A 114,480-nucleotide genomic window follows, 5' to 3' on the forward strand; every position below is an offset into this window, starting at 1 on the left:
CGCCGGGCGATGTTCTTCACTCATCGGGGCATCCTCGACGAAATGGGACACTCGCATAAGGCATGTACGGGCCTTGACCTGCATAAACGCCCTCTGAGGGTGCGTCTGGGATGGAACATCGTCGTCCGTCGTCCCTTCGACGTGGGGGTGGGGAGGTGCTTTCCTCACCCGGGGACAGGTGAGGACCCTCCGCCCGCGGCTCGTGGCACGCGCGGGCGGAGGGAGTCGGATCAGCCGTCGAGCCGGACGACCCGGACGGCTCCGGCCGGGACGGCGAGGCGGCCCGTGGCGGATTCACCGGTCAGCAACTCGGTGCCGGCGGCCTCCAGCGGCACCTTGACGTCCGAGCCGGTGTGGTTGACCGCGAACAGGTAGGTGCCCGACGCGCCCGTGCGCCGGACCACTTCGACGTCCCGGGGCAGATCGCGCGGGGCGAGCCGCGTGTCCTCGCCCGCCCGGCCGAGCAGCGCGTCGAGGCCGTCGACGCCGAGCCGGGTGGAGACGTACCAGGCGGTGCCCTCACCGAGACGGTGCCGGGTGACGGCGGGCAGACCGGCGGTGGGACCGTCGGCGTAGGTCAGGACGGTCTCCGCGCCGCGCGGCACCACGAACTCCGTCCACACGTCGGCGGCCAGCTCGGTCCCGTCCGGGCCGGTGACACGCACCCGTTCGCCGGGCAGCAGCGGGGAGAACTCCTCGACGGTGAGGCCGAGGACGTCCCGCAGCGGGCCCGGGTGGGCGCCCTCGTGGACGGCGTCGTGCTCGTCGACGATGCCGGAGAAGTACGAGACGACGAGCGTCCCGCCGTTTGCGACGTACGCCTTCAGGTTGCGCCCGGCCGCCTCCGTCATGAGGTACAGGGCCGGTACGACGACAAGGGGATACCTCGACAAGCCGGCTTCCGGGTGGGCGAAGTCGACGGTGAGGTGGCGGTCGTAGAGGGCCTCGTAGAAGGCGTCGGCGCGCTCGCGGGCCTCGTGGTCGACGCTGGGGCGCCAGTCGAGGTTCTGCGCCCACCAGGAGTGCCAGTCCCACAGCACGGCCACGTCGGCCTCGGTGCGGGTGCCGCGGATCTCGCTCAACGCCTCGACGGACGCGCCGAGTTCGACGACCTCGCGCCACACGCGGGTGTCGGTGCCGCCGTGCGGGACCATCGCCGAGTGGAACTTCTCGGCACCGCGCCGGGACTGGCGCCACTGGAAGAACAGGGCGCCCTCGGAGCCGCGCGCCACATGGGCGAGGGAGTTGCGGGCCATCTGGCCGGGGGCCTTGGCGGGGTTGCGGGGCTGCCAGTTGACACCCGAGGTGGAGTGCTCCAGCAGCAGCCAGGGGGCGCCGCCCGCGACGGAGCGGGTGAGGTCGGCGGCCATCGCCAGGTTGACGTGGGTGCGGCGGCCGTCGGTGATCAGGTAGTGGTCGTTGGTGACCAGGTCGACCTCGCGGCCCCAGGCCCAGTAGTCGACGGAGTCGCACTGGCTCAGCGCCGTCATGAAGTTGGTGGTGACCGGGACGCCCGGCGAGAGGTGGTGCAGGATGTCCCGTTCCATGCGGAAGTTCTCGCGCATGGTGGCGTCGGCGAACCGCTTGTAGTCCAGCGCCTGGGCGGGGTTGACGGCCGCGGGCGTGAGCCGGGGCGGGTTGATGTCCTCGAGGTCACCGTAGCGCTGGCCCCAGAAGGCCGTGCCCCAGGCCTCGTTGACCGCGTCGACCGTGCCGTACGTGGTCGCCAGCCAGCGGCGGAAGTGGGCGGCGCAGGACGCGCAGTAGCAGGCGGAGACGGGGACGCCGTACTCGTTGTGGACGTGCCACATCGCCAGCGCCGGGTGGTCGCCGTAGCGTTCGGCGAGCTGGTGCGTGATGGAGGCCGCGGCCTCGCGGTAGTCGGCGTTGCTGTGGCAGATGGCCGCCCGGGAGCCGAACTCGTACCGCACGCCCTCGGCGGTCACCGGCAGCGCCTCGGGGTGGGCCCGGTAGAACCAGACGGGCGGTACGACGGTGGGGGTGCCGAGGTCGACGCGGATGCCCTGCTCGTGCAGCAGGTCCAGGAGCCGGTCCAGCCAGCCGAAGTCGTGGCGGCCGGGTGAGGGCTCCAGCAGGGCCCAGGAGAAGATCCCGACGCTCACCAGGGTGACGCCGGCCTCCCGCATCAGCCGGACGTCCTCCTGCCAGACGCTCTCCGGCCATTGCTCGGGGTTGTAGTCCCCGCCGAAGGCGAGCCTGGTCAGGCCCCTGGGGGTGGTCTCCGGCATGGATGGTCTCCCGGTAGTCGAAAATTGGGAACGTGCACACACGCCGACGCGGCGCGGAGCCCAACATAACCGCACAGCAACAACCATTGACAAGTGTCCGGGATGTTTCTCTACTGTGAACGCTCACAGAAGCATGGCAGGTCCTCGCAGCAGGCGGGGACCCCAGGTCAGGGGAGAGATCCATGCCGTACACGAAGCGCCGCCGCCTCGTGAGAACCGCCGTCGCCATCGCCCTCGGCGCCACCACCCTCGCCGCCTGCGGCTCGGAATCCGCGGACAGCGAGACCGGGTCGGGGCCGGCCTCGCTGACGTACTGGACCTGGACACCCGGCATGGACAAGGTCGTGGACCTGTGGAACAAGGGGCCGGGCAAGAAGGACCGGATCACCGTCACGGTGAAGAAGCAGGCGTCCGGTGACACGCTGGTCACCAAGATCCTCACCGCGCACAAGGCCGGCAAGGCACCCGACCTGGTGCAGGCCGAGTACCAGGCGCTGCCCACCCTGGTCAGCAACGACGCGCTCGCGGACATCTCGAAGAACGTCGGCGGGGCCGAGGACAAGTTCGCCGGCGGCGTCTGGCAGCAGACCACGCTCGGCACCGACGCGGTCTACGCGGTTCCGCAGGACATCGGGCCGATGATGTTCTACTACCGCGAGGACCTGTTCAAGCAGTACGGCCTGACGGTGCCGACGACCTGGGACGAGTTCGCCGAGACCGCCCGCAAGCTGAAGAAGGCGGCCCCCGGCAAGGACCTCACCACCTTCTCCGCCAACGACTCCGGCCTCTTCGCGGGCCTCGCCCAGCAGGCCGGCGCCAAGTGGTGGACGACCTCCGGCGACCAGTGGAAGGTCTCCATCGACGACGCGGCCACACGGAAGGTCGCGGCGTTCTGGGGCGGCCTGGTGAAGGAGGGTGCCCTCGACAACCAGCCGATGTACACCCCGGCCTGGAACAAGGCGCTCAACACCGGCAAGCAGATCGCCTGGGTCAGCGCCGTGTGGGCACCGGGCACCCTGACCACCGCCGCACCCGACACCAAGGGCAAGTGGGCCATGGCCCCGCTCCCCCAGTGGTCCGCGAGCGAGAACCGCACCGGCAGCTGGGGCGGCTCCTCCACCGCCGTCACCACCGACTCGGGGCACCAGGCGGCCGCCGCGAAGTTCGCCACCTGGCTGAACACCGACAGCGAGGCCCTCAACGCGCTGGCGAAGGAGAGCGGCATCTACCCGGCCGCCACCAACGCCCAGACCAGCGGCGCCTTCCTCAAGCCGCCGGCCTACTTCTCCCACCAGGCCGACTTCTACCGCAAGGCCGCCGACATCGCCGAGACCACCGCGCCCTCCGCCTGGGGCCCGAACGTCAACGTCGCCTACACCACGTTCAAGGACGCCTTCGGCGCCGCCGCGAAGAACAAGTCCGACTTCGGCGCCGCCCTGGACGAGATGCAGGCCGACACCGTCGCCGACATGAAGAAGCAGGGCTTCGAGGTCGCTCCGTGAACAGCACGGCACGCCGGCGGTCGTACGGGGTGGAGGGCGCCCCGTGCGCCCACCCGTCTCCCACCACCACCCTCGAACGAGCGCGAAGCGCCCCCTGTTTCTTCCTCCTCCCAGCCGCTAGCCTCTTCGCCCTGTTCTTCGCCCTGCCCATCGGCTACGCGCTCTGGCTCAGCTTCCGCAAGGTCAAGGTCTCGGGCCTCGGCCTCGGCTCCGGCGCCCGCGGGGAGGTCTGGGCCGGTGTGGAGAACTACACCGACGCCCTCTCCGACAGCGAACTGCTGCACGGCGCCCTGCGGGTGCTCGGCTACGGGTGCATCGTCGTGCCCGTCATGCTCGGCCTCGCCCTGCTGTTCGCGCTGATGCTCGACTCGGAGAAGGTGCGGCTCGCGCCCGTCACCCGACTCGCGATCTTCCTGCCGTACGCCATCCCCGGCGTGGTGGCCGCCCTGCTCTGGGGCTTCCTCTACCTGCCGGACGTCAGCCCCTTCTACTACGTCCTCGACAAGCTCGGGATGCCGCAGCCGGACCTGCTGGACGGCGGGCCGCTGTACCTCGCCCTGTCGAACATCGCGGTGTGGGGCGGCACCGGCTTCAACATGATCGTCATCTACACCTCGCTCCGGGCGATCCCGGCGGAGGTGTACGAGGCCGCCAAGCTGGACGGCGCCACCCCGACGCAGATCGCGCTGCGGATCAAGATCCCGATGGTGGGGCCCTCACTGGTGCTGACCTGCTTCTTCTCGATCATCGCGACGCTCCAGATGTTCAACGAGCCAACCACCCTCAAGCCGCTCACCAACTCCGTTTCCACCACGTGGAGTCCGCTGATGAAGGTGTACCGGGACGCCTTCGGCGAAGGTGACATCCACGGAGCCGCGGCGCAGGCCGTGATCATCGCCTTCGCCACGCTCCTCCTCTCGTTCGGCTTCCTGCGGGCCGTGAACTGTCGCCAGAAGCAGGAGGCCGCCCGATGAGCTCCCTCGCCGTCCCCCAGGCAGAGCCGAGGGCGGACAGCACGCCCGGCACGGCCCAGGACCGCCGCCCACCGCTGCGCCGCCGGATCGCTCTGGTCCCCACGGTCACCCTGCTGCTGGGCGCGCTGTACTGCCTGCTGCCGGTCGCCTGGGTGGTCGTCGCCGCCACCAAGTCCGGGCGTGAGCTGTTCTCCACCTTCACGTTCCTGCCGGGCACCGGCTTCGCCGACAACGTCCGGGACCTGACCGCCTACCGCGACGGCGTCTACTGGCAGTGGATGGCCAACTCCGCCCTGTACGCCGGACTCGGGGCCCTGCTGTCGACATGCGTGTCGGCGGTCAGCGGCTACGCACTCTCGGCCTACCGCTTCCGCGGCCGCGAGACGATCTTCAACGTGCTGCTCGCGGGTGTGCTGATGCCGCCGGTCAGCCTGGCCGTCCCGCAGTACCTGCTGCTCGCGAAGGCCGACCTCACCGACTCCTACCTGTCCGTCCTGCTGCCGCAGATCCTCTTCCCGTACGGCGTCTACCTCGCGCGGATCTACGCCGCCGCCGCGGTGCCCGCCGACGTGATCGAGGCGGGACGCATGGACGGGGCGAGCGAGTGGCGGATCTTCACCCGGATCGCGCTGCCGATGATGATCCCCGGGATGGTGACGGTGTTCCTGTTCCAGTTCGTGGCGATCTGGAACAACTTCCTGCTCCCGTACATCATGCTCGGCGACGACGAGAAGTTCCCGATCACGCTCGGCCTGTTCACGTTGCTGGAGCAGGGCGCCAACACCCCGGCCCTGTACACCCTGGTGATCACCGGAGCCTTCCTCGCGGTGCTGCCGCTGGTCGCCCTCTTCCTGGTCATCCAGCGGTTCTGGAGTCTGGATCTGCTCTCGGGAGCCGTAAAGTCGTGACCGTGAACGCTACGGGAGGCAGGCGCAGGCCGCCCACGATCCATGACGTGGCACGCGAGGCGGGCGTCTCGCGCGGCACCGTCTCGCGCGTGCTGAACGGTGGCCACTACGTCAGTCCGGCCGCCCAGGAGGCGGTCAACGCCGCCATCCGCAGGACGGGTTACGTGGTCAACCGGCACGCCCGGTCCCTGATCACCGGGCGGTCCGACTCGATCGGCTTCCTGCTCACGGAGCCGCAGGAGCGGTTCTTCGAGGACCCCAACTTCAACGTCCTGCTGCGTGGCTGCACCCAGGCGCTGGCCGCGCACGACATCCCGCTGCTGCTGATGCTGGCGGGGACCGAGGACGAACGGCGGCGGATCACGCGGTACATCACGGCCGGGCACGTCGACGGGGTGCTGCTGGTCTCCAGTCACTCCGGTGATCCGGTCGCCGAGCGGTTGCGCGAGGCGGGGGTGCCGCTGGTCGCGTGCGGGAAGCCGATCGGACTGGCCTCCAAGGTGAGTTATGTGGCCGCCGACGACCGGGACGGGGCCCGTGACATGGTGCGTCACCTGCTGTCGCTCGGGCGGCGCCGGGTGGGCACGGTGACCGGTCCGCTGGACACGCCCGGCGGTGTCGAGCGTCTCGCCGGCTACCGGGAGGTGCTCGCGGAAGCGGGCCTGGAGTCCGACGAGCGGCTGGTCGTCTCCGGTGACTACAGCCGGGCGAGCGGCGAGGCGGGTACCGAGCGGCTGCTGGCGCAGGCCCCGGACATCGACGCGGTGTTCGTGGCCTCCGACCTCATGGCGCAGGGCGTGCTCGCGGCCCTGCAGCGGGCCGGGCGGCGGGTGCCGCAGGACGTGGCGGTCGGCGGGTTCGACGACTCTCCGGCGGCCGTGGCATCCAGCCCCGAGCTGACGACGATCCGGCAGCCGTGGGACCGCATCAGCAACGAGATGGTGCGGGTGCTGCTCGCGCAGATCGGCGGCGAGGATCCGGCGGCGGTGATCCTGCCGACGGAGCTGGTGAAGCGGGAGTCGACGTAGGGCCCCGGAGGGGGGTGGGGCCGCGAGACCGTGCTCCAAGAGCCTTCGGGCCGGAGCCGCGAGACCGAACTGCACGAGCCTTCGGGCCGGAGCCGCCAGCCCGTACTGCATGCACGGTCATTGAACCCTGCACCGGTGTTACCGTTCCCCTATGGCGTCGAAAACGGCTGGTGGGCAGCTCGAGGACCGGTGGCGGGACATCCTGTCGGCGCACGCCCGCACGATGTGCGAGATCGACCGGGCGCTGCATCCGCACGGTCTCGGCGCCTCCGACTTCGAGGTGCTGGACATGCTCGCGACCGCGGCGCCCGACGAGGGCGAGCAGTGCCGGGTGCAGAACCTCGTGGGGCGGGTCCATCTCAGTCAGAGCGCGCTGTCGCGGCTGATCGCCCGGCTGGAGAAGGACGGGCTGGTGACGCGCTCCGTCTGCGCGGAGGACCGGCGAGGTGTGTGGGTCGCTCTGACGTCCAGGGGCCGTGACCTGCACGCCGAGGTGCTGCCGCTGCAGCGGGCAGCCCTGTCCCGGACGCTGGGCGGAGAGCCGCCCAGGCCCGGATCGGGTCGGTCGCCCCGCTAGCGCGCCAGCAGGGTGCGGACTCCCTCCGAGGTCAGCGTCAGGCGGTGCTCGGAGCTGCCGTCGATGGTGAGCGACAGGTCGTCGGCCGGCCACTGTGCGGCGAGGGCGCCGAGGGGCACCAGGCGGTAGCGGGAAACGAACGGCAGCAGCCCGGCCATCTCCACCTCGGAGGTGAACACGGGCACCACCGGTTCGCCGCCCGGCTGCTCCAGCACCGGAAGCGCCACCGCCGAGGGGTTGGCGGCGTCGGAATCGTTGGCGTCGTCGGGCACGGGGATGAGCACGTCGCTGTTGGCGAGCGCGTCCAGAGCCGCCGTGTCCTCGGTGTTCTCGGCGAGGACGTCCAAAGCCCGCTGGGCGGGCGTGGGCGTGGGGTCGTTTGCTGGTGTCTCCATGGCAGATTCCCTGGTAGCGGCGGTCGTGCGGCGCGCCCGGGCATGATCCGCCCGGGTGCGGTCCTGCTCGCGTACCCGAACGGGAACGGGGCAACCCTGGTGGATCTCCGGGGTTGGTGGGAGCACGGGGGAGATCTTGTGAGGGCCGGGGTGTCCCCGGGTTCCCGCGAAACGTTGGCGTCTGATGTTACCGGCAACATCAGACGTCTGATCCAGACGTGCGCGACTGTGCCCTCGACTACCCCGGCACGGCCTTCACGGTCGACTTCCCGCCGGCGCCCTCGCTGACGCTGCCGAGCACTCCCGTCAGGCCGGGCGAGCGTGCCGCGCGAGGAGGACATCGACGCGGCGGCGGCCCAGCACCGGGTCGACGTACCGGAGGACCTGCTCCGGGACCCCGCGGGTGTGCTGCTGGGGCTGCGCTGGACGGGGGACCTGGCGCGGGCCTACGCGGGGGACGTCCTGGTCGCCGGCCAGTTCTGCTCGGGGCGGGTCTGGGACATCGGGCTGGACCGGATGCCGGCCGGGGCGCCACTCACGGAGGGGCTTCGGCTGCAGGTGCTGCCGCTGGCCCGGGACGCGCCCGTGCACGTGCCGGGGCGGTCGGGTGACGCCCGGCGGGAGGCGCGTGTACTGGACGCCGCATGGGTGGCCACGCGCCGCTGGAGCGTCCGGACCGGCTGAGACTTCCGGGCACCCGCCCGGCCTATGCTGAGCTCCTGCCGGGCGGGTTCAGCACCGCCGTACCGACATCGAGGATCACCCGCCATGACACCGAGCGCCCCCGACGGTCCCGCTCCCAAGGGCCGCAGCAGGCGCAACTTCGCGGGGGCGCGGCCGGTGATGGCCGACGTGGCCCGGATGGCCGGCGTCTCCAAGCAGACCGTGTCGCGGGTGCTCAACGACCATCCGGCCGTCCGTCCCGAGACGCGCGAGGCGGTCTCGGAGGCCATGCGCACGCTCGGCTAAAGGCCGAGCCGCAGCGCGCGGTCCCTGGCCAGTGGCAGGACCCGGATGCTCGGGGTGATCTCCTTCGACGCCGCCCGGTACGGCCCCGCCTCGATCCTGACGGCGATCAGCACGGCCGCGCAGGAAGCCGGTTACCTCGTCAGCTCCATCGCCCTCGGCACGGCCGACCGCGCCACCGTCGTCGAGGCCGTGAAGCGGCTGTCGGCCGAGGGTGCGGACGGCGTGATCGCGATCGCGCCGCAGCTGTGGGTGGGCCGGGCCCTGGCGGAGACGACCGATCTGGGCACTGACCTGGTGGTGCTGGAGAGCGCGCTCGACGACAGCACTCCCCTGGTCACCGGCGATTCCCGCACCGGTGCCCGCAAGGCCACCGAGCACCTCCTCGCCCTCGGCCACACGACCGTGTGGCGCATGGCCGGCCCGGCCGGCTGGACCTCCGCCGACCACCGGCTGACGAGCTGGCGGGCGACGCTCCGGGCCGCCGGAGCCGCCGTACCGGAGCCTCGTCGGGGACTGGAGCGCCGACTCCGGCTACGACCTGGGCCGCCGGCTGGCCCGGCGACCGGAGGTGACGGCGGTGTTCGCCTTCAACGACCAGATGGCGCTGGGCCTGCTGCACGCCCTGCACGAGTCGGGGCGGTCCGTCCCCGGTGACGTCAGCGTCGTCGGCTACGACGACATCCCCGAGGCGGCGCACTTCCTGCCGCCGCTGACCACCGTCCGCACCGACTTCGCGGAGATCGGCACCCGTTCACTGCGTCTCCTCCTGGACCGGATCGACGGCCCGGGCGAGCGGTCCCGCGCCGACACGCTCGTGCCCGTGGATCTGGTGACGCGGGCCAGCAGCGGACCCCCACCGGTGCGCTGAGGGCGTTCGTCAGCTGCTCTCCCCGGCGGCGGCCCGCTGCCAGGCCCCCTCCCTCAGCAGCCGCAGCCCGTTCAGACCGACCAGGACCGTGGAGCCCTCGTGGCCCGCGACACCCAGCGGCAGCGGCAGGTCACCGGCCAGGTCCCAGACGACCAGTCCGGCGATGAACACCCCGGCGATCACGAGGTTCTGCACGACCAGCCTGCGGGCGCGGCGGGACAGGGCGACGGTGGCGGGGACGGCGGCGAGTTCGTCGCGCACGACGACGGCGTCCGCGGTCTCCAGGGCCAGGTCGGAGCCGGCCCGGCCCATGGCGATCCCGGTGTGCGCGGCGGCCAGGGCGGGCGCGTCGTTGACGCCGTCCCCGACGACCAGCACCTTGCGGCCCGCGCTCTCCAGCTCCCGGACGGCGTCCAGCTTGTCCTGCGGCAACAGCCCGGCGCGCACGTCGTCGATACCCGCCTCGGCGGCGAGGTGTGCGGCGGCCCGGGGGTTGTCGCCGGTGAGGAGCATGGGAGCGCTGCCGGTGAGCCGGGCGAGGGAGGTGACCGTGGCGGCGGCGTCCGGGCGCAGCCGGTCGGCGATGCCGAGCAGTCCGGCGGGGGTGCCGTCGACGACGACCAGGACGGCGGTACGACCGGACTCCTCCAGTTCCGCGGCGGTCCGGGCGAACTCCTCCAGCTTCACGGCCGTGCCGTCGGCGGTCCGGGCGAACTCCTCCAGCTTCACGGCCGTGCCGTCGGCGGCGTCCAGGAGCCGGGCCGGTGCGCCCACGGCGACCGTACGGCCGCCGACGACGGCGGTGACCCCCACACCGGGCGCGGACGTGAAATCCCGCGCTTCGGGCAGGCCGAGGCCGCGCGCGCGGGCCGCGTCCACCACCGCCCGGGCCAGCGGGTGCTCACTGGGCCGCTCGACGGCGGCCGCCAGCGTCAGCAACTCCCCCTCGTCCAGGTGGGATCCGGGCAGCGGCCGGACGTCGGTGACCCGCGGGCTCCCCTCGGTGAGGGTGCCGGTCTTGTCCAGGGCGACCGCGTCCACCTGACCGATCCGCTCCATCACCACGGCCGACTTCACCAGCACGCCGTGCCGCCCGGCGTTGGCGATGGCCGACAGCAGGGGCGGCATGGTGGCCAGCACGACCGCGCACGGCGAGGCGACGATCATGAAGGTCATGGCGCGCAGCAGCGCGTCGGTGAGCTGTGCGCCGAAGGCGAGCGGCACCAGGAAGACGGCCAGGGTGGCGGCCACCATGCCCAGCGAGTAGCGCTGTTCGACCTTCTCGATGAACAGCTGCGTGGGCGCCTTCGTCTCGGACGCCTCCTGCACCATCCGGACGATGCGGGCGATCACCGAGTCGGACGCGTCGCGCTCCACCCGGATCCGGAGTGAGCCGGTGCCGTTGAGGGTGCCCGCGAAGACCTCGTCGCCCCGCTCCTTCGGCACGGGCAGCGGCTCGCCGGTGATGGTCGCCTGGTCCACCTCGCTCGCCCCGTCCAGCACCCGGCCGTCGGCGCCGACGCGCTCCCCGGGGCGTACGAGCACGAGGTCGCCGACCGTCAGATCCTCCACGACCACGGCCTGTTCACCGCCGTCGGGACCCAGGCGGGTGGCCGTGACGGGGGCCAGGTCGAGCAGCCCCCGGACGGAGTCGGCGGTGCGGGCCGTGGCCAGTGCCTCCAGCGCGCCGGAGGTGGCGAAGATGACGATGAGCAGCGCGCCGTCCATGACCTGACCGATCGCGGCGGCACCCAGCGCGGCGACGACCATCAGCAGGTCGACGTCGAGCGTGCGGTCCTTGAGCGCCTTGAGCCCCTCCCACCCCGGCTCCCAGCCGCCCGTGACGTACGACAGGGCGTACAGCGGTCCCCATGTCCAGGCCGGGGCGCCGGTCAGCTGCAAGGGCAGCGCGAGCAGGAAGAGGACGCTGGCCGCCGCGGCCCAGCGCGCCTCGGGGAGGGCGAGGACACGGGTGCGCCGCCGGGGCGGGGCCCCGGGACGCTCGGGCTGCTGCCGTTCGACCGGCTGACGCGTGAGCGTGGAGGTCATCAGGGTCCTTCAGACGGGGGCGCGTTCACCCCCACCATACAGGAACACATGAAGACTCATTCATGCCTTCATATGAAGGTTCCGCTTCACCGCACAGGCACGGCCACGTACTGGTACTCCAGGAACTCGTCGATCCCGACCCGGCCGCCCTCGCGTCCGAGCCCGGACTGCTTGACCCCGCCGAAGGGGGCCGCCGGGTTGGAGACCAGGCCCGTGTTGAGGCCGACCATGCCGACCTCCAGACCTTCACTGACGCGCAGGCCCCGGTCCAGCCCCTGGGTGAAGACGTAACCGACCAGTCCCCAGGGTGTGTCGTTGGCGCGGCGCAGGACCTCGTCCTCGTCGTCGAAGGTGAGGATCGCGGCGACCGGGCCGAAGATCTCCGTGTCCATCAGACGGCTCGCGGGGTCGACGCCGGCCAGCACGGTCGGCGGATAGAAGTTGCCCGGCCCTTCAGGCCTCCGACCGCCCACGAGCACCTCGGCGCCGCGCTCCACCGCGTCGGCGACGAGCTCCTCCACCTTGGCGCGTCCGGTGGCGTCGATCAGCGGACCGACGTCCACGCCGCTGCGGGTGCCGGGCCCCACCACCAGCGCACCCATCCGCTCGGCGAGCCGCCGCCCGAACTCGTCGGCCACCGAGCGGTGGACGAAGAACCGGTTGGCCGCTGTGCAGGCCTCGCCCATGTTGCGCATCTTGGCGACCATCGCGGCGTCCACGGCCACGTCCAGGTCGGCGTCGTCGAAGACGATGAACGGGGCGTTGCCGCCCAGCTCCATCGAGGTGCGTACGACGGTGTCGGCGCACTGCGCGAGGAGCAGCCTGCCGACGGCGGTGGAGCCGGTGAAGGACAGCTTGCGGATCCGGCCGCCGCGCAGCAGCGGCTCGCACACCTCACCGGCGCGGGAGGTGGTGACGATGTTCAGCACCCCGTCCGGCAGGCCCGCCTCCTTGAGGATCCCGGCCAGCGCGAGGCTGGACAGCGGGGTCTGGGGGGCCGGCTTGAGGATCATCGTGCAGCCGGCCGCGATCGCCGGGCCGATCTTGCGGGTGCCCATGGCCAGCGGGAAGTTCCACGGCGTGATCAGCAGGCAGGGGCCGACCGGACGACGGGAGAGCAGCATGCGGTTGCGGCCGTCGGGCAGCAGCCCGCAGCCGCCGTCGATCCGCACGGCCTCCTCGGAGAACCAGCGGAAGAACTCCGCCGCGTAGGCCACCTCGCCCCGGGCCTCGGCGAGCGGCTTGCCCATCTCCGAGGTCATCAGATGGGCCAGCTCGTCGGTGCGCTCCAGGATGATCTCGTGCGCGCGGCGCAGGATCTCGCTGCGTGCCCGGGGCGCGGTGCGGGCCCAGTCCGCCTGGGCCTGGACGGCCGCCTCCTCCGCGAGCCGGGCGTCCTTGGGGCCGGCGTCGGCGACGTGGCAGAGGATCTCGCCGGTGGCGGGGTCGTCGACGGGCATGGTGGCACCGTCCGCGGCGTCCACCCAGGCACCGCCGATGAACAACTGAGTCAGTACCTCGGTCATGTCGTCTCTCCTGGTTGATCGGCGGCGGGGTCGAGGAGTTCGGCGAGGTGCAGGGCGCGGATGTCCTGGTCGCCGGCGAGGTGGTCGATCTGGGTGGCGCAGCTGAAGCCGTCGGCGACGACGGGGCGTCCGTCCAGCCGGTCCAGCCGGGGCTTGAGGGCGAGGTCGGCGACGGCGATGGAGGTGTCGTAGTGCTCGGCTTCGAAGCCGAAGTTGCCGGCCAGTCCGCAGCAGCCCTCGGCCTCGTCGACCGCGCGTACGCCCAGGCGGCGCAGGAGATCGGCGGGGCGGCGGCCCTTGAACGTGGCGTACTCGTGACAGTGGGTCTGCAGCACGACGTTCTCGGGCAGGGGCGGCGGGGTCCAGCTCTCGTCGGCGAGGTCGGTCAGTGCCCCGGTGAAGGTCTGCACGCGGTCGGCTACGCGCCGGGCGGCCTCGGTGCCGAGGAGTTCGGGTACGTCGCGTTTGAGGGCGGCGGCGCAGCTGGGTTCGGCGACCACGACGGGCCGGTCGTCGCCGTTGTCGAGGGCGGCGACGGTGCGGGCCATGACTTTTCGTGCCGTGTCCAGTTGGCCGGTGCTGACCCAGGTCAGTCCGCAGCACAGGCCGTCCTGGGGGGTGCAGGGGATGCCGGCGTCGGCGAGCACCCGGCTCGCCGCTCCCGCGACCTTCGGGCGGAAGGCGCGGGTGAAGCTGTCGACGAAGAGGATCGCCTTGGCGGGCCCTGCGGGCTGTGCCGCGCGCAGGGTCGTGCGCAGGGCGCGGCGGGAGGCGAAGGCGGGGATTTCGCGTTCGGTGGTGACGCCGCCCAGGCGGGCCAGGAGCCTGCCGAGCGGGCCGCGCAGCAGGGCGTTGACCGGCCGGGCGGCGTATCCCGCGAGCGCCGATGTCCTCGGTAGCCAGCCCAGGGAGTAGTGGGAGCGGGGGCGCAGGCGGCCGCGGTAGTGCTGGTGGAGGAACTCCGCCTTGTAGGTGGCCATGTCGACGCCGACCGGGCAGTCGCTGGAGCAGGCCTTGCACGACAGACACAGGTCGAGGGCGTCGCGCACCTCGGTGGAGCGCCAGCCGTCGGTGACGGCCTCGCCGCGGACCATCTCCTGGAGCATGCGGGCCCGGCCTCGGGTGGAGTCGTTCTCCTCACCCGTGGCCCGGTAGCTGGGGCACATCACCCCGCCGGACTCACTGCGGCAACGCCCGACCCCGACGCAGCGGCGCACGGCACCGGCGAAACCGTCCTCGTCGTGCGGGAAGCCGAACGTCGTGTCCACCAAGGGCAACTCACGCAGCGCGAGATCGGCGTCGGACGGGGCCGGATCGACGATCACACCGGGATTGAGCAGCCCGTCCGGGTCGAAGACCTGCTTGAATGCGGCAAACGCGGCGATCATTCGGTGGCTGTACATCACCTCCAGCAGCTCACTGCGCGCACGCCCGTCACCATGCTCACCCGACAGGGAGCCGCCGTGCTCGACGACCAGAGCGGCGGCCTCGGCGAGGAAGCGTCGCATGACCTCCCGGCCGGTGCCGGTGGTCATGTCGAAGTCGATCCGTACGTGCACACACCCTGCGCCGAAGTGCCCGTACAGCACCCCCGTCAGCTGGTGGGAGGCGAGCAGTTTGCGGAATCCGCGCAGGTAGGCGGCCAGGTCCTCGGGGGCGACGGCGGCGTCCTCCCAGCCCGGCCAGGACTCCTTGCCGTCGACGAGCCGGGCGGCGAGCCCGGCGCCGTCCTCACGCACCCGCCACAACGACCGCCGCTCCGCCGGGCTCTGCACGACCCGGCCGCCGGTCAGCCGTCCCAGGTTTTTCAGCAGGCCGAGCAGCTCGGCGGCCCGGGCGTTCACCTCGGCCTGGTCGTCGCCTTCGAGCTCGACGTACAGCCAGGCGCGGCCCTCGGGCAGGCCGGTGACGGAATCGGGGCCGCGGCGGGCGCGCATGGTGGCGACGATCGCCTCGTCCATGCCCTCCACCGCACTCGGCGAGAAGCGCAGGATCTCCGGTACGTCCTCGGCCGCCGCGACCACGTCGTCGTAGCCGAGCGTGAGGAGGGCGGATGCCTGTGCGGTCGCCACCAGGCGGACCGTCGCTGCGGTGACGACCGCACAGGAGCCTTCGGAGCCCACCAGGGCACGGGCCAGGTCGAAGCCGTTCTCCGGCAGGAGGTGGTGGAGCTGGTAGCCGGAGACCTGCCGAGGGATGCGGCCCAGCTCGGTCCGGATCGGTGCCAGATTCTGCTCGATCAGGCGCTTGAGGCCGGATTCGAGCCGGGCCACGACACCGGCGTCGGACGGATCGACCGGATGCAGCCCGCGGTGGTCGGCCACGGCCCGCACGCCGTCGGCCGTCACGATCTCCAGCGCCTCGACATGCCCACTGGTCCGCCCGTCGCGCACCGACCGGTTCCCGCACGCGTCATTGCCGATCATGCCGCCGAGGGTGCAGCGGCTGTGCGACGACGGGTCCGGGCCGAAGTCCAGCCCGTGCAGCGCGGTCGCACTGCGCAGCGCGTCCAGCACCACCCCCGCCTCGACCCGCGCCGTACGCGCCTCGACGTCGATGTCCAGGATCCGGTTCATGTACCGGGAGAAGTCCAGCACCACACCCGGCCCGACGGCGTTGCCCGCCATGCTCGTGCCGCCGCCCCGGGCGGTGACCGGTACCCCCGCCTCACGGCAGGCCCGCAGCACACCGACCACGTCGTCGGCGGAACGCGGGAAGGCCACCGCCCTCGGCGGCACACGGTAGTTGGAGGCGTCGTAGGCGTAGGGGCCGGTGGCCCCCGGGCCAATCTCCACCCGCAGACCGGGCGCGAGCTCGGCGACACGGGCCACGAGACCCGCCAGGTCGCGGGTGGCGGTGGTCATCGGCCCGACGCTCCCGAGGTTCCGGCTTCGACGGCGTTCGCCCAGGCCTGGAGGCCCTCGTCGACGCCCGTCTCGTCGATCACGAGCGCCGGGATCATGCGGACGACCTGGTTCCAGGCGCCGCACAGCAGCAGGAGCAGGCCCTCGTCGATGGCGGCGCGCTGGACGCGGGCGGCGGTCTCCGGGTCGGGGCCGCCGTCCTCGGTGACGAACTCGGTGGCGAGCATGAGGCCGAGGCCGCGGACGTCACCGATGCCCGGGGTCCGGTCGGCGACGGCTTCCAGGCCCTGACGGAGCCGCTTGCCCATCGCCTCGGCGTTCTCCACGAGCTTCTCGTCGCGTACGACGTCCAGCGTCGCGCAGGCGGCGGCGCAGGCGACGGCGTTGGCGCCGTACGTGCCGCCCTGCGAGCCGGGCCATGCCTTGGTCATCAGTTCCTCGGAGGCGGCGATGCCGGAGAGGGGGAAGCCGCTGGCCAGGCCCTTGGCGGTGACGAGGATGTCGGGGGTGACGCCGAAATGGTCGTGGCCCCAGAAGCGGCCGGTGCGGCCGACGCCGGTCTGCACCTCGTCGAGGATCAGGAGGAAGCCGTGCCGGTCCGCCCGCTCGCGCAGGCCTTCCAGGAAGGCGCGGTTCGCGGGGACGTAGCCGCCCTCACCGAGGACCGGCTCGACGATGATCGCTGCCGTGTCGGCGGGCGAGGAGATCGTCTGGAGGGTGTAGTCGAGTTCCTTCAGGGCGAAGCGGGTGGCGCTCTCCTCGTCCCAGCCGTAGCGGTAGGCGGTCGGGAAGGGGGTGACGACCACGCCGCTCATCAGCGGGGAGAACCCGGAGCGGAAGCGGATGCCGGAGGTGGTCATGGAGGCGGCGGCGACCGTACGGCCGTGGAAGCCGCCGTGACAGACGATGACGTTCGGCCGGCCGGTCGCCTGGCGGGCCAGCCGCAGTGCCGACTCGACGGCCTCGCTGCCGGAGTTGGTGAAGAACAGGCTGTCCAGGCCGGCCGGCAGCACCTCGCCCAGCTTGTCGACGAGGCGGCGCAGCGGCTGGTGCATCACGGTCGTGTACTGGCCGTGGATCAGCGTGCCCACCTGCTCCTGCGCCGCCGCCACGACCTTGGGGTGGCAGTGCCCGGTGCTGGTGACGCCGATGCCGGCGGTGAAGTCGAGGTAGCGGCGGCCGTCCTCACCGTAGAGGTGGACGCCCTCGCCCCGGGCCGCCACGACGGGCGTGGCCTGGCGAAGGTGCGGCGACAGTGCGGTCATGGTGTCTCCCGGCCGTACGACGAGGTGTGGTTGCTTGGCTGAGCTCCGGTGTCCGAGCATCCAGGCCGCGGCGACCGCCGACAACGCGTGATCTGTCCGGCCGGAACCCGTTGTTCGGACGTTGTGTCAACCGCCGGACCCCCGAGGCACCCCCTGTCCCACCCGTGGACAGCTCTTGCGCAGGTCAGCCCCGCTTGTCAGAGTGACCGGGCACGCAGGGAGGCACCGTGGACCAGCACCCCCCGACGGCCGGCCGTGATGCGGCCCCGGCCGCTCGCGCACCCACCCTCGCCGACGTCCTGGCCCTGCCGGTCCTGGCCGCGGGACAGCCCCAGGTCGTCACGGGGCTCGCTCAACTGGACCGGCCGGTGCGCTGGGTGCACATCACCGAGCTGACGGACCCGGCCTCCTTCCTCAAGGGCGGCGAGCTGGTCCTGACCACCGGCATGCCGCTGCCGGAGGACGCCTCGGGTGTCCGCCGGTACGTCGACGAACTCACCGAGGTGGGGGCGGCCGCCCTGGTCATCGAACTCGTACGGCGCTATCACCGGCCGCCCGACGCCCTCGTGCAGGCTTGCCGGGCCCGGGGCCTGCCCCTGGTCACCCTCGCCCGGGACGTCAACTTCCTGGAGGTCACCCAGGTCGTGCACGCGCTGATCCTCGGCAACCAGGCCGACGCGATGCGGCGGACGCAGCGGATCCACGAGGCGTTCACGGCTCTGACGTTGCGCGGGGCGGGGCCCGAGGACGTGGTGCGCGCGGCGGCGGAGATGAGCGGCCGGACGGTCGTGCTGGAGAACCTGGTGCACCAGGCGCTGATCTGCGAGCCCTCGGGGAGCACGGTGGAGGAGGCGCTCGGGGACTGGGAGCGGCGCTCCCGGGCGGCCGAGCCCGGCGACCGCACCGAGGTGGGCGGCCCGGAGGGGTGGCTCACCGCGCCCGTCTCCTACCAGGGGGAACGCTGGGGGCGTCTGGCGATGCTGCCCGCCGACGGGCCGGTCTTCGGTCCTGAGCACGTCACCGTCGTGGAGCGGACGGCGATGGCCCTGACGGTGGCCCGGCTCATCCACTCCACGCCCTGGGAGCACACGGCTCACCGCACCGTCCTGCGGGAGCTGGCGGAGCAGCGCCACCACTCCGCCGAGGACGTCCGCGCCCGCTGCGCGGCGCTGGGCCTGCCCACGGAGGCCGGTGTCTTCCTGGCGATCCTCGTGGATCCGGGGCCCGGCGGGGAGGACGCGGAACCGGAGGCCCGGCTGCACCGGGAGCTGAGGTCGGCCGGGGTACCGGCCCTGGTCGGCGAGCTCTCCCCCGGCCGCCTCGGCGTCCTGCTGGCCCTGCGCCCCGACCGGCCCTGGCGGCCCGTGGCCGAACGGCTGAGCCGCACCGCGCTGGCTCTGGCCCCGGAAGCGATCATCGGCGTCGGCTCGGAGGTGGCTGACCTCGCCGACACCGCGCGTTCCTTCCGGGAGGCGGCCCGGGTCATAGAGGCCACCCCGCCCGGCCAGGCCCTGCCCGAAGGCCGTTCCTTCCACGAACTGCCGGACATCGACCTGCGCCGGCTGCTGTACGCGCTGCGCGAGGACACCCGGATCCAGGACTACACCGAACGGCGGCTGAGCCGGCTCGTCGACCACGACACCCGGCACGGCACCGACCTGCTGGCGACCCTGGGCCACTACCTCGACGCCGCCGGCAACAAGACGACGGCGGCCCGTCGCGGCGGCCTGTCCAGGGAGACCATGTACCAGCGCCTGCGCACCATCGAGCGTCTCCTCGACACCGACCTCGAATCCGGCGACCGCCGCACCGAACTCCACGTGGCCCTCACGATGTTGCGGGTCCTGCGCGCCGGCCAGGGCAGGCAGGACCGGCCTCTCTTGTAACGCTTTGCGCGCCCCGTTCCAAGAACGAGTGACAAGGCACTTGTCGACGAGAAGGGGACGTTCGTGGACGACGCGGAACGGTTACGGGGTGGGCCCGCTGCGGCGGTCGGTGACCCGCGGCACTTCGAGGAGTTCTACCGGCGCCATGTCGACGCGGTGCTGCGCTTCGTGGCCCGGCGGGTGGACGACCCGCACACGGCGGCCGACCTGACGGCCGAGATCTTCCTCGCCGTTCTCGACTCGGCCGGCACCTACCGCCCGCACCTCGGCAGCGAGACGGCGTGGCTGTACGGCATCGCGCGCAACGTCGTGTCGTCGGAGCGCCGCCGGATCGCCCGGGAGACCGAACGCGACCGGCGCATCCGCGGGCGGCGGTTGCTGGAGCCCGACGACATCGTCCGCATCGAGGACAAGCTCGACGCGCAGAGCCCCGGGCGGCGCGTCCTGGCCGCGCCGGCGAGGCTCCCGGAGGGCGAGCGGGCCGTCATGGAGCTGGTCGCGGTCGACCAGCTCAGGGTCACCGAGCCGCGGCCGCCCTGGGCATCCGCCAGGTCACGGCCCGGGTCCGGCTGCACCGGGCGCGCAAGGCACCGCGCGAGGCGCCCGCCCAGGCCTGGGGCCGGAGGCCGGCACACCACCCGGGGGATCAGGTGTCGAAGTCCACCGTCAGCTCCTCGGACACCGGGAACGACTGGCAGGTGAGGACGTAGCCGGCGTCGACCTCGGAGGGTTCGAGGGCGAAGTTGCGGCGCATGTCGGCCTTGCCGTCGGTCACCTGGGCGCGGCAGGTGCCGCAGACACCGCCCTTGCAGGCGAAGGGCAGGTCGGGGCGGGTCTGCTGGGCCCCTTCCAGGATGGTGCGGTCGCGGGGCAGCGGGGACGTGGTGGAGCGGCCGTCGAGGGTGACGGTGACCTGGCTGACCGGGCCGGTGGGGCCGGTCTCGACGTGGAGGACCTCGCGGACGGGCTCGTCGTCGGCGTGGAAGAGCTCCTGGTGGACGCGGTCGGCGGGTACCCCGAGGCCGGTGAGGACCTCCTGGGCGGCGCGGACCATGCCGTGCGGGCCGCACAGCCACCAGTGGTCGGCGGACTCCACGTCGACCAGGGCGTCGACGAGGGCCGAAAGCCGCTCGGCGTCGAGGCGGCCGGAGAGCACCTCGGCCTCGCGGGGCTCGCGGGACAGGACGTGGGCGAGCTGGAACCGCGTCGGGTAGAGGTCCTTCAGGTCGGCGAGTTCGTCGGCGAACATCACCGTGCCCGTGCGGCGGTTGCCGTAGAGGAGGGTGACGCGCGAACGGGAGTCGGCGGCCAGAACGGACTCGGCGATGGAGACCATGGGGGTGATGCCGGAGCCGGCGGCGATCAGGACGTGGTGGCCGTGGGTGGTCAGGTCGGGGGTGAAGGCGCCGGTGGGCGCCATGACCTGCACGGTGTCGCCGGGGCGTACGTCCCGCACCAGCCAGGAGGAGAACAGCCCGCCCGGCACCACCCGCACGCCGATGCGCGGTGCCGTGCCGGCGGGGGCGCAGATCGAGTAGGAGCGGCGCTCGTCCCGGCCGTCGATGTCGCGGCGCAGGGTGAGGGACTGGCCGGGCGCGAAGGTGAACTCCTCGGCCAGCTCGGCCGGGATGTCGAAGCTGACCGCTGCCGCGTCCTCGCACAGCGGCTGCACGGCGGCGACCCGCAGGGGGTGGAAGACCGGACGTCGGCGGGCACGCGGGCGCGGCGCCGGGGCGGGGGCCGGCTCCATCAGGTCCTCCATCAGATCTCCTTGACGTACTCGAACGGCTCGCGGCAGGCGAGGCAGCGCCACAGGGACTTGCAGGACGTGGCGCCGAAGCGGGAGGTCTCCTCGGTGTCGGGGTGACCGCAGCGGGGGCAGGGCACGGAGCGGCGGGCCGGCGACAGCACGAGCGGGACCGGGCCGGCGGCGCGCGCGGGGGCGGCGCCGGGCGGGGCGATGCCGTGCTCGGCGAGCTTGCGCCGGCCGTCCGCCGTGATCCAGTCGCTGCTCCAGGGCGGGTCGAGGACCGTGCGGATCTCCACGCGCTCGTATCCGGCCTCGCGCAGCCGGGCGGCCACGCCGGCGCGCATCTCCGCCATCGCCGGGCAGCCCGAGTAGGTCGGGGTGAGGCTCGCGACCACCGTGCCGTCCGGGGCCAGGCTCACCTCGCGCAGCACTCCGAGGTCGGCCAGGGTGAGCATGGGCAGTTCGGGGTCGGGCACCTGCTCGGCGATGCGCCGGGCCCTTCGCTCGTCGAGGAGTGCCGTCACCATGTCGCCTCCGGGTGGGCGCGGGCCACACCCTGCAACTCGGCGAGCAGCGGGGCGAGATGCTCGGTGTGCTCCCCGGCCCGGCCCGAGCCGGGCAGCGGGCGGTAGACCGGCATGGGCAGCCCGGCGGCCTCGGTGACCTGGCGCAGCACGGTGACGACCTCGTCCCGGACGTCGTACGCCGTGAACAGCTCGCCCAGGTAGGGCGCGACCTGCTCCTGGGCCCTGCGCATCCGGCGGTGCGACTCCTCGGTGCCGTCGCCCAGGCGCACGGCCCACTCGGCCGCGTACTGACGGTGGTAGGCCAGCTCCTTCACGCCCTTGGCGGCGATGGCCGCGAGCACCGGGTCGCGGTGCGCGGTGAGCCGCTCGAAGTGCGCGAGGCGCCAGCTGGCGAACACCAGCAGCCGCACGACGGAGAACGCGAAGTCCCCGTTGGGCAGTTCGGCCAGGCGTACGTTGCGGAAGTCGCCGGCGTCGCGGAAGTAGGCGAAGGCGTCCTCGTCGCGGCCGGTGCCGTCGGTCTGGCCCGCGCGGGAGTAGAGCAGGCGGGCCTGGCCGAGCAGGTCGAGCCCGATGTTGGCCAGCGCGACCTCCTCCTCCAGCTCAGGGGCGCGGGTGGTCCACTCGGCGAGCCGCTGGGCGCAGACCAGGGCGTCATCGGCCAGGGTGACGCAGAGGGCGGCCAGTTCACCGGCGTCCACGTCGTCGGGCACGGCGGTCTCGACGCCGTGCAGGGGGTCCTCGAAGCCGGTGCCGTAGGCCCAGCGGGTGTCGTCCTCGTGTCCCTCGGCGAGGGTCATGTAGACGTGGTCGTCGCTCATGTCCTCTCCTTCAGATGTGCGGGACGTCTTCGGGGATGTCGTAGAAGGTCGGGTGCCGGTAGACCTTGTCGGCGCTGGGCTCGAAGAACGGGTCCTTCTCGTCGCGGGTGGAGGCGGCGATGTGCTCCGAGCGCACGACCCAGATCGAGACGCCCTCGTTGCGCCGGGTGTACAGGTCGCGGGCGTGGGTGAGGGCCATGCGGTCGTCGGCGGCGTGCAGCGATCCCACGTGGACGTGGTTCAGGCCGCGCTTGCCGCGTACGAACACCTCGTACAGCGGCCAGTCCTGCGTGTCGGCGGTCATGCCACCGCTCCCTTCCGCTCGCGGGCCGCCTGCTTGGCGGCGTGGGCGGTGGCCGCCTCGCGCACCCAGGTGCCCTCTTCGTGGGCCGTGCGGCGCCGTTGGATCCGCTGGTCGTTGCACGGGCCGTCGCCCTTGATGACCCGCATCAGCTCGTCCCAGTCGGGCGTGCCGAAGTCGTGGCGGCCCCGCTCCTCGTTCCAGCGCAGCTCCGGGTCGGGGAGCGTGACGCCGAGCTTCTCGGCCTGGGGCACGGTCATGTCGACGAAGCGCTGCCGCAGTTCGTCGTTGCTGTGCCGCTTGATCTTCCAGGCCATGGACTGCGCGGAGTTGGGCGAGGCGTCGTCGGGCGGGCCGAACATCATCAGCGACGGCCACCACCAGCGGTTCACGGCGTCCTGCACCATCTCGCGCTGCTCCGGGGTGCCGCGCATCATCGTCATCAGCAGCTCGAAGCCCTGCCGCTGGTGGAACGACTCCTCCTTGCAGATCCGCACCATGGCGCGCGCGTACGGCCCGTAGGAGGAGCGGCACAGCGGCACCTGGTTGCAGATCGCCGCGCCGTCCACGAACCAGCCGATCACGCCGACGTCCGCGAAGCTCAGCGTCGGGTAGTTGAAGATCGACGAGTACTTCTGGCGGCCCTCGATCAGCCGCTCGGTGAGGTCGGCGCGGTCGGCGCCCAGCGTTTCCGCCGCCGAGTACAGGTACAGCCCGTGCCCGGCCTCGTCCTGGACCTTGGCGAACAGAATGGCCTTGCGGCGCAGCGACGGCGCGCGGGTGATCCACTCACCCTCCGGCTGCATGCCGATGATCTCCGAGTGCGCGTGCTGCGCGATCTGCCGGATCAGTGTCTTCCGGTAGCCCTCCGGCATCCAGTCGCGCGGCTCGATCCGCTGGTCCCGCGCGATCGTCCCGTCGAAGTGCTGCTGGAGATCCGGCTCGGCGCCGTCCGTCCCCGCGGGGCTGGAGCGTGTCGTATCCATCCGTCCCACTTCCCAACCGACCATTCGTTCGGTCCATCGTAGGACACGTCGGCGCGCCTTGGTAAGACCCCTCGGGGAAGTCCTGGACCCTTGACAGGCCTCGAATCGGCTCGATTACATGGCAACGCCAGCTAACCGAATGTTCGGTCGGCCCATGAGGTGGTGCGTGAAGTGACCCATACCGCTGACGCGAGGCCGCCCGCGGAGGCGATGTTCGCCGCGGACGAGGCCTCCCGCGGGCTCGGGATCGAGCTGCGGGAGCAGGGCGAGGGGACCGCCACGCTGCGGATGACCGTGACCCCGGCGATGGTGAACGGCCATGGGATCGTCCACGGCGGCTATGTCTTCCTGCTCGCCGACAGCGCCTTCGCCTGCGCCTGCAGCAGCCACGGCCCGGTGACCGTCGCGGCGGGCGCGGACATCACCTTCGTGGCCGGCCCCCGCGTACGAGGGCGACGAACTCGTCGCCCGGGCCGAGGAGCGCACCCGCTACGGGCGCAGCGGCCGCTACGACGTGACGGTCCGGCGGGGCGACGAGGTGATCGCGGAGTTCCGGGGCCGCAGCCGGAGCATCAGGAGCACGAGGCCGGAGGAGTCCTGGATGACCAGCGAGACGACGACCTCCGGGGCCACGGCGCCCGGCGGACAGCGGCGCGGCGAACCCCTCCCCCACGACCTGCTCGACGACACGGAGCGCCTGACGCGCGAGCAGCTGCGGGAGCTCCAGCTCGACCGCCTGCGCCGGAGTTTGCGGCACGCCTACGAGAACGTGGAGACGTACCGGAAGAAGTTCGACGCGGCCGGGGTCACCCCCGACGACTGTCGCTCGCTGGAGGACCTCGCCCGGTTCCCCTTCACCACGAAGGCCGACCTCCGGGACACCTACCCCTTCGGCATGTTCGCCGTCCCCATGGACCGGGTGCGGCGCGTGCACGCCTCCAGCGGCACCACCGGCCGCCCCACGGTGGTCGGCTACACGGAGCACGACCTGTCGATGTGGGCCGACCTCGTCGCCCGCTCGATCCGCGCCGCCGGCGGGCGCCCGGGCCACAAGGTGCACATCTCCTACGGGTACGGGCTGTTCACCGGCGGTCTCGGCGCGCACTACGGCGCGGAGCGCGCCGGCTGTCTGGTGATCCCGGCCTCCGGGGGCATGACCGCTCGCCAGGTGCAGATCATCCAGGACTTCCGGCCCGAGATCATCATGGTCACGCCGTCCTACATGCTCACCCTGCTCGACGAGTTCGAGCGCCAGGGCCTCGACCCGCGCGCGAGCAGTCTGCGCGTGGGCGTCTTCGGTGCCGAGCCGTGGACGGAGGAGATGCGCCGCGAGATCGAGGAGCGGATGGACATCCACGCCGTCGACATCTACGGCCTGTCCGAGGTGATCGGGCCGGGTGTCGCCCAGGAGTGCGTGGAGACCAAGGACGGGCTGCACGTGTGGGAGGACCACTTCTACCCCGAGGTCGTCGACCCCATCACGGGTGAGGTGCTGCCCGAGGGCGAGGAGGGCGAGCTGGTCTTCACGTCCCTGACCAAGGAGGCCCTGCCGGTCGTCCGCTACCGCACCCGCGATCTGACCCGGCTGCTGCCCGGCACGGCCCGGCCCGCGTTCCGCCGCATCGAGAAGATCACCGGCCGCTGCGACGACATGATCATCCTGCGCGGGGTGAACGTCTTCCCCAGCCAGATCGAGGAGATCGTGCTGCGCACGCCCGGCGTCGCCCCGCACTTCCAGATCCAGCTGACTCGGCGCGGCCGTATGGACCACATGACCGTCCGCGTGGAGACCCGCCCCGGCACCGGCCCCGAGCAGCGCGAAGCCGCGGCCGGGACGATCGCGAAGGCCGTCAAGGACGGCATCGGCATCACCGCCGAGGTGACGATCGTCGAACCGGAGACCCTGGAGCGCTCCCTCGGCAAGCTCCGCCGGGTCAAGGACCTGCGCGAGGCGTGACCCGGACCGGCCACCGCGGCCCTCACGGGCAGCACTTCGCCTCGGGCACCGGGGAGGGAGCGGCCGGGCAGGGGCCGAGGGCGCCCGCCCCGGAGCTCTCCGCTTCCGCGAGGCGCGCGGCCGGCTTGCGGATCAGGAGCAGGGCCGCGTCGTCGTGCAGCCGGCCGCCCACATGGGCCAGCAGTTCGTCGTGGAGCGCGCCCAGGGTGTGGGAGGGCTCGTGGGAGACGTGCCGCTCCAGGCCCTCGGCCAGGGGGTAGAAGGCGCGGCCGCCGTCGCGCGCCTCGGTGACGCCGTCGGTGTAGAGCAGCAGCTGGTCGCCGTCGGCGAAGGGGAGCACCTGGAGCGCCGGGGTGTGGCCCGTGAGGGCCCGCAGCCCGAGGGGCGGGGCCGGGTGTGCGGGCTCCACCGCGCTGATGCTCCCGGAGGCGCTCACCAGCAGCGGAGGGTTGTGCCCGCAGTTCACGACCTCCAGGTGACCGGCGCGCGGGTATCCGGCGACGACGGCGGTGACGAAGTCGTCGTGACCGAGGTTGCGGGCGAGGCTCCGCTCGATCCTGTCGACGACGGCGAGGAGGTCGGCTTCGTCGTGGGCGGCCTCGCGGAAGACACCGAGCACGAGGGCCGCGGTCCCGACGGCGGGCAGCCCCTTGCCGCGCACGTCGCCGACGATCAGCCGCACCCCGTGCGGGGTGGGTATCAGCGCGTACAGGTCGCCGCCGATCCGGGCCTCCGCCGCCGCGGCGCTGTAGCGCACGGCCACCTGGAACGGCCCGACGGTCGACGGCACCGGCCTGAGCAGCGCGTGCTGGGCGGTCTCCGCGACCGAGCGGACGGCGGCGAGCACCCGTTCCCGGCGCCCGCGCAGGGCGCTGGCCAGGCCGCTCGCGAGAGTGACGGCGACCAGGGCCGACAGCACGGCGATCAGTTCGCGGCCCGGTACGCCCTCCCGGATCCCGAGTGCCGCACCGAGCGCCGCGGCGAGGAAGCCGACGCCGAGGACCCCGCGCGGCCCGTTGGTCGTGGCGGCCAGAGCGGGGCCGGCCACCAGCAGGGGCAGCCAGACCATCCCGGCTCCGCCGGCGAGGTCGGCGGACACGACGAGGGCGACGACCAGGACGGGCAGGACGGGTGTTCCGACGGCCAGCTGTGCTGCGACGGCCCGCCTGCGGGCCGAAGCCCCGGCACCGGCCACTCGGTTCCTGAACGGCCCTACCGGCCGGTGGTCGACGCCATGGTTTCGGGCTTGGCTCATGTCTGGGTCCGCGGTCCTCACCTGTGCCAGGGCACATCCCGGAAATGTCTGACTTATCAAGAAAAAGGGGTCAGGGCACTTTCCGGCAAGAAGCGGATTTTCAGATAGTGAGCGAGAGGCTCCGGGTCACGCGGCTCGCGGTCGGGAGCAGGCGCTCGCGGATCTCCGGGAGCCGGGAGAGCCGGTTCGACGGGAGCGAGACACCGAGGGAGCCGAGGGTGTCCCCGCTGTAGACCGGGACGGCGACGCAGACCGTGCCGAGGGCGTACTCCTCGAGGTCCGTGATGGCCGGGGCCAGGGGTGAGGTCTCCAGCCGTTGGAGGAGTACCGGGAGGCTGGTGATCGTCCGCGGGGTGAGATCGGCGAGCCGGTGACGGGAGAGGTAGTCCTGGCGGGCCTCTTCGTCCAGCTCCCGCAGGACGGACTTGCCCAGCGCGGTGGCGTGCCCCGCGTCTTCGAAGCCGACCCAGAGATCGACGCGGGGGGTTCCCGGGCCGTCGACGATCTCGGCGACCCGGATCTCTCCGTCCTCGTAGAAGGTGAGGTAGGCGGCCGTCGCCAGTTCGTCGCGCAGGGCGGCGAGGGTGGGCCGGACACGGCTGAGCAGGGCCTGCGCACGCCCCATGGACTGCAGGGTCTGGAGTCTGTCGCCGAGGACGAAGCCGCCGTCGTCCAGTTTCCGCACGTACCCGTCGTGCACGAGCGTGCGCAGCAGGTGGTAGGCGGTGGCCAGGGGCAGCGCCGTCTCGCGCGCCAGCTGCTTGGCCGGCGCACCGTTCCCGTGCGCGCTCACCGCCTCCAGCAGCCGCATGGCCCGCTGCACGGAGTTGATGAGCGTAGGGCCGTCGTGCCCACCCATACGAACAGCGTGCGTCAGGCGCCCGGCCCGGGCAAGGGGAGACGGCGCGCGGGCGGTGCGGCGGGGCGGTGGCCCGACGTGGGCGATGAGCCCCTGGCGGGCGCCCCGGTACGGTGCGGCGGTGTGGGCGATCACGCCGGCGTTCCACACCCCCCAGCACACCGAACACGCGCTCAGTGCCCGCTCCGGTAGGTCACCTCGTCGAAGTCCGCGTGTGGCCGCCCCCGGTGAGGTCCCAGGCCCACAGGCCGGCGAACGCACCCGTGGAGCCGAGGGAGCGGATCCGGCCGTCCTCGATCTGCTCGGCGTGCTCTGTCGGACAGGACCGTGGCGCCCAGGGTGGGCCCGAAGGGTCCCAGCCGCTGCCGGTGTCCTGGCGGAAGCGCAGCTCGGCGCCGTCGACGTCCAGGCCCAGCCGCAGCCGCATCCCGCTCGCCGGCGTCGGCTTCGGCCTGCCGGATCGCGTCCTGCCGCCGAGCCGCGTCTGGCCGGCCTCGTCGACGCTGAGCCGGCCACGGTCGCAGGCCGCGACGCGCAGCAGCGCTCGGCACGGTCGTGGCGCCGCGCCTCGAGACCGGCCGAACCTCCGGCTCGCACCCGGACCCGTCGATCCTGCGGGTGGGGCCGGACTTCTACCTCGCGACGTCGACGTTCGAGTGGTACCCGGGCGTACGCCTGCACCACTCCACGGACCTGGTGCACTGGCGCCCCCTCGGCGGCGCACTGACCGGCACCCGGCTGCTCGACCTGACCGGATGCCCGGACTCCGGCGGCGTCTGGGCGCCCAGCCTCAGCCACGCGGACGGCCTGTTCCACCTGGCCTACAGCAACGTCTCCACCTACACCGGCGGCTTCTCCGACTGTCCCAACCACCTGATCACCGCCCCTTCGATCGAGGGCCCCTGGTCGGAACCGGTTCTGCTGCACGCCCGCGGCTTCGGCACCTCGCTGTTCCACGACGGGGCGGACAGCCGGCTGCTCAACCTGGTGCACGACTGGCGCCCGGGACGGGCAGGACCGGGTTGCGGATGAGGCCCGCGGGCCGGTTCCGTATGGAAGGTCCCCTCGTGACGCCCGCCCCGGCGTGCGCCGGGTGATCACCGCAGGACCGTGATGTCGAATACGTTCGCGAGCAACGGCCGATCGGTATTCCGCGCAGGGTCCGCGTACCCGTTCGGCCGGAAGCGGTCCAGGACCGCGAAACGCCGCCGTGGTCCTTCACCGCCCTCCCCGGACCGGCGACCATGCGATGTCATGGACATCTTGCTCGTCGCCAGCGCGTTCAACAGCCTGTCCCAGCGTGTGTTCGCCGAACTGTCGGACGAGGGGCACCACGTGGAGGTCGTGCTCGCCTCGCACGGCCCCGACGCCGTCCGGGCCGCCGTACGCGAGGTGGGCCCGGAGCTGATCGTCGCCCCGATGCTCAAGTCGGCCCTGCCGGAGGACGTGTGGCGCGAGCACACCTGCCTGATCGTGCATCCGGGACCACCCGGGGACCGGGGCCCGTCGTCGCTGGACTGGGCGATCGCCGAGGAGGCCTCCGAGTGGGGCGTGACGGTGCTTCAGGCCGAGGCGGCCATGGACGCGGGGGACGTGTGGGCCGACGGCACCTTCACGGTGCCTCCGGCGGGCAAGAGCGACATGTACCGCAACGAGGTGGCGGACGCCGCCACGGCCGCCGTGCTTCTGGCCGTGCGGCGCTACGCCGAGGGATCGTACAAGCCGCGCCCGCAGAGCGAACCCGGGGCCCACGTTCTGTGGCGGGACTACTTCCGCCAGGAACAGCGGCGGATCGACTGGGAGAACGACAGCACGGCGACAGTGCTGCGCAAGCTGCGCGGCGCCGACTCGCAGCCCGGCGTCCGGGACGAGATCTGCGGCCAGGAGGTGTTCCTGCACGGCGGGCACCCCGAGGACCGGCTGCGCGGGGAGCCCGGGGAGCTGCTCGCGACCCGGGCCGGCGCGCTCTGCCGGGCCACTCGGGACGGCGCGGTGTGGATCCCGGAGCTGCGCCCCCGCAAGAGCTCCGGTGACCCCGCGCCGTTCCGTCGCCCGGCTGCCTCCGTGCTCGCCGGCTTCCCGGCCCCGCCCGGCAGCGGCCCGGGCATGCCGGGTGCGTACGACCGCCCGTACTGGCTGCCCGAGATCGCCGCTCCGCTCGAACTGCCCCCGGACCGCACCACCTGGACCGACATCCGCTACCGGCAGAGCGGTCCCATCGGCTTCCTGAGCTTCTCGTTCCCGGGCGGGGCCATGAGCACCACCCACTGCCGCCGGCTGCTGGCCGCCTGGCGGTACGCCCTCACCCGCCCCACCTCGGTGCTGGTGTTCGGCGGCGCCCGCGACTTCTTCTCCAACGGAATCCACCTCAACGTCATCGAGGCGGCGGGCGACCCGGCGGGCGAGTCCTGGTCCAACCTGAACGCCATGGACGACCTGGTCGAGGCGGTGCTGCGCACCACCGACCGGCTGGTGGTGTCGGCCCTCGGCGGCAACGCGGCGGCCGGCGGCGTCATGCTCGCCCTGGCCGCCGACGAGGTCTGGTGTCGCACGGGCAGCGTCCTCAACCCGCACTACCGCAACATGGGCCTGCACGGGTCGGAGTACTGGACGTACTCGCTGCCCCGCCGGGTGGGCGCCGAGGCGGCCGAGCGGCTGACGACCGAGGCGTTGCCGGTGAGCTCCGCGACGGCCGAGCGCATCGGGCTGGTGGACCGTCTGGTGCCGGTCGCGTCCCAGGAGTTCGCCCCCGAGATCGCGCGCCTGGCCGCCGAACTGGCCGCCGACCCGGACCTGCCGCGCCGGATCACCGCCAAGGCCACGTCCCGTCACGCGGACGAGCTCGCGCGGCCCCTCGCCGAGTACCGGCGGGCCGAACTCGCCCGTATGCGCGCCGTCTTCTTCGACCCGGAGGCTCCCTACCACGCGCTGCGGTCCGCCTTCGTCCGTAAACTCCCGAACGGCTCCGCCCGGCCGCTGGTCACCGGGGAGGCGCGATGAGCGCGCGGCTCCTCGTGGCGGGGGTCGGCAACATCTTCCTCGCCGACGACGCCTTCGGCCCCGAGGTGATCCGCGCCCTGGACCGGGACCCGCTGCCGCCAAAGGTGCGGGTGCGGGACTTCGGCATCCGCGGCATGGACCTCGCGTACGAGCTGCTCGACGGCTACGACACGGCCGTCCTGGTCGACGCCGCCGTTCGGGGGCACGAGCCGGGCACGCTGTCGCTGATCGAGCCGGAGCTGCCCGACGCCTCCACGGCGGGCGCCCCTCCCGAGGCGCACGGCATGGACCCGGGGAAGGTCCTCGCCCTGGCCGCCCACCTGGGCGACGAGCCGCTCCCCCGCGTCCTGGTGCTGGCCTGCGAGCCCGAGCTGCGGGCACCGGCCGACGAGGACATCGCCCCGGGCATCAGCAGCACGGTGCGCGAAGCGGTCGGGCGGGCCGTCGCGGCGCTGCACACCCTGGTGCCGGTCCTGCTCGCCGACCCGGCGGCCACGCCCCCGTTGAGCCGCCCGGACGAATCCGCCGCCCTGTCCCCGGCCGGGCTGCCGGGCACGGTGAGCGGCGGCGCGGAGGATCGGTAGCGGAATGATTTCCCTACCGACCCGCGAGGAGCGGCGCCCATGTGCGATTCCGTGGACGAGATCACCCAGGCCGTCCTGGCGAAGAACGACACTCTGGCCGCGGACCTGCGTGAGGAGCTGGCCCGGCGCGGGGTGAGCGTGGTCAACCTGCTGTCCAGCCCGGGCAGCGGCAAGACGGAACTGCTCGGGCGGGTACTGGCCAGAGCGGTGGAGCGGAGCCTTTTGGTGGCCGCGCTCACCGCCGACCTGGCGACCGAGAACGACGCCGACCGGCTGGCCCGGTCGGGAGCCCCGGTGAAGCAGCTGCTGACGGACGGGCTGTGCCATCTGGAGGCGAGGCAGCTGCGCGGGCACGTCGAGAGCTGGCTGCCCGCGGGCACGTCGCTGCTGTTCGTGGAGAACGTGGGCAATCTCGTCTGCCCCGCCTCGTACGACCTCGGCGAAAGCCTGCGGATCGTACTCATGGCGGTCACGGAGGGCGAGGACAAGCCGCTGAAGTACCCCACGGCCTTCGGCTCCGCCCATCTGGTGGTGCTGACGAAGACCGATCTGGCCGGGCCGGCGGGGTTCGACGAGACGGCCTTCGAGACGAACGTCCAGCGGGTCAACCCCGGGGTGGAGGTGGTGCGGTCCTGTGCCCGCACCGGCGCCGGGGTCGACGTTCTTCTGGAGCGTGTGCTGGCCGTCCGGGACGGGGCCCCCGTCCACCGGCCGCCCCTGGCTCCCCGGCCGCACACCCACAGCCACACCCACACGCACGAGGGCGCCGAAGCCGGCCTCGTCCCGTGACGGCGCCCGCCACCGGGGCGGTGCGCCGGCGCGTCACCGTGCGCGGCACCGTGCAGGGCGTGGGCTTCCGCCCGTTCGTGCACCGCCTCGCCACCGACCTGGCGCTCGCGGGCTTCGTGAGCAACACGGCGGACGGTGTGCTCATCGAGGTGGAGGGCCCGCCGGACGGCGTCGCCGACTTCTGCGACCGGCTGGCCGGCCAGCCTCCGCCGCTGGCCGCCGTCACCGGCGTCGGCTTCGAGGACCTGCCCGCCACCGGCGCCGACAGCACCTTCGGCATCCGCTCCACCGACCGCTCCACCGGCAGCACCCTCCTCCCGCCCGACACGGCGACCTGCCCGGACTGCCTGCGGGAGCTGCGCGATCCGGCCGACCGCCGGCACCGGCACCCGTTCGTCACCTGCACGCACTGCGGCCCCCGCTTCACCATCGCCACGGGCATGCCGTACGACCGCGCGCTCACGACCATGGCCGGCTTCCCGATGTGCGCGGCGTGCGCCCGGGAGTACGGCGATCCCCTCGACCGCCGCTTCCACGCCCAGCCCGTGGCCTGCCCCGACTGCGGTCCCCGGCTGCGCCTGGTGCCGGCGGCCGGGAGCGGGGTCCGCCCGGCCCGGGACGCCGAAGCCCTGGCGTCGGCACGGGCGTTGCTGGCCGCCGGGCGGATCGTCGCCGTCAAGGGCCTCGGTGGCTATCACCTGGCCTGCCACGCCACCGACGCCCGGGCCGTCGACACCCTGCGCACCCGCAAGGCACGCGGCGGCAAGCCGTTCGCGGTGATGTGCGCGGACCTCGACGACGTACGGCGGATCGCCGAGCTCCCCGCGTCCGCACGGGCCGCCCTCACCGGCTCCCGGCGCCCCATCGTCCTGCTGCGCCGGCGCGGGGAGGCGAGCGGACTCGCGCCCGGGGTCTGCCCCGGCAGCCCGCACCTCGGCGTGATGCTGCCCTACACGCCCGTGCACACCCTGCTGTTCGGCCTGCCCGGTGACCCACCCGGCCCGCGCGTACTGGTCATGACGAGCGGCAACCGCTCCGGGGAGCCGATCGTCACGGACGACGACGAGGCCCTGACCCGGCTCGCCGGGCTGGCCGACGCCTGGCTCGCCCACGACCGGCCCATCGCCTCACCCTGCGACGACTCCCTGCTGCGGGTGCGGCCCGACGGCACCGAGCAGGTGCTGCGCCGGTCCCGGGGGTATGTGCCCCGGCCGCTGCGGCTGCCGGTCCCGGTGCGGCCCGCTCTCGCGGTGGGCGGCGACCTCAAGAACGCCCTGTGCCTCGGCGCGGGCGACCAGGCCTGGTTCGGTCCGCACATCGGCGACATGGGCGATCTGACGACCCTGGAGGCGGCCCGGCGGGCGGACGCGCACCTGCGGGCTCTGACCGGCGTGCGTCCCGAAGTGGTCGCCGCCGACCGGCACCCCGGGTACCACTCGGCACGGTGGGCCGCCCGACTGGCCGGGCACGCCCCCGTGCCGGTCCAGCACCACCACGCGCACATCGCCTCCGCGATGGCCGAGCACGGCATGGACGGCACCACGCCCGTGATCGGTGTCGCCTTCGACGGCACGGGCTACGGCGACGACGGCACCGTCTGGGGCGGCGAGATCCTCCTCGCCGACTACACCGGCTTCCGGCGCTACGCCCGCCTCTCCCCCGCCCCGCTGCCCGGCGGGGACGCGGGCGTCGCCAACCCGTGCCGTCTGGCGCTGGCCCGGCTGTGGGCGGCGGGCCTGCCGTGGGACGCGGACCTGCCGTGCGTGACCGCGTGCGCTCCCCAGGAACTGGCGTTGCTCCAGCGGCAGTTGTCCGGCGGACTCACCTGTGTGCCGACCTCCAGCATGGGCCGGCTCTTCGACGCCGTGTCGTCGCTCGTGGGCGTGTGCCATCGCGCGGGGTACGAGGCGCAGGCCGCGCTGGAGCTGGAGGCGGCGGCCGCGTCGGCGTGGGGCGCCGACAGGTCCGCGTACGCCTTCGCCGACGGGTTCGACCCGGCGCCCGTGCTGAGTGCGCTCGTCGCCGATCAGCGGCGCGGCACCCCGGCCGCCGTGCTCGCGGCCCGTTTCCACCGTGGCGTGGCGCGGGCGGTGGCGGAGATCTGCCGGCGTGCGCGTCAGGACACCGCACTCGCCACCGTCGCGCTCAGCGGCGGGGTGTTCGCCAACGCGCTGCTGGAGGAGGAGTGCGCGCGGCTGCTGACAGAGGACGGCTTCGCGGTGCTCCGGCACGGCGAAGTCCCGCCGAACGACGGCGGGCTGGCCCTCGGCCAGCTCATGGTCGCGGCGCACCTACGACAGGAGGAGTGACCCATGTGTTTGGCAGTGCCGGGCAAGGTCGTCGCCATCGACGACAGTGCCGAACCGCTCACCGGGCTGATCGACTTCGGCGGCGTGCAGAAGAAGGCGTGCCTGGAGTACGTGTCCGACGTGAAGGTGGGTGAGTACGTCATCGTGCACGTCGGCTTCGCGCTCCAGCGTCTGGACGAGGAGTCGGCCCTGGCCTCACTGAAGCTCTTCGAGGAACTGGGGCTCCTGGAGGAGGAGTTCGGGGACGCCTGGGAGCAGGCGGCCAAGGAGGCGGGCGGTACCGCGGCGGCGGCGCCCCAGGACGGCGGGAGTGAGGCCCGGTGAAGTACATCGACGAGTTCAACGACCCCCAGCTGGCACGGCGGCTGCTGGACGAGATCCGTGCCACCGCCACCCGGCCCTGGGCCCTGATGGAGGTGTGCGGCGGACAGACGCACTCGATCATCCGGCACGGCATCGACCAACTGCTCCCCGAACAGGTCGAGTTGATTCACGGGCCCGGTTGCCCGGTCTGTGTCACGCCGCTGGAGGTCATCGACAAGGCGCTGGAGATCGCCGCGCGGCCCGGGGTGATCTTCTGCTCCTTCGGCGACATGCTGCGGGTGCCGGGCACCGACCGCGACCTGTTCCGGGTCAAGGGCGAGGGCGGCGACGTACGGGTGGTCTATTCGCCGCTCGACGCCCTGGAGCTGGCCCGTCGCAACCCGGACCGGGAGGTGGTGTTCTTCGCGATCGGCTTCGAGACCACCGCCCCGGCCAACGCGATGGCCGTGCACCAGGCGCGCAGGCTGGGCCTGACCAACTTCAGCCTGCTGGTGTCGCATGTGCGGGTCCCCCCGGCCGTCGAGGCGATCATGACGGCGCCCGAGTGCCGGGTGCAGGGCTTCCTGGCCGCCGGGCACGTGTGCAGCGTGATGGGGATGGCCGAGTACCCGGAGCTGGCCGAGCGGTTCCGCGTGCCGATGGTGGTGACGGGCTTCGAGCCGCTGGACATCCTTGAGGGCATCCGCCGGGCGGTCCGCCAGCTGGAGCGCGGTGAGCACCGGGTGGAGAACGCCTACCCGCGTGCCGTGCGCGAGGAGGGCAACCCGGCCGCGGTGCGCATGATCGAGGAGGTCTTCGAGGTCACCGACCGGTCCTGGCGGGGCATCGGGCCGATCCCGGACAGCGGCTGGCGGCTGACCGACGCCTTCCGCGCGTACGACGCGGAGCACCGCTTCGACGTGAGCGGTATCCGTACCGAGGAGCCCGCGGAGTGCCGGGCCGGTGAGGTGCTCCAGGGCCTGATCAAGCCGACCGAGTGCGCCGCGTTCGGCACCACCTGCACGCCGCGCACCCCGCTCGGCGCCACCATGGTCTCCAGCGAGGGCGCCTGTGCGGCCTACTACCTCTACCGTCGGATGAACGCCCCGGCGCCGCAGGCCGGCGGCACCGCGCAGCAGGAGGTGACCCCCGTTGCCTGAGCGACTCGCCGATGTGGTCGACCCGGCCGGCTGGACCTGCCCCGCCCCGCTGCGCGACCAGGGGGTGGTGGTCATGGGTCACGGCGGCGGGGGTGCGCTGTCCGCGGAGCTGATGGAGCAGATCTTCACCCCGGCCTACGGCAACGCCACCCTGGCCGGGCTCGCCGACTCCGCCGTCCTCGAACTGGGCGGCGCGCGGCTGGCGTTCTCCACCGACTCCTACGTGGTCCGGCCGCTGTTCTTCCCCGGCGGCTGCCTAGGCGACCTCGCGGTCAACGGCACGGTCAACGACCTCGCGATGAGCGGCGCGCGACCCGCCTACCTCTCGGCCGCCTTCGTCCTGGAGGAGGGGGTGGAGCTGACCGTCGTCGAACGGATCGCCCGCTCGATGGGGGCGGCTGCCGAGGCCGCCGGGGTCACGATCGCCACGGGTGACACCAAGGTCGTGGAGTCCGGGCACGGCGACGGGGTGTACGTCACCACCGCCGGGGTGGGGCTCGTGCCCGGCGGGGTGGACATCCGGCCCCAGCGTGCCCGGCCCGGGGACGTGGTCATCGTCAGCGGTCCGATCGGACTGCACGGCGTGGCCGTCATGAGCGTGCGGGAAGGCCTGGAGTTCGGGGTGGAGGTCGCCAGTGACACCGCGCCGCTGGCGGACCTGGTGGCGGCGATGCTGGCCGTCACCGAGGACGTGCATGTGCTGCGCGACCCCACCCGGGGCGGTTTGGGCGCGTCGCTGAACGAGATCGCCCGTGCCTCCGGGACCGGTGTCCGGCTGCAGGAGCGGGCCATTCCGGTGCCGGACGCGGTGGCGAACGCCTGCGGGTTCCTCGGGCTCGATCCGCTGTACGTCGCCAACGAGGGCCGGCTGGTCGCCTTCGTGCCGCCGTCGGAGGCGGAGGAGGTGCTGGCTGTGATGCGGGCCCATCCGCAGGGTGCCGGGGCGACACGGATCGGCGAGTGCGTCGCCGAGCATCCGGGGATGGTGGTGGTCGCCACCGGGCTCGGCGGCACGCGGGTGGTGGACCTGCCGCTCGGGGAGCAGCTGCCGCGCATCTGCTGACCGCCGGACAGGAGAAGGGCCCCGCCGACGGGGCGGGGCCCTTCTCCTGTCTATGCCGGTACCGGCTCGATCCCGGCGATCTCCAGTTCACGGCCGCTGCGCAGGTCGCTGGAGGGCTGGTCGCAGCGCGGGCACCAGAAGAACGGGGGCATGCCCACCGGGAACTCCTCGGCGCACGGGCCGCACCAGGCCTGCGCGGGGATCTGCTCGACGACGAGGTGTGCCCCCGCGAGGGCGGTGCCGTCGCGGGCCACCTCGAAGGCGAACCCGAGGGCGTCGGGGACGACGCCCGCCAGCTCACCGACCCGGACGGTCACCTTCGAGACGGCGTCCGTCCCGTCCGCCCGGGCCCGCTCGCCGGCCCGCTCGATGATCGCGGTCGCGATCGACAGTTCGTGCACGGCCGGCTCACGGGTAGCGGTGGCCGGCGCGGAATCCGCCGGACATCCGCCAGATCCGCATCTCCCGCCTGAGGCTCGGCCACTCCCAGGCGAGCAGGGCCAGGACCACGCCGCCCACCAGGACGGCCTCGGTCTTCAGCACCCGCTGCCCGCTCATCCCGCCCCGCCTGCGCATGACGGTTCTGCGTGCTCGTTTCATTGCGGCGACTCCCTGCTCGTTCGCATCACGGTGTTCATCCCGGCGAGATGTTCGGCATGGTCTCGGCGAGGGCGTCATGCCGCTTCCAGTGGATCCCCGTGGAGCGGCGCGCGTCGGCGGTGCCGTCCGCGTGGTGCCCCTTCTGCCGCTCGCGCGGTCCCTTGTTGCCCTGGTGCATCCCGGCGATGTGCCCGGGCGTGTCGGGCTTCGCCTGGGGCCGGCCTACTCTGATGGTGCCCATGGGGTGTTCTCCTTCCTCGCCTCCGACCTGCGGAGTGCGTGGCTATGGCCGCTCGGTGAGGTCCTGGAAGAACTGCTCGACGGCCGGCCAGATCCGGCCGCCGCCGGACATGCCGCGCCACTCCCGGCGTACCACGGCGATCATCCGGTAACAGTCGTCGATCGGAACGATCCAGTGTTCGTCGAGGCCGTGGACGGTGTTCACCAGGAGCGCCTCCACGTCGGGTTCCACGGTTGCGAGCTGCGGACACGTACCGGCCAGCTGCTGCCAGGCCGCCGTGTCCACCTCCCACCGCATGGCTCCCGCGGGGCTCGGGCCCTCGGCGGTGACGGTGCCGTCCGTCCGGGGCACGAAGAAGACCAGGCCGACGGGTACGCCCAGGACGGCCGTGTCGACCTTGGGCAGCCGGAGCCGCCGCCGGGGCACGAGCCGGTACTGGCCGTCCCCCGCCGCCGCGTCGGCGAACAGCACCGAGCAGGGGCCGCAGGCGCAGCGCACCTCCTCCTGGCCGGTGTCGTACAGGTGGGCGTGCTCGTCGGCGACCGGTGCGGCGCACAGGTCGCACACCTCCCGCTCGGCCGCCGCCGTACGGTCGGCCGAGGAGCGGATGAGGCGGGCCAGGGCCCCGTCGGTGGTCACGGTGCGCTCCGGTGCGTCAGCGTGGTCAGCGGGACGAAGGCCGGAGCCGTCTCGGTCAGGGGCTCCACCGCCGTCAGCTCGGGCGCCGCGGCGAGCACCGCCGCGCGGACCGCGTCGGTGACCTCGTCACCTCCGCCGCCGCAGCCGGACCCGCATCCGCCGCCGCCCGTGGTCAGACGCACCCGGGCGACCTGCCCCTCCACGCCGGCCCACTCCACGTCGCCGCCGCGTTCCTGCACGGCGGGCCGCAGCCGTTCGACCGCGCGGGCCGCCCGGCGTTCGGCGGGCTCGGGGTGGATGTCGTGCAGCACCAGCAGGTGCCCCAGGAGCTCGTCCTCGGCCAGGCGCTCGGCCAGCTGCCCGTCCGCCCGGTCCAGGACGCGGGCCAGGGCCTCGCCGTAGACCTCGGTCAGCAGGGCCACCGCCTCGGTCGCGGTGCGGGTCGTGGGGCCGGGCGCGGCCTCGAGGCTGTCCAGCGCCCGGTCGAGCCGGACGAGCCGGGCCTCGACGTCCGGGTCCGCCAGCCGCGCCGTGGCGGCCTCAGCCATGGTTCGCCCCGTACGTCGGCGAGTGCAGGGTGGTCAGCGTCTTGCCCTTGCCGACGTACATGTGCACGCCGCACGGCAGACAGGGGTCGAAGCTGCGGACCGTGCGCATGATGTCGACGCCCTTGAAGTCGTCCGGCCCGTTCTCCTCGAAGATGGGCTGGCCCTGGACGGCGTCCTCGTAGGGGCCGGGGGTGCCGAACTTGTCGCGGGGGCTGGCGTTCCACGGGGTGGGCGGGTACGGGTGGTAGTTGGCGATCTTCTTGTCCTTGATCACCAGGTGGTGGGAGAGGACGCCGCGCACCGCCTCGTGGAAGCCGCAGCCGATCGCCTCGTCGGGCACCTCGTAGTTCTCGAACACCTTGGTCTCGCCCGCGCGCACCATGCCCATGGCCTCTTCGAGGAACTGCAGGGCCATGGCGGCCGCGTAGGCGATGAAGTACGGCCGGGCGCGGTCGCGTTCGATGGTGTTGCTCCACTTGGGGATGCGCCACTCCAGGGTGGTCTCCGGCAGCGACTCGCCCTTGGGCAGGGAGATGCGCACGCTGTGGCCGGTGGCCTTGATGTACGGGGTGTCGACCAGGCCGCTGAGCGCCGTCGACCACAGGCGGGCGAGGGGGCCGCCGCCCGTGTCGAGGGCGAGGTGGTCGCCGGTGCGCTGGTCGAGCCAGCGGGGGCTCATCACCCAGCTGTACTTGTCGTCGAAGTCGCGCTTCTGCGGCACCGGGACGGTCGTCTGGTTCCACGGATGGCGCATGTCGACGGGGTTGCCGAGCGGGTCGTGGGTGACGAAGGGGTCCTCGTTGACCCAGTCCTCGTAGTAGGAACTGCCCAGCATGATGCGCAGGCCCAGGTTGATGTCGACGAGGTTGTTGGTGACCAGTTCGCCGTCGACGATGATGCCGGGGGTGACGTACATCGCCTTGCCCCAGGTGTTCATCGTCTCGTAGCGGTAGTCGACGACCTTCGGGTCCTGGAACGCGCCCCAGCAGCCCAGCAGGGTGCGGCGGCGGCCGACCTCCTCGTAGCCGGGCAGTGCCTCGTAGAAGAAGTCGAAGACGTCGTCGTTCATGGCGACGGCCTTCTTCACGAAGTCGATGACCCTCATGAGGCGGCTGAGGTAGTCGGTGAAGACGGTCGGCTGCGGCATCGTGCCGACACCGCCCGGGTACAGCGTGGAGGGGTGGACGTGCCGCCCCTCCATCAGGCAGAACATCTCGCGGGTGACCCGGCTGACCTTCAGGGCCTCCTTGTAGACCTCGCCCTCGAAGGGATTGAAGGCCTTCATGATGTCGGCGATGGTCCGGTAGCCGTGGATCTCGCCGCGGGGCGCCTCGGTGCGTTCGGCGCGGGCCAGGACACCGGGGTTGGTGGCCTTGACCATCGCCTCGCAGAAATCCACGAAGACCAGGTTGTCCTGGAAGATCGTGTGGTCGAACATGTACTCTGCGGCCTCGCCGAGGTTGACGATGTGCTCGGCCAGCGGGGGCGGCTTGACGCCGTAGGCCATCTGCTGGGCGTAGTCGGAGCAGGTGGTGTGGTTGTCGCCGCAGATGCCGCAGATCCGGGACGTGATGAAGCCCGCGTCGCGCGGGTCCTTGCCCTTCATGAACACCGAGTAGCCGCGGAACAGCGACGAGGTGCTGTGGCATTCGACGACTTCCCGGTTGGCGAAGTCGATCTTCGTGTAGATGCCCAGGTTCCCGATGATCCGTGTGATCGGATCCCAGGACATGTCCACGAGCTGCGGCGGTTTGCGGTCCGTGGGCCGGGCCTCGGTGGTGGTCATCTGCGGTACTGCCCCTCGCTGTCGGTGGTGTGGGGGTGGGGGGTGTGCCCGGTGGGCTTCATCAGGCGCGCCAGTGCGGGTCGTAACCACTGGTCAGCTTGCGCTTGTTGTGGCGCCACCCGGGCTCGTGGTTGACCAGCTCGTTGGTCATGCCGCGCAGTCGGCGGACGACCGCCCCGTACGGCTTGATGACCAGGGACGACAGGGTGCTGCCCGGGGGCTCGTCCATGAACGGCATGAACGCGTCGGGGAAGCCGGGCATCGTGCAGCCGATGCAGATGCCGCCCACGTTGGGGCAGCCGCCGATGCCGGCCATCCAGCCGCGCTTGGGCACGTTGCAGTTGACGACCGGGCCCCAGCAGCCCGTCTTCACGAGGCACTTGGGGGAGTTGTAGTCCGCTGCGAAGTTGGCCTGCTCGTAGTAGGAGCCGCGGTCGCAGCCCTCGTGGACCGTCTTCCCGAACAGCCACTGCGGGCGCAGCATGTGGTCCAGCGGCGGCGGGGGTGCGGAGCCGGCCGCGTGGTAGAGGACCCAGACCAGGGTCTCCATGAAGTTCTCGGGCTGGATCGGGCAGCCGGGCACGTTGACGATCGGCAGGCCGGCCTGGGAGGTGTAGTCCCAGCCCAGGTAGTCGGCCAGACCCATGCAGCCCGTCGGGTTGCCGGACATGGCGTGGATGCCGCCGAAGGTGGCGCAGGTGCCGGCGGCGACGACCGCCCAGGCCTTGGGGGCCAGTTGGTCGATCCACCAGTTGAGGGTCTGCGGCTCGCCGGTCTCCGGGTCGTTGCCGAAGGACGTCCAGTAGCCGTCGCCCTCGATGATGTTCTGGTTGGGGATCGAGCCCTCGATGACGAGGATGAAAGGGCCCAGTTCGTCGCGTACGGCCGCCCGGTAGGGCGCGAGGAAGTCCTCGCCGCCCAGGCTGGGCGAGAGCACCTTGTTGACGAGGTTCACCTTCGGCAGGCCCGGGATCAGCCCGAGGACCAGGTCCTCGATGGAGGGCTGGTCGGCGGCGGTGAGCGAGACGGTGTCGCCGTCGCAGCTCATGCCCTCGGAGATCCAGAGGATGGTGATCTCGTCTATGCCCTGCCGGTCCTCGGACCGGTCGGGTTCCTTGCTGACTTCGGCGGTGCTGCTGTGGGTGGTCATGTCACTCGGCCTCCGCTGCGGGGGTCTCGGAGTCGGACGTGTGCCGCGCCGGAGCTGCGGCGGGAGCCGGTGCCGACGGCTCGTCCGGGGATCCGGCGGGCTCGAGGGGTTCGAGCTCGTCGGGCCGGAAGTAGTGGAAGCGGCCGTACCAGTTGTTCAGTTCGGCGGCGGGGTCGTCGTCGAGGGTGACGGCGAGGTGCACGCTGCCGTCCACGTCGTGGAAGACGGCGGCGACCTCGGCGGTCCGCCCGGCCAGGAACATGTCCTGGGCGTCGGCGCCGCGTCCCCGGGGGCGCAGCCGCACGCGGCTGCCGCCGCCGAGCGGGACGCCGTCGACGAGCACGGTGTCGGTGGTCGGGGACAGACCGTCGTCGGCACCCGCCTGCCACCAGGCGGGCCGGTCGGCGGACGCCGTGGCGAAGGTGACGGGTTCCGGGGAGCCGGCAGGGTCGGGCGACCGGTCGGCCGGCGCCGAGGCGGGGTTGACCGGTGCCGGCGAGCCGACAGCGTCAGGTAGTCGGTCGGCGGACGCCGAGACGGGGTTGGCCGATGCCGGGGGGCCGGCAGCGCCGGGCAGCCGGTCGGCGGACGCCGTGGGGGTGACCGGTGCCGGCGAGCCGATGGCGTCGAGCAGCCGGTCCGGGAACGGTGTCAGGGAGCGGACGGCGCCGGGCGACCGGTCGGCGGGCGCCGAGGCGAGGGGGACCGGCTCCGGGGAGCCGACAGCGTCGGGCAGTCGGTCGGCAGACGCCGCGGAGAAAGTGACCGGCTCCCGAGAACCGACAACGCCCGACAACCGGTCCCCAGACGCCGTCGGGGTGGACGGTGTCAGGGAGCGGACGGCGCCGTGGAGTCGTTCGAAGACCTCCTGCGGCATGGTGTCGACCCGGTCGAGGATCGCCGCCGCCCGCGGGTCCGTGGCCCGCGCCTCGCGCTTCTCCTCGTCGGTCAGCAGCATCGTGCGCAGCGTGAGGATCTCGTCGATCTCCGCGGCGTCGTGCAGGTCGCCGGGGCTTTCGGGGGCGACCTGGGGGTGGTCGGGCAGGATGATCGGCGCGGACAGCAGGACGGGTCCGGTGTCGCCGGCCTCGCCTCCGAGCACGGGGAAGGTGAACTCGTTGCGGCACGCGCGCACGAGTGCTTCCAGGTCCGCCGGGGGATCGATCAGCGAGACGAACTCCACCCCGTCCCCGCCGATGAGGGTGTGCGTGGCGATGAGGGCCCGGCGCAGTGCCTCGTCCCGCGGAGTGCGCGGGGGTGGTGCGGGCGCGGTGTTCGTGGTCCGTACGCGGATCCGGCAGAGGTCGTCGGAGAGCCGCTCGGCGGTGACGGTGGTCTCGGCGCGGATCTCCTCGCGGCTGCGCACCACCCGCCCGGTGCCGTCCGGCAGCGGCTCGGCGTCCTCCCCTGCCGCGGCGCTCACCGTGACGGTGCGTCCGCCCAGGAGGAGTTCGTCGAGCGGGGCCTCGATCTCGCACTCGCGCGGCAGGGCCTCGTCGAAGGTCAGATGCACCGTGCCGTCGTCGCCGCGCAGCGACTCGACGGGCCGGCCCGCTTCCTCCACCTGCTTGCGCTGCATCTGGAGGTAGCGGACCCGCACGCGTACCCGGGCGCTGTCCGGCTGCCGGACCCGCAGCAGGCACTCGGTCCGCTGGTACCAGGAGTCGGCGGAGCCGGAGACGCCGGGGGTGACGGGGCCGTCCGCCTCCACCCAGTCCCGGGGGAACAGCACGCCGAACTGCCAGCGGACGCGGTTCTTGGTGGAGGAACGGCGGTAGGGGTAGAGAAGGTAGCCCTCGTAGAGGACTGCGTCGGCGACGGCGCCGAGCTGCTCGAAGACGCCCGGGGACGGGCCGGCGCCGCCCCTCGTGGCAGCGCTCTTCGTGCCGCCTTCGGCCAGTGCCTCCGCCATCGCGCCTCCTCGTCACCGTGTGCACGCGCATTCCTTCCACCACGGTCACACCGGTCATCCACGGTCGCCTCCTCCGGCGCAGCGGGATTGGGCCGTTCGGGTCGCCCGGGTCGGGGCGGACAGCGACGGGCCCGTCGGCGCCTAGACGCGACGGGCCCGTGTCGGTGGTGTGGCGGGCTGGGACGTGTCGGTGGTGTGGCGGGCTGGGACGTGTTCAGCGCCGCACGTGGGAGAGCCTGCGCGCCAGCAGCGGGACCACGAGCGCGGCGGCAACCACATGGGACGCGGAGCGGACGATCCGGGTGGAGGCACACTCATGTCACTGTCTCCTGACGGGCATTGGGGCGCGGTGGGGTGTACGGAGAGGTGGACCGGACGGCGGTGCGGAACTCATCGGTGACCGGTGGACGTTCTTACGGGGCCGGTTGTTCGTCCGGATGGTTCACGGGGCCGGTGGTTCACGGAGCCGGTGCTTCGGAGCCGGTGCTTCGGAGCCGGTGGTTCGGAGCCGGTGCTTCGGAGCCGGTGCTTCGGAGCCGGTGCTTCGGAGCCGGCGGTTCACGGAGCCGGTGGTTCATCCGGATGGCACACGTCACCCGCACGAACCGGCGCGTCACGGGAAGGCGTTGCCTCATGGATCAGCCGACGCATCACCCCCGCCCCACCACCAGCCCCGCCGTCACGACCCTGGCCGACCCGTTGGTCAACAGGGGCACCGCCTTCAGCCGCCGAACGCGAGGAGCTGGGCATCGACGGGTTGCTGCCGCCCGCCGTGGAGACCCTGGACGAGCAGGTCGCCCGTGCCTACGAGGCGTTCCACGGCTACGACAAGCCCCTCAACCGGCACATCTACCTGCGGCAGCTCCAGGACACCAACGAGGTCCTCTTCTACCGTCTGGTCACCGAGTACCTGGAGGAGCTGCTGCCCGTCGTCTACACGCCGACGGTGGGCGAGGCCTGTCAGAAGTTCAGCGAGATCTACCGGCGGCCGCGCGGTCTGTTCCTGACCTGGGAGGACCGGCACCGCTTCCGGGACATCCTGCGCAACCGCCCGCACCGGGACCACGACGTGGACGTCATCGTCGTCACCGACGGCCAGCGCATCCTCGGCCTGGGCGACCAGGGCGTCGGCGGCATGGGCATCCCCATCGGCAAGCTGAGCCTCTACACGGCGATCGGCGGCATCCACCCCGCCCGTACGCTGCCGATCCTGCTGGACGTCGGCACCGACAACGAGACCCTGCTCGACAACCCCCGCTACCTGGGCCGGCGCGACCGGCGGCTGACCGGCGCCGAGTACGAGAAGATGATCGAGGCGTTCGTCTCGGCTGTCGAGGCGGAACTGCCCGGGACGCTGTTGCAGTGGGAGGACTTCGCCACCGCGCACGCCCATCCGATCCTCGCCCGCTACCGCGACCGGCTGCTCACGTTCAACGACGACATCCAGGGCACCGCGGCCGTCACGCTCGGCGCCCTGTCCACCGCTGCGGACGTGGCCGGCACCCCGCTGCCCGAGCAGCGCGTGGTGATCCTCGGCGCGGGGTCGGCCGCGATCGGCGTCGCCGACATGATCCGTACGGCGATGGTCGACGAGGGTCTGCCGGAGGACGAGGCGACGGCCCGGTTCTGGATCGTCGACATCGACGGGCTGCTGGTGTCCTCCCGCTCCGAACTGACCCCGCAGCAGCGGGCGTTCGCGCGCGACGACAGCGAGGTGGCCGACTGGGACGGCACCGGCCTGGGCGAAGTGGTGCGCCGCGTCGAGCCGACGGCGCTCATCGGGCTGTCGACGGCGCACGGCGCGTTCACCGAGGAGATCGTGCGCCAGATGGCGTCGACCTGCGAACGGCCCGTCGTCTTCCCGCTCTCCAACCCCACTTCGCACTCCGAGGCCGAGCCGGCCGACCTCACCCGCTGGACCGACGGGCGGGCGCTGATCGCCACCGGCTCACCCTTCCCGCCGCTGACGGTCGACGGGCGCGAGGTGCCGGTGGCGCAGTCGAACAACGTGTACGTCTTCCCGGCCATGGGCCTCGCGGTCACCGCGAGCCGGGCCACCCGGGTCACGGACCGCATGCTGGTGGCCGCCGCCCGGGCCGTCGCCCGGTGCGCGGTCCGGGCGGCGGACGGCGACGACATGCCCGTGCCGCTGCTGCCGCCGCTGACCGGGATGCGGGAGTCCGTCCGCGAGATCGCCCTGGCCGCGGCCCTCGCCGCCGTCGAGGACGGGGTGGCCCCGCAGGCGACGGAGGAGGAGTTGCGGGAGGCCGTCGCCCGGGCGCAGTGGACGCCCTTGTACGAGGACTAGACTAGTGGCCCGCGACGTCCCTCACCCGACCCGGATGCCCACGATGCAGGTGTCGTCGTCGGTGTCCGACTTGCTGTAGGTCAGCAGGCGGTCCAGCTGCTGGTCGAGCGTGCTCGGTGCCGCACGGGCGGTGGTCAGCAGGTGGGTGAGGGACTCCTCCACGGGCCGGTCACGGCGTTCGACCAGGCCGTCCGTGTACATCAACAAGGTGTCCCCGGCGGCCAGTTGCAGCTCGGTCTCCTCGTAGACGACCTCGGGGGCGGCCCCCAGCAACAGGCCCTTGACCAGGGGCAGGGGCTCCGCTTCGGTGTCCCGGACGAGGACGGGCGGCAGGTGTCCCGCCCGGGCCCAGCGCAGCGTCCGCCGGACCGGGTCGTACAGTCCGCACACCGCGGTCGCGGTGACGGCGCCGGTCAGATGGTGCGCCACGATGTTGAGCCAGGACAGCAGCTGGCCGGGGCCGGCGCCGGTCACGGCCAGGCCGCGCAGCGCGTTGCGCAGGACGACCATGCTGGTGGCGGCCTCGATGCCGTGCCCGGCCACGTCCCCGACACACAGCAGCACCTTCCGGGACGGCAGGACGACGGCGTCGTACCAGTCGCCGCCCACCAACTGCTCGGTCTCCGCGGGCCGGTAGCGGACGGCGACCTGGAGGCCGGAAACCTGCAACGGCGCCTGTGTGGGGGGCATGATGGCGTGCTGCAACTGCAGGGTCAGCCGGTTGCGTTCGGTGGCCTGCTGCTCGGTGTGCGCCAGTTGGTCGCGGGTGGCCGCGAGCGCCACCTCGGTCCAGTGCTGGGCCGAGATGTCCTGGCAGGCACCTCGGACCAGGAGCAGCCGGTCGTCGGTGTCCAGCACCGGTTCGGCGACGATCCGGATGTGCCGGGTCACTCCGTCCGGCCGCTGGAGCCGGAAGGCGGCGGCAGCCGGCCGCTGGTGGTGCAGCAGCGTGCGCAGGAAACGGCGGATGGAGACGCCGTCGTCCGGGTGGGCATGGGCCGGCAGCTCCTCCAGGGGCACCGGGGTGCTCGTCTGCGGCCGTCCGTAGAGGTCGAAGAGCTGCCCGTTCCAGGTGATCTCGCCGGTGAGCACGTTCTCCTCGAACCCGCCGATGCGGCCGAGCCGCTGGGCGTTCTGGAGCAGGCTGGCCAGTCGCGCCGTCTCGTCCTCGATGCGCCAGATGAGGAGGACGGACATGCCGTGGCGGCTGATGCTGATGTCCGCGACCGCCGAGAGGGGCACCTGGTCGACGAGGGCGGTGAGGTTCATCCGGCGGGCCCGGAAGGGCTCCCCGGTGGCGTAGACCCGCTCGACGCGCTGGAACAACTCACTGTCCCCCGCGGCCATGGGGTAGGCCTCCAGGAGCAGCGCGCCGTTCACGACCGCCCGCGGCCTGCCCGCCGGGTCGAGGAAGCGGCTGTTCACGTGCTGGATGCGGAAGTCGACCAGGTGTCCGTCGGCGTCGAGGTGCGGCACGAGGACGAGGGCGGGGTCGTGCAGTCCGTCGGCCAGGTCCATCAGCTCGGCGGCGTCCGGCAGCACGCGGGGCTCCTGGGCCGCTCCCTGGGACGGCGCGTGGGTCTCCAGCGTGTGGGCGCACAGTTCGGCGAGCGCCTCCACCTGGCGGACGATCTGCGGGGGCTGTGGGGCGAGCGGCTCCGGCCAGGCGATCTCCAGCACGCCGTGGATGCGGCCCCCGGTGCCGGCGGGCAGGGCGACCCGGCCGCCGTCCGGGTGGTGGTGCAGGCCGATGGTGGGCAGCCCGGTCGCGCCGAGGGTGGTGATCCACTGCCCCTCGCGCTCGATGAGGCCCCGCCGCGCCACGGTCACCACGTCCGGAGGCACGTAACGCCAGCGCGCGGCCTCGGCCGGTGAGAAGCCGGCGCTGCCCGCCAGGGTGAGGGAACCGTCGGCGCCCGCCGCCCATATGGCCACGGCCACCGCGCCGAGAGGGCGCAACGCCTGCTCCAGCAGGGCGTCTGCGACGGCCTGGGCGTCGTCCGCGGCCAGGACGCCGCTCTCCGCCGCGCGCAGGCGTACGGCGGCCGACTCGTTCTCGGCCTCGTCGGCGGCCCGGGTGGCGGCGAGGAAGGCGTCCGTGACCTCGGACATCCGGTCCCGGGCAGCCTGGTTGATGACGTCGACGGCGAGCTCCAGGGGGGTGACCTGGGCCTGCTCGGCCAACTGGGCGAGCTGCCGGGCGGCCTGGGCCGGCCCGCACTTGAGCCGCTCGACCAGGACACCCTTGGCGAGCTCGATCAGGGCACGCCCTTCGGCCTCCGCCTGGGCGGCCCGCACTTCCCGGCTGAGCCGCTCCACGGTGGCGGCGAGCCGGCCCACCGGGGACGCGGTGGAGAGGTTGTCGAGGCCGGCGGGCGGCGCGTCCGGGGACTCCGACGGCTCCTCAAAAGCCGGCCCGTCCTCATCTGAGGCCTTCGGCTCCCCCTCGATGCTCAGGGGCAACGGGTCGGACGTCACCGACGGCGGAACGGACTGCGGACCGGGGGCCGAGTCGTGCTTCGGCTCACCGCCGCGGCCCGGTTCGCGCGGCTGCTCGGACATGCTCACGGTGTGGAGGCTCCTCGGCTGGAGTGCCCTGGGGCGCGGGACGACGGGCGCTGCGGGGCGCCCGGCCCGCCGGTGCGGGGGCCGGGCGCCGGTGTGCTCATGCGGGCAGCCAGCGGCGGACGCAGGCCATGAGGTCGCGCGTGTCGACGGGCTTGGTGACGTAGTCGCTGGCACCCGAGGCGAGGCTCTTGTCGCGGTCGCCCGGCATCGCCTTGGCCGTGACGGCGATGATGGGCAGCTCGGCGTACTGCGGCATCCGGCGGATCTCGGCGGTCGCGGTGTAGCCGTCCATCTCGGGCATCATCACATCCATCAGCACGATGGCGACGTCCGGGTTGTTCATCAGTGTCTCGATGCCCCTGCGCCCGTTCTCCGCGTGCAGGACGCGGAAGCCGTGCATCTCAAGGATCCCGCTCAGCGCGAAGAGGTTGCGCGCGTCGTCGTCGACGACGAGGACGGTACGGCCCGCCGTCGCGTCGTCGACGGAGGGCGGCGTCAGGTGCTGCGGCCCTTCGGTCCGCACGAGGGAGAGCACGTCCCCGGGTTCCTCGGCGGACAGGTGCAGAGCGATACGCTCGCGCAGTTCGTCGAGGCTGGACAACAACTCCAGTGCGCCGCCCTCGGACCGGGAACGCAGCGTCTCGTCCATGGACACGTCCCCGGGGTGACTGCTGTGCACCAGCACCGGCACGCTCGTCAGCGCCGAGTCGCCTTCCAGGGCCTGGAGGAAGCGGGACGCCTCGTCGTCGCGCATGCCCAGTTCCAGGACGACGCAGTGGCACGGCTCGGACGCGAGGGCGCCGGCCGCCTCCTGCGCGCCGACGGCGGTGATGACGTCGACCGCGGGCCGCTGAGCGCCGTCGGCGCGGCCGTGCGTCAGGTCGGCGACCACGCTTTCCGCGACGAGGGTCAGCAGACCGCGCGAGCGCTCCTCCACGACGAGCAGGCGCCGGGGCCGGGGGCCGGGCCCGATCTGGGGCACCGGCACCGAACCGGCCAGTCCCTGCGGCACGGGTTCGGCCGAGGTCCGCTCGAGGGGCCTGCCGTGGTTGAGCAGTTCTTCGAAGTCGGGGCGGGCCACGGGCAGGAAGAGCGTGAACGTGCTGCCCTGACCCGGTGTGCTGTGCACCGACACGGCGCCGCCGAGGAGTTGGGCGATCTCGCGGGTGATGGACAGGCCCAGGCCGGTCCCGCCGTACTTGCGGCTCGTCGTGCCGTCCGCCTGCTGGAAGGCGCCGAAGATCGTCTCCAGGTGCTGCTCGGGAATGCCGATGCCGGTGTCCTTGACGCGGAAGGCCACCACGGCGGCGCCCCGGACCACGCCCGGGGGCACCTCGTCGTCCGCCGCGGGCTCGATGCTCAGCTCCACCCCGCCCTGCTCGGTGAACTTCACGGCGTTCGACAGGAGGTTGCGCAGCACCTGGCGCAGCCGGGAGTCGTCCGTGAGCACGTCCGCGGGCGCGCCGGGGGCGGTCGTCACCGTGAAGTCCAGGCTCTTCTGCGTCGTCATGGGCCGGAAGGTGGCCTCGACGTACTCGATGAGCTGCCGCAGCGTCACCCGCTCGGGCGTGACGTCCATCTTTCCGGCCTCGACCTTCGACAGGTCGAGGATGTCGTTGATCAGCTGGAGCAGATCGGAACCGGCGGAGTGGATGATCTGCGCGTACTCGACCTGCTTGGGCGTGAGGTTGCGGGACGGGTTCTGCGCGAGCAACTGGGCGAGGATGAGCAGGCTGTTGAGCGGGGTGCGCAGTTCGTGGCTCATGTTGGCCAGGAACTCCGACTTGTACTTCGAGGCCAGCGACAGCTGCTGGGCGCGGGTCTCCAGTTCCTGGCGGGCCTGCTCGATCTGCAGGTTCTTCGCCTCGATGTCCCGGTTCTGCGCCACCAGCAGCGAGGCCTTCTCCTCCAGTTCCGCGTTGGAGCGCTGCAGTTCCTCCTGCTGCACCTGCAACTCGGTGGAGCGGGCCTGCAGTTCGACGGTGAGGCGCTGGGACTCGACCAGCAGCTCGTCGGTGCGGGCGTTGGCCACGATGGTGTTGACGTTGACACCGATGGTCTCCATCAGCTGGGCGAGGAAGTCCCGGTGGATCTGGGTGAAGGGCGTGACCGAGGCCAGCTCGATGACGCCGAGGACCTGGCCCTCGACGACGATGGGCAGCAGCACCAGCGCGCTCGGCACCACCTGGCCGAGGCCCGAGGAGATGGTCACGTAGCCGTCCGGCAGATCTTCCACCATGATGGTGCGCCGGCTGCGCGCGGCCTGGCCGACCAGGGTGCGGCCGAAGGCGATACGGGAGGGACGGCTGCTCTCCTCGGGGTAGCCGTAGGAGCCGACGAGCCGCAGTTCGGGCCCGTCGTCGCCGTCCTCGGCGAGGTAGAAGGCCCCGTACTGGGCCGAGACCAGCGGGACGAGCTCGTCCATGATCAGCTCGGCGACCACGGGCAGGTCGCGGTGGCCCTGCATCAGGCTGGAGATGCGGGCGAGGTTGGTCTTGAGCCAGTCCTGCTCCTGGTTGGCCCGGGTGGTCTCGCGCAGGGACTCCACCATCGAGTTGATGTTGTCCTTGAGCTCGGCGACCTCGCCGGACGCCTCCACGTTGATCGAGCGGGTCAGATCGCCCTCGGCGACCGCACTGGTCACCTCGGCGATCGCGCGGACCTGCCGGGTCAGGTTGCCCGCCAGCTCGTTGACGTTCTCCGTCAGGCGCTTCCAGGTGCCGGAGACGCCCTCGACCTCGGCCTGGCCGCCGAGGCGTCCCTCGGTGCCGACCTCGCGGGCGACACGCGTGACCTCGTCGGCGAACGCGGACAGCTGGTCGACCATCGTGTTGATCGTCGTCTTGAGTTCGAGGATCTCGCCGCGGGCGTCCACGTCGATCTTCTTCGACAGGTCACCCTTGGCCACCGCGGTCGTCACCAGCGCGATGTTGCGCACCTGGCCGGTGAGGTTGTTGGCCATGGAGTTGACGTTGTCGGTGAGGTCCTTCCAGGTGCCGGCGACGTTCGGCACGTGCGCCTGGCCGCCGAGGCGCCCTTCGGTGCCGACCTCGCGGGCGACGCGGGTGACCTCGTCGGCGAAGGCGGACAGCGTGTCGACCATCGTGTTGATGACCTCGGCCAGCGCGGCGACCTCGCCGGCGGCCTCGACGGTGATCCGCTGCGACAGGTCGCCGCGCGCCACGGCGGTGGCGACCTGGGCGATGGAGCGGACCTGGCCGGTGAGGTTGGAGGCCATCACGTTGACGTTGTCGGTGAGGTCCTTCCAGGTGCCCGACACCCCGCGCACCTGGGCCTGGCCGCCGAGGCGCCCTTCGGTGCCGACCTCGCGGGCGACACGCGTGACCTCGTCGGCGAACGCGGACAGCTGGTCGACCATCGTGTTGATGGTGCTCTTCAGCTCAAGGATCTCGCCCCGCGCGTCCACGGTGATCTTCTGCGACAGGTCGCCCTTGGCGACCGCCGTGGCCACCAGCGCGATGTTGCGGACCTGGCCGGTGAGGTTGCCCGCCATGAAGTTCACGGAGTCGGTGAGGTCGCGCCAGGTGCCCTTGACGCCCTTGACGTCCGCCTGGCCGCCGAGGCGTCCCTCGGTGCCGACCTCGCGGGCGACACGCGTGACCTCGTCGGCGAACGCCGAGAGCTGGTCGACCATCGTGTTGATGGTGCTCTTCAGCTCAAGGATCTCCCCGCGCGCGTCCACGGTGATCTTCTGCGACAGGTCGCCCTCCGCGACCGCCGTGGTCACCTGGGCGATGGAGCGGACCTGGCTGGTGAGGTTGCCCGCCATGTGGTTCACGGAGTCGGTCAGATCGCGCCAGACGCCGGCCACGCCGGGCACCTGTGCCTGACCGCCGAGGCGTCCCTCACTGCCGACCTCGCGGGCGACGCGGGTGACCTCGTCGGCGAACGCGGACAGCTGGTCGACCATCGTGTTGACGGTCTCCTTCAGCTGGAGGATCTCGCCGCGGGCGGGCACGTCGATCTTCTGCGAGAGGTCGCCCTTGGCCACCGCCGTGGCCACCTGGGCGATGTCGCGGACCTGGGTGGTCAGGTTGCCCGCCATGGCGTTGACCGAGTCGGTCAGGTCGGCCCAGGTGCCCGAGACGCCCGGCACCTCCGCCTGCCCGCCGAGCGTGCCCTCGGTACCGACCTCGCGGGCCACCCGGGTGACTTCGGAGGTGAACACCGACAGCTGGTCGACCATGCCGTTGAAGACCTTGGCGATGTCGCCCATGAGGCCGTCCGCGTCGTCCGGCAGCCGGGTGCCGAAGTCCCCGTCGCGTACGGCGGTCAGGCCGGCCAGCAGCCGGCGCAACTCCTGGTCGCCCGGCACGGCATCGACGGCCCCAGTGCTGTCGCTGGTCATGAGCACCCTCGTTCCGCTCCCCAAGAGCCCTCGAAGCCGAGGACTCGGACCCCCCCGGGCCGATGTGCGGCCCGGTTGTCGTGCATGTGTTTCCACGTCACAGACATGTATGTGGTGTGGAAATACGCCGCAGGTTAACCCACGTTTCAAGCCCTGAACAAAGCAGGAGCCGCCCTCCTCGGCCGAGCAGCGGGTGCCGCGTCACCAGCCGTTTCCGGCAGCTGCGACACCGCGCCCGCTCCGACGGGGAAGTCCCTTCCCCGCATCCTCGCCCCCGCGAAGGGCGACTCAGGAGACGGCGGCGTCGTCCACCGAGGTCCGCGTCTCCAGGATGCTGTCGACTCCGGTGATCTCGCAGAGCCGCTGGAACTGAGGGGACGGCGCGACCACGCGCAGCGTGCCCGCCTGGTGGGTGAGGATCAGCAGATTGAGCAGCGTCGAGTCCGCGAAGGTGATGCCGGAGGCGTCCAGGATCACCTTCGGATACGTCCCGGCCGCGACTCCCAGGGCGTCCGACAATGGCGCGATCGAGTCCATGTCGTAGGAGCCGCGGGCGACGACGACCCAGGCCCCGAGCCATTCGTACTGCAGTACCGCGGCCCCTTCGGGGGCGTGCGTGGCGACCTGCTCCGGCAGCAGCGCGGCGCCGGTGTCGCGCGTGAGCGCCGGCACGCCGGCGTCGTCCCAGGGCACCTTCGGGCTCCTTCTGTGGCTCTCCCCGATGGGAGCACGTCATCAGTTGCACGAAAAGTATGTCATGTATCTACGTTCCGGCAATGGTGGCCCCCTAAAATACCGGGCATGGTAGGAGTGCCCGAGCCCCACAGCGGATGGACGTTCATCACCAGCCACGCGCGCGTACTGGCAGCCATCGCCGACAACCCGAACGCCCGCATCCGCGACATCGCCGCCCGTTGCCGACTGACGGAACGTGCCGTCTCGCGGATCATCTCCGATCTGGAGCAGGACGGTTACCTCTCCCACACCAAGGACGGGCGCACGAACATTTACCGCATCGAGCCGGACAAGGTGCTGCGCCACCCGGCCGAGGCCGGCCTCTCCGTGGCCTCCCTGCTCTCCCTGCTCGTCCAGGACGAGACCGACCGCGTCAGGAAACCCGTCGCCCCGTAGCGGGCGGGGGCCGACCTACGGACGACCCGCACCGGGAGGCGGCATGTCGTGGCAGGCCCGGCGCGGATTCCGGCCGACGGCGCGAAGCCCCTGCCCGGTGGTGTCGGACAGGGGCTTCGGGCGTGTGCCCCGTGTCAGCAGCTCATGGCCCAGGTGTGGGAGTCGCCCCGGTCGTTGGCCACGCCGTTGTAGCCCACCTCCTGGCCGGGGGTGAGGCAGATCGCCATCTGCCCGCCCTGACCTGCGCTGGAGTAGACCCTGACGTGGTCCTTGACACCGGGCCCGGACATCCCGTGGTTGGCCCAGGAGGAGTCTGCGTCCGCGATCCAGCTCTCCCACCAGCCGTCGTCGCCGGACCAGTTGGCGCGCTGACCGGAGAAGTCGGCGTTCTCCCAGACGCAGAACTCACCGCTCGGGCGGTCGGCGGCGCTTGCCGTGCCTGCCGTGGTGAGAGCGCCGGTGAAGAGGCGGGACAACGCCGGGACGGCGTGGAACAGCCTGCTTTCGTCATGACGGGACAGGACCTTTCGGAGAGGGAGAGGGCCGGCCGGCGAGCAGCCGGGCCGCGCGGCGCGGTGCGCGGTCGCGCACCTGGTCGTACGTGGCGATGTCCTCACGGTGCGCGGCACGGACCTCGGCGAGCCGGGCGGCCTCCAACCGGGCCCGCACGTCGTCCAGTCCGCTCTCCCGCGCACAACCGCGGTGGCCGGCACCGTACTGGCCAAGTCCTTCCTGCCCCTCCTCGGCGACGGCATGGACGGCGGCACCCGGACCTCCCTCGCGCTGATGCGTCTGGCGGTGGCGGCGGTGCTGATCCCGGGGCTGGGCGGCACCTTCCCCGAAGCGGGAGCCGGAGCGGCCAGGGAGTGACCGCCGGCACCGAGGCCTTCTACGCCGACGACTCCCGGGACTCCTCGTCGGAGCGCCTGAGCGAGAGGGCCGCGATGTCGTCGTCGAGCCTTCCGCCGCTGTGCCGGAGCAGATCCCGGTGCAGCGCGCCGAGCAGCTCGCGGGGCTGCTCCGGGTCCTGCAGCCGCATCCAGTCCGGCAGCGGAAAGAACCGGCCGGAGTGATCCCGGGTCTCCGATACGCCGTCCGTGTAGAGCAGCAACTGGTCCCCCGGGGAGAAGGCGACGCTGTCGACCCAGTAGCGGTCACCGATGAGCGACGCGAGGTTGAGGGGCGGGGAGGGGACGGTGGGGTCCAGGACCCGGACCTTCCCGCCGTGCGCGATCAGCGGCGGCGGATGGCCGCAGTTGAGAAGCCGGATCCGACCGCCGTCGGGCGGGATCTCGGCCAGGAGAGCGGTGGCGAAGTGCTCGGGCTGGTCCTGAGCGGGAAACGCGGCGCTGTGGCGGGTGACGGTGGCTTCCAGGCGATGGATGATGCCCGGCAGGTCGGGCTCGTCGTACGCCGCCTCCCTGAAGCTGCCGATCACCGCCGAGGCCACCCCCACCGCGGACAGGCCCTTGCCCCGTACGTCCCCGATGAGCAGCCGTACCCCGTGCGGTGTACCGAGTGCTTCGTAGAAGTCGCCGCCGATCCGGGCCTGCTCCTGGGCCGCCAGATACAGCGACTCGATCTCGAGGTCCCCGATGCGGCGCGGCAGCGGGCGCAGCAGCACCTTCTGGGCCGCGTCGGCGACGAGCCGGAGCTGGAAGAGCACCTCCTCCCGCTGGAGTCTGACATGACTCCCGTAGGCGGCCGCCAAGGTGACCGCGACGATCGCGGCCGCCGTGTACTGCGTCCCCAGATCGGTGTAGAAGAGGCTGAGGACCATCATCAGCAGCAGACAGAACGCCCCCAGCAGCAGCGTCGGAACCACGGGCCACATGGCCGCGGCAAGGGCCGGCGCGGCGGGCAGCAGGCGGCTGAAGGCGATCTCCCGGGGCGTGGAGAACGCCAGGACGGCGATGAGGGCGGTCAGGACCACGGGTGACAGCCGCGCGGCTTCCCATCGACCGCTGTAGGCGGGGCGACGGTGCCTCAGCCGTGCAGACATGATCACAAATGCATAATATCGGCCAAAACCGGCATCAGGCGCGGAGAGAATCTTGCGCCGCGCACTCTGCAACGGCAGCCCCGCCCGGAGGAACCAGAGTCCGTGACAGGCACGCCCGACCCCCCACGGACTCCCGTTGCCGACCGGGCGAGGATCACCCGGAGCCTGGCCGCTCGGGATCACCAGTGTTAGAAAGGTCGCATGGCGGATCGCCTCGCCCGTCCTCGACACCTCTCGGTCAAGCGCGTGATCAGCAAGAGCACGCGGAGCGTGGCCGGCCAGGTGTTGATCTTCCAGGTGGCCCTCGTGGTGCTGCTCGTGGCCTGCGGCGTCTTCGCTCTCATCCTGCAGTCGGAGCGGGACTCCGCCGCCGAGGCCAGACGCCGCTCCACAGCCGTGGCGCAGACCTTCGCGCACTCACCGGGCGTTCTGGCGGCCTTGCGGGCCCCGGACCCGAGCAGGATTCTCCAGCCGCTCACCGAGGAGGCCCGCCGGAGCGCCGGTGTCGACTTCATCGTGGTCATGGACACCAACGGCATCCGGTACACGCACCCTTTGCCGGACCGCATCGGAAAACAGTTCGTGGGCGAGATCGCGCCGTCCCTGGAGGGCAAGGTCTTCGTGGAGAGCGTCGACGGCCCGCTCGGGCGCGAAGTGCAGGCCACGGTCCCGATCAAGAACGCCGGCGACGAGGTGGTGGGCCTCGTCTCGGCGGGGATGAAGGTCAAGAACGTCGAAGGCCAGTTGCACCGGCAACTACCGATCATCCTGGGCGCGGGGGCCGGAGCGCTCGCGTTGTCCACCGGTGTGACGGCGCTGGCGGGCAGGCGGCTGCGACGGCAGACGCACAGCCTGGCCCCGGACGAGATGACCCTGATGTACGAACACCACGACACGGTGCTCCACTCCGTCCGGGAAGGGGTCCTGATCGTGGCCGCCGACGGGCGGCTCATGCTGGCGAACGACGAGGCCAGACGGCTGCTGGAACTGCCCCCGGACGCGGAGGGACGGCTCGTTTCGGAATTGCCGGGCCTCCATCCCGAGACAAGGGCGCTGCTCGCCTCCGGGCGCGAGGCCACCGACGAGGTGCACATCGCGGGAGAGCGGCTGCTCGCGATCAACCAGCGGCCCACGGAGCACCGGGGAGGCACCAGGGACACCGTGGTGACGCTGCGCGACTCCACCGAGCTGCAGGCGGTGACCGGCAGGGCGGAGGTGGCACGGGAGCGGCTCGGGCTCCTCTACGACGCCGGGCTCCACATCGGTACCACCCTGGACGTGCTGCGCACCGCCGACGAACTGGCGCGGGTCCCCGTTCCCCGCTTCGCGGACTTCGTCACCGTGGACCTGGCGGACACCGTCCTGCACGGCGACGAGCCGGCCCCCGCGGCGACGGACATGCGACGCGCGGCCGTGTGCGGCATCCAGGACGACCACCCGCTCTCCGAACAGGGCCGGCTCTTCGACTACGTTCCCTCCACCCCCCAGGCACGCGGCTACGGCAGCGGCCACTCGCAGTTGGTGAGCGATCTGCCGAGCGCCACGGGCTGGCGGCTGCAGGACCCGGAGCGCGCCCAGGCGATCATCGACTTCGGCATCCATTCCCTCATCACCGCCCCGATCCGGGCCCGTGGCGTCGTGCTGGGCATGGCCAGCTTCTGGCGCGGGCGGCAGCACGAGCCGTTCAACGAGGAGGACCTGTCGCTGGCGGAGGAACTGGTGGCCCGTGCCGCGATCAGCATCGACAACGCCCGCCGCTACACCCGCGAGCACGCCCTGGCCGTCACCCTCCAGCAGAGCCTGCTGCCGCAGGCGATGCCCGAGCAGAACGCCCTGGACATCGCCTACCGCTACCTTCCCGCCCAGGCCGGCGTGGGCGGGGACTGGTTCGATGTGATTCCCATGCCGGGGAGCCGGGTGGCACTGGCCGTCGGCGATGTGGTCGGCCACGGCCTGCACGCCGCCGCCACGATGGGACGGCTGCGCACCGCGGTCCACAACTTCTCCGCGCTGGATCTGCCACCCGACGAGCTGCTGAGCCATCTGGACGATCTGGTCGGGAAGATCGACCAGAACGAGACGGCGGAGACCGCGGCGGGTGTCGTGGGCGCCACCTGTCTGTACGGGATCTACGACCCCGTGACGCGTCGCTACGTCGTGGCACGTGCGGGGCACCTGGTGCCCGCCCTGGTCCACCCGGACGGGTCCGTCACCTTCCCGGAGGTGCCGGCCGGTCCGCCTCTGGGCCTCGGCGGCATGCCGTTCCAGACCGCGGAGCTGTGCCTTGCGGAGGGGACTCAGCTCGTCCTGTACACCGACGGCCTCATCGAGGACCGCACGCGCGACCTGGACGTGGGCATGGAACTGCTGCGCGATGCGCTGACGGGCCACCCCGGCCGGCCGCCCGAGGAGACCTGCCAGGACGTGCTGGACAACCTGCTCCCCGGGCGTCCCAAGGACGATGTCGCCCTGCTCGTCGCCCGCACGCGGGAACTGCCGCCCGACCGGGTCGCCGACTGGGACGTACCACCGGACCCGGCCGCCGTCTCCGGAATGCGCGAGGCCGTGTCGCAACGCCTCGATGCGTGGGGCCTGTCGGAGTTCGGCTTCGCCATGGAACTCATCCTCAGCGAGCTCATCACCAACGCCATCCGCTACGGCGCCGGGCCGATCCACGTCCGGCTGATCCGCGACCGCACGCTGATCTGCGAAGTGGCCGACGGCAGCAGCACGTCACCACACCTGCGGTACGCCGCGACGACCGACGAAGGAGGCCGGGGTCTGTTCCTGGTGTCGCAGATGGCCGAGCGCTGGGGCACCCGGTACACCCCGCAGGGCAAGGTCATCTGGGCCGAACAGGCCCTGCCCGAGGTCATGCAGCAGCCTGTCCCGGGTCCGGCGGACGCGGACACACTCCTGGAAGGCGAGACGGCCGACCCGTGAGTCAGGTCGCTGCGCGCTTGGGCGCGTTCGGCCCCACGCTCCCGGCCGGCGCCGGGTGATCACGGCACTGAGCGTGAGGGAGGGCGTGCGGGCGTGAGCCGCGTCGCATCGCCAGGGATGAGACTTGCTATGCAACGAGTTGCATAGCACGATCGCCGTCATGGCGCTCGAGCACGCGATCCTGGTGTCGCTCCTGGAGAAGCCGGGCTCCGGCTATGAGCTGGCCCGGCGTTTCGAACGGTCCATCGGCTACTTCTGGACCGCGACCCACCAGCAGATCTATCGCGTACTGAAGCGCATGGAGAACGACGGCTGGGTCGAAGCCCGGGACGTCCCGCAGCGAGGACGGCCGGACAAGAAGGAGTACTCCGTCGCCGACCTCGGCCGGGCCGCGCTGTCCTCGTGGTTGCACGATCCGATCGAGCCCGAGAGCGTCCGCCACGATCTGGCGGTGAAGATCCGGGGCGCGGCCTTCGACGACCCGGCCGCCCTGATCCGCGAGGTGGAGCGGCACCGGCAGGCGCACCGGGACCGGCTGGCGCACTATCTGGCAGGCGAGGAGCGGGACTTCACGGGGCCCGAAGCGGGCGCGGCCGCTCCGGACGCGCCGCCGGACGCGGAGCGGGAGCTTCAGCACGTCGTCCTGCGCGGCGGCATCGCGTACGAGCGGATGATGATCGGCTGGCTGGACGACGTGCTCGCCACGCTGGCCCGCTTCGGCCCGGGGCGCTGACCTCGCTCCACCGCACCCGCCGCGACTGCTCCGCCTCTCCGGGCGCCATACCTCTCGATTCCCGTCCGTCCACCCGCCGAAAGAGGTCCTCCATGGCTGACCATCTGCTCTTCAACCCGCGCACGTACGACCCCGCGCACTTCGACCCCGAGACACGCCGCCTGCTGCGTGGCACCGTGGACTGGTTCGAGGAGCGCGGGAAGCGGCAGCTGATCGAGGACTACCGGACCCGCGCCTGGCTCGGCGACTTCCTCGCCTTCGCCGCGAAGGAGGGCCTGTTCGCCACCTTCCTGACGCCGTCGTCCAGTGCCGGGGAGGGGGAGCCGGACAAGCGGTGGGACACCGCCCGTATCGCCGCGCTCAACGAGATCCTCGGCTTCTACGGCCTGGACTACTGGTACGCCTGGCAGGTCACCATCCTCGGCCTCGGCCCGGTCTGGCAGAGCGACAACGCCGTTGCCCGCGCCCGCGCCGCGGAACTCCTCGCGCAGGGAGAGGTGTTCGCGTTCGGCCTGTCCGAGAAGGCCCATGGCGCCGACATCTACTCCACCGACATGCTGCTCGAGCCCGACCGCGACGGCGGCTTCCGCGCCACCGGCTCCAAGTACTACATCGGCAACGGCAACGCCGCCGGTCTCGTCTCCGTCTTCGGCCGCCGTACCGACGTCGAGGGCCCCGACGGCTACGTGTTCTTCGCCGCCGACAGCCGTCACCCGAACTACCACCTGGTCAAGAACGTCGTCGACTCCTCCAAGTTCGTCAGCGAGTTCCGCCTGGAGGACTACCCCGTGACGTCCGACGACGTCCTGCACACCGGCCGCGCCGCCTTCGACGCCGCCCTCAACACGGTCAACGTCGGCAAGTTCAACCTGTGCACCGCCTCGATCGGCATCTGCGAACACGCGATGTACGAGGCCGTCACCCACGCCCACAACCGCGTCCTCTACGGCCGCCCCGTCACCGCCTTCCCGCACGTGCGGCGCGAGCTGACCGACGCGTACGTCAGGCTCGCCGGCATGAAGCTGTTCAGCGACCGCGCCGTCGACTACTTCCGCTCCGCCGGCCCCGACGACCGCCGCTACCTGCTCTTCAACCCGATGACGAAGATGAAGGTGACCACGGAGGGTGAGAAGGTCATCGACCTGATGTGGGACGTCATAGCCGCCAAGGGCTTCGAGAAGGACAACTACTTCAGCCAGGCGGCCGTGGAGATCCGTGGCCTGCCGAAGCTGGAGGGCACGGTCCACGTCAACCTGGCGCTGATCCTGAAGTTCATGCGCAACCACCTCCTCGACCCGGCCGAGTACCCGAGTGTCCCGCCCCGTCTCGACGCGGCCGACGACGACTTCCTGTTCCGGCAGGGACCGGCCAGGGGCCTCGGCTCGGTACGCTTCCACGACTGGCGCCCGGCCTTCGAGGCGTACGCCCATCTGCCCAACGTCGCTCGCCTGCGCGAACAGGCCGACGCGCTCTGTGAGTTCGTCGCCGCGGCCGCCCCCGACGCGGAGCAGAGCCGCGACCTCGACCTCGTCCTCTCGATCGGCCGGCTCTTCGCGCTCGTCGTGCACGGGCAGCTCGTCCTGGAGCAGGCCGGCCTGACCGGACTCGACGAGGACGTGCTCGACGAGCTCTTCGCCGTCCTCGTACGGGACTTCTCAGGCCATGCCGTCGAACTGCACGGCAAGGACTCGGCGACCGAGCAGCAGCAGGAGTGGGCGCTGGCGTCGGTCCGGCGGCCGGTCGTCGACGTGGCACGCACGGAGCGCGTCTGGCAGCGGGTCGAGGCGCTGTCCGGCACGTACGAGATGGCCCCGTAGGAGCACCACACCGATCACGGTGGCCGGGCCGCGGCCCGGCCACCGGCCACCGGCCGGCCAGGGTCCGGCTCCGGGGTCGGGACCCGGCGTGAGGCAGACCGCGAAGCCCGGCAGAGTGACCATGGCCATGATCAGCATCGTGGGACCGACGCCGGTGCGGCCGGCCCGACGGGCAGCGGGTAGGTGCCGACGGCGGCGCCGACACGGCTCACGGCCGTGCCGCGCGGCCTTCGCGGTCGGCACCGCCCACGCGCTGGATCCCCACCACGTCGCCGACCGGGACGTCGAGCCCGACACCGCGCAGGTGCCACGCGCCAGGAAGCTCGCCGTCGACCAGGTGGACGCCTGGGGTTTGGAGGAGGCGGCGTTCGTCACCGAGCTGGTGGTCAGCGAGCTGGTGACCAACGCCATCAGATACGGCGCGCCTCCCATCAGGCTGCGGCTGATTCGCGACACCTCCCTGATCTGCGAGGTCTTCGACGCCGGCAACACCGCCCCGCACCTGCGCCGGGCCGGCGCGTTCGACGAGGGCGGCCGGGGCCTGTTGCTCGTCGCCCAGCTCACCCATGGGTGGGGCACCCGGCACACCACCGACGGCAAGACCATCTGGTGCGCGCAGAGCCTCCCCCGGCCTGAGCCGCACTGAGATCGGCTGGACACAGCGCCTCGACCGGATCCTCCTTCCCCCCACGGCCTACGTCGACGGAGTGGAGCGAGGATCGTCCTCGCTCCACTCCTGGTGCGGACGTGTCACTGGAACTGTGCGAAGAACCTCCAGATCTCCGCCTTGGTCCAGGTGGTGACGCCGCTTTCGCCGGAGGAGCCGTCGACCGGGCCGGGTATGTGGCCTCCGTCGAACGCGGCCCATTGGACCGGGTATCCGGTACGGCAGCCCGAGTAGGTGGTGGTGATGTGCGTTCGGCTGCCCGGCGCGGGCTCGCGCGGGCTCTGGGCGGTGCAGCCGTTGTTGCTGACGAACTTGTCGCGCAGGGACCGGCCTTGCCCGATGTTGAGCACGGAGTCGCTGATCCCGTGGATTCCGAGGTAGGCGATGGGCTGGGTGCCGCCGCTGCACCCGCTGATCTGGGCGCCCGATATGACAGCGACCGCCCTGAAGACGTTCGCCCGGCTGCAGGCGAGTGCGTAGCTCATCCCGCCGCCCCAGCTGAATCCCGTGGCGAAACGCTGCGCCGGATTGACACAGAGGCCGCCCTCGATGCGCCGGATCATGTCGTCGACGAAGGTGACGTCCTCACCGCCGGAGTTGGCCCAGCCGTTGCCGAGGCCCTGGGGAGCGACGAGGATCGCGCTGTTGCTCGACTGTTCCTGTTGGCCGTAGTAGGACCAGGCGCTCCCGCTCGTGCCGCCGGAGGCGACCTCGCCGGCGGTTCCGCCCCGCCAGTGGAACGCGAAGATCAGTCGGTAGGGGCGGCTGTTGTCGTAGTTGGCGGGAACCCTGAGGATGAAGCTGCGGCTCTTGCCGCCGCTCTGAATCGTGTGCGTACCGCTCGCCAGAGTGGGGGGCCTGCCGCAGGCGCCTCCGCCCCCGCCGCCGGACGACAGTTTGATCATCTGCCACTGCTGGTTGGCGCCGCCCCAGTCGCCGTACTGGACGACGTTGCCTCCGTCGGCCGTGGAGGCGCCCTGAACCTCCACCGCCTTGCTGCTGCCGCGGTTGATCAGCCGGACGTGGCCCGCGTCGGAGTCGGCCAGGCGGAACTGCTGGTTGGCCCCGTTGTGGTCGGCCCATTGCTGGATCGCGGCACCGTCTGCGGCCGAGGCGCCGGCCACGTCGAGAACCTTGCCCGAGTGCCGGGCCTTGAGCCGGTAGAAGCCGCCGCCGGAGTCCACGAACTGCCACTGCTGATTGGCCGCGTCGTTGCGCGTCCACTGGCCGACCCGCGCGCCGTCGGCGGTGGACGAGCCGGAGACCTCCAAGGTCTTGCCGCTGTTGCGATTGACCAGGAGGTACCAGGCATTGGTGTCCACCGTCGCGGCCTCCGCGGGCGCCGGATCCACCGCGGCGAGCATGCCGATCGCGAGGGTGGCGGCCACCACGGCGGCGACCCGGGACCACCAGCGCTGTGCAGGAGAAGGGGCGGGAGGATCCGCACCAAAGGTCTTCATCGATTCACCCTTTCGTCCGTGACAGGTCCCCTCAGGTGCGCGTCCAGCGTTGGTTGCCGCCGCTGGAGCAGGAGTAGAGCTGGATCAGGGTGCCGTTGGCGGTGCCGCTCGCGACGGCGTCGAGGCAGAGGCCGGACTGGACGCCGACGATGGTTCCGTCGGAGCCGAGGCGCCATTTCTGGTTGTCACCGCCCCAGCAGCCGTAGATCTGGACTTTGGAGCCGTTGCCGGTGCCGGCGGCGTCCAGGCACTTGTCGCCGTAGACCCTGAGTTCGCCGGCGGCGGTGTACGTCCACTGCTGGTTGGTGCCGTTGTGGCAGTCCCACAGGTGGAGCTGGGTGCCGTCGGCCGTACTGGTGCCGGGCACGTCCAGACAGCGGCCCGAACCGACCCCCTTGATCGTTCCGCCGCCCGAAGGGGGCGTGGAGGTGCCGCCGTTGAGCGCGTTGAGGACCGCGGTGTAGGCGGGCTTCTTGCTGCCGCCGCTGTTGAACAGCAGCGGCGTGTGCTCCGGTCGCCAGGAGTCGCTGTCGCGCACACCCCAGACGGTGATGCCGAGGCAGCGCGGGACGGCCAGACAGTCCTTGGTCACGTCGGCGTAGGTGGTGGCCGAGGCGCCCTGGATGTCGAGTTCGGTGATGGCGACGTCGACGCCGAGGGCCGCGAAGTTCTGCAGGGTGGTGCGGAAGTTGCTGTTGTAGGGGCTGCCGCTGTTGAAGTGCGACTGGAAACCCACGCAGTCGATCGGCACTCCGCGCTGCTTGAAGTCCCGGACCATGGCGTACATGGCCTGGGTCTTCGCCCAGGTCCAGTTCTCGACGTTGTAGTCGTTGTAGCAGAGCTTGGCGGCCGGGTCGGCGGCGCGCGCGGTGCGGAAGGCGACCTCGATCCAGTCGTTCCCGGTGCGTTGCAGGTTGGAGTCGCGTCGGGCTCCCGAACTGCCGTCGGCGAACGCCTCGTTCACGACGTCCCACTGGGCGATCTTGCCCTTGTAGTGGGCCATCACGCCCTTGATGTGGTCGGTCATCGCCTGGCGCAGCGCACTGCCGCTGAGGGCCTGCATCCAGCCCGGCTGCTGGGAGTGCCAGGCCAGGGTGTGGCCGCGTACCTGCTTGCCGTTCTGCACCGCCCAGTTGTAGACGCGGTCACCGGCGGTGAAGTTGAACTGGCCCCGCTGCGGTTCGGTGGCGTCGATCTTCATCTCGTTCTCGGCCGTCACCGAGTTGAACTCACGGTTCGCGATCGTCGTGTACGCCGAGTCGCCGAGCCTGCCCGAGGCGATGGCGGTGCCGAAGTAGCGGCCGCTCTGCGCCGCCGCGGCACCGAGTGTGCTCTCGGCGGCGTGTGCGGCGGGCGGCGCGACCAGTACGGCGACGACACCGAGGACTCCGGCGACCAGCGCCAGCAGCAGGCCGCGGGCCTTTTGGCGGACAACGGGTCTGAGAAGGGCGTACGAGCCCATGGCTGTGCCTCCAAGGTAGGAATCACGGAAGGACTGAAGCTCAGGGGGAAGCGTCGTCCGGTACATCTGCCGTGCAGCACACGCGGTTCGGTATGTCGAACTACGACCGGCCCCTCAGGCACGGAGATTGCGGGATTGACGATGCATCGTCAACACTCCGGACGGAAGAAGTTTCCGATCCTCGTTCGAAACTTGCGGAGTTCCGTCCACGGGGTACTCCCGTTGTTTGTGGACAGATCAGCGACAGGCCTTGACCAGAGGGCCACGGGTTCCTAACTTGAGCCATCAACCTTCCGGGAATTCCTCGAATGTTTCGAGAAAAGAGGCCCCCTCATGTGGTTGAGTCACCCGTCCCCGGTCCACCCGAGACGATTATTCGCCGTTCTCGCACCCTTGCTTCTCTTGGTCACCTTCCTCGGTGCCCAGCCCGCCGACGCGGCGACCGTCGACCCCAACGCCTCGTATGTGCTGGTCAACCGCAATAGCGGCAAGGCTCTGGATGTCCACAACATGGCGACCGGCGACGGCGCCCGCATCACCCAGTGGACCAGGAACGACCAGAAGCAGCAGCAGTGGCGGTTCGTCGATTCCGGGGGCGGCTACTACCGCATCGAGTCCCGCCACTCGGGCAAGGTCCTGGACGTCCACAACTGGTCCACCGCGAACGGCGGCTCGATCGTCCAGTGGACCGACCTGAACGCCACCAACCAGCAGTGGCGACTGGCCGACAGCTCGGACGGCTACGTGAGGCTCGTCTCGCGCCACAGCAACAAGGCCCTCGAAGTGCAAGGCGCATCCACCGCCGACAACGCGAACGTCGTCCAGTACGACGACTGGGGCGGCAGCAACCAGCAGTGGCAGCTCGTCAAGGTCGGCGCCGACGGCCCCGGCTCCTGCGACCTCCCGTCGGCATACCGCTGGATCTCGACGGGCGCGCTGGCGCAGCCCAAGGCGGGATGGGTCTCGCTCAAGGACTTCACCGTCGCCCCCTACAACGGCAGGCAGCTCGTCTACGCGACGACGCACGACACGGGGACGAGTTGGGGTTCGATGAACTTCGGCCTGTTCACCAACTGGTCGGAGATGGCCTCGGCCAGCCAGAACAAGATGTCGACCTCGACCGTCGCGCCCACGCTCTTCTACTTCGCACCGAAGAACATCTGGGTGCTCGCCTACCAGTGGGGCGGGACCGCCTTCTCCTACCGGACCTCGAGCGACCCCACCAACCCGAACGGCTGGTCGTCCCCGCAGACGCTCTTCTCCGGAAGCATCTCCGACTCCGGAACGGGACCGATCGACCAGACGCTCATCGGTGACGGGACGAACATGTACCTGTTCTTCGCCGGTGACAACGGCAAGATCTACCGGGCCGCCATGCCGATCGGAAACTTCCCGGGCAGCTTCGGGTCGTCGTCGACCGTGGTCATGAGCGATACGAGGAACAACCTGTTCGAAGCCCCGCAGGTCTACAAGCTGCAGGGCCAGAACCGCTACCTCATGATCGTCGAGGCGATCGGCGCACAGGGCCACCGCTACTTCCGCTCGTTCACGGCCACCAGTCTGAACGGCTCGTGGACCCCCCAGGCCGCGACCGAGAGCAATCCCTTCGCCGGCAAGGCCAACAGCGGCGCCACATGGACCAACGACATCAGCCATGGCGAACTGATCCGCACCAGCCCCGATCAGACCATGACCGTCGACCCCTGCCGGCTGCAGTTGCTCTACCAGGGGCGCAGCCCCGACTCCGGCGGCGACTACGGCCTCCTGCCCTACCGCCCGGGCCTGCTGACACTGCAGCGCTGACGGCGTGACACGAGTCCGGCTCCCTACGGAGCGGACGTGGCGGGCTCGGGGAAGGCCGAGCCCGCCAGGCTCACGCAACAGTGTCGGCGCGCATACGGCGACGGGGCGTGGAGGCGGGCAGCGCTCACCGGGCGCAGGCCCCCTCCGCAACGCGGTGCCGCCGGTGACACCACCGGCGGCCCAGGCGCACCGGCTCGGCCGGGGGCGCCACGACGGACGGGCCGGGCGCCGGTGATGTGGCTGCAGCCGGATGCCGGTGATGTGGTTGCACATGGCCTCGGCAGCGCCGCCCGGGTCGTGGGTGGCGTCACCGGCCCGCTGCCCCGGACCAACCCGCTGACCCGGACCAACTCGACCTGCTGACCGACCGTGCCTTGAGGAGCACTTCCGACGGGAGCGCTCCCCACCCTCCTCGCCGAACCTTCGGACGCATCCCTGTCAGAAAGCCGAGGTAATGCCATGCGCCGCAGACTCCTCGCCCTCGTGGCAGCACTCTCCTCGCTGCCGCTGGCGCTCGCCGCCGCGCCGCCCGCCCACGCGGCCGATCCGACGACCATGACCAGCGGGTTCTACGTGGACCCCGACTCCAGCGCGAAGCGGTGGGTCGCCGCCAACCCCGGTGACGGCCGGGCAGCCGCGATCAACGCCTCCATCGCCAACACCCCGACGGCCCGCTGGTTCGGCTCCTGGAGCGGCACCATCGGCACCGCCACCGGCGCGTACGTGGGCGCCGCGGACGCCCGGGACAAGCTGCCCCTCCTCGTCGCCTACAACGTCTACAACCGCGACTACTGCGGTGGGCACTCCGCGGGCGGAGCCTCCTCACCGTCCGCCTACGCGAACTGGATCGCCCAGTTCGCGGGCGGAATCGCGGGCCGCCCGGCCGTCGTCGTCCTCGAACCGGACTCCCTCGGGGACTACGGCTGCATGACCCAGGCCCAGATCGACGAACGCGAGACGATGCTGACCGGAGCGCTCGCCGAGTTCAACCGTCAGGCCCCCAACACGTGGGTCTACCTCGACGCGGGCAACCCGGCCTGGGCCAGTGCGGCGACCATGGCCCAGCGCCTTCACGAAGCGGGTCTCCGGCAGGCACACGGTTTCTCGCTCAACGTCTCCAACTACCTGACCACGGCCGAGAACACCGCGTACGGCAACGCCGTCAACAGGGAACTCGGCGCCCGGTACGGCTACACCAAGCCGTTCGCCGTGGACACCAGCCGCAACGGCAAAGGCTCCAACGGCCAGTGGTGCAACCCTTCGGGCCGCCGCATCGGCACCCCCTCGCAGCTCGGCGGAGGCGCCGAGATGCTCCTGTGGATCAAGGTCCCGGGCGAGTCCGACGGCAACTGCGGCGTGGGAGCCGGCTCCTCGGCCGGACAGTTCCTCCCGGAGGTCGCCTACAAGATGATCTACGGCTACTGATCCGGAGCCGCCGGCCCGAGCCGGGACGGGCCGAGGCCGACCGCACCGAGAAGGACGCGGACCGGCCTCGGCCCTGACGTGAGAGCAGCCACCGGCAGCCGCCGAGAGCCGCAACGCCCCAGCCAGCATGGTGGCCCGCCGGATAGCCGCGTCCCGAACTATGTAGTCCCACCACATGTGCCCCTGACCTGCACGTTCCTACCGTGTGCGAACACGTACCCGTCCCCACCGCACACGAGGAAGTGGCGCCCATGGCCTCCGCAGCACCCGCTCCCCCACCCCAGGGCAACCTCAAGCGCATCGTCGCCGCCAGCCTCATCGGCACCACCATCGAGTGGTACGACTTCTTCCTCTACGGCTCCGCCGCCGCGCTCGTGTTCAACAAGCTGTTCTTCCCGGACTCCGACCCGCTCGTCGGCACGCTGCTGTCGTTCCTGACGTACGCGGTCGGGTTCGCCGCCCGGCCGCTGGGCGCGCTGGTGTTCGGGCACTACGGTGACCGGCTCGGACGCAAGAAGCTGCTGGTGCTGAGTCTGCTGCTGATGGGCGGGGCCACCTTCGCCATCGGGCTGTTGCCCACGCACGCCTCCATCGGGACGGCCGCGCCGGTGCTGCTCACCGTGCTCCGGCTGGTCCAGGGGTTCGCGCTCGGCGGTGAGTGGGGCGGCGCCGTGCTGCTGGTGTCGGAGCACGGGGACGCCCGGCGGCGCGGGTTCTGGGCGTCGTGGCCGCAGACCGGCGCGCCGGCGGGGCAGCTCCTCGCCACCGGTGTGCTGTCGCTGCTCACGGCCCTGCTGTCGGACGCCGCGTTCGGCAGCTGGGGCTGGCGGATCCCGTTCCTGCTGTCCGGCGTGCTCGTGATCGTCGGTTTGTGGATTCGTCTGTCTGTCGATGAATCGCCGGTGTTCAAGGAGGCGTTGGCGCAGGCCGAGGCCCGCAAGGCGGACGTCGCGGCGGAGGCCGAGAAGCTGCCGCTCGTCTCCGTGCTGCGGCACCACTGGCGTGACGTGCTGGTCGCCATGGGCGCGCGCATGGCGGAGAACATCAGCTACTACGTGATCACCGCGTTCATCCTCGTCTACGCCACCACCTCGGCCGGCGTCTCCAAGCAGACCGCCCTCAACTCGGTGCTGATCGCCTCGGCCGTGCACTTCGCGGTGATCCCCGCGTGGGGCGCGCTGTCAGACCGGATCGGGCGCCGGCCGGTGTATCTGATCGGTGCGGTCGGGGTCGGGCTGTGGATGTTCCCGTTCTTCTCGCTCATCGACACCGGCGGCTTCGGCAACCTGATCCTCGCCGTGACGGTCGGACTGGTCCTGCACGGGGCCATGTACGCGCCCCAGGCCGCGTTCTTCTCCGAGATGTTCGCGACGCGCATGCGCTACTCCGGTGCGTCGATCGGCGCACAGTTCGCCTCGGTCGCGGCGGGCGCGCCCGCACCGCTGATCGCCACCGCGCTGCTCTCCGACTACGGCAGCTCCACACCGATCGCCCTGTACGTCATCGCCGCCGCCGTGCTCACGGTCATCGCGGTGGCGGCGGCCAAGGAGACGCGCAACCGGGACCTGGCCGACGTCGCGGTTCCCTCCGGACAGGGCGCGGACCGGACGGCCACCGCCCCGGAGGACGCCCGCACCGCCTGACCCGCCGGGAGCGGTGAACTCCGGCCCCCGTACGCAGGCTGCGTACGGGGGTCAGTGCTGTGCCCGGGCGGACAACTGGTGCAGGCGCAGCGCGAGCTGGATCTCCAGGGCCCGGGCCGGGCTCTGCCAGTCGTCGCCGAGGAGACGGCCGACGCGCTCCAGGCGCTGGGCGACCGTGTTCACATGGACGTGCAGTTCGTCCTTGGTGCGGGCGGGGCTCATGCCGCAGGCGAAGTACGCGTCGAGAGTGCGCAGCAGTTCCGTGCCACGCCGCCGGTCGTAGGCGACGACCTGGCCGATGGTGCGGTCGACGAAGCCCGGGATGTCCCGATCGCCGGCCAGGAGCAGTCCGAGGAAGCCGAAGTCCTCGGCTGCGGCCCCGTCCCCGGCACGGCCGAGGACGCGCAGGGCTTCGAGGCAGCGGCGGGCCTCCGCGTAGGCCGTGGCCACGGTCTCGGGGCGAGTGGCGAGGTCCTCGGCGGGTGCGGAAGCGCCGACGGTGACCGGTGCGTGGACCGCCGTGCCCAGATGCCGGGCTGCGCGCCGGGCCAGGCCGGTCGCCGTGTCGCCGGGGCCGAGGGGCAGCAGCAGGACGGTGCCCCCGTCGCGCGCGGCGGCCAGGCCGTGCCGCGTCGCGGCCAGGTGGGACGCCGCCGCTGCCAGGCGTCTGCGGGCGTCCGCCTCCTGGTCGGCGTCGGCCGCGGTGCCCTCCAGCCGCGCGGCCAGCACCACATGGAGCGCGTCCAGGTCGGCGTGCAGCCGGGCGGCGCGCTCCCGCAGCAGGCGCGGGTCGCGGTCGCGGGCGTCCAGCAGGTCGTCCAGCAGCTCGCCGCGCACCCGTTGTTCGGCCTCGGCGGCGGATCTGCGGGCCAGGAGCAGCAGGGAGGTGACCATGGCGGCGCGCTCCAGGGTGCGCTGGTCGACGGGGTCGAGCCCCGGGTGCCCGCGCAGGACCAGTGCGCCGAGCGGTTCGCCGCCTGCGGCGACGGCGGCGATCCAGTCGTCCTCGTGCAGCACCGCGTGCCCCTCAGCGCCGGACTTCTCCAGGGCGCCGGCGGGCGCGGCGGCGGCCTCGGCGAACTCCACCGTGCCGTCGAGGATCTCGGAGACCGCGGCGGCCACGTCGTGCACGCCTCCGCCGCGCAGGACGAGTTCGGCGAGCCGGTCGTGCACGTCGGAGGCGCGCTCGATGACGCCGCTGCGGTCGCGGATGATCTCGTTCGCCCGCTCCAGGCCGGCGAGGGCCGACCGGGTCTCGGCGAGCAGGTTGGCGGTGTCGATGGCGGCCGCGGCGAGGGCGGCGAAGGAGCCGAGCAGGGCGATCTGCTCCCGCTCGAAGACCCGGGCGCGGCGGTCCGCGGCGAACAGCACGCCGATGACGTGGTGCCCGAGCGTCAGCGGCACACCGAGGATGGCCACCAGCCCCTCGTCCCGCACGCCCGCGTCGATGGTGAGCGTGTGCTGGAAGCGGTCGTCCTTGAAGTAGTCGTCGGTGACATAGGGGCGCGCGGTCTGGGCGACCAGGCCGCCCAGACCCTCACCCATGCCGAGCCGCAGCTGCTGGAACCGGGCCGCGACGGAACCCTCGGTGACCCGCATGTAGGTGTCGCCGCGCTCGGTGTCGTTCAGGCTGAGGTAGGCGACGTCGGTGCCCAGCAGCGAGCGGGCGCGCTGCACGATCGCCTGGAGTACGGCGTCGAGGTCGCGCAGCCCGGCGAGGTCGTGGGCGGTCTCGAACAGCGCGGACAGCTCGGCCTCGCGCCGGCGTCGCCCCTCCAGCTCGGCGCGCACGCGCAGGGCGAGCGGCTTGGCCTGCCGGAGCGCGGCGATCCATTCCGCCGGGCGCCCTTCGGCACGCGCGAGCAGCTCCGGCTGCTCATAGGCGTCGGCCGACGCGCCCCGGGCCAGGAGCTCGAGGAACGGCATTTCGGCGGACTGCACGTGATCGCTGGACATGCTCACAGGATTCACCATGACCGGCCGCTCCCGTCAGCCCTGTGGACAACTCCCCCGGGCGGTCGGAAGCGGCTGCTCAGTGGGCGGTCCAGCCACCGTCGAGCACGAGCGAGGTACCGGTCACGAAGGAGGCCTGCGGACTGCACAGGTAGACCACCGCCTCGGCGACCTCCTCCGGCTCGATCAGCCGTTTGACGGCGCTGTCCTGCAGCAGCACCTCGGACAGCACCCGCTCCTCGGGGATGCCGTGCGCCTGCGCCTGGTCGGTGAGCTGCTTCTCGACCAGGGGGGTGCGCACATAGGCGGGGTTCACACAGTTCGAGGTGACACCGTGGGGAGCGCCTTCGAGGGCGGTGGTCTTGGACAGTCCCTCCAGACCGTGTTTGGCGGCCACATAGGCGGACTTGTAGGCAGAGGCGCGAAGCCCGTGGACGGACGACACGTTCACGACGCGGCCCCACCCCTGCCCGTACATGTGGGGCAGGGCCCCGCGGATGAGCCGGAACGGTGCCTCCAGCATCACGGTGAGCACCGTGTGGAACACCTCGGGCGGGAATTCCTCGATGGGGCGCACCAGTTGGAGTCCGGCGTTGTTGACGAGGACGTCGGTGCCCGCGGCGGCGAGTTCGGCGGCGTCCAGGTCGGTGAGGTCGAGGACGTGCGGCTCCACCGTGCCGGCGAGGCCGCGCCCCTGGTCGGCCAGTGCCTCCAGGCCCGAGGCGTCCCGGTCGACGGCTCTGACCTTGGCCCCGGCGGCAGCGAGCCGCAGCGCACAGGCACGGCCGATGCCACCGGCGGCGCCGGTGACGAGTGCGGTGCGGCCGCCCAGGTCGAGCGGGGAGGCGTGGGGGGCCGGGAGGGCACGGGGCGCGGTCATGGTTCGACCCTAGGCAGCGCCCCTACCCCACCCCATGTGGTCACGCCCCATAGTTCAACCGGAGGCAGTGGGGTCGAACCATGTGGGGTCGTTCGACAGGGCCTGCTTGATCCGGAGCAGGCCGAACTCGTTGAGCTCGGGCAGCGCGTCGACGTCGAACCAGGCCACGTCCAGCGACTCGTCGTCGTTGACCTTCGCCTCACCGCCGACGGCACGGCAGCGGAAGGTGATGTCCATGTACTGGCAGGTGTCGCCGTTCTCGTACGTGACGGGCCGCAGGGCCTCGACGAGGACGACCCGTTCGGCGACGCACCGTACGGCCGTCTCCTCGTAGACCTCCCGCACCGCGCAGGCCGCGGGCTGCTCCCCCGGGTCCGGGATGCCGCCGAGCACGGACCACCTGCCGCTGTCGGCGCGGCGGTTGAGCAGCATTCTGCCCGCGTCGTCGAAGACGAGGGCGGTGACCCCGGGGAGCCAGAGCAGCTGATGACCGGCCGAGGCACGGAGCGTGCGGATGAAGTCGGGAGTAGCCATGCCGTCGACCCTAATGGGCCGCTTCCGGCGCCCTGGCGCGATTCAGGCTGCGTGCGGACGGCTTACGGCTGCGCGTCACCGGCGCGTCGTCCGCGCAGCCCGGCGCCGACGGCCCAGCCGAGTCCGCCGGCCGCGACCAGCACGAGGGCGATCTCCGGCAGGATGCCGAGTCGGGTGGCGGGGGTCTGCGAGGACCGCAGCGGCACCTTCTGCACCAGGGAGTCGGCCACGAACATGCCGGTCTTCTGGGTGATCCTGCCGTCCGGCATGATGATCGCGCTGACTCCGCTGGTCACCGGCACCGTCACGGTCCGGCTGTGCTCGACCGCCCGCACGCGGGACATGGCGAGCTGCTGGTAGGTCATCTCGCTGCGGTCGAAGGTGGCGTTGTTGCTGGGCACGGAGATCAGCTGGGCGCCGTCGGTGACCTCGGAGCGCACGGTCCAGTCGAAGGCGGCCTCGTAGCAGGTGACGAGGCCGACCTTGGCGCCGTCCATGGTGAACACGCCCGGCTTGGTGCCCCGGCTGAAGTCCTGGCGGACCATCGCCGTCCAGTTCTCGTTGATCGCGCCGATGAGCGAGCGCAGCGGCAGGTACTCGCCGAAGGGCTGGATCTGGCGCTTGTCGTAGGTGTCGACGGGACCCTTCGCCGGGTCCCACAGAATCTGCTCGTTGTACAGCTTGCCGTCCCGTTCGACGACGCCGCCGACCGAGATGGGCGCGCCGATGGACTCGGCGGCCGTGTCGATGACGGCGCGGGCGTCGGGGTTGGCGAAGGGATCGATGTCGGAGGAGTTCTCCGGCCACAGCACGAAGTCGGGCCGCGCGACCTTGCCGGCCTTGACCTCGGCGGCCAGCCGCTCGGTCTCGCGCGCGTGGTAGTCGAGTACGGCCCGGCGCTGGGAGTTGAAGTCGAGGCCGGCGCGGGGCACGTTGCCCTGGATCACCGCGACGGTGGCACGGCCGTCCTCGGCCGTGTCGCTGACCAGCGGCCGGGCCGCGACGGCGCCCACGACGGGGGCGGCGAGGCTCAGCAGGCCCATGGCCGCCGCGCCGCGCCGGACCTCACCGGTCCGCCGCCACCGCACGGCGAGCCGGACGACCTCGTACATCCCGAAGCCGCACAGGACGACCGCGAAGCCGAGCACCGGGGTGCCGCCCACCGCGGCGAGCGGCAGGAACACACCGTCCGCCTGGCCGAACGCGATCTTTCCCCAGGGGAAGCCGTTGAAGGGTGCACGCGCGCGTGCCGCCTCGCCGGCGATCCACACGGCTGCCGCCCACACCGGCCAGCCGGGCAGCTTCGACACGGCCGCGACCCCGGCGCCGACCGCGGCGACGAAGAGAGCCTCGATCGCCACCAGGGCGAGCCAGGGCCCCGGTCCCACCTCCACTCCGGTCCACACCAGCAGCGGCAGCAGGAAGCCGAGGCCGAAGAGGTAGCCGAGCCCGAGTGCCGCCTTCCAGCCGCGGCCGCGCAGCACCCAGCCGAAGACGGCGAAGGCCGGCAGGGCCAGCCACCACAGCGTGCGGGGCGGGAAGGAGACATAGAGGAGCAGGCCGCAGAGCGCGGCTGCGGCGGCCGGGACGAGACGTACGAGCCGCCGGGCCCACGTCCGCGCCACGGGCGCGATCCGCGGCTCCAGCTGGTCCGATTCGCCGGCGGACGTTGCGGTGACGGTCACTCCCGGAGTGTAAGGCGCGTGACCTTGGGGCCGACAGCGCGGTGGGCGTGACGGACGTCCTGTTCCTTTCGTCACGACACATCCTCAAACCGTCCACAAGCCGTTACGGTGTGCCAAGCCTCAGTCGTACGGCCCGTGGCGGCCGGTGCGGCCGGGGTCTTCACAGGTCGGGGGCTTTGGGTGCGCCGGGGGGGGCGGGCGGGGTGGGTTCCAGCGGGATGACGTCCGCGTCCGGATCGGACGCGGACGGCGAGAGACGAATCGTTTCTGACGCTGCGGGGGTCGTGGTGCTGGGCGCGTGCGCCGCTTGGTCCCTGATCACGGCGGCCGTGCACGAGGGCAGGCCGGAGGGGGTTCTCCTGGCGGTGCTGGCGGTGGCCGCCGGGTACGCCGCCGGGCGGATCGGCGGGGCGCTGCTGCCGGTCGGCGCGCCCTTCGCCGGGGCGCTGGCGGGCATCGCCCTGACCGTGGCCGTTCCGCACCTGGCTCCGGGCCCGCAGATCGCCGCGCCTCTCGGGCATGCCGGAGCCACCGCGGCCGTACTGACGTTGTCGGCCGGGGCCGCGTGCTGTGCGGCCTGGGCCGCGCCGGTTGCGGCCGTTCGCCTCGCCCTGCGCCTGCTGGCCGCGGGGACCGCGCTACTGGCGGCCCTGCTCGGCTCGACCAGCGGCCTCGTGGCCTGTCTCGCGGTGCTGGTGTGCTCGCTGACCGCAGGCCGCACCCGTCATCGCGGCGCCGCCATGGCCGCACTGGCCGCGGTCGCCGCCCTGGTGACCGGTCTGATCTGGGCGGTCGCCGCGCGGGCCGTACCGGGCGGGCTCGTGGCGGCTCTGGAGGGGCGGCTGACGCCGCACCGGGTGCAGTTGTGGCACGACGCATGGCGTCTGCTCGGCGACGACACCGCGCTGGGGGCGGGCCCGGGCCGGTTCGGGGAACTGAGCGCGACGTCCGCCCAGTCGCTGCTGTCCGACGGCAAGCCGCACTCGGCGCCCCTGCAACAGGCGGCGGAACAGGGGATCGTCGGGGTGGCCCTGCTGGCGGCGGCGTTCGGCTGGGTCCTGTACGCGCTGTGGCGCGGCCCGCGCCCGACCCCGGTGGCGCTCACCGCGGGCGCGACCCTGACCGCGCTCGCCGCCATCGCCGCCATCGGCAACGCACTGAGCTTCACGGCGGTGTCGGTGGGGGCGGGCCTGCTGGCGGGGGTGGCCACAGCACGCCCCCTCGCCGACGAACCGGCGGGCCGCACTCCGGACCCGCGGGCACGCGGCGCGGGGCGCACTGTGGCGCGGTGACCGGTCGGATGCCCGGTGCCCGGCCACAGGCCACAGGCCACGGGCCACGGGCCAGCCGGTGATCACAGCCAGTGATCACCGGCGTCGATCACAGGCGGTGATGAACAGCCGGTGATTCAGTGCGCGGGAGCGCCCGGCCTTGTGGGCCGCAGCCGCGCCTCGATCACCCGTACGGCCGCCTCCGCGTCGTCCACGGTGATCGTGAAGGTGTGCCCGTCCCACAGCTCCAGCTCGACACCTTCACCGCGTCGCACCACCACCGCGGTGCCCTTCTCGGGCCGCCAGCGGTAGCCCCAGCCACCCCAGTGGCGGGGGGTGACATGGGAGATGTACGTGGCGCCGACCACGCTGGAGAGCGGGATACGGCGGCGGGGAACGCCGATGTGGCCGCAGCGCACCTCGAGGTGCTCCTCGTCGACCCGCAGGGCGACGTGCACGAACGCGAGCGTTCCGAAGAGGACCAGCAGTCCGGCGGCGATGCACCCGACGACGGCCATGACCAGCGGGGCGATGCCGGACGTCCACGCGGAGTCGACGGCGAGCCCGATGCCGAGCGCCATGCAGGCGGCGCCCACGAGCGCCAGCAGCCACTGCACCCGGTTCGTGGCACGGCCGGTCCACACATCCGTGTGCGGGTGTGGAGCGTTCTCGCCGTGGCGGTGGTCCCTCATGCCTTGAGGGTACTCAGGATTCGCTCCGCGGGTACCCCGTGGCGGAGCGTGACTGCGCCGGGTGGGCGTCACACCGATCCGGTCGGCGGGTGACCGTCGGTGACGGGTTGCGGTCAGCGGGCGGGCGTGACCGCCTGCAGCAGACGCCCTTCGGCGTACGCCAGGGCAGGGGCGGGCAGCGTGCCCTCGCGTCCGCTGAGCAGCACGGTGAGCGTGCCGTGCGGGGTGGCTCCCGGCGCGGGCTGCTCGCCGAGCCGGCGCAGGGCCTGGGCGGCCACGGCTCCCGCGGAGCCGTGCAGCACGAGGGGCGCACGGTCGGGGCGCTGGACGGCGGTCCGGATGCGCTCGGCGACCAGCTCGTAGTGGGTGCAGCCGAGGACGACGGTGGTCACGTCGTCCGGGGTGAGGGCGGCGGCCGCGGACACCGCCGCCTCGATCGCCGCCTCGTCCGCGTGCTCCACGGCCTCGGCGAGACCCCAGCACGGCACCTCGGTGACGGGCACACCGCCGGCGAAATCCCGGATCAGGCCCTGCTGATAGGGGCTGCCGGTGGTGGCGGGGGTGGCCCAGATGGCGAGGTGCCCGCCGCCGGCCGCGGCCGGCTTGATCGCGGGAACTGTGCCGATGACCGGGATGTCCGGTTCGAGGCGGGCGCGCAGGGCGGTGAGGGCGTGCACGGTCGCGGTGTTGCAGCCGACGATCAGGGCCCCGGGGCGGCGCGCGGCGGCGGCCTCGGCGACGGCCAGGGCGCGCTCGGTGAGGTCCTGCGAGGTACGCGGGCCCCAGGGCATGCCGTCGGGGTCCAGGGAGAGCACGAGATCGGCGTCGGGGCGCAGCCGCCGAACCGCGGCGGTGGCCGCCAGCAGACCGATTCCGGAGTCCATGAGCGCGATCTTCACCCGATCACGATAGACGATGAGCCGTCCCGGACAGTCCGGGTGGTGCAGACTGCGCGCGTGAGCGCTGTTGTGTGGACTGCCGCTGGATCACTGCTCGCCTGGCTGTGGCTGCTGCTCTGTCAGGGCTTCTTCTGGCGCACCGATGTGCGGCTGCCTTCACGCGCGGAGCCCGGGGCGTGGCCGTCCGTGTGCGTCGTCGTCCCCGCCCGTGACGAGGCGGCCGTGCTGCCCGCCGCGCTGCCGTCGCTGCTCGCGCAGGACTATCCGGGGCGGGCGGAGGTCTTCCTCGTCGACGACGGCAGTTCGGACGGCACCGGTGATCTGGCGCGTGAGCTGGCGCGCCGGCACGGCGGGCTGCCGCTGACCGTGGGTTCGCCGGGCGAGCCCCCGGCCGGCTGGGCCGGCAAGCTGTGGGCGGTGCGGCACGGCATCGCACTGGCACGCGCGCGTGAGCCCGAGTACCTCCTCCTCACGGACGCCGACATCGCGCACGCGCCGGACAGTCTGCGCGAGCTGGTGGCGGCGGCCCGTTCCGGTGGGTTCGACGTCGTCTCCCAGATGGCCCGGCTGCGGGTGGCGAGCGTCTGGGAACGGCTCGTCGTGCCGGCGTTCGTCTACTTCTTCGCGCAGCTCTACCCCTTCCGCCGGATCGCCGGGCCGGGGCGGACGGCGGCCGCGGCCGGGGGATGTGTCCTGCTGCGGGCGGAGGCCGTCGAGCGGGCGCGGATCCCGGACGCGATCCGGCACGCCGTGATCGACGACGTGGCGCTCGCCCGGGCCGTCAAACACGGTGGCGGGCGCGTCTGGCTGGGGCTCGCCGAGCGGGTGGACAGCGTGCGACCGTATCCACGGCTGCACGACCTGTGGCGCATGGTGTCGCGCAGCGCCTACGCCCAGCTCCGGCACAACGTCCTGCTGCTGACCGGTACGGTCGCCGGGCTGGCGCTGGTGTATCTGGTCCCGCCGGTGGCGGTCCTGGCGGGCCTCGCCACCGGCCGTGCGCCGGCCGCGGTGCTCGGGGGTCTCGCGTGGCTGATCATGGCGGGGACGTACCTCCCGATGCTCCGCTACTACCGGCAGCCGCTGTGGCTCGCCCCTCTGCTGCCGTTCACCGCGTTCCTCTATCTGCTCATGACGGTGGATTCCGCGGTGCAGCACCACCGGGGGCGGGGTGCGGCCTGGAAGGGCCGCACCTACGCGCGCCCGGACGCCGTGCCCGACGAGGGCTGACGGCCTTGGCAAGTCACTTCCTGCCAGGGGTCCAGTTCATGCCCCACCCGTAGGCGTGGTCGACGGTCCGCTGCGGGCTCACCCCGCGGTCGGGTACCAGGTAGCGGGCCTCCCTCTGGACGATCAGGTCGCCGCCGGTATTGGTGATCAGGGCGAGCGCGCACACCAGGGAGGGGACCGTGCACTCGTCGAGGGAGAACTCGATCGGCGCGCCGTGCTGCAGCCGGAGCGTGACCGAGGCGTGCAGGTCGGCGAACGAGCGGGCGCCCTCGTAGATGGTGACGAAGACCAGGATGCGCCGGAAGGCGTTCTTGTGGTCGAGGTTGACGGTGAGGTTCTCACCCCTCGACACGGCTCCGGTGCGGTCGTCGCCGTCGAGGTGGATGTACGGAGGCTGGTGCAGCGCCCCGAAGCTGTTGCCGAGGGCCTGGACGACGCCCTTGCTGCCGTCGTCGAGTTCGTACAGCGCGCACAGGTCGAGGTCGAGGTCGGAGTGCATCGCCGTCGGGCGCCCGAACTTGCTGCTCCACCCCGAGAACTGCTTGCGCATCTCCCAGTTGAGGTTCACGTGCAGGGCACCGGATGTGCCGCCCTGCTTGGTGAGGGAGACGGAGGGGGACGCCTTGGTGAGCGTCACCTTGGTGAGGCGGACGGGCGCGGGCGGCGCGGCGGGCGGGGGCGGCGGCGCGGACTGGGGCATCGGCGGGGGCGTGTACGCGGCGGGCGGCGGGGGCGTGTACGCGGCGGGCGGCGGGGCGGCGGGAGGCGCCGGAGCCGCGACCGGTGCAGGTGCAGGTGCCGCCTGCTGGGGTTCGTCCACCGTGATGCCGTAGTCCGTGGCCAGCCCTTCGAGGCCGCTGCTGTAGCCCTGACCGACGGCGCGGAACTTCCAGGAACCCTGGCGGCGGTAGAACTCGCCCAGCACGAGAGCGGTTTCAGTCGTGGCGCCCGGGTTGTCGAAACGTGCCACCGGCGCGCCCTGGGCCGCATCCTGGACTTCGATGTACAGGTCGGGGACCTGTCCGAACGCGCCGCCGTCGGAGGAGGCGGCGAGGACCAGTGTCTCGATCTCGGGCTCCACGCGCGCGAGGTCGACGAGGAGGGTGTCGGTCACCCGGCCGCCGGCGTCGCGCTTGCCCTCGTGCCGGACGGCACCGGAGGAGTGCGCGGGCTGGTTGTAGAAGACGAGGTCCGCGTCGGAGCGGACCTTGCCGCTCACCAACAGCAGGGCGGAGGCGTCGGCGTCGGGCACTCCGGGTCCGGTTCGCCATCCCAATTCCACCCGCAGCGCCGCGGTGGGCACCGGCGTGTTTGAACCTTTCAGCATGTGCATGTCCGCCCCCATTGCGAGTCACCGCGCCAGGCACGTCCCGGCGGTTCATCGAGTTCCGTGCGCACAACCTATTCGTTGCCGCGACGAAGTCCCATGCGCGACCGCGCGGAAGACCACGGCCAACCGCTGGTAACCCGCCCGGAACTCGGCCTTTACACGATCAGAGCCTCGTTCGGCGCCCCTTTTTGCCGAGTTCGCTCGCATTGGGGATCCCGGGTCACTGCGGACACGGAAAACAACCCTCTTATCGGTCTCCCCAACCAGCACATCGTGGGCTTAACTTATGTGCCATGACCTCCCCCCGCTCCACCTATGGCGGCGGCTACTACTCCGCCTCCTTCCCGGACACCCCGATCTACGACAGGCTCGTCGCCGAGCGGGGCACCCCGCAGATCGCCCCGATCCGGGTCCCCGCTCAGTACGACATGCCGGGCAGCCACCTGCCCGCACTTCCCTCGGCGCTGCCCGCCCTTCCGGCCGCGCCCTCCCAGCCCGCCTACGGCTATCCGCAGGCGCAGCAGCCCGCACCGCTGCAACAGGCGCCCGCGGCGTACATCCCGCAGCAGGCCACCGCTCCGCGCGGCTACCCCGGTCCGCAGCAGCCGCGTCCGGCGGCCCCCGCGGGCTACGAGGCGATGCGACCCGCCGCTCCCCGGCCGGCCCCGGCTCCCTATCAGGACCCGTACAACAACCAGCAGTACCGCGGGTACTGAGCCGACCTCCGGGAGCTGTCGGTGCCGGCTGGCACGATGGCCCCATGGGGAACGCTCACCTGCACTCGATCCACGTTCATCCGGTCAAGGCGGTCCGGGGCATCGCGCCCCGGGAGGCCGCCGTGGAGCCCTGGGGGCTGGCCGGAGACCGGCGCTGGGTGCTGATCGACGACGGGGGAAAGGTCGTCACGCAACGCCTGCTGCCGCGCCTCGCACTCGTCGCCGCCGAGCCTCGGCCCGGTGGCGCCGTGCGTCTGTCGGCGCCCGGCATGCCACCGCTGACGGTGCCCGTCCCCCGTCCGTCCGTCCTCGTGCCGGTGGAGATCTTCCGCGACATGGTCGAGGCGGTCGAGGCCGAGGACGAGGCCACGCACGCCTGGTTCAGCTCCTGCCTCGGCACCGCCGTGCGACTGGCGTACATGGACGATCCGGCCACGCGCCGGCCCGTCGCCGCGGAGTACGCGCGGCCCGGTGAGACCGTCTCCTTCGCCGACGGCTTTCCGCTGCTGCTCACCACGACGGCCTCGCTCGACGCCCTCAACTCCCTGATCGCGCAGGGCGAGTACGCCGGTGAGGGCCCGCTGCCCATGAACCGCTTCCGGCCCAACGTGGTCGTGGCGGGCGCCCCCGCCTGGGCCGAGGACGACTGGTCGCGCCTCACCATCGGCGACGTGCCCTTCCGCGTGGCCAAGACCTGTGGCCGGTGCGTGGTGACCACCACCGACCAGGACACCGGCGAGCGCGGCCGCGAGCCCCTGTACAGCCTCGGACGGCACCGCCGCCTCGACGGCAAGCTGGTCTTCGGGCAGAACCTGGTGCCGCTGTCCCGCGGCACGATCCGGGTCGGGGACCCGGTCAGGATCGTCGAATAGCTCTGCGAGCGGGGCGGGAACCGTGCCGCGGGCCCGGGCGTTGGGCTTGTGTGAGAAATTCGTGAGAGGCCCCGGGGAGAGGTGATGTGGCTCCCTCTTCGCCGGGTCCGCGCGTGGACGGCTCCGCCGGGGAGTATCACGGAGCGGGAAGGGGGTGCAGGCGGTGCGAGCGATCAGGGGGCTCTGGCGCTGGCGGCGCAATCCGCTGTGCCGCGCGACCGACCTGGCCGAGGCCTGGGTGGCGCTGGCCGCCCTGCTGCTGATCCTGCTGGCCGCCCCGGTGGTCGGCTCGCTCGTCGGGGACACGGCTCAGGACGCGCTGCAGCGTTCCGTCCGGTCACAGCACGAGGCGCGGCATCTGGTGACGGCCACGGTGGTCCGCAAGCTGGACCGCTCCCCGCTGGACTCCGACCCCGAGACCTCGTCGGGCCGGGATCTGCGCAACCGCGTCCTCGCCGACTGGACCGCGCCGGACGGCACCCCGCATCAGGGCCCGGTGCTGGCGAGCCTCAAGAACCCGCAGCAGGGCGACACGTTCCGGATCTGGACCGACCGGCACGGCCGGATGGTGGCCCGCCCGCTCGACTCCGCGACGGCCTCGACGCACGCGGTCCTCGCCGGCTTCGGCGCCGCCCTGGCGGCGGGCGGTCTCATCGAGGGCGGCAGACGGCTGATCGTCTGGCGCATGGTCCGCCGCCGGTACGCCCGTTGGGACCATGCATGGGACAAGGCGGGCCCGGACTGGGGCAGGACGGGCACCGGCAGCTGACCGCCTTCCGACTCTGGTCAACCCACCACGCGCGCGCACGCTACGGTGGTCCGGCCGAACCGTTCGGCACAACCCGCGCGCGAGCGAGCCTCAGGGACGCGCCGGTGTCGATGCCGCGTGCGCGCCCAGGCCCAAAAGGGCGGGCTCGGCCGCGGTCGCGACCCCGGAGTGGAGCGCCCCGACGGCGGACGAGCCATCAGTACGACCGAGGTGGGGGCACAGCTACACCATGGCACAGGGCACGGTCCAGGTGACGCACACCGGCACGTCGCGGTGGCGGCGCCGCACGGGTGAGTACGCATCGCTCGCCGCCGCCCTGGAGGCCGCGGCCGACGGGGACGTCCTCACCGTCGCGCCCGGCACCTACCGGGAAAACCTCGTCCTGCACCGCGCGGTGACCCTGCGCGGTCCCGAGGGCTCCCCCGGCTCGGTGCGCATCGCGCCCGTGGACGGTGTGCCGCTGACCGTGCGCGCCTCTGCGGTGGTGCACGACCTGCACGTGGAGGGCCAGGATGCTGCCGCCCCCGCCGTGCTGGTGGAGGAGGGCACCCCGGAGCTGCGGGACGTGCGGGTCGTGACGCGGTCGGCGGCCGGCATCGAGGTCCGCGGCAGCGCCCGGCCCACGGTGCGGCGCTGCGCGGTCGACAACCCGGCGGGCATCGGCATCGCCGTACTCGACGGCGCGGGCGGGGTGTTCGAGGAGTGCGAGGTCGTCGCGGCCGGCCAGGCGGGCGTCGCCGTGCGCGGCGGTGCCCATCCCCGCCTGGAGCGCTGCCGGGTGCACCACACCTCGGGCTCGGGCCTGTCGGCGACCGGGGAGAACTCCGCGCTGGAGGCGGTGGGCTGCGAGATCTACGAAGTCCGGGGCAGCGGTGTGCAGATCACCGGCCGCGCCACCGCGCACCTCACCGACTGCGACGTGCACCGCACCACGGCCGACGGGGTCACGCTCGACACGGACGCCGTGCTGACGCTCGCCGACTGCCGCATCCACGACATCCCGGAGAACGCGGTCGACCTGCGTTCCCGTTCCGTCCTGACGCTCACGCGCACCACCGTGCGGCAGTTCGGGCGCAACGGCCTGTCGGTGTGGGACCCGGGCACCCGCGTCGACGCCAACCAGTGCGAGATCTTCGACAGCACGGGCGACTACCCGGCGGTGTGGGTCAGCGACGGCGCCACCGCCGTCCTGGACTCGTGCCGGGTGCACGACGTGCCGGACGCGCTGTTCGTGCTCGACCGCGGCTCGCGCGCCGACGTCGTCGACACCGACCTGTCGCAGGTGCGCAACACGGCCGTGTCGGTGAGCGACGGCGCGACCGCGCAGCTCGACGACTGCCGGATCCGGGACGCGGCGACGGGCGCCTGGTTCCGCGACCACGGCAGCGGCGGCACGCTGAACAACTGCACGGTGGACGGCACCCAGACCGGCGTGATCGTCACCAAGGGCGCCGACCCCACCGTGGAGCGCTGCACGATCGACTCCCCCGCCGAGGCCGGTGTCTACGTCTCGGCCGGCGGCCGGGGCAGCTTCCTGTGCTGCCGGGTCACGGGCAGCGGCGGCTACGGCTTCCATGTGATCGACGGCAGCCGTACGACGCTGCGGAAGTGCCGCACGGAGCGGTGCGCGCGCGGGGGCTACGAGTTCGCGGACAGCGGCGCGGACGCGGCCTCTAAAGCGAGCCCGCTCATGGAGGACTGCACGAGCGACGAGAGCGCGGGGCTGCGTGCGCCCGCCGCGCCCGAGACGGCCGTGCAGACGGTGAACCACTCCCCCGGTCTGCTGGGCGGAGTCCCGGTGCCCCGCGCCGAACCGGAGCCCCCGGCACCGGCCGTCGAGCCCGAGGAACCGGCCCGCTCCTCCAAGGACGTCCTCGGTGAACTCGACGCGCTGGTGGGCCTGGAGAGCGTCAAGCGCGAGGTGCGCGCCCTCACCGACATGATCGAGGTCGGCCGGCGCCGGCAACAGGCCGGCCTGAAGGCGGCCTCGGTCAAGCGGCACCTGGTCTTCACCGGCTCCCCCGGCACCGGCAAGACGACGGTCGCGCGGCTCTACGGCGAGATCCTCGCCTCCCTCGGCGTGCTGGAGAAGGGCCACCTGGTGGAAGTGTCCCGGGTCGACCTGGTCGGTGAGCACATCGGCTCGACGGCGATCCGCACCCAGGAGGCCTTCGAGAAGGCGCGCGGCGGTGTGCTGTTCATCGACGAGGCGTACGCGCTGTCCCCGCAGGACGCGGGCCGCGACTTCGGCAAGGAGGCCATCGACACGCTGGTGAAGCTGATGGAGGATCACCGGGACGCCGTCGTGGTGATCGTCGCGGGCTACACGGCCGAGATGGAGCGCTTCCTGTCCGTCAACCCGGGTGTGGCGTCCCGCTTCTCGCGGACCATCACCTTCAGCGACTACGGCCCCGAGGACCTGCTGCGGATCGTGGAGCAGCAGGCCGAGGAGCACGAGTACCGGCTGGCACCGGGAGCGGCGGACGGCCTGCGGAAGTACTTCACGGTGCTCCCCAAGGGCCCGGCGTTCGGCAACGGCCGTACCGCACGGCAGACCTTCGAGGCCATGGTCGAGCGGCACGCGAGCCGGGTCGCCCAGCTTCCGGAGCCGAGCACGGACGACCTGACGCTGCTCTACACCGAGGACCTCCCCGAGGTGCTCTGAGGAGGCGCCCGCCTATGCGGCGGGCGGCTCGGGCTCGTGCCGTGGCGAAGGCACCTCCGGCGCCTCCGGTCCCGCCGGAGCCTCCCCTTCGGGGACATCCGGGGCCGTCGGCCGCAGTCGGGCCAGCAGCTTGCGGCGTTCCTCGGCGAAGACCGGGTCGGCCTGGTAGTCGGAGTGGCCGAGGATCGGCGCGGGCAGCGGCAGGAGCGCGGTGCGGCCGTAGGCGAGGGGGTCCATCAGGGGGGCGTGGTCGACCTGTGCGCCGGGCAGGCGCATCGGGCCTCCGATGGGGTCGGTGAGCCGGTAGAGGTTGCGCCAGCAGTCGACGTCCCGGTGCAGGGAAGCGAGCGCGGCCGGCCCGAAGTGCGCCGGGAACCAGCGGCCGTAGAGGCGTTCCAGCGGGGAACCGTAGGTCAGCAGCGCGACCCGTTTGCGGGCGGACGGGGCGAGTTGCCAGGCCGCGGCGGCGGCGAGCACGCTGCCCTGCGAGTGCCCGGAGATGACCAGCCGTCCGCCGGTGGCACGCGTCCAGGTCGCCATCCGCCAGGTCAGGTCGGGCACCGCGCGCTCGGCGTAGCAGGGCGGGGCGAAGGGGTGGGAGGCGCGGGGCCAGAAGGTGCCGACGTCCCACAGGATGCCGATGGTGCGGCGGGCGGCGGCGTCCTTGTAGGCGCGTCGGCCCCAGGTGACGAAGAGTATGAAGCCGAGGCCGATCATCCAGGAGCCGAGGGCCTGTGCGGTCTCGGCGGCGCCGTGGACGACGGGGTAGGTGCCCTGCGCGGCCTCGCCCGGGGTCTCGTCGGTGGCGAGGGCGCCCACGAGGGCTCCGGCGCCGAGCAGCAGGGTGACGCCGGAGGTGACGGCGACGACGCGGGGTCCCCGGTCGGTGAGGGAGGCCATCGCGCGGGTGTAGGCGATACGCCGGGTGCGGGCGCGGTCCTGGGCCTCGTCCGGGTAGTCGAGTGCCACCGCGACGCGCTCGGCGCGGGCGAGCTGCCAGGCGCGGTGGGCCAGCCAGCCGAAGAGCCCGAGCAGTACGACGAGCAGCGGCGGTATCACGGACGCCTGCCAGGTCAGCAGCACCGGCGGGCCGTCGATCGACGCCCCGGTGCCGTCCAGCCAGTCGGACACGCGCTGGGACACACCACCGGACATCACTCCGCCCAGGGCGCAGGCCAGCATCGCCACGGCGGGTCCGCCCAGGCCCCGCAGCACCGCCCGCCGGTCGGGGTCGGTGCGGTGCAGGACGTACGCCACGACGCCGAGGACGATCACCAGCAGGCCCTGCACCAGGGCGATCGCACCGAAGGTCGTGTCACCGGGCAGCCGGCCTTCCGACGTCCACCCCGGGCGCTCCCACCCGGCGTACAGCACGGCGAGGGCGAGCAGGACGAGTGCGGCCAGCGGCAGGCGCCGTACGAAACGTCCGTCGAGGGTGCGGTCCAGGCGCTTCTCGCTGCGGCCGCGGCGGCAGACCACCCACACCACGGCGACGGCGCAGACGGCGAGAGCCGATTCGAGCACCAGCCCCAGGGTGTCGAGTACGGCCGGGCCGCCGGGGCGCCGGTCGTGGCGGGCGGCGGCGCTGCCGACCGCGGCGGCAACCGTGATCAGGCCCGCGGCGGTGTGTGCGGCACGCAACCGGGCCACCAGTCGGCGCCCGTACCAGAATCCGGGCCGGCCGAGTGCGGTCGGGCCGCCCTCCGCCTCGGGCTCGGGGGCACGCTCGACGGGCTGCTGGGACTCGTAGTCGCTCCACGTGCGGCGGGACAGGTACCAGAGCAGGACGGTCAGGGCGGTGGGCACGACGGCGGCGAGGGCGAGCCTGCGGCCGGGGGCGCTCCACCAGCCGCCGTCCGAGACGGTGGGCGAGAGGAAGCCCAGCCAGGAGTGGCGGTCCGCGCACGCCGCGGTGCCCGCGCACTGCCAGGCCGCCAGGTCGAGCGCGACCTCGCAGGCCGCGGCGACGAGCAGCACCGTCAGTGTGAGCCCCGCGAGCCGCACCAGAAGGCCGTACAGGCGCACGGTGCGGCGGCGGCCGTGGGCGGTGGGGCGCATCCAGTGGGCGAGGTTGACGACCATGAACGGCAGGAGCAGCAGCCACAGGGCGCGGGTGCCGTTGCCGGAGGTGAGGTTGCACCAGACGTAGGCCTCGGGCACCGGTCCGTCACGGCGGCGGTCGTCCGGGCTGCGCTCGGCGTCGACGTCGTCGGCGCGCCGGAAGACCGCCGCGGTGTGGTCGCCGGTGATCCGCACCGTCCGCGGGTCGTTCAGCATCTCCTGCGGCGTAGTGCCGCCCACGCCGTGGACCAGGAGTTCCAGGGCGGTCGCGGGCTCGCCGGGCCGCGCCGCGGGACCGTCCGGTCCGCCGGTCGAGGCCTGTTCCTGCGCACGTTCCACTGATTCGCACTTCCCCCGTGACACGCCGTCTGCTCCGTCCGTGCGGGCACAAGGATCTCCACTTCCGCGGCGCCCCACACCTCCTGTCACGGAATCTCCCCGATCCGTGATGAAGCGGAGCGCGGAGACGAGCCGACTGTGGCATGTGCGCGACGAGCGGGCGCAGTGACGCTCTCCGCTTCGCGACATGCGAGGATGGGACGTCCTCGCACCGGAGCCAGGAAGAATGTCCCAGTCGGAGCCGGTGCAGGGTGTGTCGGACGGCATTGAGGCGAAAGGACCGGAGCGTACGTGAGCGAGAATCAGAACCTCCTCGCGGAGCAGCGGCGATCCCTGATCCTCGACGAGGTCCGCCGCCGGGGCGGTGTCCGGGTCAACGAGCTGACCCGCAAGCTCGGCGTGTCGGACATGACCGTCCGCCGCGACCTCGACGCGCTGGCCCGCCAGGGCGTGCTGGAGAAGGTGCACGGCGGCGCGGTCCCGGTGGTCGAGGCGAGCACGCACGAACCCGGCTTCGAGGCCAAGTCCGGCCTGGAGCTGACCGCCAAGGAGGACATCGCGCGCGCCGCGGCCAAGCTGGTCGCGCCCGGCGCGGCGATCGCCCTGTCGGGCGGTACGACGACCTTCGCGCTCGCGCACCAGCTGCTGGACGTCCCGGACCTCACGGTGGTCACCAACTCGGTGCGGGTCGCCGACGTGTTCCACGCGGCGCAGCGCACCTCCGGCCCGCGGCAGGGCGCGGCCACGGTCGTGCTGACGGGCGGGGTGCGCACGCCCTCCGACTCGCTGGTGGGGCCGGTGGCCGACCAGGCCATCGCGGCGCTCCACTTCGACCTGTTGTTCCTCGGCGTGCACGGCATATCGGTCGAGGCCGGCCTGTCGACGCCGAACCTCGCGGAGGCCGAGACGAACCGGCGGCTCGTGCAGTCGGCCCGCCGCGTGGTCGTGGTCGCCGACCACACCAAGTGGGGCAAGGTGGGCCTGAGTTCGTTCGCCTCGCTGGAGCGGATCGACACGCTCGTGACGGACGCCGGCCTGCCGGACGAGGCACGCGGGGTGGTCACGGAGCATCTGCGGCGGCTGGTGGTGGCCGGGGAGCCCGAGGACGACGCAGACATCTGACGGGGCGCCAGCCAGGGTGACGCTTCCGGCACCACCCGCTCCCGTCCAGGAGGGCTGCGTCCATGGCCCGTCGACTGCGCCCGGTGGGGCTCGACTTCATCGAGGCCGCGCCCGTCCGCCACGTCTTCGTGCGGGAGCTGGCCGCTCCGGTGGAGGCGGTCTACGGCGCGCTCGAGGACGTGCCCGGCTGGGCCGAGTGGTTCCCGCAGGCGACGACAGCCCGCCCGGTCGACGGCGGTGCCGGACGCGACATCACGCTCACCGGTGGCGTCCGGTTCCGTGAGTCGATCGTCGCGGCCACGGCACCCGAGGTGTACGCCTATCGCGTCGACGTCACCAATCTGCCCGGCGTGCGGGCGATAACCGAGGAGTGGCGGCTCGCACCGGCCGGCACCGGCACCCGGCTGCGTGGACGTTCGCCACCGACGGGACGGCCCCGTACCGGCTGGCCCTGAGGGTGGCGCGCGGAGGCCAGGCGCGCGCGTTGCGGGACGCCGTGCGGGCGCTGGAACGGCGGCTGGCGGTCTGAGGGACCGGCTCCGGTCGGCCGGTCCGGCACGGTCGGCGCCTCAGCCGGACCGGCGCCTCAGCCGGGCCAGACGCCCGTCTCCAGAAGCGAGTCGATCGCGGCCGTGTACGGCCTGGTGTCGAGCCCCTGCGTGGCCAGCCAGGCGTCCGAGTAGTACTTGTCGAGATACCGGTCCCCCGGGTCGCACAGCAGGGTCACGACGCTGCCCTGCCGCCCCTCGGACACCATCTCGGCGACGATCTTCAGCGCGCTCCACAGCCCGGTGCCGGTCGAGCCGCCGGCCTTGCGGCCGATGGCGCGCTCCAGGGCCCGAACGGCGGCGACACTGGCCGCGTCGGGCACCTTCATCATCCGGTCGATCGCGCCGGGTACGAAGCTCGGTTCCATGCGGGGCCGGCCGATGCCCTCGATGCGGGAGCCGCAGTCGCAGGTGACGTCCGGATCGCCGGTGGTCCAGCCCTCGAAGAAACACGAGTTCTCGGGGTCGGCCACGCAGACGCGGGTGTCGTACTGCATGTAGTGGACGTAGCGCGCGAGGGTCGCGGAGGTGCCGCCGGTGCCAGCCGTGGCGACGATCCACGCCGGCTCGGGGAACCGCTCCAGGCGCAGCTGGCGGAAGATGGACTCGGCGATGTTGTTGTTCCCGCGCCAGTCCGTGGCCCGTTCGGCGTAGGTGAACTGGTCCATGTAGTGGCCGCCGGTCTCGGCCGCGAGGCGGGCGGACTCCTCGTACATCGTGCGCGAGTCGTCCACGAAGTGGCAGCGGCCGGAGTGGAACTCGATGAGGCGGATCTTCTCGGCGCTCGTCGTGCGCGGCATGACGGCGATGAAGGGCACGCCGATCAGCTTCGCGAAGTACGCCTCGGAGACGGCCGTCGAGCCGCTGGAGGCTTCGATGACGGGCCGGTCCGGCCGGATCCAGCCATTGCAGAGGCCGTACAGGAAGAGGGAGCGGGCGAGGCGGTGCTTGAGGCTGCCGGTGGGGTGGGTCGACTCGTCCTTCAGATAGAGGTCGATGCCCCAGCGCTCCGGCAGGGGGAACTGCAGCAGGTGGGTGTCGGCCGAGCGGTTGGCGTCCGCCTGGACTCTGCGGACGGCTTCTTTGAGCCAGGCCCGGTAGCCGGCGTCGCTGTGGTCGACGTCGAGGGTCTCGCCGGTCCGGGTCTGCTGGGGCGTGCTCACGGGGGCTCCTAACGCTCCGCGCCGACGACGCGTCGCGCGGCCGACAGCTCCGATCATAGACACCCGGTGCACGCTTCTCACCTGCATAAACGCTTCTTTGAGCCCCCCAAAGCGCCCCCAGGGGCAGGACCCGGGGCAAGGGGGCGCGCGGTCCCGGGGGCGCATTCGCAGGTGTGCTGCGGGCGCCCCCAGTCAGGGGGCTCGCGGGCACTGGTGCTCGGCGCCGGGCGGGGGCAGACTGCACGGCGGGACCAAGGCCCCGGACGGGGTGAGCGCAGGCACGACCGCCTCCCGGAGCAGGCGTCCGGGCATCGGCAACGCCCCCCGGGGCGTGAGCCGGAGGGCACACCGCACGGCCGGGCCGGGGTGCGGGACGGGCGGGCGCACCACCCGGAGGGGACCATGCGTCCGGACGGGGCACACTGGATCAGGACACGAGCCCGTACCGGGCACCGCGCGCAGCGGGCCGGTACGCCGACGCGCACTAGGGGGCGGGTGGCATGGGAGAACCGGAGTTCAGGGCCACGGGCGTGCGGATCGGGAAGCGGCTGCGGTCGCTCACCCGGGCCGGCCAGGTCCGGATCAGCGATGGCCGGCTCGAGCTGCTGACCAGCTACGGCAGTGAGATCGACAGCGCGCCGGTGCAGGCCGTGCGCGCCTCCAGGCCCTGGTTCGGCCCCGATGACCGGGCCACGGCGGATCTCAACGGCAAGCGGTACCTGCTCACCCTGGGCGACCACGACCCCGCGCCGGGAGAGGCCGGCCCGCCGGCCGCGCGGCGCTTCATCGAAGCCGTGCGCCGGGCAGCGGGGCGTGGCGACTGAGATGTCCGCGAGTTGCGGTACCTCATCCCCTGCGTCACTCTGGTCTCACGTCACTCTGGGTTTACCGGCGATAACGCTGCGAACCAGCCCGCCGGCCACGACAGCAGGCGGCAGTGTCACGCAGGCGCCCTGCTGGATCCGAATCCCGTGTTCTTCCGGACCTCACGTCGGGGAGTCGCAGCCGTGATCAGCTACCCAAGCAGGCACTGCACGGTGGAGCTCCAAGCCCTGCCGTCGCGGATCGGCCAGGTCCGCAGAATCGTATCTGCGCAGTTGCGCTACTGGCATCTCGACCCCCTGATCGACCGGGCTTCGCTCGGCGTGACGGAGCTGTTGTCCAACGTCCACCGGCATGCCCAGCCGGACAAGACGTGCACCGTGGAGATGGAGCTGCTGCTCGACCGGCTCACGGTCTCGGTGCGCGACGGGGATCCGCGGATGCCCGTGATCGACGAGGCCGAGCCGCTGGCGACCTGCGGGCGTGGGCTCGCGATGGTGGCCGCCATGAGCGAGAGCTGGGGCGTCCGGCCGGACGGCGAGTCCGGCAAGGTCGTGTGGTTCACCCTGCCGACGTCCGCCCCCGTGGTGACGTCGCCGTCGCTCCGCTCGCGGCGCACGGTCCAGGAGAAGCCGGCGCGCCGGTTCGCCGAGGTCGGCGCTGCCACCGACGGGCTCCGGCCCGACCATGCTCCCGCCCGGTCCGCCGTTGCCGGTTGACCGGGCGGTGACCACCGTCCCCTCGGGGCACCGGGGGCGCACATCGCCTGGGTGTGCGCCCGGGGCGTGCGTCAGTCCGCGGCGACGGCCCGCAGCGCGTCCAGGCGTGCCGCGCGCCGGGCCGGGCGCAGCCCCGCCAGGGCGCCGGCGGCGAGTCCCACGAGGGCCACGACGGCCAGTTGGGCGGGTGGCGTCGCGAAGGCGAAGGCACTGTCGCTCGCGCCGCCCGAGGCCCTGACGAGGACCCAGCCGAGGAAGGCGCCGAGGGCGAGCCCGCCGGCCGCGCCGAAGGCGGCGACCCGGACCGACTCCCAGCGGACCATGGCCCGCAGTTGGGCCCGGGTCTGGCCGACGGCCCTCAGCAGGCCCAGTTCGCGGGTGCGTTCGTGGATCGCCAGGGTCCTTGCGGCCGAACTCCTCGTTCAGCACGGACAGTCGGCGCCAGTACTCGTCCTCGTCGATCTCGCCGGAGGCGAAGCGGCGGCCGAGTACGGCGAGGGGCGAGTCGCTCTCGGCGGTGGGCCGCCCCCAGGAGCCGCCGCGGCGTCCGCCCACACCGTGCGGCGCAGCAGCACGATGCCGTCGCCGATCACCAGCGCCCAGATCACCGCAAGGAGCAGGATCCACGGGCCGGGCCCGCCGCCGCCGAAGTTCGCCAGGGTCTGCGTGTCGTCCAACTCCTCGATCGCTTCGTGTGCGGTGTCGCTTTCGAGAGTCGTCCGGCGAGGTCTCCCCGGTCGTCGTACGGCCAGCGGCACCGTGCGTACCCCAGGGGGAGTGGGCGGGCGGGACTCTTCTGTCCCCCGCCCGCTCACTTCTGTAACTACTGGTATGTACAGTGGCACCATGAGCACCTCGGAACGGCTGATCGAGTCCACCCGCGAGCTGCTGTGGGAGCGCGGCTACACGGGCACCAGCCCCAAGGCGATCCTGGAGCGCGCGGACGCCGGGCAGGGCAGCATGTACCACCACTTCAAGGGCAAGCCCGGTCTCGCCCTGGCCGCGATCCGGCGGACCGCCGAGGAGATGCGCGCTACCGCCGCGGGAGTACTCGACGGCCCGGGCACGCCCTACGAGCGCATCGAGGCGTATCTGCGGCGCGAGCGGGACGTGCTGCGGGGCTGCCCGGTCGGCCGGCTGACGATGGACCCGGACGTGATCGCGAGCCCCGAGCTGCGCGCGCCGGTCGACGAGACGCTCGAGTGGCTGCGCGGGCGGATCGCCGGGATCGTCGAAGAGGGCAAGGCGCGGGGCCAGTTCGCGCCCGGCCTGGACGCCGGGGAGATCGCGGCGGCGGTCGTCGCGACCGTCCAGGGCGGTTACGTCCTCGCCCGCGCCTCCGGCTCCCCCGCCGTGTTCGACGCGGGGGTCCGGGGGCTGCTCTCCCTGCTGGCACCCCGGACCTCTTGAGAAGACCTCGATGCACGCCCTGCAGTACGAGATCACCCTGCCCGCCGGGTACGACATGGGCATCATCCGCGACCGCGTCGCCCGCCGGGGGCATGTGCTCGACGACTGGGCCGGGCTCGGCCTCAAGGCCTATCCGATCCGCGAGCGCGGCCTGCGCGGCTCGCCGGTCAACGCCTACGCCCCCTTCTCCCTCTGGAACCGGTCGACGGGATGAACTCCCTCCTGTGGGGCGGCGGGTTCCAGGGAGTCAGCGACGACTTCGGGCGGCCGTCGGCACGCCAGTGGACGGGCCTCGCGTACGAGGAAGGCGACGGCTCGCACGCGCGGTTCGCGGTACGGCACCGCCAACCCGTTCCGGACGGCGCGCCGTTGGCCGAATCCGTGGAGGACGGGGTGGGCGAGGCGCGGCGGCCGGCGGCGCAGGACGGGGCCCTGTGCGCCGCCGCGGCCTTCGACACGAGCCGCTGGGAGCTGTGCACTTCAGCCTCTGGGAGCAGGACTCGCCCAAGGCCGACGGCGAGGTGTTCGAGGTGCTGCGCCTGTCCGCGCCGGGCCGGGACCGGCTGCCCCGGGGACGCCGGTGGTGAGCGCGGTCCGCACCCGCCGCCCGAGCCCGTACGGCGTCCACTGCACGACGGCCCCACCGCCCTGCTCCCGGAACGCCACCAGCTGCGCCCGCGCCGTCGGCACGCTGCGCAGCTCCTGGCCGGGCAGCCGGGGACTGCCGGAGGCCGTACGGGCCCTCGCCGACGCCGGGTTCGGCGACCGGGTGCTGCTGGGCGCGGACACCACCATGGCCGCCGCCCGCTCGGTGGACGGCGGCCCCGGGATGCCCTACCTGCTGCGCCGGGCGCGCCCCCGGCTCGTGCACGCCGTGGGCGAGGAGCTGGTCGAGCGCATCCTCACGGAGAACCCGGGCCGGGCGTTCGGGACCGAGTGGCGCTGACCGGCCTGGTCAACGGGTCTCAGCCGCCGGCCTGATCGCTGTCCTTCAAGGAGCCCCAGCCGTGCCAGCGGTCGACCTCGATCCAGGCGCTGACCCGGCGGCGGTCGCGGTCCGGATAGGGCTTGCCGGTGTAGTGCCGGGCGAGGAGGTCGATGTCGGCCAGGTCCTCGTCGTCGTACATCTCGGTGACGCGGCCGATGAGGGTGACGTGGGTGTACCAGTTGTCGCCGGCGAGGACGGTGAGGGTGACGCGCGGGTCGCGGCGCAGATGCTTCAGCCGTACCCGGCCCTCGTCGAGGTTGATCAGTACACGGCCGTCCTGCCACGCGTACCAGGTGGCGGCGGAGACGGGTGCGCCGTCGGAGCGCAGGGTGGCCATGACGCACGGGTTGGGCCGGCTCAGCAGGCCGTCGGCCTCGGGCGGCAGCGGCGGCTTGGACATGGGGGAACCTCCTAGGAGTCGGTCTTCTCGTCGAAACTGGCGAAGTACGCCGCGACCATGTCCTCGTCGGCGTGGCCCTGGGCGGCGGCACGCTCCATGCGGGCGGCGGCCGCTTCGGCGACGTCCAGGCGGACACCGTGTGCGGTGCCGGCCTCGACGATCAGCCGGGCGTCCTTGGCGGCGGTGCTCACGGCGAACTGGGGCGGCGTGAGCCTGCTCTCGAGAACGAGCTCGGACTTGGCACGCAGATAGCCCATGTCGAGCGGGCCACCGGCGACGAGGTCGAAGAGGCCGCGGGGATCGACGCCGAGGGCCTCGGACAGGGCGAGGGCCTCGCCTGCGGCGGCCGTGACCGCGAGGACCCAGCTGTTGGCGACGAGCTTCAGCCGGGTAGCACCACCCTGCGCCCCGTCCTCGCCGCTCCACACGGTCCGGGCGCCGACGGCGTCGAAGACCGGCGTCACCTTCTCGCGGCCCTCGGTGGGACCGGCCGCGAGCACGGTCAGCTTCCCGGCCTCGGCGGGCTGGCGGGTGCCCAGGACGGGGGCGTCGTAGAAGACCAGGCCGTGCTCGCGGGCGAAGGCGGCCAGCTCGGCGACGCCCTCGATGCCCGCGGTGGTGGACTGCACCCAGGCGGTGCCGGGGCGCAGGGCGGAGGCGGCCTCGCGCATCGTGTCCAGCGCGGCGGGACCGTCGTAGAGGATGGTCAGGACGACATCGGCGTCCTGGACGGCCTGCGCGGGGGTGTCGGCGATCCGCACGCCCTCGGCTGCCAGCGGCTCGGCCCTGGCCCGGGTGCGGTTCCAGGCGTGGACGGTGTGTCCGGCCCGGGCGAGGTTGCGGGCCATCGCCGCGCCCATGATGCCGGTGCCCAGGACGCTCACGGTGAGCTTGTCGGTCATTGCGTCACCTTCCTCGGTGGTGCGGTGCGGACGGATTGCCTGCGACCCAGCCTGCCCGCTCGGCGGCGCGCCTTCCCGGAAGCGGCGCGGCCAAGCCTGATACCGGTGGGGTCAGTCTCGCGCGATCGCGCCCGGTGCCCGCTCACCCCTGCGCGGTCAGCGCCCCCAACGGGTCGTCCAGGACCGGCTGCCAGGCCAGTTCCGCCGCGCCGACCAGGCTGTTGTGGTCGAGGGTGCAGGGCAGGATGGGGACGCCGCCGCTCTGGCCCCACAGGCTGCGGTCGGCCACGACCGCGCGCAGCCGGCCGGGGTCGGCGTCGAGGAGGGTGCGGTGCAGCCCGCCGAGGATGATGCGGTCCGGGTTGAGGATGTTGACCAGGCCGGCGAGGCCCAGGCCGAGGCGGTCGATGAGGGCCTCGGCGGCGGTGCGCACGCCCGGGTCGTCGTAGTGGTGGCGGATCAGGTCGATGGACTGCTGGAGCAGGGACACCTCGGGACCCGGTTCGCGTCCGGCCTCCTTGAGGAAGGCCAGCGGGTCGGTCTCCACGTCGAGGCAGCCGCGGCTGCCGCAGTGGCAGGGTCGGCCCTCGGGGTGCACGGTGAGGTGCCCGACCTCCAGCGCCAGGCCCGAACTGCCCCGGTGCAGGCGGCCGTCGAGGACGAGCGCGCCGCCGACGCCACGGTGGCCGGTGGCCACGCACAGCAGGTCGCGGGAGCCGCGGCCGGCGCCGTGCCGGTGCTCGGCGAGCGCGGCGAGGTTGACGTCGTTCGCGGCGAACGCGGGCCCGTCGAGGCCGGCCGCGCGTACCTGCTCGGCGAAGATGTCCCGGACGGGCGCGCCCGCGGGCCAGGCCAGGTGGAGGGGGTTGAGGGCCAGCCCCTCGGGTTCGGCGACGGCGGAGGGCACGGCGAGCCCCGCCCCCACGCACCGCAGTCCGGTCTCGCGCAGCAACTCGGCGCCGGCCGTGACGACGGAGGCGAGCACCTTGGCCGGGTCGGCGTCGACGACCTCGCAGCCGGGCGCGGTGGCGACGATCCGGCCGCCCAGTCCGACCAGCGCCGCCCGGAACCCGTCGGCGTGCACCTGCGCGGCGAGTGCGACGGGCCCGTCGTCGGCGACGGCCAGTTTGTGGGACGGCCTGCCCTGCGAACCGGCCGCCGCGCCGGGCCGGGCGTCGACCCGGATCAGCCCGAGCGCCTCCAGCTCGGCGGCGACCGCACCGGCCGTCGCCCGTGTCACCCCGAGCTCGGCGGTGAGCACGGCCCGGGTCGGCGCGCGTCCGGTGTGCACGAGTTCCAGTGCGGGTCCGAGTGCTCCGCGCCCCCGGTCCAGCCGTGCTCTCGAGGTGCTCCCGTTCCCCGCCTGCCGGGGGTCCGCCTTCCCGCTCATGAGGGCGAGTCTCCCATGATCCGCCGGGATGGTGGCCGAGCCCGCCTGCCCGGCGGCGGGGAGCAGCGGCGATGCGTGCGGCCGGGCATCAGAGGCCGCTGACCCGGAGGGTGATGTTGAGCCGGCCCGTCAGGCCCAGTGAGGGCGGCGCCGTGCCCGCGTGGACGCGTGGGACCCCGTGGTAGGCCAGGCGGGACGGGCCACCGAAGACGAACAGGTCGCCGCTGCGCAGCTCGACGTCGGTGTGGGGCCGGGTGCGCGTCTCGGTGCTGCCGAAGCGGAAGACGCAGGTGTCGCCGAGACTCAGCGACACCACCGGCGCGTCGGACTTCTCGTCGCTGTCGCGGTGCATGCCCATGCGGGCGTCGGCGTCGTAGAAGTTGATCAGTGCGATGTCGTAGTCCGGCGCGGGCCCGCCGAGGGTGTCGCGGACCGCCCGGCGGCCCAGGTCGCCGAGCCACCCCGGGAACGGCTTGACCGGGGCGCCGTCCCCGTCGGCGACGGTGCGTGCGTAGGCGTACGGGTACCAGTGCCAGCCGAGGCAGACCTGCCGGGCGGTCATGGTGCCGCCGCCGGGTGTGCGGACCGTGCGCAGGCCCGCGGGCGGCCGGGCCCAGTCGCGGCAGGCGTCGAGCAACGCGCGCTGTTGTGCGGCGTCCAGCCAGTCGGGCAGGTGCACGGCGCCGGGCGCGAGGTGCGTACGGGCCCTGGGGAACAGCTCGGCGTCCATGCCTTCCATGGTGCCCGACACGCCCTGAGCTGGGGCTCGGCTAGCCTGGTCGCACGATGAACGACCGTATGACGACGCCGTGGGGCGAGCCGGCGCTGACCCGTTTCCCCGAGGACCCGCGCGACAGCCTGCGCGCCTGGGACGCCTCGGACGCATACCTGCTGAGGCACCTGGCCGAGGAGCGGGTGCCGCTGGACGGCACGGTCGTGGTCGTCGGGGACCGGTGGGGAGCCCTGGTCACGGCGCTCGCCGCGCACCGGCCCGTGCAGATCACCGACTCCCACCTCGCACAGGAGGCGACCCGGGCCAACCTCGCGCGGGCCGGTGTCGAGCCGGGCGCGGTGCGGCTGCTCACCACGCAGGATCCGCCGCCGGAGCGGATCGACGTGCTGCTGGTGCGGGTGCCGAAGAGCCTGGCGCTGCTGGAGGACCAGTTGCTGCGCCTGGCTCCGGCCGTGCACGCGGGGACGGTCGTCGTCGGCACGGGCATGGTGAAGGAGATCCACACCTCGACGCTGACGTTGTTCGAGCGGATCCTCGGCCCGACCCGCACCTCGCTGGCCGAGAAGAAGGCCCGGCTGATCTTCTGCGCGCCGGATCCCGCCCTGGAGCGGCCCGGCAATCCATGGCCGTACGTCTACACGCTGCCGGACGGCATCGGTCCCGCCGCGGGAGGCACGGTCGTCAATCACGCGGGCGTCTTCTGCGCCGACCGGCTCGACATCGGGACGCGGTTCTTCCTGCACCATCTGCCTGAGGCACGGGGCCGCCGGGTGGTGGACCTGGGGTGCGGCAACGGCGTGGTGGGCACCTCGGTGGCGCTGGCCGACCCGGACGCCGAGGTGCTGTTCGTGGACGAGTCCTTCCAGGCCGTCGCCTCGGCCGAGGCGACGTACAAGGCGAACGGCGTGGCGGGGCATGCCGAGTTCCGGGTCGGTGACGGGCTGGCGGGGGTGCCGTCCGGCAGTGTCGACCTGGTCCTGAACAACCCGCCGTTCCACTCCCACCAGGCGACGACGGACGCCACGGCCTGGCGGATGTTCACCGGGGCGCGGCGCGCGCTGCGGCCGGGCGGGGAGCTGTGGGTGATCGGCAACCGGCACCTGGGCTACCACGTCAAGCTGCGCAAGCTGTTCGGCAACAGCCGGCTCGTCGCGAGCGACCCGAAGTTCGTGGTGCTGAAGGCCGTCAAGCGGTAGCGGCGCCGAGGGTCTGGAGGGTCCTCGCCACCGCCCGTGTCATCGCCTGCCGCGCGAGGGTCAGATAGCTGCGCGGGTCGACCGCCTCGGGCCGTTCGACGAGGAACTCCCGGATCGCGCCGGTCAGCGCGATGTTCAGGGCCGTTCCGATGTTGACCTTGGTGATGCCGCCCGCGACCGCAGCCGTGAGTTCGTCGTCCGGGACACCGGAGGAGCCGTGCAGGACGAGCGGGACGTCCAGTGCGGCCGACAGGCGCTTGAGCAGGGCGTGGTCGAGGGCCGCCGTGCGGGTGGTCATGGCGTGGGAGCTGCCGATGGCGACGGCCAGGGCGTCCACACCCGAGTCGGCGACGAAGACTTGGGCCTCGTCGGGGTCGGTGCGGGCGCCGGGGGCGTGCGCGTCCAGCGGGGGTCTGCCGTTCTTGCCGCCGATCTGGCCCAGCTCGGCCTCGATCCAGAGCCCTTGGGCGTGCGCCCGGTCGACCGCCGCCCGGGTCGCGGCGAGGTTGTCCGCGTAGGGCAGCCGGGCCGCGTCGTACATGACGGAGCTGAAGCCGGCGTCCGCGGCCTGGTGCAGCAGGGTGTCGCTCTGCACGTGGTCGAGGTGCAACGCGACCGGGACGGCGGCGTGTTCGGCGGCCGCTACGGCCGCGCGGGCGAGCGGGAGCAGGTGTCCGCCGCGGAACTTGACCGCGTTCTCGCTGACCTGGAGGACGACGGGGGCGCGCACCTGCTCGGCACCCGCGATGACGGCCTCGACGTGCTCCAGGGTGATGACGTTGAAGGAGGCGACGGCCGAGCGAGTGGCCGCGGCGGCGGTGACGAGGTCGCTGGTGGTGGTGAGGGGCACGGGGTCTCCAGGGTCAGGGTTCGAGGATCACCGAGCGCGTCAGGTGGCGCGGGGTGTCGGGGTCCAGCCCGCGGGAAGCGGCGACGGCGACCGCGAGCCGGTGGACGCGGACGAGTTCGGCGAGCGGGTCCAGGGCTCCCGCGATCCACAACGCGCCGGTGCCGCGCACCTGTTCGGCGAGTCCGTCCGGTGCGTCGCCCAGCATCCAGGTGGCCGTGCCCGCGGTGCTGACGCTGATGGGGCCGTGCCGGTACTCCATCGCCGGGTAGGCCTCCGTCCAGGCCAGGGCGGCCTCGCGCATCTTCAGTCCGGCCTCGTTGGCCAGTCCGACGGTCCAGCCGCGCCCCAGGAAGGTGAACTGCCCGCACTCCACGATGCCTTCGGGCAGCGGCTCGGCCAGGGCGGTGCGCGCGTCGGTGACGGCGGTGTCGGGGTGGAGGCCGAGGTGGGCGCGGAACAGGGTGAGGGCCGTGGTCGCGAACCGGGTCTGGACGACGGAGCGTTCGTCCGCGAAGTCCAGGACGGCGAGGGCGTCGGCGGCCGCCTCGACCGGCGTGTCCGGGGCGGCGGTGATCGCGGTGGTGGGGGTGTCGCCCTTCAGGCGGCCCAGCAGGTCCAGGACTTCGGTCGTGGTGCCGGAGCGGGTGAGGGCGACCACCCGGTCGTAGCGGCGGCCGTGGGGGAACTCCGAGGCGGCGAAGGCGTCGGTCTCGCCCTGCCCCGCGCCCTCGCGCAGGGCGGCGGCGGCCTGCGCCATGAAGTACGAGGTGCCGCAGCCGACCATCGCGACCCGCTCCCCCGGCGCCGGCAGCACCTTCACGAATCGGGGCGCCTTCGACGCGGCGCGCGCCCAGCACTCGGGCTGGCTGGTCAGCTCGTCCTCGACATGCGTCATACCGCGCCCTCCTGGCCGCCGCGCTCCTCTGCTTGTTCCTGCAAGATATCGCCAGCTTTCGAGCATCATCAAGCATTCGGACGGGATCGGGTGCGCTAAAGTCGCCAGAGATCGATACGTGGAGGTGCGGATGTCGCGCGACGCCCGCTGGAAGGCGCTGCTGGAACTGCTCGTGGAGCGCGGCCGGCTGGACGTCGAGGACGCGGCGGCGGAGCTCGGGGTGTCGGCGGCGACGATCCGCCGTGACTTCGACGGGCTGGCCGAGCAGCAGATGCTCGTGCGCACCCGGGGCGGGGCGGTCGTGCACGGCGTGTCGTACGAGCTGCCGCTGCGCTACAAGACGGCCCGCCGCGCCTCCGAGAAGCAGCGCATCGCCAAGGCGGTGGCGGATCTGGTCGCGCCGGGCGAGGCGGTCGGGCTCACCGGGGGGACCACCACGACCGAGGTGGCCCGGGCCCTGGCCGTGCGCGGGGATCTGGCGTCCGGGTCGCCCGCGCTGACCGTGGTGACGAACGCGCTGAACATCGCGGGTGAGCTGGTCGTGCGGCCCCAGTTCAAGATCGTGCTGACCGGCGGAGTCGCCCGGCCCCAGTCGTACGAGCTGGTGGGGCCGCTCGCGGACGGGGTGCTCGGGCAGATCACGGTCGATGTGGCGGTGCTCGGCGTGGTCGCCCTCGACGTGACGCACGGCGCCGCGGCGCACGACGAGGCGGAGGCCGCGATCAACCGGCTGCTGTGCGAGCGTGCGGAGCGCGTGGTGGTGGCCGCGGACTCCAGCAAGCTCGGGCAGCGGGCGTTCGCCCGGATCTGCGCGACCGAGGCGGTGGACACGCTGGTCACGGACACGGCGGCGGACGTGGGAGCGGTGCGGCGCTTCGAGGAAGCCGGGCTGCGGGTCATCACGGTCTGACGGCGACTCCATGGCGGCGACCGTCCGGCGGCGGTCGTGCGGCAGCCACGGTCCGACAGCGGCCCTCGACGGCAGTCGTCCGACGGCAGTCGTCCGACGGCAGTCGTCCGACGGCGGCCGTCCGTCGGCGGTTCTAGGCTGGAGCTGAGGCGCCTACCGGGCAGGGAGGCCGTCATGGGCGAAGCCGCACAGGACCGGGGCATGCCGGGCGGCCGGCGCTATGTGCCGATCGCCGAGCACGGGCTGATCGGTGATCTGCGCAGTGTGGCCCTGGTGGGCACCGACGGCACCATCGACTGGTACTGCTGCCCGGCCTTCGACGCGCCGAGCGTGTTCGCCTCGATCCTGGACGCGGAACGCGGCGGCTGCTTCGAGCTGGCGGCGTCGGTGCCGGCGCGGACCAAGCAGTTCTACTTCCCCGACACCAACGTGCTGATCACCCGGTTCTTCACCGAGGACGGGGTGGGTGAGGTGCAGGACTTCATGCCGCTCGGCGGCGGGGCGGCCGAGACCGACCGGCACCGGCTGATCCGGCGGGTGGTGTGCGTGCGCGGCTCCATCCCGTTCCGCACGCGCGTGGCGCCCCGGTTCGACTACGGCTCCCTGCCGCACACCGTCCGGCTGACCGGCGACACCGCGGTGTTCGAGGCGACAGGGCTCGCGCTGGCGCTGACCGCGACCGTGCCGCTGGAGGCCGACGGGTGCGACGTGCGCGGCGACTTCAAACTCTCCGAGGGCGAGACGACGGTCTTCGCGCTGGACAAGGTCGGCGGCGATGTGACGCCCCGGCGGTGCGCGCGCACCGAGGCCGAGGAGCAGTTCGCGGCGACGGTGGCGTACTGGCGGCGCTGGCTGTCGGCGTCCCGGTACAAGGGCCGCTGGCGGGAGATGGTGCACCGCTCGGCCCTGACGCTGAAGCTGCTCACCTACGCGCCGACCGGGGCGATCGTGGCCGCGCCGACGACGAGTCTGCCCGAGGAGCTGGGCGGCGAGCGCAACTGGGACTACCGGTACGTGTGGGTGCGCGACGCGGCGTTCTGCGTCTACGCCCTGCTGCGGCTGGGCTTCACCGGCGAGGCCGAGGCGTTCATGGACTTCGTGACCCGGCACATCAGCCCGGGCGACGGCAAGACCTCCGGCCCGCTGCAGATCATGTACGGCATCGACGGCCGCACCGAGCTGCCCGAGCGCACCCTCGACCATCTGGAGGGCCACCACGGATCGGCCCCCGTACGGGTCGGCAACGCGGCGGCCGACCAGCTTCAGCTCGACATCTACGGCGCGCTGATCGACTCCATCTACCTCTACGACAAGTGGGCCAAGCCCATCTCCAGCGGCCACTGGGACGACGTGTGCGCCCTGGTGGACTGGGTGTCCACGCACTGGGACCAGCCCGACGAGGGGATCTGGGAGACGCGGGGCGGGCGCAGGAACTTCCTGTACTCGCGGCTGATGTGCTGGGTGGCGATCGAGCGGGCCATCCGGATGGCCACCCGGCGCGGCCTGCCCGCCGACCTGCCGCGCTGGCGGGAGTGCCGCGACACGATCTACCGGCGGATCATGAGCCGGGGCTGGTCCGAGGAGCGTCAGGCCTTCGTCCAGCACGAGGACGACGACGTACTGGACGCGGCGGTGCTGATGATGCCGCTGACGAAGTTCATCGCCCCCACCGATCCGAAGTGGCTGTCGACGCTGGACGCGCTCACCGAGGAGCTGGTGTCCGACTCGCTGGTCTACCGCTACGACACCCGGTCCAGCCCCGACGGGCTGCGCGGCGATGAGGGCACGTTCTCCATCTGCTCGTTCTGGTACGTCGAGGCCATGGTGCACGCGGGCCGGATCGACGAGGCGCGCCTGGCCTTCGAGAAGATGCTGACCTACGCCAACCACCTGGGTCTGTACGCCGAGGAGATCAGCCACACCGGGGAGCAGCAGGGCAACTTCCCGCAGGCGTTCACGCATCTCGCGCTGATCAGCGCGGCGTTCAACCTGGACCGGGCGCTCGGCTGACGCTCAGTGTCCGTGACCGTCCTCCGCATGCCCCTCGGGGGTACCGGAGCCGGCCGCCGCTCCCTTGGCGCGGACGGTGAACGCCGCGGTGTGGACCTTGCCGTCGTGCTTGAAGTCGAGGAACAGGCGGTAGGCGCCGGAGCTGGGTGCGGTGGCCGTGAAGGAGATGTCCGGTCCGGGCCTGGTCGTACCGTCGCCGGGTTCGCCGTTCGGGTGGACGTGCAGGTAGGCGAGGTCGCCGGAGCGCAGGGCGACCAGGTGGCCGTAGGCGCCGAGGTAGGGCTGGAGGTCGGTGACGGGCCTGCCGTCACGGGAGACCTTCAGTTTCAGCTCGCTCGCCCTGCCCGGCTGCGGGGCGCCGGACAGCGTCACCTCGTAGCCGTCGACGCGGGCCGTGGTGCTCGCGGGCGGCAGGGGCCGGGCCTCGTACGGGCCGGAGGCGGCGAGGTCCGCGCCGAGGGTGAGATTCTCGGCACTCTGCCCGGCGGGGGTGAAGTCGGCGAAGACGCGGTAGCCGCCCGCGCGGGGCAGGTCCACGGGGGTGCTCCAGGTGCCGTCGGCGGCGCGGGTGGGGTGCAGGTGGCGGTAGGTGACCAGGTCGCGTGAGGCCACGATGAAATGCAGCTCCTTGTCGTGCTCGCGCTGGTAGGCCATGACCGCTCGGCCGTCGGCGTCCCGGACGGTGAAGCGCAGGTCGGCCTGCTTGCCCGCGGTGACGCGCGGGGTGTCGAGGTCGAGCGTGTAGCCGCCCTCGGAGACCTGCAGCCCGCCGGCGGGGGGCGTGTCGTGCCCGCCGTGACCGCCGCCCTCTGCCCGCTCCGGTGTGGGCCGGGTGTGTTCGTCCTCGTGTTTCGGGGGGCTGTCGGCGACGACGGGGTCGATGCCCTGGCCGACGCCGTAGGCCGCGCCGAAGGTCGCTGCCAGTGCGGCGGCGAAGGTGGTGATCCTGAGTCCGGTGTTCATGGCCGTCGGCTCCTTCAGATACCGGTCCCCCGCTCGACCGCGGGGCCTCCATACAGCTCACCATACCCCTGGGGGGTATCGAGTCAAGCGGTTTCGGCGCTTGCGTCGTATACCCCACAGGGGTATACATGAAGTTGGCGAGAGGATACCCCCGCCCCGTATGCACCGCATCTGCCGAACCGCCCCGAGGAGGCACCCGATGCCCACCACCACCTACGCCGTCTCCGGAATGTCCTGCGGCCACTGCAAGGCGACGCTGACCAAGGTCATCGGCGAGCTGACCGGCGTCAGCGGTGTCGAGGTCGACCTCGGCAGCGGCCAGGTCACCGTCACCGGTGCCGCCGAGCCCGACGACGACGTGATCGCGGAGGTCGTCGACGAGGCCGGCTACGCGCTGACCGGGAGGGTCTGAGCCATGAGCACCGGTACATCGACCGGCACCGACGCCGAGGTGGAGCTCGCCATCGGCGGCATGACCTGCGCCTCCTGCGCCGCGCGCGTCGAGAAGAAGCTCAACCGCATGGACGGGGTCACCGCCACCGTCAACTACGCCACCGAGAAGGCCAGGGTCAGCTACTCCGGCGACGTCTCCGTCGGTGATCTGATCGCCACCGTCGAGGCCACCGGCTACACCGCGCAGAAGCCCGCTCCCCCCGCCGGGCGGACCGGCCCGTCCGAGGAGCCCGACGAACTGCGGCCGCTGCGCGAGCGGTTGATCACGGCCGTGGTGCTGTCGGTTCCTGTCGTCGCCATGGCGATGGTCCCGGCGCTTCAGTTCGAGTACTGGCAGTGGCTCTCGCTCACCCTGGCGGCGCCCGTCGTGACCTACGCGGCCTGGCCCTTCCACAAGGCGGCGTTCACCAACGCGCGGCACGGCGCGGCGACCATGGACACGCTGATCTCGGTGGGCACCTCGGCCGCCTTCCTGTGGTCGCTGTGGGCGCTGTTCCTCGGCACGGCGGGCACACCGGGCATGACCCACCCCTTCGAGCTGACCATCGAGCGCAGGGACGGCGCGGGGAACATCTACCTGGAGGCCGCGGCGGGCGTGACCGCCTTCATCCTGGCCGGGCGGTACTTCGAGGCCCGGGCCAAGCGCAAGGCGGGCGCCGCGCTGCGGGCGCTGCTGGAACTGGGCGCGAAGGACGTCACCGTGCTGCGGGCCGACGGCCGCGAACAGACCGTCCCGGTAGCGGGGTTGAGGGCCGGAGACCGCTTCCTGGTCCGCCCCGGCGAGAAGATCGCGACGGACGGGACGGTCGAGGAGGGTTCCTCCGCCGTGGACGCCTCGATGCTCACCGGTGAGTCCGTCCCGGTGGAGGTGGGCGCCGGCGACCCGGTCACCGGCGCCACGGTCAACGTCGGCGGACGGCTCGTCGTGCGGGCCACCCGGGTGGGCGCCGACACCCAACTCGCCCGGATGGCCCGGCTGGTGGAGGACGCGCAGAACGGCAAGGCCGCCGCGCAGCGGCTCGCGGACCGGATCTCCGCGGTGTTCGTGCCGGTGGTGATCGCCCTGGCGCTCGGCACGCTCGGCTTCTGGCTGGGCAACGGCGTCGGGCTGACGGCCGCCTTCACCGCCGCGGTCGCCGTCCTCGTCATCGCCTGCCCGTGCGCCCTGGGCCTGGCGACACCGACCGCGCTGATGGTGGGCACCGGACGGGGCGCCCAGCTCGGCATCCTCATCAAGGGCCCGGAGGTCCTGGAGTCCACACGCCGGGTCGACACGGTCGTCCTCGACAAGACCGGCACCGTCACCACCGGCCGTATGACGCTGCTGGCCGTGCACACCGCCGAGGGCACGGAGGAGGCCGACGTGCTGCGGCTGGCCGGGGCGCTGGAGCACTCCTCCGAGCACCCGATCGCCCGGGCCGTCGCCGACGGGGCGCTGGAGAAGCTGGGCGCGCTGCCGACGCCCGAGGACTTCGCCAACGTCCCCGGGCTCGGTGTGCAGGGCGTCGTCGAGGGCCACGCGGTGCTCGTCGGCCGGGAGCGGCTGCTGGCCGACCGGGCGATGCGGCTTCCCGAGGGCCTGGCCGCGGCGAGGACCGCGGCCGAGGACGCCGGGCGCACGGCCATCGCGGTCGCGTGGGACGGCGAGGCGCGCGCGGTGCTGGAGGTGGCCGACGCGGTGAAGGACACCAGCGCGGAGGCGGTCGGACGGCTGCGGGCGCTCGGCCTCACACCGATCCTGCTGACCGGTGACAACGAGGCGGTGGCCCGGTCCGTCGCCCGCGAGGTGGGCATCGAGGAGGTCGTCGCCGAGGTGCTCCCGCAGGACAAGGTCGACGTCGTCAAGCGGCTCCAGGCCGAGGGCCGGTCGGTGGCGATGGTCGGTGACGGTGTCAACGACGCGGCGGCCCTCGCCCAGGCCGATCTGGGTCTGGCCATGGGCACCGGTACGGACGCCGCCATCGAGGCCGGCGACCTGACGCTCGTGCGCGGCGATCTGCGGGCCGCGGCGGACGCCATCCGGCTCGCCCGCCGCACGCTCGGCACCATCCGCTCGAACCTGTTCTGGGCCTTCGCCTACAACGTGGCGGCCCTGCCGCTGGCCGCCTCCGGCCTGCTCACCCCGATGATCGCCGGGGCGGCGATGGCCTTCTCGTCGGTCTTCGTGGTCGGCAACTCGCTGCGGCTGCGCACCTTCCGGGCCGCCGGCTGAGGCGCCGGCGGATCAGCGGCGGCGCCACACCAGGGTGTAGCGCCAGAACAGCCGGCGGCGCAGACGCACCCCGGGGAGGACGGCCCGGGCCTCGCGCGCGATCTCGGTGAAGGTCAGGTCCGCCGGACGGGTGCGGGCCGTCATCGAGACCGGGCGCGGGGCCGTACGCCCCCGGTTCTTCAGCAACGCCATGACGATGTCGAGCGGGATCGACGCGATGCCGAGCAGGTGATCGACGGGCGTCCGCTCCCGGGCCACACCGACGATCACCAGGGTGCCGCCGGGGGCCAGACGGTCGCGGAAGGTCTCCAGGGCCCGGGTGAACGGCAGATGGTGGACGACGGCGACACAGGTGACGACGTCGTACGACCGGTCACCGAGCCCGGTCAGCGCGTCGGCCACCGCGTACGTCACCGGGGCCGCCGCGGGCGTCAGCCGCCGCGCCCGGGCCGTGATCTCCGGGTCGGCGTCGATGCCGTGCACGCACTCCGCCCGCCCGGCCAGCAGGCGGGCCAGGTCTCCGCTGCCGCAGCCCACGTCCAGGGCACTGCCCACCCGCCCGGGGATCTGCCGCAGGATCCAGCGGTGGAAGTGGGCGTTGTGGTCCCAGGGGCGGGCGGCGTGGAAACGGTCCAGTGCGCGCAGGGCGCGGTGGGGCAGGAGTGACATGCGGTCAGTGTCCCGGCTCACCGGGGTGGGCGTCCGCCGTCTGGGCACCCGGGAGGTACCGGCTCGCAGGGGCGCCGAGCATGCGCCGGGCGTGAGCCGGTACCTTGCTGGGGAAGGCCACTGCGGGGAGAAGCACATGACCGATCCGAGGACCACGAACGCGGACGCCCCCCGTCCGCTCCAGAACACCCGGAACTCCGCGGGCGGACCCGGCCGGCTCCTGGGCGCCGTGTTCGGCGATCTCAGGGCCGTGGACGGCGCCCTCTACGCGGCGGTGGCCGCCACCCCCACGCCGACCCTGGACCGCACGCTGCGCCATCTGTCGCACGCGGCCGACCACTCCAAGATCTCCTTCGCCATCGCCGCCGCCCTGGCCCTGGCCGGCAAGCGGCCGCGCAAGGCCGCCCTCGCCGGTGTCGGCGCGATCGCCGTGGCGTCGGCCTCCGCCAACCTCCTCGGCAAGCGGCTGGTGCGCCGGGCGCGGCCGGACCGGGAGGCGGCCCGGGTGACGGTGGACCGGCACGTCAAGATGCCGACCTCGGCGTCGTTCCCGTCCGGGCACACGGCGTCGGCGGTCGCGTTCGCCACGGCAGTCGGTGTGGTGCTGCCCCCTGCGGCGGTCCCGCTCGGGGCGCTGGCCGGCGCCGTCGGCTACTCGCGCGTCCACACGGGCGTGCACTACCCGGGCGACGTGGCGGCGGGTGCGGTCCTCGGCATCGCGAGCGCGGCAGCGGCCCTGGCGGCAGCGGCGGCCACACCCTCGGCACGGACGCAGGCTCTGCTCACAGCTGCCCGATCGTGGCCGCGGATCAGCATCGTGGGCGCCCTGCGCCGGTGAACCGCGGGTCGGCCGGGGAGCGGGAACACACCCCGCCGCCCGGCGCCCTCGCGGTGACGAACCGTCAGCCGAAGGCCCGCACGGCCTGGTAGTACGTCCAGGCCGTGCTGGTGCAGGAGGTCTTCGTGCCGCTGCCGTAGGCCGCGCAGACCCTCTTGAGGTCCTCGTGGAAGGCGCTGTCGAGCCGGGACTTGTTGGCGCTGAAGGTGCCCGCCGCCTTGTAGTTGCGGTAGCCGAAGTCGTGACGGGCGCAGGACATCGAGAAGGGGAAGCCGAACGGGTTGTCCGGCGAGGAGGAGCAGTAGTCGGTCGACCAGTCGAAGGCGTACGCGGCCCATGCGGCCTGGTTGGCCCGGGCGGCGGCCCAGGTGCTGTAGCTGGACGCGCTGGTCTGCGTCCAGTTCGCGAGCACCTGGGGCTTGTCGGCAGGAGCGGCGCTCGCGCTCGTGGCGGCGCCGACCACGGTGAGGAGGGTCAGAGTCGAGGCGGCAAGACCGGTGGCGAATCTGCGGTGCATCCCACACCTCCATGACGCTGCGACCCGCCCATCGAGCCGCAGGTCCATGACAAGAGGATGACCGCCTCGTCCCCGTGCTCACACCTGATGAGCCCCAATAACTCCTGAACTTCAGGCTATTGAGGGAGAACGGCAGCGGACCGGCGCACGTCGACGGCAGTCAGCGCCAGGGCCAGCGGTCCGGGGGCGAGGAAGGCCAGCGGCAGCAGCATCCAGGCGCAGAGCGCGGCCGTCGCCACGGCGAGCAGGACCAGGCCGCTGCCGCCCACGTCCGCCACGGCGTCCCGCCCGGCCCCGCGCACCGCCGCTCGCCAGTCGGTGAGCGACTCGGGGCGCCCGCAGGCCCGCAGGCCGACCAGCGCCGCGCACCCGCCGATCACCGCGGCCGCGACCGCGAACAGCGGCGCTCCCGGCAGCCCGGCCCGGGCCAGCGCCAGGTCGGCGGCGAGCAGCAGCAGGCCCGCGAGGGCCATGACTCCCGCCACCAGGTCACCGGTGCGCAACCGCCTCCGCAGCAGGGCGAAGTACCGCCCCGCCGTGACGGGTTGGTCCTGTCCCGCGCCGCGCAGCACCGCACAGGCCGTCGACAGCGCGGCCGGGACGGTGACGAGGGGCAGGCAGGCCGCCGCCGTGGCGAGTCCGACACTCAGCACGTCGGCGAAGAGGGTCATGCGCGGGCCGAACACCTCGCCCGCCTCACGTGTCGGCCTCCCGCTCACCCCTTGACTCCGGAGCTGGCCATGCCCTCCACCAGGAAGCGCTGGAAGGCGAGGAAGAACAGCACGATCGGCAGCAGCGCGATCACCGACAGGGCGAACATCGGGCCGAACGCGGAGGTGCTGGAGGCGTCCACGAAGGAGCGCAGCGCCAGGGTGAGGGTGAACTTGTCCGGGTCGAAGAGGTAGATGAGCTGGGTGAAGAAGTCGTTCCAGGTCCAGATGAACGTGAAGATGGCGGTGGTGATCAGGGCCGGCCGGGTGAGCGGCAGTACGACCTGGAAGAAGCTCCGGAAGGGCCCGCAGCCGTCGATCCGGGCCGCCTCCTCCAGCTCGCGCGGCAGGCCGCGCATGAACTGCACGATGAGGAACACGAAGAACGCCTCGGTGGCGAGGAACTTCGGCAGGATCAGCGGCCAGTAGGTGTTCACCAGGCCGAGCTGGTTGAAGATGATGTACTGCGGGATCAGCACCGCGTGGTGCGGCAGCATGATCGTGGCGATCATGAAGGCGAACAGCGGCCCGCGCAAGCGGAACCTGAGGCGGGCGAACGCGTAGGCGGCGAGCGAGCAGCTGATGACGTTGCCGAGGACCGCGCCGCCCGCGATCAGCAGGGAGTTGCCGAGCAGCCGCCAGATGGAGACGTCGTTGACGCCGTCCAGGGCGGTCGTGTAGTTGGACCATTCCAGGTGGCTGGGCAGCAGGTCGAGGCTCGCGATGACCTCGTCGGCGGGTTTGAGCGAGGTGGCCAGCAGCCAGGCCAGGGGGTACAGCATGACCAGCAGGGCGAGCAGGCAGCCGGCGTGCAGGGCGACGCGCCCCCACCGAACGGGCTTGTGGGCAACAGTCGTGGAGGTCACCGGTCCCCCTCTGAGGCGTGGAAGACCCAGGAGCGCGAGGTGCGGAACAGCACCGCCGTGACGATGCCGATCACGAGGAGCAGCACCCAGGCCATGGCGGAGGCGTAGCCCATGTGGGAGGCGACGAAGCCCCGGTCGTAGAGGTACATGGTGTAGACGAGGGTCGAGTCGGCCGGTCCGCCCTTGCCCGCGCTGACCGCGAAGGCCGGGGTGAACACCTGGAAGGCCTGGATGGTCTGGAGGACCAGGTTGAAGAACAGCACCGGGGAGAGCATCGGCACGGTGACGGACAGGAACTGCCGCCATTTCCCGGCCCCGTCGACCGCCGCCGCCTCGTAGAGCTCGGCGGGTATCTGCTGGAGCCCGGCGAGGAAGATGACCATCGGGGCGCCGAACTGCCACACCGTCAGCAGGGCGACGGCCAGCAGCGCCCAGCCGGGCTTGTTGACCCAGCCGCCGGTGCCGAGCAGGTTGTCGACCGTGCCGCCGTCGTTGAAGACCGCCCGCCAGACGAGCGCGATGGACATCGACGCGCCGAGCAGGGAGGGCGCGTAGAACGCGGAGCGGTAGAAGCCCTTGCCGCGCTTCACGCCCTTCAGGGCGAGGGCGACGACGAGGGCCAGCGCGAGTTGCAGGGGCACGGCGACGACGACGTACGTCAGGGTCGTCGCGACCGAGCGCCAGTAGCGGGGGTCCTCGGTGAACATCTGCACGTAGTTGCGCAGGCCCACCCACTGCGGCGGGTTGAACAGGTCGTAGTCGGTGAATGACAGGTACAGCGACACGGCCATCGGCAGCAGTGTCAGGACGATCGCGCCGAGCACCCAGGGTGAGAGGAACACCCAGGCGGCGCCCGCGCGTTCGCGCTTGGGGCGGCGCTTCGGGGTGGTGGCGGGGGCGTGCCTCGCCTCCGGGGGGATCGCGGTGGTGGTCATGACCTCAGCTCCGCCTTCGCCTCGGTGACGTAGTTCTCGGCCGCTTCGCGGGGCGACATGCGCGTGTAGGACACCTGGTCGTAGTCGCGCTGGAAGGTGCTCTGCAGGGCGTTGTCACCCGAGGGCGGCGCCTGGGGCGGGTCCTTGAGCTTGCCTTCCAGGGATGCCTGGTAGTCGGCGATGGTCTTGTCGAAGTCCTTCAGCTCCGGGCCGATCTCGTCCCGGATGCTCTCGTTGACGGGGATGCCGCGGCTCGCGCCCAGGATCTTCGCGGCCTCCCGGTCGTTGATCATGAAGTCGACGAGCTGCGCCGCCTCCTTGGGATGGCCGGTGTTCGCCGAGACGCCGACGAACATGGACGGCTTGAAGTACTGGCCGGGCGTGCCGTCCTCGCCGGACGGCATCGGGGCGAGCGCGACGCCGGACGGGATGAGTGCGAGGAAGCCGCTGGCCGGGGCGTCCCAGTTGGCGTCGGTGACGGACGTGCCGCGGCCCAGCGGGGTGTTTTCGACGGAGCCGTCGAGCTGGGTGGTCTGCTCGGCGGGCGAGACGGCGCCCTCGCGGCGCAGCTTGTCGGTGAAGGTCCACCAGCGGGTGAGGTCGCCGGCGGTGAAGCCGAGCCCCCCGTCCTTCGTGTAGAGGGCCTTGCCCTGGCCGCGCAGCCAGACCTCGAAGGCGTCCTCGCTCTGTCCGGGGTCGGTCGCCCCGGGCTTGCCGGTCTTCTTCGCGAGGGCCCGCATGGTGTCGGCCCATCGGCTCCAGGTCCAGCTCTTGCCGGGCAGCGGGACGCCCGACTTCTTCCAGGCCCGGACGTCGTAGGCGACGGTCTCGGTGCCGCGGCCCTGCGGGATCGCGTACTGCACGTCGTCGACGCGGCCGGTGGCGAGCAGGCCCCGGTCGATCTCGGAGGTGCGCAGGACGGACTTCTGCCCCGCCAGGTCCAGCAGGACGCCGCCGGAGGCGTACTGGTCGATCTGGCGGTAGTCCAGCTGCATCACGTCGGGGGCGTCGCCGCCTGCGGCCTGGGTGGCGAGCTTCTGCTTGTAGGCGTCGTAGCCGGAGAACGACGTCGACACGTCGACGTTCGGGTGCTGCTTCTCGAACAGCGCGACGGCCCGCTCGGTGCGTTCCGCGCGGTCGGGGTTGCCCCACCACGTGTAGCGCAGCACGACCTTGCCGCCTCCGGCGGACTCCCCGGGTCCTCCGCAGCCCGCCAGCACGGCGCACAGTGCCAGTGCGGCGGCCGACGCGCAGAACCCCTTTGTCCTGTGTCCGGGCATGCCGAGGTCACTCCTCTCCTCGGAGATTGGCTGAGACCCCCCGGTCCCCCCGTGCCGCCGCTACTCCTCCTGGTACGGCAGCGTGGTGCCGGGCAGCGCGTACTCGTCGCGCCGGCCGCACATGCCGAAGCCGCCGAGCCGGGTGGGCGCGGCCTCGTGGGCGGTGGCGTCGCCGAGGTAGCCGGGATCGCCGGCGGCCAGGGCGTCGAGCTGGGCGCCGGTGCGCTCCGCGGTGGCCAGGGCGCCCTCCCGCCACAACTTCCGCCAGGTGGGCACCTTGTCGCGCACGATCCGTGCGGCGGCGATCTGGAACTCCAGGTACGGGCCGTTGTCCCCGGCGACGAGGGCCTCGCGCAGCCCGAGGTAGCCCTCGACGGCGAGGTCCCTGCGGCGCCGGGCGGCCGCGGCCGTCTCCGGTCCGGTGCCGGGCGGCAGGGCAGCGGCGGCGGCGTACCGGTCGGGGTCGGCGAGCACCTCGGGCGGGAAGGTGAACACGGCGTCCCCGGCCTCGGGCAGGCCGCTGTTCTGCATCAGCACGGTGATGCGCAGATCGCCGCCCTGCACCATGCGGTGCACGGTGCCCGGCGTGAACCAGGCGATCGAGCCCGCTTCGAGGGGGATGTCCCGGTAGCCGTCGGGGCTCAGCGTCTGGACCGCGCCCCGGCCGCCGGTGACGACGTACGCCTCCGTGCACACCAGGTGCAGATGCGGGCTGCCGCCGCAGACGCCGTCGGCGGCCTCCCAGTCGTAGGCGCTGAGGTGGGACAGGCCGATCGCGCCGGGCAGCGGGTGCACAAGGCCCGCCGGTTTCGGCTCGCTCACCACGGCAGGCCCTCCAGGTGGGTGCCGACCCGGTCGCGGTCCCAGGCGCCGTCGGCGACGACGATCCGGTACCGGTATCCGAAGGACTCGCCCGGCGGCAGCTCGAACTCCTCGAAGAACGCCCAGGAGAACGCGACCGTCGGGAAGGGCTCGGAGCGGACGAACCAGTGCGACTCGTGGATCGGGGACGTCCCGTCGAGGTTCTCGGGCGCGTGCGCGAAGACCAGGGTGGAGTGGCCGTCGACGTCGTCGTGTTCGGTGGTGAAGGCGAGCCAGGGGCCCTGGGTGCCCATCAGCTTGCCCGCGTCGGCGTCGGTGTCCGGGGCGAAG

General features: G+C 72.4%; 92 protein-coding genes and 12 pseudogenes (1 of these 104 only partly in view). 48 read left to right on the forward strand and 56 right to left on the reverse strand.

Annotated elements, in window-relative coordinates; genetic code table 11:
• Positions 1–230: 230 nt before the first annotated feature.
• On the reverse strand, positions 231–2,249 hold the full coding sequence (locus HDC93_RS17070) for a beta-galactosidase (RefSeq protein ID WP_185011724.1): 2,019 nt from the start codon (positions 2,247–2,249) through the stop codon (positions 231–233).
• A 182-nt stretch (positions 2,250–2,431) separates the two neighbouring features.
• Between HDC93_RS17070 and HDC93_RS17075 the strand changes: the two genes are divergently transcribed.
• From HDC93_RS17075 to HDC93_RS17095, 5 genes are all read left to right on the forward strand, one after another.
• On the forward strand, positions 2,432–3,751 hold the full coding sequence (locus HDC93_RS17075; RefSeq protein WP_185011726.1) for an ABC transporter substrate-binding protein: 1,320 nt from the start codon (positions 2,432–2,434) through the stop codon (positions 3,749–3,751).
• Positions 3,748–4,725 (forward strand): carbohydrate ABC transporter permease, encoded by a 978-nt coding sequence (locus HDC93_RS17080; protein WP_185011728.1) that lies wholly within the window; start codon positions 3,748–3,750, stop codon positions 4,723–4,725. Before HDC93_RS17075 ends, HDC93_RS17080 begins: the two co-directional genes overlap by 4 nt.
• Positions 4,722–5,633, forward strand: a complete 912-nt coding sequence (locus HDC93_RS17085) for a carbohydrate ABC transporter permease (RefSeq protein ID WP_185011730.1) — start codon at positions 4,722–4,724, stop codon at positions 5,631–5,633. The genes HDC93_RS17080 and HDC93_RS17085 overlap by 4 nt, the downstream gene beginning before the upstream one ends.
• Positions 5,630–6,661, forward strand: coding sequence for a LacI family DNA-binding transcriptional regulator (locus tag HDC93_RS17090; protein WP_185011732.1), 1,032 nt, complete (start codon positions 5,630–5,632; stop codon positions 6,659–6,661). Before HDC93_RS17085 ends, HDC93_RS17090 begins: the two co-directional genes overlap by 4 nt.
• A 151-nt stretch (positions 6,662–6,812) precedes the next feature.
• Positions 6,813–7,238 carry a MarR family winged helix-turn-helix transcriptional regulator gene (locus HDC93_RS17095; protein WP_185011734.1) on the forward strand — a complete coding sequence of 142 codons (426 nt, stop codon included), beginning with the start codon at positions 6,813–6,815 and terminating at the stop codon, positions 7,236–7,238.
• Here the strand turns inward: HDC93_RS17095 and HDC93_RS17100 are convergent.
• Positions 7,235–7,633: an SseB family protein gene (locus HDC93_RS17100; RefSeq protein ID WP_030844525.1), complete on the reverse strand. Its 399-nt coding sequence runs from the start codon at positions 7,631–7,633 to the stop codon at positions 7,235–7,237. The genes HDC93_RS17095 and HDC93_RS17100 overlap by 4 nt on opposite strands.
• 321 nt (positions 7,634–7,954) lie before the next feature.
• Between HDC93_RS17100 and HDC93_RS17105 the strand changes: the two genes are divergently transcribed.
• Both HDC93_RS17105 and HDC93_RS17110 read left to right on the forward strand, forming a co-directional pair.
• Complete coding sequence (locus HDC93_RS17105; RefSeq protein ID WP_185011736.1) at positions 7,955–8,317, forward strand: hypothetical protein; 363 nt, start codon at positions 7,955–7,957, stop codon at positions 8,315–8,317.
• 84 nt (positions 8,318–8,401) lie between these two features.
• Positions 8,402–9,470, forward strand: a pseudogene (locus tag HDC93_RS17110) (LacI family DNA-binding transcriptional regulator).
• A 9-nt stretch (positions 9,471–9,479) separates the two neighbouring features.
• On the opposite strand, the gene HDC93_RS17115 reads toward HDC93_RS17110, so the two are convergent.
• The 4 genes from HDC93_RS17115 to HDC93_RS17130 form a co-directional block, all read right to left on the reverse strand.
• Positions 9,480–11,519: a heavy metal translocating P-type ATPase gene (locus tag HDC93_RS17115; RefSeq protein ID WP_185011738.1), complete on the reverse strand. Its 2,040-nt coding sequence runs from the start codon at positions 11,517–11,519 to the stop codon at positions 9,480–9,482.
• 86 nt (positions 11,520–11,605) lie between these two features.
• On the reverse strand, positions 11,606–13,045 hold the full coding sequence (locus HDC93_RS17120) for an NAD-dependent succinate-semialdehyde dehydrogenase (RefSeq protein ID WP_185011740.1): 1,440 nt from the start codon (positions 13,043–13,045) through the stop codon (positions 11,606–11,608).
• Positions 13,042–15,909, reverse strand: coding sequence for an FAD-binding and (Fe-S)-binding domain-containing protein (locus tag HDC93_RS17125; RefSeq protein WP_185011742.1), 2,868 nt, complete (start codon positions 15,907–15,909; stop codon positions 13,042–13,044). The genes HDC93_RS17120 and HDC93_RS17125 overlap by 4 nt, the downstream gene beginning before the upstream one ends.
• The gene (locus HDC93_RS17130; RefSeq protein ID WP_185011744.1) at positions 15,906–17,174 is read right to left on the reverse strand and encodes an aspartate aminotransferase family protein; all 1,269 of its coding nucleotides are present in this window, start codon (positions 17,172–17,174) and stop codon (positions 15,906–15,908) included. The genes HDC93_RS17125 and HDC93_RS17130 overlap by 4 nt, the downstream gene beginning before the upstream one ends.
• Before the next feature lie 227 nt (positions 17,175–17,401).
• On the opposite strand from HDC93_RS17130, the gene HDC93_RS17135 reads away from it, so the two are divergent.
• A complete protein-coding gene (locus tag HDC93_RS17135) occupies positions 17,402–19,060 on the forward strand; it encodes a PucR family transcriptional regulator ligand-binding domain-containing protein (protein WP_185011746.1) in 1,659 nt (552 codons plus the stop codon).
• 63 nt (positions 19,061–19,123) lie between these two features.
• Positions 19,124–19,770 (forward strand): annotated as a pseudogene (locus HDC93_RS17140) (RNA polymerase sigma factor).
• Here the strand turns inward: HDC93_RS17140 and paaE are convergent.
• From paaE to paaA, 5 genes are read right to left on the reverse strand one after another with little or no spacing between them, the layout of a single operon-like run.
• Positions 19,707–20,822: a 1,2-phenylacetyl-CoA epoxidase subunit PaaE gene (gene paaE / locus HDC93_RS17145; RefSeq protein WP_260419618.1), complete on the reverse strand. Its 1,116-nt coding sequence runs from the start codon at positions 20,820–20,822 to the stop codon at positions 19,707–19,709. The pseudogene HDC93_RS17140 and the gene paaE sit on opposite strands and share 64 nt — an antisense overlap.
• Positions 20,822–21,337, reverse strand: coding sequence for a 1,2-phenylacetyl-CoA epoxidase subunit PaaD (gene paaD / locus HDC93_RS17150; protein WP_185011748.1), 516 nt, complete (start codon positions 21,335–21,337; stop codon positions 20,822–20,824). Before paaD ends, paaE begins: the two co-directional genes overlap by 1 nt.
• A complete protein-coding gene (gene paaC / locus HDC93_RS17155; RefSeq protein WP_185011750.1) occupies positions 21,331–22,158 on the reverse strand; it encodes a 1,2-phenylacetyl-CoA epoxidase subunit PaaC in 828 nt (275 codons plus the stop codon). Before paaC ends, paaD begins: the two co-directional genes overlap by 7 nt.
• A 10-nt stretch (positions 22,159–22,168) precedes the next feature.
• Positions 22,169–22,462, reverse strand: coding sequence for a 1,2-phenylacetyl-CoA epoxidase subunit PaaB (gene paaB / locus HDC93_RS17160; RefSeq protein WP_185011752.1), 294 nt, complete (start codon positions 22,460–22,462; stop codon positions 22,169–22,171).
• Positions 22,459–23,445 carry a 1,2-phenylacetyl-CoA epoxidase subunit PaaA gene (gene paaA, locus HDC93_RS17165; protein ID WP_185011754.1) on the reverse strand — a complete coding sequence of 329 codons (987 nt, stop codon included), beginning with the start codon at positions 23,443–23,445 and terminating at the stop codon, positions 22,459–22,461. Before paaA ends, paaB begins: the two co-directional genes overlap by 4 nt.
• A gap of 210 nt (positions 23,446–23,655) precedes the next feature.
• Between paaA and paaI the strand changes: the two are divergent.
• A pseudogene (gene paaI, locus HDC93_RS17170) lies at positions 23,656–24,040 on the forward strand (hydroxyphenylacetyl-CoA thioesterase PaaI); the annotation flags it as partial.
• A gap of 6 nt (positions 24,041–24,046) precedes the next feature.
• Positions 24,047–25,402 (forward strand): phenylacetate--CoA ligase PaaK, encoded by a 1,356-nt coding sequence (gene paaK, locus HDC93_RS17175; RefSeq protein WP_185011991.1) that lies wholly within the window; start codon positions 24,047–24,049, stop codon positions 25,400–25,402.
• Positions 25,403–25,424: 22 nt separating this feature from the next.
• Here the strand turns inward: paaK and HDC93_RS17180 are convergent, their stop codons facing one another.
• From HDC93_RS17180 to HDC93_RS17190, 3 genes are all read right to left on the reverse strand, one after another.
• Positions 25,425–26,657, reverse strand: a complete 1,233-nt coding sequence (locus HDC93_RS17180) for a PP2C family protein-serine/threonine phosphatase (RefSeq protein ID WP_185011756.1) — start codon at positions 26,655–26,657, stop codon at positions 25,425–25,427.
• A 100-nt stretch (positions 26,658–26,757) separates the two neighbouring features.
• Entirely contained in the window at positions 26,758–27,516 is a 759-nt protein-coding gene (locus HDC93_RS17185; protein WP_185011758.1) for an IclR family transcriptional regulator, read from the reverse strand.
• Positions 27,517–27,709: 193 nt separating this feature from the next.
• Complete coding sequence (locus HDC93_RS17190) at positions 27,710–27,943, reverse strand: hypothetical protein (protein WP_185011760.1); 234 nt, start codon at positions 27,941–27,943, stop codon at positions 27,710–27,712.
• A gap of 128 nt (positions 27,944–28,071) precedes the next feature.
• Here HDC93_RS17190 and HDC93_RS17195 point away from each other — a divergent pair.
• The 8 genes and pseudogenes from HDC93_RS17195 to hypE all read left to right on the forward strand — a co-directional run.
• Positions 28,072–28,527, forward strand: a pseudogene (locus HDC93_RS17195) (family 43 glycosylhydrolase); the annotation flags it as partial.
• Positions 28,528–28,770: 243 nt separating this feature from the next.
• Positions 28,771–30,516: an enoyl-CoA hydratase-related protein gene (locus HDC93_RS17200; protein WP_185011762.1), complete on the forward strand. Its 1,746-nt coding sequence runs from the start codon at positions 28,771–28,773 to the stop codon at positions 30,514–30,516.
• On the forward strand, positions 30,513–31,100 hold the full coding sequence (locus HDC93_RS17205) for a hydrogenase maturation protease (protein WP_185011764.1): 588 nt from the start codon (positions 30,513–30,515) through the stop codon (positions 31,098–31,100). Before HDC93_RS17200 ends, HDC93_RS17205 begins: the two co-directional genes overlap by 4 nt.
• Before the next feature lie 39 nt (positions 31,101–31,139).
• Complete coding sequence (gene hypB / locus HDC93_RS17210; protein WP_185011766.1) at positions 31,140–31,889, forward strand: hydrogenase nickel incorporation protein HypB; 750 nt, start codon at positions 31,140–31,142, stop codon at positions 31,887–31,889.
• Positions 31,886–34,198 (forward strand): carbamoyltransferase HypF, encoded by a 2,313-nt coding sequence (hypF, locus tag HDC93_RS17215; protein ID WP_185011768.1) that lies wholly within the window; start codon positions 31,886–31,888, stop codon positions 34,196–34,198. The genes hypB and hypF overlap by 4 nt, the downstream gene beginning before the upstream one ends.
• 3 nt (positions 34,199–34,201) lie before the next feature.
• A complete protein-coding gene (locus HDC93_RS17220; protein ID WP_185011770.1) occupies positions 34,202–34,522 on the forward strand; it encodes a HypC/HybG/HupF family hydrogenase formation chaperone in 321 nt (106 codons plus the stop codon).
• Positions 34,519–35,661, forward strand: coding sequence for a hydrogenase formation protein HypD (gene hypD / locus HDC93_RS17225; protein WP_185011772.1), 1,143 nt, complete (start codon positions 34,519–34,521; stop codon positions 35,659–35,661). Before HDC93_RS17220 ends, hypD begins: the two co-directional genes overlap by 4 nt.
• The gene (gene hypE / locus HDC93_RS17230) at positions 35,654–36,724 is read left to right on the forward strand and encodes a hydrogenase expression/formation protein HypE (protein ID WP_185011774.1); all 1,071 of its coding nucleotides are present in this window, start codon (positions 35,654–35,656) and stop codon (positions 36,722–36,724) included. The genes hypD and hypE overlap by 8 nt, the downstream gene beginning before the upstream one ends.
• Before the next feature lie 50 nt (positions 36,725–36,774).
• Here hypE and hypA read toward each other — a convergent pair whose 3' ends face one another.
• The 8 genes from hypA to HDC93_RS38420 form a co-directional block, all read right to left on the reverse strand.
• Positions 36,775–37,125: a hydrogenase maturation nickel metallochaperone HypA gene (gene hypA / locus HDC93_RS17235; protein ID WP_185011776.1), complete on the reverse strand. Its 351-nt coding sequence runs from the start codon at positions 37,123–37,125 to the stop codon at positions 36,775–36,777.
• 7 nt (positions 37,126–37,132) lie between these two features.
• The gene (locus HDC93_RS17240; RefSeq protein ID WP_185012010.1) at positions 37,133–37,324 is read right to left on the reverse strand and encodes a hypothetical protein; all 192 of its coding nucleotides are present in this window, start codon (positions 37,322–37,324) and stop codon (positions 37,133–37,135) included.
• A gap of 34 nt (positions 37,325–37,358) precedes the next feature.
• Positions 37,359–37,565 carry a hypothetical protein gene (locus HDC93_RS17245; protein ID WP_185011778.1) on the reverse strand — a complete coding sequence of 69 codons (207 nt, stop codon included), beginning with the start codon at positions 37,563–37,565 and terminating at the stop codon, positions 37,359–37,361.
• 42 nt (positions 37,566–37,607) lie between these two features.
• Complete coding sequence (locus HDC93_RS17250; RefSeq protein WP_185011781.1) at positions 37,608–38,204, reverse strand: DUF5947 family protein; 597 nt, start codon at positions 38,202–38,204, stop codon at positions 37,608–37,610.
• Positions 38,201–38,752 (reverse strand): NifU family protein, encoded by a 552-nt coding sequence (locus tag HDC93_RS17255; protein WP_185011783.1) that lies wholly within the window; start codon positions 38,750–38,752, stop codon positions 38,201–38,203. Before HDC93_RS17255 ends, HDC93_RS17250 begins: the two co-directional genes overlap by 4 nt.
• The gene (locus tag HDC93_RS17260; RefSeq protein ID WP_185011785.1) at positions 38,745–40,538 is read right to left on the reverse strand and encodes a nickel-dependent hydrogenase large subunit; all 1,794 of its coding nucleotides are present in this window, start codon (positions 40,536–40,538) and stop codon (positions 38,745–38,747) included. The genes HDC93_RS17255 and HDC93_RS17260 overlap by 8 nt, the downstream gene beginning before the upstream one ends.
• 61 nt (positions 40,539–40,599) lie before the next feature.
• The gene (locus HDC93_RS17265) at positions 40,600–41,688 is read right to left on the reverse strand and encodes a hydrogenase expression protein HypE (protein WP_185011787.1); all 1,089 of its coding nucleotides are present in this window, start codon (positions 41,686–41,688) and stop codon (positions 40,600–40,602) included.
• Between the two features lies 1 nt (position 41,689).
• Positions 41,690–43,600 carry a hypothetical protein gene (locus tag HDC93_RS38420; protein WP_260419619.1) on the reverse strand — a complete coding sequence of 637 codons (1,911 nt, stop codon included), beginning with the start codon at positions 43,598–43,600 and terminating at the stop codon, positions 41,690–41,692.
• 633 nt (positions 43,601–44,233) lie between these two features.
• Between HDC93_RS38420 and HDC93_RS17280 the strand changes: the two are divergent.
• Positions 44,234–45,908, forward strand: a pseudogene (locus HDC93_RS17280) (NAD-dependent malic enzyme).
• Positions 45,909–45,929: 21 nt separating this feature from the next.
• Here the strand turns inward: HDC93_RS17280 and HDC93_RS17285 are convergent.
• The 3 genes from HDC93_RS17285 to HDC93_RS17295 all read right to left on the reverse strand — a co-directional run bounded on the left by HDC93_RS17285 (position 45,930) and on the right by HDC93_RS17295 (position 53,538).
• Positions 45,930–48,470: a SpoIIE family protein phosphatase gene (locus HDC93_RS17285; protein WP_260419634.1), complete on the reverse strand. Its 2,541-nt coding sequence runs from the start codon at positions 48,468–48,470 to the stop codon at positions 45,930–45,932.
• Between the two features lie 103 nt (positions 48,471–48,573).
• Positions 48,574–52,845 carry a HAMP domain-containing protein gene (locus HDC93_RS17290; protein ID WP_185011789.1) on the reverse strand — a complete coding sequence of 1,424 codons (4,272 nt, stop codon included), beginning with the start codon at positions 52,843–52,845 and terminating at the stop codon, positions 48,574–48,576.
• A 288-nt stretch (positions 52,846–53,133) separates the two neighbouring features.
• Entirely contained in the window at positions 53,134–53,538 is a 405-nt protein-coding gene (locus tag HDC93_RS17295) for an STAS domain-containing protein (RefSeq protein WP_185011791.1), read from the reverse strand.
• A 108-nt stretch (positions 53,539–53,646) separates the two neighbouring features.
• Between HDC93_RS17295 and HDC93_RS17300 the strand changes: the two genes are divergently transcribed.
• Positions 53,647–53,976, forward strand: coding sequence for a helix-turn-helix domain-containing protein (locus HDC93_RS17300; RefSeq protein WP_031102890.1), 330 nt, complete (start codon positions 53,647–53,649; stop codon positions 53,974–53,976).
• A gap of 134 nt (positions 53,977–54,110) precedes the next feature.
• On the opposite strand, the gene HDC93_RS17305 is transcribed toward HDC93_RS17300, so the two are convergent.
• Positions 54,111–54,452, reverse strand: coding sequence for a peptidase inhibitor family I36 protein (locus HDC93_RS17305; protein ID WP_260419620.1), 342 nt, complete (start codon positions 54,450–54,452; stop codon positions 54,111–54,113).
• A 142-nt stretch (positions 54,453–54,594) separates the two neighbouring features.
• Between HDC93_RS17305 and HDC93_RS39330 the strand changes: the two genes are divergently transcribed.
• Positions 54,595–54,846: a DUF6069 family protein gene (locus HDC93_RS39330; protein ID WP_185012011.1), complete on the forward strand. Its 252-nt coding sequence runs from the start codon at positions 54,595–54,597 to the stop codon at positions 54,844–54,846.
• Between the two features lie 19 nt (positions 54,847–54,865).
• On the opposite strand, the gene HDC93_RS17315 is transcribed toward HDC93_RS39330, so the two are convergent.
• The gene (locus HDC93_RS17315) at positions 54,866–55,978 is read right to left on the reverse strand and encodes a PP2C family protein-serine/threonine phosphatase (protein ID WP_185011793.1); all 1,113 of its coding nucleotides are present in this window, start codon (positions 55,976–55,978) and stop codon (positions 54,866–54,868) included.
• A gap of 201 nt (positions 55,979–56,179) precedes the next feature.
• Here HDC93_RS17315 and HDC93_RS17320 point away from each other — a divergent pair, with 201 nt between their 5' ends.
• From HDC93_RS17320 to HDC93_RS17335, 4 genes and pseudogenes are all read left to right on the forward strand, one after another.
• Positions 56,180–58,921, forward strand: a complete 2,742-nt coding sequence (locus HDC93_RS17320; RefSeq protein ID WP_185011795.1) for a SpoIIE family protein phosphatase/ATP-binding protein — start codon at positions 56,180–56,182, stop codon at positions 58,919–58,921.
• A 160-nt stretch (positions 58,922–59,081) separates the two neighbouring features.
• Positions 59,082–59,654, forward strand: coding sequence for a PadR family transcriptional regulator (locus tag HDC93_RS17325; RefSeq protein ID WP_185011797.1), 573 nt, complete (start codon positions 59,082–59,084; stop codon positions 59,652–59,654).
• 92 nt (positions 59,655–59,746) lie between these two features.
• Positions 59,747–61,471, forward strand: a complete 1,725-nt coding sequence (locus HDC93_RS17330; RefSeq protein ID WP_185011799.1) for an acyl-CoA dehydrogenase family protein — start codon at positions 59,747–59,749, stop codon at positions 61,469–61,471.
• Positions 61,472–61,715: 244 nt separating this feature from the next.
• Positions 61,716–62,117 (forward strand): annotated as a pseudogene (locus HDC93_RS17335) (ATP-binding protein); the annotation flags it as partial.
• Positions 62,118–62,221: 104 nt separating this feature from the next.
• Here the strand turns inward: HDC93_RS17335 and HDC93_RS17340 are convergent.
• Positions 62,222–63,529: an RICIN domain-containing protein gene (locus HDC93_RS17340; protein ID WP_185011994.1), complete on the reverse strand. Its 1,308-nt coding sequence runs from the start codon at positions 63,527–63,529 to the stop codon at positions 62,222–62,224.
• A gap of 100 nt (positions 63,530–63,629) precedes the next feature.
• Complete coding sequence (locus HDC93_RS17345) at positions 63,630–65,060, reverse strand: endo-1,4-beta-xylanase (RefSeq protein WP_185011802.1); 1,431 nt, start codon at positions 65,058–65,060, stop codon at positions 63,630–63,632.
• Positions 65,061–65,393: 333 nt separating this feature from the next.
• Between HDC93_RS17345 and HDC93_RS17350 the strand changes: the two genes are divergently transcribed.
• The 3 genes from HDC93_RS17350 (at position 65,394) to HDC93_RS17360 (ending at position 69,931) form a co-directional block, all read left to right on the forward strand.
• On the forward strand, positions 65,394–66,863 hold the full coding sequence (locus tag HDC93_RS17350; protein ID WP_185011803.1) for a non-reducing end alpha-L-arabinofuranosidase family hydrolase: 1,470 nt from the start codon (positions 65,394–65,396) through the stop codon (positions 66,861–66,863).
• Between the two features lie 459 nt (positions 66,864–67,322).
• Positions 67,323–68,288: a glycoside hydrolase family 6 protein gene (locus HDC93_RS17355; RefSeq protein WP_185011805.1), complete on the forward strand. Its 966-nt coding sequence runs from the start codon at positions 67,323–67,325 to the stop codon at positions 68,286–68,288.
• Positions 68,289–68,539: 251 nt separating this feature from the next.
• On the forward strand, positions 68,540–69,931 hold the full coding sequence (locus HDC93_RS17360; protein WP_185011807.1) for an MFS transporter: 1,392 nt from the start codon (positions 68,540–68,542) through the stop codon (positions 69,929–69,931).
• A 51-nt stretch (positions 69,932–69,982) separates the two neighbouring features.
• Here HDC93_RS17360 and HDC93_RS17365 read toward each other — a convergent pair whose 3' ends face one another.
• The 4 genes from HDC93_RS17365 to lnt form a co-directional block, all read right to left on the reverse strand.
• Positions 69,983–71,887 carry a GAF domain-containing protein gene (locus HDC93_RS17365; RefSeq protein ID WP_185011809.1) on the reverse strand — a complete coding sequence of 635 codons (1,905 nt, stop codon included), beginning with the start codon at positions 71,885–71,887 and terminating at the stop codon, positions 69,983–69,985.
• 76 nt (positions 71,888–71,963) lie between these two features.
• Complete coding sequence (locus tag HDC93_RS17370; protein ID WP_185011811.1) at positions 71,964–72,764, reverse strand: 3-hydroxybutyrate dehydrogenase; 801 nt, start codon at positions 72,762–72,764, stop codon at positions 71,964–71,966.
• Between the two features lie 54 nt (positions 72,765–72,818).
• Positions 72,819–73,298 (reverse strand): NUDIX domain-containing protein, encoded by a 480-nt coding sequence (locus tag HDC93_RS17375; RefSeq protein WP_185011813.1) that lies wholly within the window; start codon positions 73,296–73,298, stop codon positions 72,819–72,821.
• Positions 73,299–73,360: 62 nt separating this feature from the next.
• Positions 73,361–74,983: an apolipoprotein N-acyltransferase gene (gene lnt / locus HDC93_RS17380; protein ID WP_185011815.1), complete on the reverse strand. Its 1,623-nt coding sequence runs from the start codon at positions 74,981–74,983 to the stop codon at positions 73,361–73,363.
• A 218-nt stretch (positions 74,984–75,201) separates the two neighbouring features.
• On the opposite strand from lnt, the gene HDC93_RS17385 reads away from it, so the two are divergent.
• Positions 75,202–76,275 carry an O-antigen ligase gene (locus HDC93_RS17385; RefSeq protein ID WP_185011817.1) on the forward strand — a complete coding sequence of 358 codons (1,074 nt, stop codon included), beginning with the start codon at positions 75,202–75,204 and terminating at the stop codon, positions 76,273–76,275.
• A gap of 116 nt (positions 76,276–76,391) precedes the next feature.
• Here the strand turns inward: HDC93_RS17385 and HDC93_RS17390 are convergent, their stop codons facing one another.
• Positions 76,392–76,946: a hypothetical protein gene (locus tag HDC93_RS17390; RefSeq protein WP_185011819.1), complete on the reverse strand. Its 555-nt coding sequence runs from the start codon at positions 76,944–76,946 to the stop codon at positions 76,392–76,394.
• A gap of 113 nt (positions 76,947–77,059) precedes the next feature.
• On the reverse strand, positions 77,060–77,845 hold the full coding sequence (locus tag HDC93_RS17395) for a glutamate racemase (protein WP_185011821.1): 786 nt from the start codon (positions 77,843–77,845) through the stop codon (positions 77,060–77,062).
• Between the two features lie 39 nt (positions 77,846–77,884).
• Here HDC93_RS17395 and HDC93_RS17400 point away from each other — a divergent pair, with 39 nt between their 5' ends.
• Entirely contained in the window at positions 77,885–79,075 is a 1,191-nt protein-coding gene (locus HDC93_RS17400; protein WP_185011823.1) for a glycosyltransferase, read from the forward strand.
• Positions 79,076–79,088: 13 nt separating this feature from the next.
• Here the strand turns inward: HDC93_RS17400 and HDC93_RS17405 are convergent, their stop codons facing one another.
• Complete coding sequence (locus HDC93_RS17405; RefSeq protein ID WP_185011825.1) at positions 79,089–80,402, reverse strand: TerD family protein; 1,314 nt, start codon at positions 80,400–80,402, stop codon at positions 79,089–79,091.
• A 296-nt stretch (positions 80,403–80,698) separates the two neighbouring features.
• Here HDC93_RS17405 and HDC93_RS17410 point away from each other — a divergent pair, with 296 nt between their 5' ends.
• From HDC93_RS17410 to HDC93_RS17425, 4 genes are all read left to right on the forward strand, one after another.
• Positions 80,699–81,121 (forward strand): DUF6643 family protein, encoded by a 423-nt coding sequence (locus HDC93_RS17410; RefSeq protein WP_031111223.1) that lies wholly within the window; start codon positions 80,699–80,701, stop codon positions 81,119–81,121.
• 44 nt (positions 81,122–81,165) lie between these two features.
• Positions 81,166–81,993 carry an MOSC domain-containing protein gene (locus HDC93_RS17415; RefSeq protein WP_185011827.1) on the forward strand — a complete coding sequence of 276 codons (828 nt, stop codon included), beginning with the start codon at positions 81,166–81,168 and terminating at the stop codon, positions 81,991–81,993.
• Between the two features lie 163 nt (positions 81,994–82,156).
• Positions 82,157–82,762, forward strand: a complete 606-nt coding sequence (locus tag HDC93_RS17420) for a hypothetical protein (protein WP_185011829.1) — start codon at positions 82,157–82,159, stop codon at positions 82,760–82,762.
• A 229-nt stretch (positions 82,763–82,991) separates the two neighbouring features.
• On the forward strand, positions 82,992–85,427 hold the full coding sequence (locus tag HDC93_RS17425) for a right-handed parallel beta-helix repeat-containing protein (protein WP_185011830.1): 2,436 nt from the start codon (positions 82,992–82,994) through the stop codon (positions 85,425–85,427).
• A gap of 12 nt (positions 85,428–85,439) precedes the next feature.
• Here HDC93_RS17425 and HDC93_RS17430 read toward each other — a convergent pair whose 3' ends face one another.
• Positions 85,440–87,827 carry a hypothetical protein gene (locus HDC93_RS17430; protein WP_185011831.1) on the reverse strand — a complete coding sequence of 796 codons (2,388 nt, stop codon included), beginning with the start codon at positions 87,825–87,827 and terminating at the stop codon, positions 85,440–85,442.
• Positions 87,828–88,118: 291 nt separating this feature from the next.
• Between HDC93_RS17430 and HDC93_RS17435 the strand changes: the two genes are divergently transcribed.
• A complete protein-coding gene (locus tag HDC93_RS17435; protein WP_031108646.1) occupies positions 88,119–88,949 on the forward strand; it encodes a DeoR/GlpR family DNA-binding transcription regulator in 831 nt (276 codons plus the stop codon).
• 62 nt (positions 88,950–89,011) lie between these two features.
• Positions 89,012–89,478, forward strand: a pseudogene (locus tag HDC93_RS17440) (SRPBCC family protein).
• A gap of 57 nt (positions 89,479–89,535) precedes the next feature.
• On the opposite strand, the gene HDC93_RS17445 reads toward HDC93_RS17440, so the two are convergent.
• Positions 89,536–90,660, reverse strand: a complete 1,125-nt coding sequence (locus HDC93_RS17445) for a PLP-dependent cysteine synthase family protein (RefSeq protein ID WP_185011832.1) — start codon at positions 90,658–90,660, stop codon at positions 89,536–89,538.
• A 500-nt stretch (positions 90,661–91,160) separates the two neighbouring features.
• On the opposite strand from HDC93_RS17445, the gene HDC93_RS17450 reads away from it, so the two are divergent.
• Entirely contained in the window at positions 91,161–91,484 is a 324-nt protein-coding gene (locus tag HDC93_RS17450; RefSeq protein ID WP_185011833.1) for a hypothetical protein, read from the forward strand.
• A 183-nt stretch (positions 91,485–91,667) separates the two neighbouring features.
• Positions 91,668–92,201: an ATP-binding protein gene (locus tag HDC93_RS17455; RefSeq protein WP_185011834.1), complete on the forward strand. Its 534-nt coding sequence runs from the start codon at positions 91,668–91,670 to the stop codon at positions 92,199–92,201.
• A gap of 71 nt (positions 92,202–92,272) precedes the next feature.
• Here the strand turns inward: HDC93_RS17455 and HDC93_RS17460 are convergent.
• A pseudogene (locus HDC93_RS17460) lies at positions 92,273–92,602 on the reverse strand (FtsX-like permease family protein); the annotation flags it as partial.
• Positions 92,595–92,878: pseudogene (locus HDC93_RS17465) on the reverse strand (SHOCT domain-containing protein); the annotation flags it as partial. The pseudogenes HDC93_RS17460 and HDC93_RS17465, both read right to left, overlap by 8 nt.
• A gap of 169 nt (positions 92,879–93,047) precedes the next feature.
• Here HDC93_RS17465 and HDC93_RS17470 point away from each other — a divergent pair.
• Both HDC93_RS17470 and HDC93_RS17475 read left to right on the forward strand, forming a co-directional pair.
• Positions 93,048–93,611, forward strand: a complete 564-nt coding sequence (locus HDC93_RS17470) for a TetR/AcrR family transcriptional regulator (protein ID WP_185011835.1) — start codon at positions 93,048–93,050, stop codon at positions 93,609–93,611.
• Between the two features lie 10 nt (positions 93,612–93,621).
• Positions 93,622–94,198: pseudogene (locus tag HDC93_RS17475) on the forward strand (DUF4865 family protein).
• 13 nt (positions 94,199–94,211) lie between these two features.
• Here HDC93_RS17475 and HDC93_RS38430 read toward each other — a convergent pair.
• Positions 94,212–94,325: pseudogene (locus HDC93_RS38430) on the reverse strand (phosphotriesterase); the annotation flags it as partial.
• Positions 94,326–94,332: 7 nt separating this feature from the next.
• Between HDC93_RS38430 and HDC93_RS17480 the strand changes: the two are divergent.
• Positions 94,333–94,557, forward strand: a pseudogene (locus HDC93_RS17480) (phosphotriesterase); the annotation flags it as partial.
• 19 nt (positions 94,558–94,576) lie between these two features.
• Here the strand turns inward: HDC93_RS17480 and HDC93_RS17485 are convergent.
• The 4 genes from HDC93_RS17485 to HDC93_RS17500 all read right to left on the reverse strand — a co-directional run bounded on the left by HDC93_RS17485 (position 94,577) and on the right by HDC93_RS17500 (position 98,021).
• The gene (locus tag HDC93_RS17485; RefSeq protein WP_185011836.1) at positions 94,577–94,999 is read right to left on the reverse strand and encodes a PPOX class F420-dependent oxidoreductase; all 423 of its coding nucleotides are present in this window, start codon (positions 94,997–94,999) and stop codon (positions 94,577–94,579) included.
• A gap of 11 nt (positions 95,000–95,010) precedes the next feature.
• Complete coding sequence (locus tag HDC93_RS17490) at positions 95,011–95,937, reverse strand: NAD(P)-dependent oxidoreductase (protein WP_398985514.1); 927 nt, start codon at positions 95,935–95,937, stop codon at positions 95,011–95,013.
• Positions 95,938–96,043: 106 nt separating this feature from the next.
• Positions 96,044–97,291: an ROK family protein gene (locus HDC93_RS17495; protein ID WP_185011838.1), complete on the reverse strand. Its 1,248-nt coding sequence runs from the start codon at positions 97,289–97,291 to the stop codon at positions 96,044–96,046.
• Between the two features lie 88 nt (positions 97,292–97,379).
• Positions 97,380–98,021 (reverse strand): alpha-ketoglutarate-dependent dioxygenase AlkB, encoded by a 642-nt coding sequence (locus tag HDC93_RS17500; RefSeq protein WP_185011839.1) that lies wholly within the window; start codon positions 98,019–98,021, stop codon positions 97,380–97,382.
• Between the two features lie 68 nt (positions 98,022–98,089).
• Here HDC93_RS17500 and HDC93_RS17505 point away from each other — a divergent pair, with 68 nt between their 5' ends.
• Entirely contained in the window at positions 98,090–99,220 is a 1,131-nt protein-coding gene (locus HDC93_RS17505; RefSeq protein ID WP_185011995.1) for a methyltransferase, read from the forward strand.
• On the opposite strand, the gene HDC93_RS17510 is transcribed toward HDC93_RS17505, so the two are convergent.
• Both HDC93_RS17510 and HDC93_RS17515 read right to left on the reverse strand, forming a co-directional pair.
• Positions 99,210–100,070 carry a class II fructose-bisphosphate aldolase gene (locus HDC93_RS17510; RefSeq protein WP_185011840.1) on the reverse strand — a complete coding sequence of 287 codons (861 nt, stop codon included), beginning with the start codon at positions 100,068–100,070 and terminating at the stop codon, positions 99,210–99,212. The genes HDC93_RS17505 and HDC93_RS17510 overlap by 11 nt on opposite strands.
• Positions 100,071–100,083: 13 nt before the next feature.
• Positions 100,084–100,965, reverse strand: a complete 882-nt coding sequence (locus HDC93_RS17515) for an SIS domain-containing protein (protein WP_185011841.1) — start codon at positions 100,963–100,965, stop codon at positions 100,084–100,086.
• A 130-nt stretch (positions 100,966–101,095) separates the two neighbouring features.
• Between HDC93_RS17515 and HDC93_RS17520 the strand changes: the two genes are divergently transcribed.
• Together HDC93_RS17520 and HDC93_RS17525 are read left to right on the forward strand one after the other, a co-directional pair.
• Positions 101,096–101,875 carry a DeoR/GlpR family DNA-binding transcription regulator gene (locus HDC93_RS17520; RefSeq protein ID WP_185011842.1) on the forward strand — a complete coding sequence of 260 codons (780 nt, stop codon included), beginning with the start codon at positions 101,096–101,098 and terminating at the stop codon, positions 101,873–101,875.
• Positions 101,876–102,049: 174 nt separating this feature from the next.
• A complete protein-coding gene (locus HDC93_RS17525) occupies positions 102,050–103,885 on the forward strand; it encodes a glycoside hydrolase family 15 protein (protein ID WP_398985411.1) in 1,836 nt (611 codons plus the stop codon).
• A 3-nt stretch (positions 103,886–103,888) separates the two neighbouring features.
• On the opposite strand, the gene HDC93_RS17530 is transcribed toward HDC93_RS17525, so the two are convergent.
• Positions 103,889–104,848 carry a hypothetical protein gene (locus HDC93_RS17530; protein ID WP_185011843.1) on the reverse strand — a complete coding sequence of 320 codons (960 nt, stop codon included), beginning with the start codon at positions 104,846–104,848 and terminating at the stop codon, positions 103,889–103,891.
• Between the two features lie 199 nt (positions 104,849–105,047).
• On the opposite strand from HDC93_RS17530, the gene HDC93_RS17535 reads away from it, so the two are divergent.
• Both HDC93_RS17535 and HDC93_RS17540 read left to right on the forward strand, forming a co-directional pair.
• The gene (locus HDC93_RS17535; RefSeq protein WP_185011844.1) at positions 105,048–105,260 is read left to right on the forward strand and encodes a heavy-metal-associated domain-containing protein; all 213 of its coding nucleotides are present in this window, start codon (positions 105,048–105,050) and stop codon (positions 105,258–105,260) included.
• A gap of 3 nt (positions 105,261–105,263) precedes the next feature.
• The gene (locus tag HDC93_RS17540; protein WP_185011845.1) at positions 105,264–107,513 is read left to right on the forward strand and encodes a cation-translocating P-type ATPase; all 2,250 of its coding nucleotides are present in this window, start codon (positions 105,264–105,266) and stop codon (positions 107,511–107,513) included.
• A gap of 12 nt (positions 107,514–107,525) precedes the next feature.
• On the opposite strand, the gene HDC93_RS17545 is transcribed toward HDC93_RS17540, so the two are convergent.
• Positions 107,526–108,182, reverse strand: a complete 657-nt coding sequence (locus HDC93_RS17545) for a bifunctional 2-polyprenyl-6-hydroxyphenol methylase/3-demethylubiquinol 3-O-methyltransferase UbiG (RefSeq protein ID WP_185011846.1) — start codon at positions 108,180–108,182, stop codon at positions 107,526–107,528.
• A 136-nt stretch (positions 108,183–108,318) separates the two neighbouring features.
• On the opposite strand from HDC93_RS17545, the gene HDC93_RS17550 reads away from it, so the two are divergent.
• On the forward strand, positions 108,319–109,020 hold the full coding sequence (locus tag HDC93_RS17550; RefSeq protein ID WP_185011847.1) for a phosphatase PAP2 family protein: 702 nt from the start codon (positions 108,319–108,321) through the stop codon (positions 109,018–109,020).
• Positions 109,021–109,084: 64 nt separating this feature from the next.
• Here HDC93_RS17550 and HDC93_RS17555 read toward each other — a convergent pair whose 3' ends face one another.
• The 7 genes from HDC93_RS17555 to HDC93_RS17585 form a co-directional block, all read right to left on the reverse strand.
• Positions 109,085–109,537, reverse strand: coding sequence for a phospholipase (locus HDC93_RS17555; RefSeq protein ID WP_185011848.1), 453 nt, complete (start codon positions 109,535–109,537; stop codon positions 109,085–109,087).
• 116 nt (positions 109,538–109,653) lie between these two features.
• Entirely contained in the window at positions 109,654–110,208 is a 555-nt protein-coding gene (locus tag HDC93_RS17560; protein ID WP_185011849.1) for a hypothetical protein, read from the reverse strand.
• Between the two features lie 44 nt (positions 110,209–110,252).
• The gene (locus tag HDC93_RS17565) at positions 110,253–111,113 is read right to left on the reverse strand and encodes a carbohydrate ABC transporter permease (protein ID WP_185011850.1); all 861 of its coding nucleotides are present in this window, start codon (positions 111,111–111,113) and stop codon (positions 110,253–110,255) included.
• Positions 111,110–112,048, reverse strand: coding sequence for a carbohydrate ABC transporter permease (locus HDC93_RS17570; protein WP_185011851.1), 939 nt, complete (start codon positions 112,046–112,048; stop codon positions 111,110–111,112). Before HDC93_RS17570 ends, HDC93_RS17565 begins: the two co-directional genes overlap by 4 nt.
• Positions 112,045–113,328: an ABC transporter substrate-binding protein gene (locus HDC93_RS17575; protein WP_185011852.1), complete on the reverse strand. Its 1,284-nt coding sequence runs from the start codon at positions 113,326–113,328 to the stop codon at positions 112,045–112,047. Before HDC93_RS17575 ends, HDC93_RS17570 begins: the two co-directional genes overlap by 4 nt.
• A gap of 60 nt (positions 113,329–113,388) precedes the next feature.
• Positions 113,389–114,153 carry a cupin gene (locus HDC93_RS17580; RefSeq protein WP_185011853.1) on the reverse strand — a complete coding sequence of 255 codons (765 nt, stop codon included), beginning with the start codon at positions 114,151–114,153 and terminating at the stop codon, positions 113,389–113,391.
• Positions 114,147–114,480, reverse strand: partial view of a PmoA family protein gene (locus HDC93_RS17585; RefSeq protein WP_185011854.1) — the 3' portion only. It continues 590 nt past the right edge of the window; 334 of the gene's 924 nt are visible here — the last part of the coding sequence; its start codon lies beyond the right edge, outside the window — the gene reads right to left on this strand; it ends in the stop codon at positions 114,147–114,149. Before HDC93_RS17585 ends, HDC93_RS17580 begins: the two co-directional genes overlap by 7 nt.

It is taken from the genome of Streptomyces sp. AK010 (genome assembly GCF_014207295.1).
Classification (GTDB): domain Bacteria; phylum Actinomycetota; class Actinomycetes; order Streptomycetales; family Streptomycetaceae; genus Streptomyces; species Streptomyces massasporeus.

Coding starts and splice junctions, on each gene's coding strand:
- HDC93_RS17535 (WP_185011844.1), top strand. CDS start 105,048: ATGCCCACCACCACCTACGCCGTCTCCGGAATGTCCTGCGGCCACTGC.
- paaD (WP_185011748.1), bottom strand. CDS start 21,337: ATGGTGACGGCACTCCTCGACGAGCGAAGGGCCCGGCGCATCGCCGAG.
- HDC93_RS17505 (WP_185011995.1), top strand. CDS start 98,090: ATGACGACGCCGTGGGGCGAGCCGGCGCTGACCCGTTTCCCCGAGGAC.
- HDC93_RS17255 (WP_185011783.1), bottom strand. CDS start 38,752: ATGGCTGAGGCCGCCACGGCGCGGCTGGCGGACCCGGACGTCGAGGCC.
- HDC93_RS17350 (WP_185011803.1), top strand. CDS start 65,394: ATGTGGTTGAGTCACCCGTCCCCGGTCCACCCGAGACGATTATTCGCC.
- HDC93_RS17360 (WP_185011807.1), top strand. CDS start 68,540: ATGGCCTCCGCAGCACCCGCTCCCCCACCCCAGGGCAACCTCAAGCGC.
- HDC93_RS17520 (WP_185011842.1), top strand. CDS start 101,096: ATGTCGCGCGACGCCCGCTGGAAGGCGCTGCTGGAACTGCTCGTGGAG.
- HDC93_RS17375 (WP_185011813.1), bottom strand. CDS start 73,298: ATGGCTACTCCCGACTTCATCCGCACGCTCCGTGCCTCGGCCGGTCAT.
- HDC93_RS17190 (WP_185011760.1), bottom strand. CDS start 27,943: ATGCGGCTGCGGCTGGGCCTGGACGTCGACGGCGCCGAGCTGCGCTTC.
- HDC93_RS17410 (WP_031111223.1), top strand. CDS start 80,699: ATGACCTCCCCCCGCTCCACCTATGGCGGCGGCTACTACTCCGCCTCC.
- HDC93_RS17500 (WP_185011839.1), bottom strand. CDS start 98,021: ATGGACGCCGAGCTGTTCCCCAGGGCCCGTACGCACCTCGCGCCCGGC.
- HDC93_RS17495 (WP_185011838.1), bottom strand. CDS start 97,291: ATGAGCGGGAAGGCGGACCCCCGGCAGGCGGGGAACGGGAGCACCTCG.
- HDC93_RS17095 (WP_185011734.1), top strand. CDS start 6,813: ATGGCGTCGAAAACGGCTGGTGGGCAGCTCGAGGACCGGTGGCGGGAC.
- HDC93_RS17345 (WP_185011802.1), bottom strand. CDS start 65,060: ATGGGCTCGTACGCCCTTCTCAGACCCGTTGTCCGCCAAAAGGCCCGC.
- HDC93_RS17415 (WP_185011827.1), top strand. CDS start 81,166: ATGGGGAACGCTCACCTGCACTCGATCCACGTTCATCCGGTCAAGGCG.
- HDC93_RS17220 (WP_185011770.1), top strand. CDS start 34,202: ATGTGTTTGGCAGTGCCGGGCAAGGTCGTCGCCATCGACGACAGTGCC.
- HDC93_RS38420 (WP_260419619.1), bottom strand. CDS start 43,600: ATGGCGGAGGCACTGGCCGAAGGCGGCACGAAGAGCGCTGCCACGAGG.
- paaC (WP_185011750.1), bottom strand. CDS start 22,158: ATGAGCGACGACCACGTCTACATGACCCTCGCCGAGGGACACGAGGAC.
- HDC93_RS17120 (WP_185011740.1), bottom strand. CDS start 13,045: ATGACCGAGGTACTGACTCAGTTGTTCATCGGCGGTGCCTGGGTGGAC.
- HDC93_RS17200 (WP_185011762.1), top strand. CDS start 28,771: ATGGACATCTTGCTCGTCGCCAGCGCGTTCAACAGCCTGTCCCAGCGT.
- HDC93_RS17240 (WP_185012010.1), bottom strand. CDS start 37,324: ATGAAACGAGCACGCAGAACCGTCATGCGCAGGCGGGGCGGGATGAGC.
- paaK (WP_185011991.1), top strand. CDS start 24,047: ATGACCAGCGAGACGACGACCTCCGGGGCCACGGCGCCCGGCGGACAG.
- paaB (WP_185011752.1), bottom strand. CDS start 22,462: ATGACCGCCGACACGCAGGACTGGCCGCTGTACGAGGTGTTCGTACGC.
- HDC93_RS17525 (WP_398985411.1), top strand. CDS start 102,050: ATGGGCGAAGCCGCACAGGACCGGGGCATGCCGGGCGGCCGGCGCTAT.
- HDC93_RS17530 (WP_185011843.1), bottom strand. CDS start 104,848: ATGAACACCGGACTCAGGATCACCACCTTCGCCGCCGCACTGGCAGCG.
- HDC93_RS17550 (WP_185011847.1), top strand. CDS start 108,319: ATGACCGATCCGAGGACCACGAACGCGGACGCCCCCCGTCCGCTCCAG.
- HDC93_RS17485 (WP_185011836.1), bottom strand. CDS start 94,999: ATGTCCAAGCCGCCGCTGCCGCCCGAGGCCGACGGCCTGCTGAGCCGG.
- HDC93_RS17515 (WP_185011841.1), bottom strand. CDS start 100,965: ATGACGCATGTCGAGGACGAGCTGACCAGCCAGCCCGAGTGCTGGGCG.
- hypB (WP_185011766.1), top strand. CDS start 31,140: ATGTGCGATTCCGTGGACGAGATCACCCAGGCCGTCCTGGCGAAGAAC.
- HDC93_RS17125 (WP_185011742.1), bottom strand. CDS start 15,909: ATGACCACCGCCACCCGCGACCTGGCGGGTCTCGTGGCCCGTGTCGCC.
- HDC93_RS17470 (WP_185011835.1), top strand. CDS start 93,048: ATGAGCACCTCGGAACGGCTGATCGAGTCCACCCGCGAGCTGCTGTGG.
- HDC93_RS17315 (WP_185011793.1), bottom strand. CDS start 55,978: ATGTCTGCACGGCTGAGGCACCGTCGCCCCGCCTACAGCGGTCGATGG.
- paaE (WP_260419618.1), bottom strand. CDS start 20,822: ATGGAGGACCTGATGGAGCCGGCCCCCGCCCCGGCGCCGCGCCCGCGT.
- HDC93_RS17570 (WP_185011851.1), bottom strand. CDS start 112,048: ATGACCACCACCGCGATCCCCCCGGAGGCGAGGCACGCCCCCGCCACC.
- paaA (WP_185011754.1), bottom strand. CDS start 23,445: ATGGATACGACACGCTCCAGCCCCGCGGGGACGGACGGCGCCGAGCCG.
- HDC93_RS17265 (WP_185011787.1), bottom strand. CDS start 41,688: ATGACCACCCACAGCAGCACCGCCGAAGTCAGCAAGGAACCCGACCGG.
- HDC93_RS17365 (WP_185011809.1), bottom strand. CDS start 71,887: ATGTCCAGCGATCACGTGCAGTCCGCCGAAATGCCGTTCCTCGAGCTC.
- HDC93_RS17070 (WP_185011724.1), bottom strand. CDS start 2,249: ATGCCGGAGACCACCCCCAGGGGCCTGACCAGGCTCGCCTTCGGCGGG.
- HDC93_RS17390 (WP_185011819.1), bottom strand. CDS start 76,946: ATGAGGGACCACCGCCACGGCGAGAACGCTCCACACCCGCACACGGAT.
- HDC93_RS17575 (WP_185011852.1), bottom strand. CDS start 113,328: ATGCCCGGACACAGGACAAAGGGGTTCTGCGCGTCGGCCGCCGCACTG.
- HDC93_RS17370 (WP_185011811.1), bottom strand. CDS start 72,764: ATGACCGCGCCCCGTGCCCTCCCGGCCCCCCACGCCTCCCCGCTCGAC.
- HDC93_RS17540 (WP_185011845.1), top strand. CDS start 105,264: ATGAGCACCGGTACATCGACCGGCACCGACGCCGAGGTGGAGCTCGCC.
- HDC93_RS17185 (WP_185011758.1), bottom strand. CDS start 27,516: ATGGGTGGGCACGACGGCCCTACGCTCATCAACTCCGTGCAGCGGGCC.
- HDC93_RS17450 (WP_185011833.1), top strand. CDS start 91,161: ATGGGAGAACCGGAGTTCAGGGCCACGGGCGTGCGGATCGGGAAGCGG.
- HDC93_RS17290 (WP_185011789.1), bottom strand. CDS start 52,845: ATGACCAGCGACAGCACTGGGGCCGTCGATGCCGTGCCGGGCGACCAG.
- HDC93_RS17425 (WP_185011830.1), top strand. CDS start 82,992: ATGGCACAGGGCACGGTCCAGGTGACGCACACCGGCACGTCGCGGTGG.
- HDC93_RS17330 (WP_185011799.1), top strand. CDS start 59,747: ATGGCTGACCATCTGCTCTTCAACCCGCGCACGTACGACCCCGCGCAC.
- HDC93_RS17545 (WP_185011846.1), bottom strand. CDS start 108,182: ATGTCACTCCTGCCCCACCGCGCCCTGCGCGCACTGGACCGTTTCCAC.
- HDC93_RS17560 (WP_185011849.1), bottom strand. CDS start 110,208: ATGACCCTCTTCGCCGACGTGCTGAGTGTCGGACTCGCCACGGCGGCG.
- HDC93_RS17385 (WP_185011817.1), top strand. CDS start 75,202: ATGACGTCCGCGTCCGGATCGGACGCGGACGGCGAGAGACGAATCGTT.
- HDC93_RS17300 (WP_031102890.1), top strand. CDS start 53,647: ATGGTAGGAGTGCCCGAGCCCCACAGCGGATGGACGTTCATCACCAGC.
- HDC93_RS17245 (WP_185011778.1), bottom strand. CDS start 37,565: ATGGGCACCATCAGAGTAGGCCGGCCCCAGGCGAAGCCCGACACGCCC.
- HDC93_RS17075 (WP_185011726.1), top strand. CDS start 2,432: ATGCCGTACACGAAGCGCCGCCGCCTCGTGAGAACCGCCGTCGCCATC.
- HDC93_RS17130 (WP_185011744.1), bottom strand. CDS start 17,174: ATGACCGCACTGTCGCCGCACCTTCGCCAGGCCACGCCCGTCGTGGCG.
- HDC93_RS17325 (WP_185011797.1), top strand. CDS start 59,082: ATGGCGCTCGAGCACGCGATCCTGGTGTCGCTCCTGGAGAAGCCGGGC.
- HDC93_RS17205 (WP_185011764.1), top strand. CDS start 30,513: ATGAGCGCGCGGCTCCTCGTGGCGGGGGTCGGCAACATCTTCCTCGCC.
- HDC93_RS17100 (WP_030844525.1), bottom strand. CDS start 7,633: ATGGAGACACCAGCAAACGACCCCACGCCCACGCCCGCCCAGCGGGCT.
- HDC93_RS17320 (WP_185011795.1), top strand. CDS start 56,180: ATGGCGGATCGCCTCGCCCGTCCTCGACACCTCTCGGTCAAGCGCGTG.
- HDC93_RS17355 (WP_185011805.1), top strand. CDS start 67,323: ATGCGCCGCAGACTCCTCGCCCTCGTGGCAGCACTCTCCTCGCTGCCG.
- HDC93_RS17115 (WP_185011738.1), bottom strand. CDS start 11,519: ATGACCTCCACGCTCACGCGTCAGCCGGTCGAACGGCAGCAGCCCGAG.
- HDC93_RS17405 (WP_185011825.1), bottom strand. CDS start 80,402: ATGCTGAAAGGTTCAAACACGCCGGTGCCCACCGCGGCGCTGCGGGTG.
- HDC93_RS17285 (WP_260419634.1), bottom strand. CDS start 48,470: ATGTCCGAGCAGCCGCGCGAACCGGGCCGCGGCGGTGAGCCGAAGCAC.
- HDC93_RS17555 (WP_185011848.1), bottom strand. CDS start 109,537: ATGCACCGCAGATTCGCCACCGGTCTTGCCGCCTCGACTCTGACCCTC.
- HDC93_RS17180 (WP_185011756.1), bottom strand. CDS start 26,657: ATGAGCCAAGCCCGAAACCATGGCGTCGACCACCGGCCGGTAGGGCCG.
- HDC93_RS17085 (WP_185011730.1), top strand. CDS start 4,722: ATGAGCTCCCTCGCCGTCCCCCAGGCAGAGCCGAGGGCGGACAGCACG.
- HDC93_RS17260 (WP_185011785.1), bottom strand. CDS start 40,538: ATGACCACCACCGAGGCCCGGCCCACGGACCGCAAACCGCCGCAGCTC.